Here is a 112291-nt window from a genome sequence, read left to right on the forward strand (position 1 = left end):
CTTCGGTGGTTCCGAGCCGGTGGCACCGCCGCCTCCGCCTCCTCCGCCGCCGCCGCCGCCGCCTCCTCCGCCCCCGCCGCCTCCGCCTCCGCCGCCTCCGCCGCCGGTCGTGCAGTGCAACCAGGGCCCGTACATCGTGTTCTTCGACTGGGATCAGTCGGATATCACGCCTGAGGCTGCTACCGTTCTCAACAGTGCTGTCACTGCCTATGGCAACTGCGGCACCGCTGCGATCATGCTGGCCGGTCACGCTGACCGCTCCGGCTCGGCAACCTACAACGTCGGCCTGTCCGAACGTCGTAACGCCAGCGTCCAGGCTTACCTGACGGGCCGCGGCATTCCGGCAGCGCGCATCTCCAGCGAAGCATTCGGCGAAAGCATGCCGCGTGTTGCTACCGCTGACGGTGTTCGCGAACTGCAGAACCGCCGCGTGGAAATCACTTACGGTCCGGGTTCGGGTCGCTAAGCGAAGACCGCAAGGTCACAAAAAAGGGGCCGGAGGGAAACCTCCGGCCCCTTTTTTCATGTGTCATTGAGATCAGACTTTGTGATGGCGACACCATCGTGAATTCACGGGGACTCGGGTCAAGCCTTGCCCCTGTCGATGGCGCCTGCATCCTTGCTGCCGGAATGTCGGCCAGCCGGATCAGTCTTCGGCTTTTGCCTGCTGCGCGAACATCTCGATAGCCGGGCGAATCGAGCCGACGTCATAGCCGGCACCGGCAGCGGCAGCGGCAATCTGGTCAGGGTCCATGCCCTTGCTGGCCTGTACCAGTGACCACAGGAAAGTGGAGCGCGTGCCCGAGCGGCAGAAGGCCAGTACCGGGCCTTCCGCTTCCGCCAGCGCCTGCGCCATCTCCCCCACCTGCGAAGGCTGGATACCCGCGTGCGTCACCGGAATCGCCCGGTAGGCCATGCCTGCAGCTGCGGCCTCCGCCGCGATTGTGGCGCCTTCGGGCTGATCGTCGCTCTCACCGTCGGGACGGTTGTTGACGATCATGGTGATGCCCAGCGCCTTGGCCGCGGCAATATCGTCAGATCCAATTTGCGGGCTTGCCCATACCGTGTCGGACAATTGCCTGAAATCGCTCATCTCGCATTCTCCTGGATACAAAATCTTCACTGGCTCTGGTGGGCCGATGCCCACCATGTCTGCACTGCTGCGCCACCGTGACGCAAGGAATTTGCCAACAGGTTCGCCAGTCGGCGGGCAGGCAGAATTGCAACAGCATCGCGGTAACAATCTGCAATTCTTAAAACATTCGCAAGTGAAGCGATTCTCGGTTATATAACGGGCCCTGAAGTGGTGGGCAGGTCCTTCACTTCCGCCTGGCCGGAATACGTCCGAGCCGCCGGGCGACTGAAAAGGGCGGTATTGAAGGTTAGTTGAATTCATGGGTTACGATCGAGGTCGTCGCGGCCGGGGGCGCGACAAGCGGGACAGCTTTGGCGAAGATAGTTTCGATCCCTTTGGTGAGCCGGGTGGCGCGCCGATGGGCGGCAATGACTGGCGCGGCGGCGGAAGCTCGGGCGGCGATCGTTTCGGCGGTGGCGGCGACCGGTTCGGCGGCGGCGGCGGTGGTGGTCGCAGCTTTGGCGATGACCGTGGCGGTTCGCGTGGCGGTTCCGGCGGTGCACCGCGCGGCGGTGCAGGCGGCGGCGGTGGCGGCATGCCCGCACAGGTTGTCGGCGCAGGCACAGGCAAGGTAAAATTCTTCAATACCCAGAAGGGATTCGGCTTCATCCAGCGTGATGAGGGCGGTGAAGACGTGTTCGTGCATATCAGCCAGGTGGAACGTGCCGGGCTGGAAGGTCTGGCTGAAGGGCAGGAGCTGCAGTTCAACCTGGTCGATCGCGGTGGCAAGGTGTCCGCTGCCGATCTGCAGGTTGTCGGCGATGTGATCGCCGTGGCGCCCAAGGCTCCCCAGCGCGAACTCACCGGCGAAAAGGCCGTTGGCACTGTCAAGTTCTTCAATGCAATGAAGGGCTTCGGCTTCATCACGCGTGATGACGGCAAGGAAGACGCCTTTGTCCATATCAGCGCAGTTGAGCGTTCCGGCATCCAGGGGATCGAAGAGGGCGACCGCTTCGAATTCGATCTCGAAGTGGATCGACGAGGCAAATACTCGGCTGTCAATCTGGTGCCCGTGCAGGAATAGCAGCACGGAATTGCCAGGGATCGGCGGCCGAGTTTGACCGGCCGCCGCCCCCGTCATAGATGGATATATCACGCGGCGGCCAACTGGCCGCCATTTGTCGTTTCAGATTTCATCTCCAAGGATCTCTTCCATGTCTATTTCTCCCCTGATGCCGGTTTATCCGCGGTGCGGCGTGCGGCCTGTCAAAGGCGAACATTGCCACCTGATTGACGAGAACGGGACGCGCTATCTCGACTTCGCATCGGGCATCGCGGTCAACCTGCTGGGCCACTCCCACCCCGGGCTGATCGGTGCCATCCAGCGTCAGGCTGAAACGCTGATGCATGTTTCCAACCTGTATGGCAGCCCGCAGGGTGAAGCCCTGGCTCAGCGTCTGGTCGATACGACTTTCGCCGATACCGTGTTCTTCACCAATTCCGGCGCAGAGGCAGTGGAAGCCGCGATCAAGACCGCGCGCGCCTATCACCAGGCGGAAGGCGATACGAGCCGCTATGAGCTGATCACCTTCAACAACGCCTTCCACGGACGGACGATGGCCACGATCAGCGCATCGAGCCAGGAGAAGATGCACAAGGGTTTCGCGCCCCTGCTGAACGGCTTCAAATATGTCGAATTCAACGATCTGGAAGCTGCCAGGGCTGCCATCGGTCCGCACACGGCGGGCTTCCTGGTGGAGCCGATTCAGGGCGAGGGCGGCATCCGCGTAGGCACTCCCGAATTCCTCAAGGGCCTGCGGGCGCTGGCAGATGAGCATGATCTGATGCTGGTTCTGGACGAGGTGCAGACCGGCGTGGCGCGCACCGGCACGTTCTATGCGCATGAGCAATATGGCATCGATCCCGATATCCTTGCCACGGCCAAGGGCCTTGGCGGCGGCTTCCCGCTGGGTGCCTGCCTGGCGACGGAAAAGGCCGCGCGCGGCATGACCTTCGGCACGCATGGCTCCACCTATGGCGGCAACCCGCTGGCGATGGCGGCGGGCATGGCCGTGATGGACGCCGTGGCCAATGAGGAATTCCTCGCCGAAGTGCGCGACAAGGGCGATCGCATCCGTGCCCGGCTGGAGCAGTTCATCGGCAATTATCCCGATCTGTTCGAAGGCGTGCGCGGGATGGGCCTGATGCTGGGCCTCAAGATGACTGTCGAGCCGCGGCCCTTCATGGTGCACCTGCGCGACAATCATCAGCTGCTGACCGTTGCCGCCGGCGATGGCACGCTGCGGGTGCTGCCGCCGCTGGTGATTGGCGATGCGGAGATTGACGAGTTCTTCGACAAGCTTTCCGCCGGTGCGGCAGATTTCAAGTTGCCGGAAACTGCATGATGGCAGGGCGCAACTTCCTCGATCTGTCCGATGCGGGCGGTAATGCCATTGCGGCAATGATCGCCGACGCGATTGATCGCAAGGCTGCAAGGCAGGGCTGGCCCAAGGGCCGGCCCGATGCCGACGCGCCGCTGGCCGGGCGGGTGCTGGCCATGGTGTTCGAAAAGAACTCCACCAGGACGCGGGTGAGCTTCGACATCGCCATTCGCCAGCTGGGCGGCACTCCGCTGATCCTCGATTCGGGCACGTCACAGCTGGGGCGCGGGGAAACCGTGGCCGATACGGCGCGCGTTCTGGGCCGCATGTGCGATGCCATAATGGTGCGCACCGACGATCACGCCAAGGTCGAGGAAATGGGTCGCCATGCGGGCGTGCCGGTGATCAACGGGCTTACAGATCAGTCCCACCCGTGCCAGATCGTGGCCGACCTCCTGACCATTATCGAGCATGGCAAGCCCTTGCCCGGACTGCAGATGGCCTGGCTGGGCGATTGCAACAATGTGATGAATTCGCTGGTTGAGGCTGCCGGGCTGACGAAGTTCGACATGCGCCTGGGCACGCCTGCGGGCTATGTGCCCGATGCCTTTTACGTGGATCGTGCGCGCGCGCAGGGCTCTGCGATCACAGTCACCCATGACGCGGCCGAGACGGCACAGGGTGCAGACGTGGTGGTGACCGATACGTGGATATCGATGGGTCAGGACCATGCAGAGGAAAAGCTGGCCGAGCTGGCACCCTATCAGGTCAATGCGCAGCTGATGGCGCGGGCAAAGCCCAATGCCATTTTCCTGCATTGCCTTCCTGCCCATGTGGGCGAGGAAGTGAGCGAGGAGGTTTTCGAGGGGCCGCAGTCGGTTGTCTTCGATGAAGCGGAAAACCGCATTCATGCGCAGAAATCGATCCTGCTGTGGAGCCTTGGCCTTTTGGGTTCGGAAGCGGGTTAACTTTCGCCGCTGCCGTCCCCATATTCGCGCCAATGGCACAAAACGATTCCAGCCAGCCGGAAACCGGCTTCGACCAGATCCTGACCTTCACCATCCCCGACCGCGATTGCCGCGGCCGGATCGTGCGGCTTGGTCCGGTGCTTGGAGAAATCCTCGCCGCTCATGATTACCCCCCTGCGATCAAGCACTTGCTGGCAGAGGCGCTGGTGGTCACCGCGCTTATGGGCGCGCTGCTGAAGGATGAGGACGATCAGCTGACCATGCAGGCGCAAACGAGCGACGGCGTCGTCAGCCTGCTGGTTTGCGATTATCGCAATGGAGAGCTGCGCGGCTACGTGCAGCATGACCGGGACCGGTTTGCCGCGCTGGGCGCCAATCCCCCGCTTTCGGCGTTGTTTGGCAAGGGCTACCTCGCCATTACCTTCGATATTGCCAGGACGGCGCAGCGCTATCAGGGCGTGGTCCCGCTTGAAGGCGCATCGCTGGCAGAATCGGTCGAAGGCTATTTTGCCCAGAGCGAACAGGTGCCGACATTGATCAGGACCGCAGTCAGCGCCGGCCCGGCGGGATGCACCGCTGCGGGCATGCTGATCCAGCACCTGCCGGAAGGCGAGGAAGGCCGCGAGCGCCTGCATGCACGGCTCGACCATCCCGAATGGGAACATGTGGCCGTGATGGCCGGTTCGCTCAGGCATGGCGAGCTAATCGAACAGACATTGTCATTGGAAGCCATCGTCTGGCGGCTGTACCATGAAGAACGTGAGGTCAGGGTCGAGCGGGGCTCAACCCTGTCTCGTGGATGCCGCTGCTCGGTTACGCATTTTGAGGAAGTACTGGCCCGCTTCCCCAAGCAGGAGCGGCGCGAAATGGCCGATGATGGGGGGATCATAATGGTAGACTGTGCGTTCTGTTCGAAACAATTCCCCATCCAGGACTAGCGACTCGTCGTACGTAGAGGTCAATTGGTCGTTCATCTGGTCCGTGGTATACTCATCCAGTATTTTGTGATTGGAGCTTTGACATGACGAAGGAAAGGACATTGCGGCTAACAGCGCTGGCTACGGCTGTGTTTGCGCTATCCGTTCCCGCTGTCGCTCAGGCTCCTGAACTGGCCATGCTCGATCAGTTGAACCGTGGCGGCTGGGAACTGAATTTCCGCGGTGACGGCGGTCGCCGCAGCATCTGCGTGCGCAACGGGCGTGAATTCATCCAGCTGCAACACCGCCAGGGCGGTTGCTCGCGCTTTGTCGTGGACGATCAGGCCAATCAGGTAACGGTGCAATATACCTGCCGCGGTGATGGCTATGGCCGCACCACAATCAGGCGCGAAGGCAATGGCCTGGTGCAGATTCGCAGCCAGGGCATTCAGGGCGGCGCACCGTTTTCGATTGAAGGCGAAGCCCGCCACACCGGCGCCTGCTGAACGGGCTTTTCGCGGCTGCCCCTTGCCGATTGCCTTTCACCTGCCTAGCCGTTGCTGATGGCAGGACATTCTCCCCGCGCTGTTGTTCTCTTGTCGGGCGGCCTCGATTCGATGGTCGCGGCGGGTATCGCGCGCGAAAGCGGCTTTGCGATCAACGCCCTGACGATTGATTACAACCAGCGTCACCGCAAGGAAATCGAATCGGCCCGGGTGATTGCCGCGCATATCGGGGCGGAGCGCCACGTGGTGCTGCCGCTCGACCTGACGCAGTTCGGCGGATCGGCTTTGACGGATGATATCGCTGTGCCCAAGTCCGGGGTCGAACCCGGCATACCGGTGACCTATGTCCCGGCGCGCAATCTGGTGTTTCTGTCGCTGACGCTGGCCTGGGCGGAGGCAATCGGCGCGCATGACATCTTCATCGGCGTCAATGCGCTCGATTATTCGGGCTATCCCGATTGCCGTCCGGATTTCATAAAGAGCTTTACCGAGACGGCGCGACTGGCCACGCGCGATGGCGTGGAGGGCAAACCCTTCACCATCCACACGCCGCTGCAATTTTGGGGCAAGGCACAAATAGCGAAGGAGGCCGCGCGGCTGGATCTCGCTCCGGAGATGAGCTGGTCCTGCTATGATCCGGCAGAAGACGGGCGGGCCTGTGGATTGTGCGACAGCTGCCGATTGCGGCAGAAGGGCTTCCGCGAGGCAGGCCTGGTGGACCGCACACCCTACGCTGCACGGTCAGGGACGGATTGATGCAGGCCGGGGGGGAGGAAGTTCAGGACCAAGAAGTTCAGAACCAGTCAGTCCAGGACCAGAAGGTTCCGGCCTACAGCTGGTACGCGCTTGGCGTCCTGTTTCTGGTCTATCTGGTCAATTTCGTCGATCGCCAGATCCTGTCAATCCTGGCCAATGACATTCGCGCTGACCTGGGGATTGACGATGCCCAACTGGGGTTCCTCTACGGAACGGCCTTCGCCATTTTCTATGCGGTGTTTGGCATACCGCTCGGCCGGCTAGCCGATGGCTCATCGCGCACAAAGCTGCTCAGCCTGGGCCTGACGCTGTGGTCGTTCATGACGGTGCTGTCCGGCCTGGCGAAGAACATGACCACGCTCACAATCGCCCGGATCGGCGTTGGCGTGGGCGAGGCATCTGCCAATCCTTGCGCCTATTCGCTCATTTCGGACTGGTTTCCCAAGCGGCTGCGGGCCACTGCGCTGTCCCTCTATTCTTCCGGCCTGTTTGTCGGCAGCGGCCTGTCGCTGCTGATCGGCGGGACGATAGTGGAACGCTGGAACGCGGCATTTCCCAGTGGAGGGCCGCTGGGCCTTGCGGGATGGCAAGCCGCCTTTGTCATGGTCGGCATGCCGGGCCTGATCCTGGCGGTATGGGTCTTGTTCCTGCGGGAGCCTGAGCGCGGGGGCATCGATGGCCTCAAGTCGCCGGAAAATCCGCATGCGTGGAGGGATTTCTTCAATCAGGTGGCGCAGATCGTGCCGCCTTTCACCTTTTTGGGAGCGGCCCGGCGCGGACCAAGGTCGCTGCTGGTCAATGTGGCAGCAGCGCTCGTGCTGGCACTTTGCGCGATGCTGGCCTCCCGAACATTCGGGAACGCACAGCAATTCTGGTTCGTGGCCGTGGGCTATTATGCGGTGTTCAGCTGGGCAGCCAATCTGCGGGCGCAGGACCCCGAGACTTTCAATATGACCTGGCGGGCACCGGCCTTCATGGGGATCGTCATCGTCTATAGCGCCGATTGCTATATCGGATATTCGATCACCTATTGGGCGGCCCCATATGCCGAGCGAACATTTGCCTTGAGCAAGACGGAGCTTGGCTGGCTGATTGGCGCGCCGAATGCGCTGGGCGGGTTCGTGGGGGTGATCCTGGGGGGCTGGCTGGCAGACTTCCTTGCGCGCCGCATTGAAAGTGGCCGCGTCATGGTGGCGGCGATAGCTCTGCTGGGGTCGATACCCTTGCTGCTGATCGGCTATACCACCAGTTCAAGCACCGTCTTCATCGTCTGCAACTTTCTGGGACAGATGGTGACGGCCTCTGCTTTGGGCGCCTGTGCAGCGGCAACGCAGGCGCTGGTCCATCCGCGGATGCGCGGGACCGCAACCGCAGTGTTCCTGCTGGGCGCGACCCTGATAGGTCTGGCATTCGGGCCGTTCATGGCCGGCTACATCTCTGAAAGCACCGGCAACCTTGCCAATGGAGTAATGGCTGCGCTTGTCGCCGTGGTGCCGGGCCTGATCGCCCTTGCAATTGCCGTCAGGTTCTACGGCCAGTCGTTGCAGAAGCTGACGACACAGGGCGGTTGATCAGCTGGGGGTGAGCACACCGCAAGCGATCCTGCCACCTGCAGCTCCCGCCGGATCGGTTCGATAATCGTCGAGGCCTGCATGAACCACGATCGCCGTGCCATCATCGTCGAACAACCATGCTGAAACTTGCGTGGCATCGCCCCGCAAGGTCGAACTGATTGTTCCCAGCCCATTTGCGCCGATCATGGCATTTGGCAGATCGCCCAGATGGGAACCGCCGGGATTGAGCGAGCCATGCGCTTTTCCCAGCGGGTTGAGATGGCCGCCAGCAGACGTGAAATCGGACGCTTCACAATTGCCGGTCTGATGAAGATGCACCGCATGAATGCCCTGATCGAAGCCGGTGAGGGCCACGGTCAAGGTCATGTCCCCGCCGGTCCGGTAAAGCATTGCGCTGCCGGCCGGATTGCCATTGGCATGCCGCAACTGGGCTGAAGCGACCAGCTCACTGGGTAGCTCCGTCACGGTCTGGCAGGCGGTCAACAGCGGCAGCAAGGCAATTGTGATCGCAGTAACAGCAAGCTTCATGTCAGATCCTTTCAGCGTTCCACTTCACCGAACGAAGGAGCCTGCCGAAAGGTCCGGATCAGATTGCTGAAATGATTCCGGCAGACGCCAAGGCGCCAATAAGCCCGATTATCGCATTTCGCGCCTCACTGTCGATCACTGACCCGCCCGCTGGCTCTGCCACATCGGTCGCGGCCTGCCAGCCGCCAAGGTAATGCAGGTGCCGGGAAGCCGCCTTGTTGAAAACGCGCATGCCATCATGAGGTGAGGCGAACAGCCAGTTCCCAGATTGATATCCGGCCAGTTTTCCAGCCTGGCCTGCCCAATCTGCCGTGGGCAGATCGCCCACAAGCCAGCACTCGCCGTCCACCGGAGCAGCTGGCGGGTCCTGCGCCTCGCCTTCAACGACTGCGTGCAGCAACATGTCTGTCAGCGCATGGGCTTCATTTACGAAAAATTCCTTCTGCGCCTGGGCAGCGAACAGAAAAGGCAGGCCGAATCGCGGAGAGGATGAGGTGAAACTAATCGGGTCGGTCATGGGGTGGTCCTTTGGAAAGGCAGATCAGGAAATGGTGAGGAGGTGCAGGGCGGCGGACGATGCATGATTGCCGACCTGCCTGACCCAGAGCACCTGACCCGCGTGGCTCGATTGCAGCGCTTCGAAGTCCGGAACCGAAAGATTGAGGCAGGGCTCGGTCACTTCCCACCTCACTGCGGGGCTGGCCGTATCGCCGATCCCGACAAGGTACTTCTCGGCCTGTTCGTTGATGGGAACCTCGACCCCGTCTCGCCATTCCCATGCGCCGCGTGCCCGGCGGGTCCACGACAGCGCAATTGATCCATCCGTCTTCAGCTGCATACGCGGATGGACCGGGCAAAGTGGGCGCAAGGATGCGCCAAGGCCTGCAATCTGGGCGACGACGGGGTCCGCATCCACCAGTCCGGTGGCTGCCACCGCAGTGGACAGACCCAGTTTTGCATCATCGAGCGGTACGGGTTCGTCGCCAAGCAGGATGAATGGGGTTCCGGCGGGCTTTGGTGCAAGGGCATAGCCTTCGGTGCCGCCTCTGCCGCGAAGGAAATGACTCAGCCGCCACGTCACTTCGTCCAGCCTGGTGGCGCTGGCGAACTGCACGATCTCTTCACCAATCAACGCACGATTGGCACCCTTGGCCAGCCCGGCAATTGTCGCTTCGGGCAGCTGGAAATCGGCAGAGAGCAGAGTGACATCCACTTCAATGCCGCGATCCAAGAGCGATGCGTCCGATGGCGGAAGATCGCTTTCCAGCTGGCCGATGACACTCCGCTGCCTGCCGCTCTGACCGATGGGAGCCAGCGAACCCTCTTCAACCGCATACAGGGCAGAGCCGGTCCAGCCCGCAGTGCTGGACGATGCGGCGGCAAAAACCTGGCGTTGTTCAGCCGGACCTTTGCCGTCCCAGGGCAATTCATAGGCCCGCAGGACCGTGGGCGTGGCCATCATATCGGGCGTAGTCAGGCTCTGGCCGGCATCGGCAATGGTAGATCGTGCGGGTCCATGAGGCATGCGCTGGAGCTCCAGCTCGACCCCGCTCTCGCGCCACTCCCAATTGATGATGCGCCAATAGCCTTTCCTGCCGGGCACGCGCACGACCTGACCCGGCTCGAGGCCCGGGTCCAGTTCGGCAACGCGCCATGACAGGCTTTCGCGCGCCCAACTGGCCCGCTCGGCCGCCTTGCTGGCGAGATCGCGCGCATTTTCGGCCTCAAGCGCTCCGGGAAATTCTATGATGCGACTGCGCCCGGCCCTGGCGCGGCCACCGGCGCGTTGCAAACCTGCCTGAAAATCCCGCGTGGTATCGTAATAGCGAATGCCTTCAGGAATATCGCGCAAGTCAGGCTGCCGCCGCGAGCTTTCTCCGGAAACGGAAGCGAAGCTTTCGGACCGCGGATCTGCGGCAGCTTCGGGGAGCAGTGGCGGGTTGGCTGGAATGGCTTCGGCATCGCCAATTGTGAGGTTGTTGCCGCTTGCATTGCAGATGAGCGGGTAGACCTCATCGATCACAGCAAGGCTGGAGGCAAATGATCCGCCATCTTCGCTGAAGCCCTGCAAGGTGTGCAGAGGACGTTCGACATTGGCCGGACGATCCATTCTGGGCATCATTCGCGAGAGCGAGACATCGCCATCATCGGCGATGATCTCAAAAGTCAGCGTTGGTATGCGATTGCCAAAGTCCGCCAGTTGCAGGCTCTCGAACACACAATAGGCAAGGCCGCGAAATGCCGGGCAGGATCCGCCCAGGGCCGAATCGATCAGAGGGTCTGGCTGCTGGTCGCCATGGCCGCGATAGATGCGCAACTCGCCGCCGAATTTCAGATCACCGCCAGCGCCCCGCAAGAGATTGCCATCCGCCCAGATCCTGCCGATATCCTTGATAGGCCGGCTTGCCAGGGCGACGGCGAATGACACGGAATAGTTGTAGGTCGTGGTTGAAGGGCGTCCCTTCCCACCACCACTCTTCTCACTGTTTTCGACAAGATCGGTCGCCCAGATCACGCTGCCGGGGGTCCGGACCTTGCCATAGTGGCGCGCGATGGGCGTGCCATAGCTGGAGGTGGTGACGCGCAGTTCCTGCAGCCTGGGGCCTTCGCGGCGACCGGAGCCAGAAACCTTCTGATCGAAGGCATTGCCCAGCAGCGCACCGATCGTGCCGCCAATCGGGCCGCCAATCGCGGTACCGACGGCGGAAAACAATATGGTTGCCATGATTTTTGACCTCTAGCTTTGGGGAAGGCGCCAATGGCCGATGGTTGGCCATGCGAGCGGGGCCGGTGTGTGAACCACTCGGCCAAGCCCGGCATGTGCGTGAACGAAGCCGCCTTCGAGGGCGGCGACTGCCAGATGGAACTGACCCGGGGCAGTCTTGAGCAGGACCAGGTCGCCCGGCTGGCAAGGTCCGTGGGCCGACATGAAACCAGCCTGATCAATGGCCGGCAGCAGATGACTGATATCCAGATTGCGCAGGCGGTAATCGGTGCAGACAGAAATCCGGCGCCCGATCTTGCGCAGGGCGCTTGTGACCAGCCCGATGCAATCGAGGCCCGTTGCCGGATCGCGGCCGTGCAACAGGAAGGGGCTGCCCGTTAGTTCCTGCGCGGCCCGGGCAAAGTCCGCAGCGCCGCAAGTCACGATGCACTGGTGGGATAGCGCGACAGAAGATCGTTGCCCGGCATGAATGGCTCTCCCTGAAAATTGGCCGCGTTCGAGAAGCGGCCCGCGCATGTCGCAATCGTGTGATCACAGCCCTCGCGCAGGACCGCACGCGCGCCCACCAAGAGATCGGCATGCAGTTCCTGATCGAGCAGCAGACCGTCCGCATCGGACCGGATGATCTGCATCGTGATCCCTGCATGCGGGCCGTCCAACCAGCGCAGGGAGCCATCCCGCAAGACGCTCGCGGCCGGGGAGGCTGCGAAGCCGACAAGGTTCACATCATGGTCAACCATGTTGCACAGCACTTCATGGGAGAAGCGTTCGGCGCTTAGGTTGCAGCCGGGCCCACAAAACTGTGCACGGCAAGTCGGGCTGGTGCGCGGGACCAGATCAGCCTGAAGCGCGGCCTTGGCAGATTGCAATTCCACCCGGAAGCCGCCGTCCTCTTCGGAGATGGAGCCGGCCTCGCCGTGATAGAGGACTGAAAAATCGCGCGTTTCCCAATCGACAAGGCCAATCGAAATGCGCGCCCCGTCATACCGTCCGGCAGCGAGGTCGCTCGATCTGATCGCATCATGCGCCAGCGCACCCTGCACTTCGGCACTGTCATTCTCGATGCTGGCAGAGCGACTGATTGCGGATGGCACCATGCCGGGGGCGGCCCGATGAAGCAGCCCGTCAAACCAAAGATCGCGATCATGGCTGGTGAACCCCAGCGTGTATCCGTCGCGCCGCTTGATACGCCAGAAGGTGGCGACACCTTCCAGCTCCTGACGGAAGAATACCCGGCTCATACGGCCTCTCGTATTTCTATCAGCGGAACCGACGGTGCCTCACCGGCAGCAAAATTTGCACCCGCCACATCCAGCCTGTCTTCGGCAAAGCGCACGGGTACGTCGAACAGGAAGCCGGCGGTTATCGTTGAACCGGCAGGCGGCGCGATAATAAACACGATCTTGCCGCCCTGATCGAGAAGCCAGGCGCTGCTTGCAACGCCATCGATCGCGACCTGGATTGTCTCGGCGCGCGGCCGGGTAATCGGGCGGATCTGCGGATCGGCGACTTCGCCATAGGACTTGGTGAGCTGGAAGCTGGCAGTCAGCCCATCCCCCGTACCGATGTTCTGATCGAGCATTCCGGGCGTTCCCGTCATCACGTTTGAGCTGAAATCAAACGGATCGGAAAGGCGGAAACCGCGCGCCGCACCGCGTCGCGCGCGGAAGAAGCGGATCAACGTGCCGAGCTCGTTTTCAGACCGGATGCCCGGGCCGACATCGAAGCGCAGCCGGGCATCGCTCCACTGGCTGTTGCGCCTTTCATGCCCCGATGCGGTGAGCACGATGGCAGTTGAGAATTCCGGGCTGACTGCGGCATCGCGCCCCAGCGCCAGCGGATAGATCACATCGTCGAACGCTTCCATATCGTCTTCTTCCTCGTCGGGCGGCGGGGTTGGGAGGCGGGTGTATCCATCGCGGCAGACCTGGGGCAGGGCCCAGACAAACCGGCGCGGCACACCGCGGGCAATGGCTTCATCCAGCCCGGCATCAATCAATTGCCAATGGCTCTCGGCATCCTCGGCGTTGAGAACGAAACCGGCCAGATAGTCCTGATTCTCGAGCGGATATTGCAGGGTTGCCTGCATGGTCTCGTAAGCCTGCCTGCGCAGCGCCTCCGCCCCCGAGGTGAGCCAGTCGTAATCCTCAAGCTGAAGGCGGTCGAATTGCGGATGCTGCCAGACGTCCGGCAGGTTCAGCAGAGGCATGTCGGGCATTTCGAGGTGCAGGATCGTAGGGGTGAAGGCCAGCAGCAGCAACTCTGCCTCCGGACCCTGTGCGTCCTTAATGTCGTTCCTGATGCTTTCTGTCGAAGTGCCAAGCCTCGCACCGGCCAGGCTCAGTGCAGCTTTCTGGGCTTCACTCAGATCGGCGCGCATATCGGTGATGTCCGGTACTGCCGGATCGAGGATACTGCGCATGTTCGCGTCATAGATGCAGGGTTCAAAGTCGGAATTCACCCACCACCACGGCTCCCCGATCTGGATTTTCACCGGCAGTCCAGCTTCGACCTGCAGGCGCGCAAGTTGCAGCCCAAGCTCTCGAAGATGCGTATCCACCGCGCTGTTGACCGGGCTCAGCAGCGCAGAAGGCGGTTCCCATCCGGTCAGCGCCGGAGAGCCATCATGCGCCCGCTGCATCCAGTCTGGTGGGCAGTGCTGCGCCAGCAATTCATAGGAATAGGACAGGATGACATCGTATCCCTGCTCCCTCCCGCTGATGAAAAGGGCGCGCAGCCAGTTGATCGCGGGGACGCACGTCAGCCGGGGGTGGTTAGCCAGCAGGGTGCCATCGGCCTGACGCTTGAGCCGATAGTAATGGCTCATCCCCAGATAGTGGAGGATCTCGTCTCGATATCCCAGGCCGCGGATATTGCGCATCAGGCGCGTCGGTGTCTGGTTGTAACTGTCGTCATAGGCCGTCGCGATGCGCGTATCGTGCGGCGGGATCATGATATCGCCGATCGGCAGCATGGGCCGGTCACCCTCGCAGGCGATTTCGCTCAGTTCCACCCAGCCATTCACCCTTGATGCCAGCAAGCCCGGATCGGCAGGATCATAAGCGGGCGGAACCAGCGAGATGAACATGCGATCTATGCGCGAGGGCTCCACCGGGTCGGGCGCAGCGGCGATATCCCAGCCTCCCGCAAGCTGGGAAAAGGGCAGGGTGACGAGCGCATCCGTGGGCGAGCCTTCGGCATAGTTCCACAGCCGCACATACCAGCTGCGCGGATTGCCGGCTGCGTCCTCCCCTTCGATAGTCAGCGTGGGGCCATGCACTGCATCCAGCGGCAGCACGCCTTCCGACTTCCAGCGAAAGCGCAGCGTGGTGCGCGAATAATCGCGGTCAGTATCATAGGCGAGCAGCGGGTGATCCAGCGTGTCTTCGCTTTCCCAGATCAGCCCTGCCAGCGCATCGCGGTGGTGAATCTCCAGATCCACGCGCAGCGAATCCGGCCCGGTGACATAGACGCAAGCCATCATCGGACGCGGGAAATCGATGGTCCAGAAGCGCGGATCGAACCGCTGGATAAAGTCTGAATTCTGCCCGTCGCGTTGACGGGCCAGCCAGAATGCCATGATCTGTTCCCTCAGGCTTGCATCAGTGCGCGGCGCACGGAACTTGCCACCTGGCGCGATGAACGTTGCAGGGCGGTGGGCGTGTCTGTGCCCCGCGGTGCGGAAAGGTTGATGGCCACGCGCACATTGCGCGAAGCGGACGCAGCGTCAGTTCCCGTCTCGATCCTTCCGGAACTTGTCGGAACGAATACTTCGGGGCCTCTCTCGCCCACCAGATAGGCACTGCCGGGCCCGACAGGACCGCCAGTGGCGCGGCCGGGCAGGCCAAGCAGAGAGCCAAACAGGCCTGACAACCCTCCGGCCAATCCCCCGCCTTGCTGCGATGATCCGAACAGATTGCTAATGCCCGAGGTCAGCGCCTGCGAGGCGATTTCATTCAAGGTCTGCATGGCCACGCGTTTCAGATCGTCGAACCCCAGACTGCCGCGCCGAAGAGCGGACAGCAGGCCGCGTTCCATGACATTGGCCGCGCGGGAAAACCCATCGACCAGGTTGGTATCGAGGGTGTTGCGCATGGCCTGAACATCGGCATTGAAGCCTTGCGTTCCCGCCCGCACTTCCACCATCAGCGTGTCGATTTCATCATCCATTTGCGTCGCGCTCCAGCAGGGCTTCAAGCTCGTTGCGGTTCAAACCCGTGTCGGCCTGGCCCTCTTCGATTGTGAAAATGGCCGTCAGCTCGGCCGGGGTTACGTTCCAGAAGTCATCGGGTTTCCAGCCGAACATGCGGGTGGTCAGACCGGCCAGGAACAATGCGCTGGTGGCCAGTGTCTGGCTCATGCGCTTCCTTGCAGGATCTGCTGCAGCAGGCTGCGCAGCGGTGTGGAGCAGGCCGCCAGGCCAGTTTCCATGACCGCATCGCCCATCTGCACCTGGCTGATATCGCCCCGGTCCTGACAGCAATGCCAGAACAGCGTGGCAATTTCCTGCAAGGCCAGACGGCCTTCGCCTGCACGTTCAACCAGTGCGAACAGCGGCCCGAGCTGCTCCTCCGCAGCAACCAGCGCGGCGAACGTCGGGCGCAGAATATGGCTGCGCCCACCGATGATGATCGAGGCTTCGCCACGTTGGGAGTTGGGCTGCGCATTGGGGGTGGGACCGCCAGCCGTCATGCCGGCAGGACCGCGCCCGAGCTTTCCAGCTGCATGGTATAATTGCGCTCGCCGTTGAAATCGCCGGCATAGTCCAGCCGCTGGACAAGGAAGCGACCCTGCAGTTTGGCACCGTCCTCGAAAGACAGTTCATAATTGTCGATCGTGCCGGCCAGCGCATGGGCGCGGATGGTGTTTTCGGCATCGCTGCCCAGGAAAATCCCGGCTGCGCTGACCGAGACGGAGCGCGTCCCGGCACCGGAGAGCAGATCGCGCCAGCCACCCGATTCCTTGTGAGTAATGACGACGCTGTCACCATTGATGGACATCTGTGTGGTGCGCAGACCGGCCACGGTCTGGTAGAAGGGCGGCTGTGCGCCGTCGCCGATCTTGAGGAGGAAGGCGGAGCCTTTCTGGGCTGTCATGGCAAATTCTCCGTATGGGTTGAAATCAGTCTTCGAGCAGGCGGAAGCGGTATTCGAGCAGCACCGCACGCTGATTGAGCGCGCGTTGTTCGGCGCGTGCGCGCAGGAAAGTGGTGTTCACGATCCTGAAGCCGTCCTGCACCGCAGGCAGGCTCTCGACCCGGCTCTCGATCTGCGGGACCAGCGATGCGCCGGTGTCAGGCGCATCGCCGCGCATGTGCAGTTCGATCGCGATGCGGATCTCGCGGCCCTTCTTGTCCTTCACGCTCCAGTCGGCGCTGGCACTGGCGACAATGCCAAGCCACGGCACGGCTATGCGCGACGGGGCCTCCTCGGTGATGGAATTCAGCGTGGAGGAGAGGAATGCGTCAGCGCGCAGCCAATCGACCAGCGCGGCGCGCAGGCGGGTTTCGAACATCTATCGATCCTTGGTGAATAGCGGCCAGAGCAGCCGGGGATTGCGCCACCGGGCGGGGTCGGCCCTGCTGGCACGAAGCTGGTTCTGCGCATGTGCCCGGGCCAGCGCGGTGGCCTTTTCGACCAGAGCTTTCGCAAACCCGCTGGTGTCGGTAATTCGCGCCGCAATCATATCAGGCGCAACCGGCGCCACGGGCTCCACAATGCGGCGATGGCGGCTGGCGGAACCGGCCGCGCCGCATCCATGTCTCGCTGGCGGTAGTTGTGCGCTGCCAGGCGAATAATGCCGTGGCGCAGTGCCTCGGGCAGGCTCTGCCAGTCCGGCGCAAGGCCAGCGGTGAAACGGACGGCAACCCGGCCACGAGGCGTTCGACTGCGCATGCGGATGCAGGCGCCGCCGTCGCCCTCAAGCTCTATCTCATAGCTATCAAGGTCGAGCGGGGTGCGGTTGCCTGCCACATCAATCATGTCGACCCCGGTGATCGACTGAACCGGATAGGTTGCCAGCTTCTGCCAGTCCGACCGTGCGGGGATCACTTCCTCGCACAGCGTGTCGATCGGCATCTGCCGGGTAAAGGCCTCGCACATGTCGAGCGCGGCGCGCAGCAGGCCGATCAGCGATGTATCGTCTTGCGGCGTGGTTATTGCGAGCCAGGACTTCAGCTCGTCTAGAGCGCCGGGAGCCAGGATCGCCGGGGCAAGGATTACCCGCATCATGGCGGCCTCCTATCTACAGGTTAAAAAGGTCGCACCCACGCCGCGGGGAGAGGGGATCCAGGTCGCGGCGTGGGTGCGGATGTTTGCTATCCCCAGACACCGGCGATGGCCCGTAGGGCCGCGCCAGGCGCCTGGGGGCGCAAACGAACTACGCTTCGATGCGCAGCAGCTTGATCGCCGCGCTATCGAGCACCTGTCCGCCCACACGCTTGGTGGCGTAGAAGTGGACGAAGGGCTTGTTGGTGAAGGGATCGCGCAGGATCTGCGTGGCGCTGCGTTCCGCGATCAGGTAACCGGCCTTGAAATTGCCGAATGCGATCGGGAATTCGCCAGCGGCCACATCGGGCATGTCCTCGGCTTCGATCACCGGATAGCCCAGCAGGCGGTCCGGCTGGCCTTCGACCATGCCCGGCTGCCACAGGAAGGCACCATCGGTGGTCTTGAGCTTGCGCACTTCGGACAAGGTCGAGGAATTCATCACCCAGCTGGCGCCCTGACGGTGGCCGGCCTTCATCGTGTGGACCAGATCGATCAGGCGGCTTTCCGGATTGGTGGCGAAGCCTGCCGCATCACCCGAACCGATATATTGCAGCGAGCCGAAGGGGCGCACGGCATCGCCAGCCAGCGAGACTGGCGAGGAAAGGAAGCCGAGCGGCTGATCCACACCGCTGCCGCCGACAAAGGCAGCACCTTCAGCGCGGGCAAATTCCATCGCGATTTCGCTGGCCAGCCAGCCTTCCAGATCGAAAGCGGCATCATCCAGCATGGACTGGCTTGCGGCCGGATTGGCGTACAGCTCACCGGTCGGCGGGGCGATCTCGGCAAAGTCGGGCGCTTCGGTGCCGGGACGTCCGGCAGTTTCGCCAACCCAGCCAGATGCCGTGCCACCGGTGGTGACAAGCTTGCGATAGCCGGCGCTGCCGACCTGGACGACCTGGGCGAGCTGGCGGATCGGGGAGATTTCCTTCAGCTCGCTGGCGATCATCGCATCGATTTCACGCGGGACGGCATAGCCGCCATCAGACGGCGTTACGCCAGAGATGGACTTGATCTCCGCTTCCGAGCCGCGGCGCAGATAGCCATCGATGAAGCCTTTGACTTCGGCACTGTTGCTGCTGGCACCTTCGATAGCGGGACGCGCGGCAGCGCGGCTGACCTTGTCGAGCCGGGCCTTCACTTCGTCGACATCGGAACGCAGCACCGTGATGGCCTTTTCGGCTTCATCCTGGCGGGTGACCAGATCGAAGCTGGCGGCCATCGCGTCGGTTTCGTTTTGCATATCCATTTGGGCATTCACCTTTTCTTGGGGAGGTTGGTTGGGGGGCACAAAAAAGGCCGCCCCATTGGCGGCCGGTCGAAGGGTTGTGGCGGCGCTTGTCACTGCACCATGTGCACGCGCGCGCCGTGTTGCAGGGGGTGGGTGACCAGGCTGATTTCGAACAGGTCGATGTCTTCCAGCACGCGGCCAGCGCCCGATCCGGTGTCCGGCATGGGGCGATATCCGCGGGCGCGGTAGCCAAAGCTCAGCCCGTTGGTTTCGCGGGCCAGCAGCGCGGCCACTGCCCGGCTGCCGGGATTGTCGATCGTGGCGATCACCCGCAGTCCGCGGTCATCCTCCTCGATCAGGCTGACAGTGCCGATGCGCTGTTCGGGCCGGTGCTGCCAATAGAGCGGAATGGGTTCCCGCCTCTGCGCCAGACTGCGCGAAAAGGCGCCGCGCACAATCACGTCGCGGGCGCCATCGGGAATGTCGAACAAGGCGGCATAGCCTGCGATGGACAGGCTCACCGCAACAGGTCCGTTGCGCCCAGGCGGAAGGCAATGCCAATCAGCAGCAGCGCCATCACGCCGCGTACGGCCCATTCGATCACTGCCTTGGATGCACTGGCCTTGGCTGCCCGCCAGGCGGCCAGCAGATCGCGCAGTTCATCAAGATCGTCCTGCGCGTTCTCATCCTCCAGGCCGAGGCGATAGAGCACCCGGTCGGCACCCATCTCGCTCGCCTCCTCGACAACCGCGCGCAGCGTGACGAGGTCTGTGCCCTGGCTGGAGGCCTGCGCCATCAGCTTCGCGAGCATGTCTTCATTGGTCATGATTTTCCTTTCGCCGGCTTGGCCAGACCAAGCATTTCACGTTTTTCACCATCTTCGAGGAAGTCCGCGGCGGACACCTGCGACCACAATTTCTCGCGATCTTCGGACAGGGCCGGAACACGGTCGAGATCGACGGCCAGCTGCATGCCGGGGAAGGAGGCGCGCAGCCCCTCCTCCAGACCGGAGAGGATCTTGCCGGTCAGCGGCAACAGGGTGAGCCTCCACAAGGCGCGATTGGCCTCGCGGTAATTGGAGTAGGTATTGTCACCCGGCAGGCCCAGCAGCATCGGCGGCACGCCAAATGCCAGCGCGATGTCGCGCGCAGCCGCCGCTTTCAGCTCGGCAAAGTCCATGTCCGCCGGGGAAAGCGAGAGGCTCTGCCATTTGAGGCCACCTTCGAGCAGCATCGGGCGGCCGGCATTGCCGCCCCCGGCATAGGCCTGGCTCAGTTCGGCCTTCAGCCGGTCAAACTGGTCGCTGGTCAATCCGCCGGCATCGGCGCCGCCATCATAGACCAGCGCGCCAGACGGACGGGCCGCGTTTTCCAGCAGGGCGCGGTTCCATTCGGCAGAGGCATTGTGGATCGCCACCGCCTGCGCCGCCGCGGTCAGGCAGCCTGCGCCATAATGATCGTCTGCCGGATGGAAGGCCTTGAGGTGGATCAGGCAGGGCCAGCCATTCTCGTCTTCCGCGGGAATGGTGATGGCGCGGTCACCCACCTTGTAGCGGTAGGAAGCTGGCCAGCCATTGTCGCCCGGCACCACCGTCACCCGCTCGGGCCGCAGGGCGAACAGTTCGACCGGATCGCCCGCACCATCGCGGATGATCTGGATAAAGCCATTGCCGTGCAGCAGCAGATGGGCAGCCAACGTTTCCAGCAGGGACTGGCCCGCACTGGTGGCGCGGACCAGCCGCAGCACCGCATCATCGGTTTGCTGGAGCGGAACGCTGCCGACGCTTTCCGAAACGATGCGAACCGCGCGCTGCGCCACCGGATTGTCCAGGAAGGCCCGGCCCACGTCGCGGCAGTAATCGAATGGCGCCCGCGCGCCGCCCGGCTCATGCGCCCACGACCAGGGCGAGGCGAAGCTGCGGGCAAGCGGAACGTGGCCCGCGCCCCCGCCCTTGAAGGCAGAGCGCAGGCTGTCGATGAAGGACATATGATTTTCCTTGTTCTGTGAAGTCACACGCGCAGCACGCGCGGATCACTGCGCGTGGTCAGCATTAATTCGCTAAGTGCCCAGACCAGCGCATCGGCGCGGTCCGGGCTTCGTCCGGGGCCTTCGTAACTGCCCCCGGCCATCAGTCCGCACAGCTGGTCTTCCAGCCGGGCGAACTGGCCGATGTGGTGCACGCGGCCTGCTTCATACAAAGCGGCGACAGGCTCTGCCCGGGCGGATTTGCCGCGGCTGGCATGAACCAGGCGGATCGGCATCTGGCAGTTCGCTGCGCGCAGCACGCTTTCCACCATCTGCCCGCCCTGATTGGCCTCTGCTACCACGCGGTCGGCGTTCCACGCCTGCATTGCGGCGGCCACGGCCTGTGCCCAGCGTTCCGGACTGGCCTTTGCAACCGAGCAATCGGCCAGCACCTTGCCATTGCCGCCTGCCGTAACTCCGGCGACAATGATGCCGCATTCATCACCCCGCGCCGAGGCAGGCGGATCGACCCCCACCACGATGCGGGTGATGTCCTCGCCCGGGGCCACCTCGCGGCAGCGGTCGAGCAGCGAGCGGCTCCACAATGCGCCTTCGATATCCTCCAGCAGTTCACCTTCGAGTTCCTGCCGCCCCAGTGCGGTGCGGCCAAACTGCTTGCGCATGGCTTTCAAAAAGCGCGTGGGCAGGTTTGCCCCGTTGTCCCACGTTCTGCCCTTGGTAACGGCGATGCTGCCGTCCCTGGCTTCATCCATCAGGCGGCGCATCAGCGGCACCGCGCGCGGCGTGGTGGTGGCCAACAGGCGCGGCCTCTCGCTCAGCCGCATGCCCAGCAGCAGATTGTCCCACGCCTGCACCGCGCGGTCGGAAGCATTGTCCCATTTGGCGATCTCGTCACACCATGCATGGCTGTGCTGCGGGCCGCGCAGGCTCTCCGGCTCGGCAGCCGAATAGAGGAAAGCCTGCGCCCCGTTGGCCCATGTCAGTCGTCGCAGCGACGATTCAAATCGTGGCGGCGGCCCATCACCGTGGCAGGCCAGGATACCGCTTTCGCCCTCCACCATGACAGCGCGCGCTTCGCCGATGGAGGACCCGACCAGCGCGATGCGGGCATCGGGATCGGAGCGGGCGATCTTGCCGACCCATTCCGATCCTGCTCGCGTCTTGCCGAAACCGCGCCCGGCACAGATCAGCCAGATTCGCCAATCCCCATCCGGGGGCAGTTGTTCGGGCCTGGCCCAATAGGACCAGTGCGAGAACAGTTGTTTGCGTTCGCCTTCCTCAAGACCAGCCAGGAAATCGGCACGCTGCGCAGGATCGCGGGTAATCAGCCAGCGCAGCCGCTCAATCGAGCCCATTGGTCGCCTGTTCGCCGTCCGCCAGCAGGATCTTCACCTGCGCCTCGCGCGCCCGGATCGCGTCGATCTTTTCGTTGAGTGAGGCGAGAATGCTCTCTTCATCCTGGTGCGAACGGATGGACCGTTCATGTGCCACCGTTTCCCGGTGATGCGTCAGCAGGCGCAGGGCATTGGCGATATCGAACTTGTTGTCATCCTTGCCTGTGCCAGCGCGCAGGCGGTGGAGCGTTTCCATTTCCAGATGCGCATATCCTTCGAGCAGCGCATCATACCAACTTGCGGCAAAGGCCGGTTCTTCCCGGCGCACCTTGTAGGCGCGGCTGGGGTTGATCCCGGCCATGCGCGCGGCGGCGCTGACGTTCGATGTTTCGGCCAGCGTATCGAGGAACAGGCCGCGCCAGTGTCGGTTGAGATTGTCCTTCTCGCCGACCTTGAACTGCGGTTTGATCTTGGTTGCCTTGGTCGCTGCCGTTCTTGCCTGTCCTGCCATATGACTCGCTTCATTCATGAGCTGCGGAGCGCGAACGAAAAAGGGCAGCCCTGCGGGGCCGCCCTTTCGAATCGCCTTATCTCGATGTTCCGTTTCTCTAACCAAAGAGTGTCACGATGTCAATATAAAAGTGCCAAATAGGTTATATAATCGCACTTGCATGGGTTCGCGCTGTGCCCTAACCGCCGCAATTCATCGCTGAACGGAGCGCCTATGACCTGGCTGCACGGCTTGTATGACTGGACGATGCGCAAGGCGGCTGATCCGCGTGCCGAATGGTGGCTGGCGCTGTTCGCATTCGTAGAGGCGAGTTTCTTCCCCATCCCGCCGCACCCGCTGCTGGGCCTTATGTGCCTGGCAGAGCCGAAGAAGGCTGTGCGCTTCGCCGCCATCGCCACCATTGCCTCTGTCGCGGGCGGCCTGCTCGGCTATGCGATTGGCTGGGGTGTCTACGATCTGGTCGGCGAATGGATGATAGAGGCGTTGGGGCTGACCGAAAGCTTCCCGGTCGCGCAATGTTACCTGACGCAGGAGCCGTGGGCGGTATTCTCCATCTTCGTGGCCAAGGGGGTTACGCCCATCCCCTTCAAGCTGCTGACGATCACCGCCGGCTTCGTGCATCTGCCGATCTGGCTGTTCCTGATCGCCAGCCTGCTTTCGCGCTCAATCAGCTTCATGATCGTGGGCGTGCTGTTCCGCCTGTTCGGAGCGCCGATCAAGCGCTTCATCGACAAGTACCTGTTGCTGGTCACTGCCGGTTTCGTGGCACTGGTGATCGGCGGTTTCCTGTTGATCGGCCTGCTTTCCGGCGGTGGTGAGGAAGGCGGCACCGGGCCTTGCGATCAGGTAACTGCTGTATCGCCAATGTAACTTGCCGGGTGCAGACGGGGAATTGGAGGGAGCCATGCAAAACATTCTGTTCTTGTGCACTGCCAATTCTGTCCGATCGGGCGGGCTGCTGGCATGAATAAGCACGCCCTCAGCCATCGCCTGTCGGCAGAGGCGTTGGGCAGCTTCTTCCTGTTTGCAGGCGTGCTGGGATCGGGCGTGATGGCGCAGACTCTGGCAGGCGGAAATCTGGCGGTGGCGCTGCTGGCCAACACGGTGGCGACATCGGCCATACTCTATGTGCTGATCGAGATGTTCGGCCCGATCTCGGGTGCGCATTTCAACCCGGCGGTGACACTGGCCTTCGCCATCCGCCGCGAATTCGCCTGGCGCGATGTGGCACCCTATGTGCTGGTGCAGATAGCCGCCGGAGCGATCGGCGCCTTTGCGGTGCATCTGATGTTCGATCTGCCGATCCTGCAATTCTCCGGCAGGGAACGCGCAGGCATTGGCCAGTGGACGGGCGAGCTGGTGGCCACCTTCGGGCTGGTGCTGGCGATACTGGTGATGCTGCGCCACCGGCCCGGCGTGGTTCCGGCGGTGGTGGCGCTGTATATTGGCGCGGCCTACTGGTTCACCTCATCGACCAGCTTCGCCAACCCCGCCATCACTATCGTGCGCAGCCTGTCAGACACGTTTGCGGGCATTGCACCCGCTGACGTGCCCGGATTTATCGCCGCGCAACTGGCAGGCATGCTGCTGGCGGTGGGCTGTGCAAGGCTGCTGCTGGGCAGGAGCGAGAGCTAGATAATCCCCACGGCCTTTCCGGCTCGTTCGAACATACCCAGAATCGTCTCGACCTGCGCTTCGCTGTGTTCGGCGCACAGCGAACAGCGCAGCAGCGTCATGTTTGCAGGCGTTGCCGGTGGGCGCGCCAGATTGACGTACAGACCTTCGCTCAGCAGCGCTTCCCACATGCCCGCACCGCGTTCCAGATCTGGCATGATGACGGCCACGATGGCGCTTTGCGGACTGTCCGTGCCCAGTGTGAAACCAAGTTCCTTCAAACCGCCATGCAGGCGCCGGGAATTCTCCCACAGATGCGCGCGCTTGTTGGAACCGTGCATCAGCTTGCGGATCGATGTGGCCGCCGTGGCCACCACGCTGGGTGGCAGCGAAGCGGTGAATACATAGGGCCGACAGACCAGCCGCATGATTTCGAACTTGGGGTGGTTGGACACGCAGAAGCCGCCCACCGTGCCCACGCTCTTGGAGAATGTTCCGATGATGAAATCGACGTCGTCGATAACGCCCTGTTCCTCGGCCACCCCGCGGCCATGCTCACCGATGAAGCCCATCGAATGCGCTTCATCCACCAGCACCATGGCGCCGCACTTCTTGGCCACCGCGACCATTTCCTTCAGCGGGGCGACATCGCCCATCATCGAATAGACGCCTTCGAGGACCACCAGCTTGCCCGCCCCTTCAGGAATGCGGCGCAGGCGCTTTTCCATCGCATCGATATCATTGTGCTTGAACGGCACGATCTCGGCATTGCCCATCGCACAGCCATCCCAGATGCTGGCGTGGCTATCGATATCCAGGACGACATAATCGCCCTTGCCGGCGATGGTCGAGATGATCCCGAGATTGGCCTGGTAGCCGGTGGAGAACACCATGGCATGATCCATGGCGTAAAAATCCATCAACGCCTGCTCGCATTCCTTATGACCCTGATACGTGCCGTTCAGAACGCGGCTGCCGGTGGTGCCTGCGCCGAAATTGTCCAGCGCATCCTTGCCCGCCTGGATCACGTCAGGATCGAAGGTCATGCCCATGTAATTATAGGTGCCCAGCAGGATGGTATCGCGCCCGTTGCAGATCGCCCGCGTGGGCGAGAGGACCTTTTCCATCACCAGTGAGAAAGGATCTTCCACACCGCTGGCCAGCAGGGTCTCCCGCATCCTGATCGTATCATCGAACTTCGAGAACAGATCGCGCGGTCCGTTGTCGACAACCGGTGGCTTGTCGGCCTGGGTTACGGCTTCACTCATGATGGGATTACTCGCCCTGCAACTTGGTAACGGCATCGACAAGCTGGCCATAGCTCTCGATCTCGGCCTGCTGGTTCATCGAGATGATGATGTCGAATTCGTCTTCGATCGCGGCCACGAAGTCCATCACCGTCAGGCTGTCAAATTCAAGGTCCCCGGCGAAAGTGGTGCTATCCTCGACTGCCACCGCCTTCTTGTTGAAGGGTTCGATGAGCGACCGGATTGTGCTGTCGACTGCGGCGCGATCCATGATGGTATTTCCAATCTACGTTAGGGGCAAAGTCCCTGGTGGCCATGTGCTGCCAAACCATTGCGGCGGAAAAGCGGCTCTTGCTATCGCTTGTCAAGCACTGCGCGCACTGGCAAGCCTTGCATTTGATGCAACAGACAGGGTGTGGGGGCATTATGTCACAACCGTCCGACACGCAGAATGCGCTCAAATCCGACTTGCCGGAATATACACCCAACGCAGTGCAGATGCTGCGCACCGTGCAGGTAAATTCGCTGGTCCTGTCGCAAATGGCGGACCAGAAAGCCTCCATCCTGATGGGCGCGACTTTTCTGGTTTTCTCGATATCGGTCAGCCGGTCGCTGGCTGGCCACCTTCCCTATTCGCTGGCGATTCTGGCGGTGTTCGCCTTCCTGAGCTCGCTCTGTGCAGTGATGGCCGTGCTGCCATCGGTGGGCAAAGCGCCACAGGGCGTGAAGCCCAACCTGATGTTCTTCGGCCATTTCAGCGAAATGGAGGAGGAAATATGGACTCAGAAAGTGCTCGATGAACTGCATCACGATGAACACGTGTTTCGCATGATGCTGCACGATATCTACCAGAACGGCCAGGTCCTGCAGCGCCGCAAATACCGCTATCTTTCGTATGCTTACCGCGTGTTTGTGGGCGGACTTTTCGTCACGCTCGCGGCCTTCGTGGTGGAGCTTGCTGCTTCCTGAGAATGCCGAACTCCAAGAGGGCCGCGCCCTGACGGTCAGGAGCCGACCAGACCCCTTACCGCCGCCATGAACGGGCCGATCGACACCGGCTTGGAAAGATATCCTTCGGCACCCAGCTCGCGAATACGCTCCTCATCGCCCTTGCCGGCATAGGCTGTCACCGCCAGCACCGGCACTTCGCACAGCTGTGCATCGCCCTTCATGCTGGCAATCAAGTCAAGGCCGGAAACGTCCTGCAGCTGGATATCCATCACCACCAGATTGGGGGCGAAACCGCGTGCACGCTCCAGCGCCATATTGCCATCGGCCACCGGCTCCACATCGAATCCGCCGGCCAGCAGCACATCGCAGAAAAGTTTCCGATTGAGATCGTTGTCCTCGACAACGAGGATTCGTTTCGTCATTGCGCCCCCGGGCTTCCTTTTACTGGAAGCTGTTCGCCTTCTGTCTAACGCTTCAACGGATCGCTGACAATTCATATACGTAAAGACACTCCTGCCGATTCGGCCGCTCTGGCGCTTTCCGCCCTCGGCTGGATATTGACGGATGATCGGCGCGCGCACCGGTTCATGGATTTGACGGGCCTGACACCCGAAGGCCTGCGTGCTACAATCACCGAAGCGGGAACGCACCGCGCCATTTTCGATTTTCTATGTGCCCATGAACCGGATTTGCTGGGCGCTGCCGATGCGCTGGGCATCCAGCCTGCGCAGCTGGTTGCAGCCAAGGAAAGACTTGCCCGATGAGCCGACCGCTGGTGATTACCGATTGCGATGAAGTGCTGCTGCACATGGTGCGTCATTTCCGCGATTGGCTGGGCGAGCAGCACGGCGTGGATTTTGAACTGGCGGGCAATAATTTCCTGCACGCGATGAAGCGCCGCGATTCGGACAGGCCGATGACCGAGGACGAGGTGTGGGAATTGCTTGGCCTGTTTTTCGATACAGAAATGGGACGCCAGACCCAGATTGCCGGATCGGTGCAGGCGATTGCCGAATTGCAGCGTGAGGCGGACGTGGTGGTGCTGACCAATCTGGTCGACAAGCGCAACGCCGCGCGCACGCAGCAATTGCGCGACTTCGGGATCGAGGCGCGGGTTTTCACCAATCAGGGTCCAAAGGGTGAGGCGTTGGGCCGGATCGTCCGGGAATATGGCCCGTCCCGCTCTGTCTTTATCGATGACATTGCCAATCATCACCAATCTGCGGCGGACGTGGTGCCGCAGGTCCACCGCCTGCATTTCTGCGGTGAACCTGCTATCGCTCCGCACGTGCCCTGTGCGCTTGAGGCGGGACACGCCCACGCACGGATAGACAGCTGGGACCAGGCTTTGCCGTGGATCCTTGGAACATTGCATGGAGAGGCCTGATGACAATTGAAGCGCGCCTTGCCGAACTCGGCATAGTCCTGCCCCAGGCAGCGGCGCCGGTCGCCAGCTACCAGCCGGTGGTCGTCGCCAATGGCCTCGCCCACATTTCCGGGCAGTTGCCATTTGTGGCAGGAGAACTGGTCAAGGGGCGACTGGGGGAAGATGTCTCGCTGGAACAGGGATATGATGCGGCGCGGGCCTGCGGGCTGATGATCATTGCCCAGATCAGGGCCGCGGGCATTGCGCTCGATAATGTGGCGCGGGTGGTCAAGCTGGGTGCCTTCATCAACTCCACACCCGATTTCACCGATCAGCCAAAGGTCGCCAATGGCGCTTCGGAGCTGATGTTCGAGGTGTTCGGCGACCTTGGCCGCCATGCCCGCAGCGCCGTGGGCGTGCCTGTATTGCCGCTGGGTGCGGCGGTTGAAGTGGATGCGATCATTGCCCTGGCGGCTGATTGACAGGCTGCGCGCTCCCGCGCCTGACCCGGACCGGGTCGGCTGGATGCTGCGCCACGTCTTTGCCCACCGCGCCCTGCATGGCGAGGGACGGGCGGAAAATTCCCCGGCTGCCTTTCGCGCGGCGATGGACGCAGGCCTGGGGATAGAATGCGATGTCAGGCGCAGCCGCGACGGGCGCGCGGTCGTGTTCCACGATGCCACGCTGGAGCGGCTGACAGGCAGCACGGGCGAAGTTGACCGCATGGTCATTGGCGAATTGACGCATGTTGCGCTGTCCGTGGGTGGAGAGACCATCCCGACCTTGCGCGACATGCTGGAACTGGTGGCAGGCAAGGTTCCAATCCTGCTGGAGCTGAAAAGCGATCCGGACAGGCAGGTGAACACATTATGCCGCGCGGTGCGGCGCGATCTGGAAGGGTATCAGGGTGACATTGCGGTGATGTCGTTCGACCCGCGCATTGGCCAATGGTTTGCCCGCAAGATGCCGCAGGTCCTGCGCGGCCTGGTGGTGACCGAACAGGAGCACCGGACCTATTCAGGGACCATCCGCCGCCACCGTGACCTGTGGACGGCGCGCGCGCAGTTCCTCGCCTATGATATTCGCGACCTGCCCAGCTCCTTTGCCGCGCGCCAGCGGGCCAGGGGTCTGCCGGTGCTGAGCTGGACCGTTTCGAGCCGTGCCCTGCGCGAGCGGGCGCAAAATCACGCCGATGCCCCGATTGCCGAAGGCGAAGGCCTCGCATGATGGCTGCACCGTCCCTAAATAGGCGGTAATGGCCCAAGGCGACCTTACAGCCCGCATCGCACCCAGCGTCAGCACTCTGGACGCGGCGCAGTGGGATGCGCTGTCCGGCGGCGGCAATCCCTTCATGACCCATGGTTTCCTCAGCGCGCTGGAGGATTCGGGCAGTGTGGGGGAGGGGACCGGCTGGCAAAGCCTGCCGATCGTGATCGAAGATGAAAATGGCACGCTGCTGGCGGCCCTGCCGGCCTATGGCAAAAGCCACAGTCAGGGCGAATATGTGTTCGACCATGCCTGGGCGGACGCCTGGCACCGGGCCGGGGGGAGCTATTATCCCAAGTTGCAGATCGCCGCTCCGTTCACGCCCGCCACGGGACCGCGCCTGCTGCTGAGCGATGAAAAATATGCCCTGCCGCTGCTGCGCGCGGCCGAGAGCCTGTGCCGCCAGAGCGAGTTGTCTTCTGCCCATGCAAGTTTTGTCGAGCCTGCCCAGCATGCGCTGTTCGAAAAGGCCGGCTGGCTTCGGCGCGAGGACATCCAGTTCCACTGGGAAAACCGCAACTATGCCAGCTTTGACGATTTCCTCGCCGTACTCGCATCGCGCAAGCGCAAGGCGATCCGCAAGGAACGCGCAGCGGCGTGCGAGGGTGTGGAGATTCGCCACTTCACAGGCGCGGATATCAGGCCGCAGCACTGGGATGCCTTCTGGCTGTTCTACCAGGATACCGGCGCGCGCAAATGGGGCACGCCCTATCTGACGCGGGAGGCGTTCGATCTGTTTGGCCAGCGCATGGGGGATAGCGTGCTGCTGATGCTCGCTTATCAGGACGGCATGCCGATTGCCGGAGCGCTCAACTTCATTGGCTCACAGGCGCTCTATGGCCGCTATTGGGGCTGCCTGGTCGACAAGCCCTTCCTGCATTTTGAACTGTGTTATTATCAGGCGATCGACGTGGCGATCGCCAGAGGACTTGAGCGGGTGGAGGCTGGTGCACAGGGCGGGCACAAGCTGGCCCGCGGCTATGAGCCGGTGGCGACCACTTCGATGCACTACATCGCCGATCCGGGATTCCGCGCTGCCGTGTCCGATTACCTCGAACAGGAACGGCGCGGCATTGCCATGGACCGGTTGCATCTGGGTGCGCACACACCCTTCCGCAAATCGTGATCAGGCCGCGTAGCGTGTTCCGATGGAGAGCCATTCGCGGGCCCGGCGCTGGGCTTCGGCAATCTCGCGAGCGGTCATCTCGTCGGAAATGTCGGCCCGGCACCATGATGCTTCCTCATGTCCGCGCGATGCCGCCAGGTTGAACCACTTGTGCGCTTCGATCAGGTCGCTATCCACGCCGTGGCTGCCTGTCGAATAGATCACGCCCAGGTCGAAATAGGCTGTTTCGTCACCGTCGGCAGCAGCTGCCAGACAGCGCGCCACCATCATGTCTGCGCCGCCAATATCGGCCGGCTGGATTTTTACGAACGTCTCGATCTTGGCAAGTTCCATGATCGTTTACCCCCATTAATGCCCGTGCATCTGATCTGCCCGGGCTTCGATAAGCCAGGGTTTTGACGAACATGGTCAAGAATTGGTTAACAGTGGGCCAACTGAATGCATTGGGCCCGGGGCAATCAGCAGGGCTTCTTCCCAATTGCCGCTTGTGCCGCTGGGGCGTGCACACTATAGGCCCGCCTCAAATCCCGCCTGGTTCAGGTAGCCGACAGACCCCATAGGGCAGGCGCTTCTCGACGCAGGGCAGGCCGGGAAGGATCAGGATGCGGAGTACTTCAATGGCGTCGGTTCCTCGGGACGACATCGATATTCTCACCAAGGCCAAGCGCGCCTTGCCCAGCGACTATTCGCCGAGCGAGGATGAGGAATATATGAGCCCAGCGCAGTTGAACTATTTCCGGGTTCTTCTGCTTGAGTGGAAAAAATCCATCCTCGCGGCCTCTGTCGGCACGCTGCAAAGCCTTCAGGACGGACCGATCCGCGAGCCCGATCTGAATGATCGCGCATCCTCTGAAACCGATTGGGGGATTGAGCTGCGGACACGTGATCGCCAGCGCAAGCTCATCGCCAAGATAGATTCCGCATTGCGACGGATCGAGGCGGGCGAATATGGCTGGTGTGAGGTTACCGGGGACCCGATCGGGATCAACCGGCTCATCGCCCGCCCGATCGCCACCATGACCGTGGAGGCGCAGCAGGCGCATGAACGGCGTGAAAAGATTTCGCGCGACGATTGACCCATTTCGGGACGGTTCTTGATAGGTGCCGCCCCGTTAACTGGCAGTTAGCCAATCCTGATGCATCTGCATTGGCGTGTTTTCGGGCACCTGGACACAGGGGCCAAGCCGAGGGTTGCCATAGTACGATGAGCAATGTCGATACCCGCCAGGTCAACCGTGACAGCCTGTTCCTGCTCGCGCAGTTGCGCGTGGACGGGCAGGACGCCATCCATCGGGTGAAGGTTCGCAATCTGTCGGCTGGCGGCATGATGGCGGAAGGCAAGGTCAACGTGTCTCGCGGCAAGCTGGTATCGGTCGAACTGCGCAATCTTGGCTGGGTTGAAGGCTCTGTGGCATGGGTTCAGGAAGATCGCTTCGGGATCGCCTTCATAGATGAGATTGACCCCAGGAAGGCGCGCGCACCGTTGAATGCGCCCGATAATAGCTGGCTCAGCACAGCTCACCGCCCGCCTGCTGCAGGTAAGCCGGTTGACAGCGACAAACTGCGCAAGATCTGACCGCTTCCGGCCATTGGCCAAAACGCGCGGTTGAAGCGCGCCACTGCCGCGCCTAATCCAAGGTATGGCAAACCGCTTTCGTGCTCTTCCCATCCTGCTGCTGGCGGCCTTTCTGGCCGGTTGCGGCGGCAATGATGATGGCACGTTCGATGTCGCCTTCATGGACAGCGAACAGAATCTGTTTTCCGATTCGGATCGGCTTTCGCTGGGCGGCCAGCATATCCGCGCTGCAACACAGGGTGGGCTGGTGGCGCTCGACCCGCAGGGCGAGGTGGTTCCGGCCATTGCAGACCGGTGGAATGTTACCGAAGGCGGGCGCATTTTCGTGTTTCGCCTGCGCGATGGCAGCTGGCCTGACGGCAGCGAGATGACGGCCGAAAGCGTGCGCCAGGCGCTGACCAAAGCGATTCGCAATCTGCGCGGTTCTTCGCTCGGCCTCGATCTGGCCCGTATCGATGAAGTGCGCGCCATGGCCGGACGCGTGGTGGAAATTCGCCTGTCGAGCGAGATGCCCGATCTGCTGCAATTGCTGGCCCAGCCAGAGCTGAGCCTGTCCAATCCCGGCGGCGGCACAGGCGCCATGAACCTTGTGCGCGATGATGACGGGGCGGTGCTTTCGCTCAAGTCCCCGCCGGAACGCGGACTGCCCATGACAGAAGACTGGCGTGACTATGTGCGCGACGTGCACATTCATGCCCTTGGCGCGCAGGAAGCCATCGATCGCTTCGAGGCCGGAGAGATCGAGGTTGTGCTGGGTGGGCGCATCGGTTCGCTGCCGCTGGCCGATACCGGCCCCTTGTCGCGCGGGACTGTGCGGCTGGACCCGACCATTGGCCTGTTCGGCCTGCAGGTGCGCCGCGCCCGGGGCGTGCTGGAGACACCCGAACTGCGCGAAGCCATTGCCATGGCGATTGATCGTCCCGCGCTTGCATCCCGGTTTAATATCGGCGGCTGGGTGCCCACCACGCGCGTGGTTGCTCCCGGCCTGCTCAACGATCCGGGGTATATTCAGGAAAGATGGACGGATAATTCGATCGATGAGCTGCGGCAAACCGCGGCTGGCAGGATCGCCCGCTGGCGGGCGGCTCAGGGGGGCGAGGCGGATGCAGAGGATCTCACCGTGTCGCTGCAAATCGGTGACGATCCGGGGCTGGCCATTCTGTTTGATGAGCTGAAGTCGCAACTGGCCAGGATTGGCGTGGCGCTGGTGCGAGCCGAGAGCGGGGAGGAGGCCGATCTGTCCCTGATTGACCGCGTGGCCCGCTATGGGGCGCCCTTGTGGTTCCTCAACCAGTTCAGCTGCTCGCTGGACCGCGGGCTGTGCAGCGAGGATGCGGACTTCCTGGTGGCAGAGGCGCTGGACGAACAGGATGCAGCGCAGCGATCGCGGTTGCTGTCCGATGCAGAGGCCGGTTTGCAGTTCGCCAATGTCTATATTCCCTTCGGTTCTCCGGTGCGCTGGTCGCTGGTGCGCGGCAATGTGGATGGCTTCATGGCCAACCGCTGGGGCTTCCATCCCTTGCCGGACATGGCTGTCATACCCAGATAAGGCACCTAAGGAGAATTACGCCGATGGATCAGCCGCAACGTCCCGTTCCGCTTCAGGCGCAATTGCCGCTGGGCAAGGATCCGCTTTCGATCCGCCGCCGGGTGGAAGCGATGGAGCAGGTGCTGGAGCGGTCCTTCGTGATACCCGGCATCAACCGGGCCGTGGGTCTGGATGCAATCATGGGACTGGTGCCCGTGCTGGGAGATATCCTGGCGGCGGCCATGGGCGGCTATATCGTGTGGGAAGCGCGCAATCTGGGCCTGCCCAAGTGGAAGCTGGCGCGCATGGCAGGCAATGTCCTGTTTGACAGCGCCGTGGGCGCAGTGCCGCTGGCGGGCGATTTCTTCGACTTCTTCTTCCGCTCGAACACGCGCAACCTGCGGATTATCAAGGCCCATCTGGACAAGCACCACCCGTCGTCGCGGATCATCGAGGGGTGAGTCTGGCCGAGGCACAGCGCCTCGACGCAGCCGATCCCTTGCGCGCCCGGCGCGCGCATTTCCGCCTGCCCGAGGGCATCACCTATCTTGATGGCAATTCGCTGGGCGCGCTTCCCGATGGTGCTCCCGCGCATATTTCCGGCGTGGTGGAGCGCGAGTGGGGCGAGGGTCTGGTGCGCAGCTGGAACGATGCCGGCTGGATCGACATGCCGCGCCGCGTGGGCACGAAGATCGCCCCGCTGATCGGCGCCGAGGCCGGGGAAGTGATCGCCTGTGACAGCGTATCGGTGAACCTGTTCAAGCTGATCTGGGCAGCGCTTTGCATGCGTCCTGAACGCAAGACCGTGCTGTCCGAACCGGGCAATTTTCCCACTGATATCTATATGTTAAATGGCCTGGCCGGGCGCGGACTGGCCGTGCCAAGGCTGGCTGCGGCGGACATGCTGGAGCAGGCGCTGGACAGCGATGTCGCCTTGCTGCTGCTGCCCCATGTTCATTACCAGACCGGCGCCATGCATGACCTGGCACGGCTGACCCGCGCGGCGCATGATGCAGGAGCGCTGGTGCTGTGGGACCTTTCGCATTCGGCGGGTGCGGTGCCGGTTGATCTGGCGTCTTGCGAGGCCGATTTCGCCGTGGGCTGCGGGTATAAATACCTCAACGGCGGACCGGGCGCGCCGGGTTTTGCCTATGTCGCACAAAGGCACCTCAAAGCGCTTGAACAGCCTCTGACGGGGTGGATGGGCCATTCAGACCCGTTCAGCTTCCGCGATGATTATGAGGCCGCACCTGGAATTGAAAAACTGCTGGCGGGCACCCCGTCGATCCTGGCGCTGGCGGCGCTGGAACATGGGGCGGAGTTGATTGCCGACATTGGCGTTGCAGCACTGGTGGCAAAATCGCGCGCGCTGTCAGAATTCACGCGGCAGGCTGCGGCGCGGATCATTCCCGAATTGCCGTGCATCAGTCCTGCCGATCCGGCAGCGCGGGGCAGCCAGCTTTCGTGGCGGCATGATAGTGCCTTTGCACTGTCACAGGCGCTGATTGCGCGCGGCGTTATCGGCGATTTCCGCACGCCCGATGTTTTGCGTTTCGGCTTTGCCCCGGCCTATAATTCCTTCGCCGATTGCTGGCATGCGCTGGAGCAGTTGCGCGCAGTGCTGGACAGCGGGGAATGGCAGCGGGAGGAATTCAACCGCCGCGGCAGGGTGACCTGACGGATTACTCCTCCAGTTCGATGTCCCAATACAGCCAGTCGCGCCAGGTTTCGTGCAAATAGTTGGGCGGGAAGCTTTTTCCCTGTTGCTGCAACTGCCAGCTGGTGGGCCGGATGGGATCATATTGCAGCTGCATGTTCGCCTGTTGCGGTGTGCGTCCGCCCTTCTTCATGTTGCACGGGGCGCAGGCGGTGGAGATATTCTCCCACGTGGTTTTCCCACCCAGCCGACGGGGGATCACATGGTCGAAGGTAAGGTGGCTCTGGCTGCCGCAATACTGGCAGGAAAAGCGATCGCGCAGGAACAGGTTGAAGCGCGTGAAGGCGGGAAATTCGCTCGGCTTCACATATTGCCGCAGCGCGATCACCGAAGGGATTTTCATGTCCAGCGAGGGCGAATGCACCTGCCTGTCGTAACTCGCCACAACGTCCACCCGCTCAAGGAAGATCGCCTTGATGGCGGTCTGCCACGGCCACAGGCTGAGCGGGTAATAGGACAGCGGCGTGTAATCGGCGTTGAGCACGAGTGCGGGGCAGCTTTCCAGCTTCCGCGTGGGATCGTCATGCGCGCTCCGGAATTGCGCGGCGCGTTCGATCAGTTCGGCTTTGAACACTATGTGTCCTCCCTGATGCGTACTGGTGGAGCATTTGCGCCAAAAAGCGTCAAGCCTGTTACAAAACGCCAATCCACAGGAATTTTCACGAGTCGCAAGGGGAGCCGTGCCCGGATTGAGTCATGATCGTGACCAGATTTGCCCCCAGCCCCAACGGATCCCTGCATCTCGGCCACGCCTTTTCGGCGATTGTCGCGCATGATCTGGCGCATGCGTCAGGCGTGGAAGAAGGCGCAGGCGAGGCTGGGCGCTTCCTGCTCAGGATCGAGGATATCGACGGCGCGCGTTCCAGAATCGAACTGGCGGAGGAGTTTCGCGCCGACCTCGCCTGGCTGGGGCTGAGCTGGGAAGAAGTGCCCGCGCAAAGCAGCCGGGTGGATGAATATGAAGTGGCCGCAGCCACGCTGGCGGCGATGGGCGTGCTCTATCCGTGCAAATGCACCCGCGCAGACATTGCCGCTGCGGCCACGCGGCACGGACCGGACGGCCCGGTCTATCCCGGCACCTGCAAGCTGGACCCGCCCGCCCCCGGGCAGGCGCTGGCCTGGCGGCTGGATATCGATGAAGCGATCAGCCGCACCGGCCCGCTCCACTGGTTTGACGAGCTGGCAGGAGAGCAACTGGCGCGGCCGGAACTGGCGGGCGACGTGGTGCTGGTGCGCAAGGATGAAGACACGCCCGCCTCCTATCATCTGGCGGTAACGCTGGATGATGCGCGCGACGGCGTGACCCTGGTCACCCGCGGCGCGGACCTGTTCGCCGCCACCCATGTCCACCGCCTGTTGCAGGCCTTGCTGGGCCTGCCCGTACCGCGCTGGCACCACCACGCGCTGCTGCTGGATGAGGACGGCCGGAAACTGGCCAAGCGGCGCGGGTCGCCCTCGCTGGCTGACAGGCGGGCTGCGGGGGAGGATGGGCTGGCGCTGGCCCGGCAATTGCGCATGGGCCAAATGCCGGGTGGTATTACCTTGTCTGAAACCCTAAATGAGGCTCCATGAACGCTATCCTGGTCATCATCATCGTCATCCTTGCGATCCTCGTGGTCGTGTCGCTCGTGCGCGGGATCATTGCCTTTCTGCAATCGACCAAGCTCGATCTTGAAAGCGAGGAGGATGATGCGCGCGCCGGCCGCATGCAGGAAGTGCAGAACAAGATGATGTTCAACCGCATCAAGTATCAGGCGCTGGCCGTGCTGGTGATTGCGGTGCTGCTGGCGGTCAACAGCTGAGCGATCGGCTGGCACGGGGGGCACGATCATGGTCAGGCTCAACCGCATTTACACACGCACCGGCGATGATGGCACCACCGGCCTGGTAGGCGGCCTGCGCCTGCCCAAGCACGCGCCGCGCATGGAAGCGGTGGGCGCGGTGGATGAGGCCAATGCCGCGCTGGGCTTCGCGCTGGTTGCGCTGACCGGGGAAGCCGCCGCGCATGTGCAGCGCATCCAGAACGACATGTTCGACCTTGGCGCCGATCTGGCCACCCCGGGTGACGATTTTGCCCCTTCGGAAATGGTCCTGCGGATCGTGCCCGCGCAGGCCCAATGGCTGGAGCAGCGGATCGATTCGCTGAACGAACATCTCGCCCCGCTGACCAGCTTCATCCTGCCCGGCGGCAGTGAGGCGGCGGCGCGGCTGCATCTGGCGCGCACGGCCACAAGGCGCGCCGAACGCGCGGTGACGGCGCTGGCCGCAGGCGAGCCGGTCAATCCCGCCGCCGCAGCCTATATCAACCGCCTGTCCGATTACCTGTTCGTGCTTTCGCGCGCGGTCAACGCGGATGCGGGCGGTGACATATTGTGGCAGCCGGGCGCCAATCGCTGACAACGGGCCGCTGGATGCCGCTGGAATCGGGCGCTGCACTTCTCTATGGCTGATGTTGCACATGCGAAGGAGCAGGCTTTGAGCAAGACAATCGGCATTATTGGCGCGGGTCAGATGGGCGCAGGGATTGCGCAAGTGGCGGCTGCGAGCGGGCACAAGGTCATTCTGGTCGACCGTGAACCGGCAATCGCCGAGAAGGCCAAGGCCGGTATAACCAAGCGCCTCGCGCGGCTGGTGGAGAAGGAAAAGATCGCCCTGGCAGATGCCGATGCGGCGCTGGCGCGAATCAGGACCGGCAATGAATATGCCCCTATGGCCGATGCGGCCTTCATCATCGAAGCGGCGACCGAGAATGAGCAGGTCAAGGCGATGATCTTCGCCGAGGCAGCCAAGGTGCTCGCCACCGATGCGATCCTGGCCAGCAACACCAGCTCCATTTCCATCACCCGCATGGCCGCAGGCGTGCCCGATCCTTCGCGCTTCGTCGGCCTGCATTTCTTCAATCCGGTGCCGGTGATGAAGCTGGTGGAAGTCATCCCCGGCCTCGCCACCAGCACTGACGTGCGCGACCGGACCCGCGCCTTTGCCGAAAGTCTGGGCAAGGAAGTGGTGCTGAGCGAGGATGAGCCGGGCTTCGTGGTCAACCGCATCCTGCTGCCGATGATCAATGAAGCCGTCTTCGTGCTGGGCAGCGGCACTGCCGCCATCGCCGATATCGACAAGGCCTGTCGCCTTGGTCTGGCCCATCCGATGGGACCGCTGGAGCTGGCCGACTTCATCGGGCTTGACACCTGCCTGGAGATCATGCGCGTGATCCATGCCGGAACCGGCGATTCCAAATATCGCGCCGCGCCGCTGCTGGTGAAATATGTCGAGGCGGGCTGGCTTGGCCGCAAGACGGGTAAGGGCTTTTACGAGTATTCCGGTGATGAGCCAGTGCCTACGCGATAGCGGGAACTGGCGGCCTCCTCCCGCCGTTGATCTGGCAAAGGAGATATTCTCATGGCCGACAAGAAGACCACCTCACCCCGGCAGCACCCGTCTGCATCTGCGCCCGAAACATTCAATGACGAGCAGGACGATGAAAGCTCGCAGGCGCAGGTAATCGCCGAAGATGCGCGGCTGCTGACCGAGGATACCGAAAGCCCGACCGAGAGCACCAAGGGGCCGAACAAGAGCGGCATCATGGGCGATTCGACGCAGGACCTGGTCGACCATATGCGCGACATGGAAAGCTCGGGCCGGATCGACATGAGCGCCTATCGCGGCGAGCCCAATTTCGACGATGACGAAGACAAATACGGCAAGGGCCACAAGCCCGGAGACGACGTCGCCGAAGGGGAGGGCCCCGATGGCGAGGACCTCGACGAGTCCTGATCAGCCGCCGATCTGCCCGTCATTGAGAACCCACAGCCCGGCGATGAGCACCGCTGCCCCGAATGCCACGCCATAGGCGAGCAGTTTGAACCGGGGCAGGTCGAGGCCATCGACGGCGTGGGCCTTCATCCTCTGCAATGACCGGCAGGCGCGTCTCTCGGCGTTGAGCGCGAGGAAGATGGCAAAGCCGATGAACATGCTGGCAATCGCCTTGGCCAGCCACGGCGGCTGCAATTCGCCAAACAGCACGCGGAAGGCGAGGCCGATGCCGATGGCGGCAAAGGCGGTGCGGATCCACCCGGCGAATGTTCGCTCGACCGCCATGATCGTGCGGTCCTCGGCCATGTGGGTGCGATCCTGCGCAAGGCCCTGGCTGGTCTTGTCCTCGGGGCAGTTTTCGCCATTATCATAGGCATGTTTGTCGCTCATGCCTTCAATAACGGGTGTCAGCGCTCCGGCGTTCCCGCTTCCTGCTTGAGGCGGTAGAGAATCTCCAGCGCTTCACGTGGGCTCAGCGCATCGACATCGATGGCCTGCAACTCCTCGCGCAAGGCATCGCATTCCTCTTCCTCGGCCTCTGCCGCAGCGGCGAACAGCGGCAATTCGCCGAGGCCCGCCGCCAGTCCGCCCGTTTGCGCGCGGCCTTTCTCCAGCCTGTCGAGCACGGATTTCGCGCGGGCGACCACGTCCTTTGGCACGCCCGCCAGCCGCGCCACCGCAAGACCATAGGACCGGTCTGCCGCGCCCTCCGCCAGTTCGTGCAGCAGCACCAGATCGCCCTTCCATTCCTTGGCGCGCACGTGGTGGAGCGAGAGGGCGGGGCATGTCTCCGCCAGCCGCGCCAGCTCGTGATAATGGGTGGCAAACAGGCAGCGGCACCTGTTGCGCTCATGGATCGCCTCGGCCACCGCCCATGCCAGCGCCAGCCCATCATAGGTTGATGTGCCGCGGCCCACTTCGTCCAGAATGACGTAACTGCGTTCGCTTGCCTGACTCAGGATCGCGGCGGTTTCGACCATTTCGACCATGAAGGTGGAGCGTCCGCGCGCCAGATTGTCTGATGCGCCCACACGGCTGAACAGGCGGTCCACCAGCCCGATCCGCGCCGCCTCGGCAGGAACATAGCCGCCCGCCTGCGCCAGCAGCACGATCAGCGCGTTCTGCCGCAGGAAGGTGGATTTGCCGCCCATGTTGGGGCCGCCCACCAGCCACAGCCGGTCCGCCTGAGACAAGGCGCAGTCATTGGCGACAAAGCGCTCGCCCTGCTTCGCCAATGCGGCTTCCACCACCGGGTGCCTGCCGCCGGTGATGGCAAGGCCGGTGTCATCGCTGATGTGCGGGCGGCACCAGTCGCCCTCGGCCGCGCGCTCGGCCTGACTGGCGGATACGTCGAGCCGTGCCAGAGCGGCGGCGGTGGCAGCGATCCGCTCGCAGCCCCTGGCCACCTCGGCCACAAGCTCCTCGAAATGGGCTTCTTCTGCCGCAATCGCGCGACCGCCCGCCTCGGAAATGCGGTTGGCTTCCTCATGCAGGGTGAGCGAATTGAAGCGCACCGCATTGGCCATCGTCTGGCGGTGGATGAAGCCGCTGTCGGGCGCCATCAGCGCATCGCCATGCCTGGCGGGCACTTCGATGAAATAGCCGAGCACGCCATTGTGGCGGATCTTGAGCGAGGCGATGTCGGTCTCGCGGCGATAGCGGCTTTCCAGCGCCGCAATCGCGCGCCTGCCATTGCCCGATATCTCGCGCAGTTCGTCCAGCCCTTCGTCATAGGCCGCCGCGATAAACCCGCCCTGGCTGCGCTCCGTGGGCGGGGAGGGGACCAGCGCGCGCGCCAGCAGATCGGTCAGTGCGCCGTGGCCGGTGAGGTCCGGCAGCAGGGCATCCAGCAGCTCTGGCCGGTCCTTGCGCGCCGACAGCAGGCCATGCAGCCGCCGCGCCTCGATCAGTCCGTCGCGAACCTGGCCAAGATCGCGCGGGCTGCCGCGACCCGCCATGATCCGGCCCAGCGCGCGGCCAAGATCGGGAATTGCGCGCATCAGCTCACGCATATCGGCGCGCAGCAGCGGGTCATGGTGAATCTCATGCACCAGCGCCAGCCGCCGCTCGATTGCGGCGCGGCTGGTCAGCGGGGCGGACAGGTCCTCTGCCAGCATGCGCGCACCTGCGCCGGTGACGCAGCGATCGACCTCGGCCAGCAGCGATCCGGCGCGGCCGCCATTTTGCGCCGCCACGATTTCCAGGCTGGCGCGGGTCGCCTCATCCATCGCCAGCCGCTCACTGCCCGACCGCGCGACCGGCGGCAGCAGCAGCGGCAGTTTTCCGCGACCGGCATGATCGAGATAGGCGATCAGCCCGCCTGCTGCTGCCAGCATGGCGCGGCTGAACTGGCCAAACCCGTCGAGCGTGGAGACCGAATGGATGCGCCTGAGCTGAGCCTCGCCATCGTCGCTGGCAAAGTCCTGCCGGGGCCGGGTGATGGCATCTGGCGGGCAGTCGCTCCAGTCATCGGGCACCACCAGCTCGCTCGCCCCGATGCGCGCCAGCGATGCGCCCAGCTGGCCCGGATCGCATTCCTCCAGCTCCATCCGACCGGTGGAGATATCGCAGCTGGCAATGGCGCAGGTCCCGCGCAGCTCTGCCACGGCGGCCAGGATATTGGCGCGGCGCGGCTCCAGCAGAGCTTCCTCGGTCAGCGTTCCGGCGGTGACAAAGCGCACGATGTCGCGCCTGACCAGCGCTTTGGACCCGCCGCGCTTCTTCGCTTCCTCTGGCGTTTCCACCTGCTCGGCAATCGCCACGCGGCATCCGGCGCGAATCAGCCGGGCGAGATAGTTTTCCGCCGCATGCACCGGCACGCCGCACATGGGCACGGGCTGGCCGTCATGTTCCCCGCGGCTGGTCAGCGCGATGTCGAGCACGCTGGCGGCGGTCTTGGCATCATCGAAGAACAGCTCGAAGAAATCACCCATGCGGTAGAACAGCAGGCAGTCCCCGGCCTCTGCCTTGAGCTGGTGATATTGCTGCATCATCGGTGTTGCGGAGCCTGCCATGCCGGCGGATTTAGCCCGGCCAGCCGCTCAGGTCATGGTTCTGGCGTTTCCGACTGTTGAAAACCACCCAATCGGGACGGGTTTCAGCGGTCTTGCAGAGGATTCTCGCTGTTACCGCTGGTGCGCAGACCGGTAAAAGCCGGTCAGGCAGATGAACTTTGGGGCCACAGCCGCGCCTGATGTGTTACAGCGGCCCGATTGAAGATGCAGGCACATGCAGGCCGGAATTGGCGCTATGCCACAGCCCTATATATCGATAGGGCACAGACCTGACATTGCGATGGGGGATCACCTTTTGGCTGACAAGACGAACGACTTCACCGCGCGCGAAGCGCTGTTCTATCACGAGACGATTCGACCGGGTAAGATCGAGATCATCGCCAGCAAGCCGATGGCTACGCAGCGCGATCTCTCCCTGGCCTATTCGCCCGGCGTCGCAGTGCCGGTGCAGGCGATTGCCGACGATCCGGCGAATGCCGCGCGCTATACGGCCAAGTCCAACCTGGTGGCGGTGATTTCCAACGGCACCGCCATCCTGGGGATGGGCAATCTGGGCGCGCTGGCGTCCAAGCCGGTGATGGAAGGCAAGGCGGTTCTGTTCAAGCGCTTCGCCGATGTCGACGCGATCGATATCGAGCTGGATACCGAGGACCCGCAGGCCTTTATCGATGCGGTTGCCCTGATGGAGCCGACCTTTGGCGGCATCAACCTGGAAGATATCAAGGCACCCGAATGCTTCATCATTGAACAGGCGCTGCGCGACAAGCTGAAGATTCCGGTCATGCATGATGACCAGCATGGCACCGCGATCATCTCTGCCGCCGGCCTGCTCAATGCCTGCCACATCACCGGGCGCAAGCTGGAAGACGTCAAGGTCGTGGTCAACGGCGCAGGCGCCGCGGCCATCGCCTGTACCTCGCTGATCAAGTCGATGGGCGTGCGGCACGAGAATGTGCTGATGTGCGACCGTTCGGGCGTGATCTATATTGGCCGCGACAATGTCGACCAGTGGAAGAGCGCGCATGCGGTGGATACCGATCGCCGTACGCTGGAGGAAGCGCTGGTGGGCGCGGATATTTTCCTCGGCCTGTCCGCCAAGGATGCGCTGAAGCCTGAATGGGTGGTCAAGATGGCCGATCAGCCGATCATCTTCGCGATGGCCAATCCCGATCCGGAAATCACGCCCGATGCGGCCATGGCGGTGCGCCCCGATGCCATCGTCGCCACCGGTCGGTCCGATTATCCCAACCAGGTCAACAACGTGCTGGGCTTCCCCTTCATCTTCCGCGGCGCGCTGGATGTGCGGGCAACCGCCATCAACGAGGAAATGAAGATCGCCGCGGCGCAGGCCATTGCCGAGCTGGCACGGCTGCCGGTGCCCGAGGAAGTGGCGGCAGCCTATGGCAAGAACCACCAGTTCGGGCGCGACTACATCATCCCCGCGCCGTTCGATCCGCGGCTGATGGAAACCGTCTCTGCCGCCGTCGCCAAGGCGGCGATGGACAGCGGCGTGGCGCAGTTCCAGATTGAGGATTTCGACGCTTATCGCCATGCGCTGAAGAGCCGCATGAATCCCACCACTTCGGTGCTGACCACGGTCTATGCCGAGGCCAAGAACAATCCCAAGCGGGTGATCTTTGCCGAGGCGGAGGAAGAAGTGGTGCTGCGCGCTGCCATCCAGTTCCGCGATTTCGGATATGGCACGCCGGTGCTGGTGGGCCGCACGCAAGCGGTGCGCGACATGCTGGTCGAGCTTAACGCGGATGATCCCGAGAGCTTCGAGATCCAGAACTCGATCGACAGCGAGCTTGTCCCGCAAATGGTCGATTACCTGTATGACAAGCTCAAGCGCAAGGGCCAGACGGAGCGCGATGTGCGCCGCATGGTCAATCAGAACCGCAACACTTTTGCCTGCCTGCTGCTGGCGCTGGGTCATGGCGATGCGATGATTTCGGGCCTGACCCGGACCTTCGCCCAGACCATGCGCGAGATCAGCCAGGTGATCGGGCCAAAGCCCGGCGCGGTGCCTTTCGGCATTCACATGATGATCGGCAAGAACGACACGATCTTCATGGCCGACACCACCATTAATGAGCGCCCCACTGCCGAGCAGCTGGCCCATATCGCCCGGGAAACCGCGGCAGTGGCGCGTCGGCTGGGGCATGAACCGCGCGTGGCCTTCCTGTCCTATTCCACCTTCGGCAACCCTCCGGGCAAGTGGCTGGAGAATATCCGCGATGCCGTGGCCATTCTCGATGCCGAGGATCCGGGCTTCGAATATGAAGGCGAAATGGCGCCCGATGCCGCGCTCAACAGCAAGGTCATGCGCCTCTATCCGTTCAGCCGCCTGTCCGGCCCGGCCAACGTGCTGGTCATGCCCGGCCTGCAATCGGCCAATCTTTCGGCCAAGCTGCTGCGCGAACTGGGCGGCAACACCACCATCGGCCCGATGCTGATCGGCATGGAAAAGCCGGTTCAGGTGGCTCCGATGACGGCAATTGCGCCAGATGTGCTGACACTGGCAGTGCTGGCCAGCGCCGGCGTGGTGGGCTGATCAGCCTGTTGGCCTGAGACGGGCCGGGCATGAAACGGGCCGGGTGAGAAACGGGCGGGGTGTGGACGCGCTCCGCCCCGCCCCTTCAGGCCGCACCGTTACCGCGCCGTTACCGCAGCGTTACTGCAGCGCGTTCCAGATCCCGAAGGAGCTGGTCAGCGTCAGCACGATGCCCACGAAGATCAGCATCATTCGGGTGGAGAAGCGCTTGGCGGCAAAGGCGCCGATGGGCGCGGCAGCCACACCACCGATCAGGAAGCCCAATGTGGCTCCGGCCAGATCGGCAAACCCCACCTGCACGATGAAAGCTGCGGAAATCGTCAGCGTGAGGAAGAATTCCACCGCATTGACCGTGCCCACCACCTTTCGCGGCTCGGCCCCTTGCACCAGCAGGTTGGACGTCACCACCGGCCCCCAGCCGCCACCGCCAGCCGCGTCAAGGAAGCCGCCCAGCAGACCCAGCGCCGCCACCCTTTTGGGCGTGCGCGCGACGGGCGGATAGGTCAGGCCGCGATAGAGCAGGTACACGCCAATGCCGGTCAGATAGACCAGCACCACCGGCTTGATCACGCTGGCATCGATGCTGGTCAGCACATATGCGCCCAGCACGCCGCCCACTATGCCCGGCAGCAGCAGGCGGAAGAACAGCTTTCTGTCGATATTGCCGTGGAGCAGATGGCTGATGCCCGATGTGGCGGTGGTGAAGCATTCCACCACATGCACGCGCTGCGAGGCGAGGGCAGGCGGCACGCCCATCAACCCCACCATCAGGGCATTGGAAATCACCCCGAATGCCATGCCCAGCGCGCCATCCACAAGCTGGGCAGCGAATCCGACGGCAATGTAGGGAAGCAGGGCAGTTAAATCGAAGTCGCCAAGCATCGGCGGCAATCCCAGTCGTTGATATCATCGCCAGTGCGCCGGAATCCGCCGCCGGGAAAGCAAGATTTTCTTTGCTGGATCGGGTGTTTCCGATGCGCGGCCTTGCGCCTCACTTCCGGCGAAAGCGGAAGTACCAGACCTCGTGGCCAAAGACGTTGCGGGCCTTGGCTTCATAGCGCGTTTCGGGCCAGCCGGAGGGGCGGTTCTGCCAGTCTGCCGGGCCGGTCACCAGCCATTCGAACTCGTCCGTGAAGCGCCGCATCACCATCAGCGCATGGCGCAGATAGACCGCGTGATCGGTGCCAAAGCGGAATTCACCTCCGGGTTTCAGCTTGTCGGCGATCATCCGCACCGGACCATCGTTCATCATCCGGCGCTTGGCATGCTTGGCCTTGGGCCAGGGATCGGGATGCAGCAGGTAACACATCGTCAGCGCGCCATCGGGAATGCGTTCCAGCACCTGCAGCGCATCGCCATGATGGATGCGCACATTGCCCAGCGCCTGATCCTTTATCTGCACCAGCGCGCTGGCCACGCCGTTCACGAACGGCTCCGCGCCGATGAAACCGTGATCGGGCAGCAGGTCGGCGCGGAAAGTGGTGTGCTCGCCGCCGCCAAAGCCGATTTCGAAATGCAGCGGGCGGTCAAAGCCAAACAGGCGCTGGGCCGTGACCGGGCCTTCCAGCGGCACCGCAATGCTGGGCAGGAAATTATCGACCAGGTCCTGCTGGTACGCGCGCAGGGGCTTGCCGATGGAACGGCCGTACAGGCGCTTGATCGTGGTCGGATCGCCGGGCTTGTGTGCACTCATGCGCGCCGCATACAGTTTTTTCGCCCCGCCTCAAGCGCTGGCCGGGCAGCGCCGGGCTGATCGGGCGCGGATGGCCGATACAACAACGCCCCGGAGCCGTGAGGCGCCGGAGCGTGTTGTCCCCCCGTCAGGAGACGGATGATGTGTCGGTATTCTTTCAGGCCGCTTCGGTTTCTTCCACGGCATCCGGATCGCGCAGCACATAGCCGCGGCCCCATACGGTTTCGATGTAGTTCTCTCCGCCGCATGCGCTGGAAAGCTTCTTGCGCAGCTTGCAGATGAACACGTCGATGATCTTGAGTTCAGGCTCGTCCATGCCGCCATACAGGTGGTTGAGGAACATTTCCTTGGTCAGAGTGGTGCCCTTGCGCAGCGAGAGCAGCTCCAGCATCGCATATTCCTTGCCGGTCAGGTGGACGCGGGCGCCATCGACTTCAACGGTCTTGGCATCAAGGTTCACCGCCAGCTTGCCGGTGCGGATCACGGACTGGCTGTGGCCCTTCGAACGGCGCACAACCGCATGGATGCGGGCAACCAGCTCGTCACGGTGGAACGGCTTGGTCACGTAATCGTCGGCACCAAAGCCGAAGCTGCGGATTTTGCTGTCCATTTCGGAAATGCCCGAAAGGATCAGGACCGGCGTCTGCACCTTGGCCACGCGCAGCTTCTTGAGCACGTCATAACCATGCATGTCGGGCAGGTTGAGGTCGAGCAGGATGATGTCGTAATCATACAGCTTGCCCAGATCGAGGCCTTCCTCGCCCAGATCCGTGGAGTAGACATTAAAGCCTTCGGTAGTGAGCATCAGCTCGATAGCCTTGGCGGTTGTCGGCTCGTCTTCGATCAGCAGAACGCGCATTTGGGTGTCCCCTTGAAGTCCCTCGCGGCAATCCCCCGTCCCGATTTAATCCTTCGGTAGGAGAGGTTGCCCTGAATTAACCACGCAACTTCTCACCAAAAAAGGTTAATTCTTGGTAAAGCCGTTAACGATTTGCGGCTGAGTCTTTTGAGTCACACCCATTTTTTGGGGTGCGTCCCGCGCATCCGCGCGTGCCTTTTCCTCGCTATCGGCCAGCAGGCTGGCCTTCGCAGGTTCAGACCCCCGCCAGCTTCTTCTGCCTGCGCCGTTGCACGGAAGAGCCGATGCCGATGGCTTCGCGATACTTGGCCACGGTGCGGCGGGCCAGATCAAAGCCTTCGGCCTTGAGCAGATCCACCAGTGCATCGTCAGACAGGATCTTCCTGGCATCCTCTGCATCGGTGAGCGATTTGATGCGCGCCTTGATCGTTTCCGCGCTGGCCCCTTCGCCATCGGCGCTGCCCACGCCGCTGGTGAAGAAATATTTGAGTTCGAACGTGCCGCGGTCGCAGTTGAGATATTTGTTGCTGGTCACACGGCTGACGGTCGATTCGTGCATCTCGATGGCATCGGCCACGGTCCGCAAGGTCAGCGGCCTGAGTTCGGACACGCCCTTGCGGAAGAAGCCGTCCTGCTGCTTCACCACTTCGGCGGCGACTTTCAGGATGGTTCGCTGGCGCTGGTCCAGCGCCTTCACCAGCCAGTTGGCATCGGCCAGCTTCTCGCTCAGCCAGCCTTTCGATCTCTTGTCGGTGCAGCCGCCGCGCAACTGCACGTAATAGTCGCGATTGATCACCAGCCGCGGCAGCGTCGCCTGATTGAGGGCAATGTCCCAGCCGCCGTCCCTGGCCGCAGTGATCAGGATGTCGGGCACAACGGGCGCGCGCTCTCCGCCGCCAAACTTCAGGCCCGGCTTGGGATCATAGCCGCGCAATTCGCCCAGCATGTCGGCGAAATCCTCGTCATCGACGTCGCAGATGCGCTTCAGCTGGGCGAAGCTGCCCTTGGCCAGCAGGTCCAGATTGGCGATCAGCACCTGCATGCAGGGGTCATAGCGATCCGCCTCCTTTGCCTGCAGCGCCAGGCATTCCCCCAGGCTGCGCGCGCCCACGCCGGTGGGATCGAGCGTCTGCACCAGATCCAGCGCTGCCTCCGCCTCGGCCATGGCGATGCCCAGGTCCAGCGTGACCTCGCGCAGGTGCACCGGCAGATATCCCGCCTCGTCAAGCAGGCCGATGATATGGCGGGCGATGAAGGCGGTGCGCGCATCGGGCGATGCCGGACCGATCTGTGCTTCCAGATGATCGGCCAGGCTGGGCGCAGCTTCGCCGTGCTCGGTGATGTCCGGGCCTTCCTCGCCCCCGCCCGTCACATGGCTGGCCGACCAGTCTCCGGTGTCGCGATCGCGGTCGAGGCTTTCGGGATCGATATCGAGCGGCGAATCGGCCTCTCCCGCCCCGGCCCGCATCAGCTCATCGGACGTCGAGCCGTCTGACATAGAATCGCTGTCTGGCGTGTCGCCATTGCCCGATTCGTTTTCGCGTGAGACCTCGCCTGCATCGAGCAGCGGATTGTTTTCCAGCGCATCGCCGATGAAGGCTTCGATCTCCAGGTTGGACAGCGCCAGCAGCTTGATCGCCTGCTGCAACTGTGGCGTCATCACCAGCGACTGGGATTGCCTGAGGTCTAGCCTTGGGCCCAGCGCCATTGTTCAACCCCCCTCGGCAAACATCACAGCGTGAAGGATTCGCCCAGATAGAGGCGGCGTACATTCTCATCGGCCACCAGCTCTTCCGGGCTGCCGGCAAACAGGACCTGGCCGCCATAGATGATGCAGGCGCGGTCAACGATATCGAGCGTTTCGCGAACATTGTGGTCGGTAATCAGCACGCCAATGCCGCGCCGCTTCAGATCGATCACCAGTTCGCGAATGTCGCTGATGGACAGCGGATCGATCCCGGCAAAGGGCTCGTCCAGCAGCATGATCGAAGGCTTGGCAGCCAGCGCGCGGGCAATTTCGCAGCGGCGGCGTTCACCGCCGGACAGGGCCATGGCGGCACTGTCACGCAGGCGGGTGATGTGGAATTCTTCCAGCAGCCGCTCCAGCTCGGCCGCGCGCACCTGCTTGTCCGGCTCGACCATTTCGAGCACGCAATTGATGTTCTGTTCCACCGTCATGCCGCGAAAGATGCTGGTCTCCTGCGGCAGATAGCCCAGGCCCAGGATCGCGCGGCGATACATCGGCAGTTTGGTCACGTCCTCGCCATCCATCAGGATGCGGCCGCTGTCGGGGCGGACCAGTCCCATGATCGAATAGAAACAGGTGGTCTTGCCCGCGCCATTGGGGCCCAGCAGGCCCAGCACTTCGCCCTTGGCCACGGTCAGCGAGATATCGCTGAGCACGGCGCGCTTGTCATAGCTCTTGGCGATCGAGATCACTTCCAGCCCTTCCCCCTGAAGCGGAGGGGCGGCATTGTTGTGCGCATGCTCCATGGCGTCAGCCAGAGCCTTGTTGTCGATCACACTATCTTCCAACGTGGTCATGAGGTGCCAGATAGCACGCTTCGCCGCGCTTTGAAGGACAATTGGCAAGATTCATGCATGACCGGCATGTTCGGAGCCTTTGAACGGCCAATTTGAACATATGGTTACCGCTCTTGCCAGAGAGCGCACTAATTGTAATAAAGTGTATCGGGACTGGAAGAGGAGCATGCACATGGCACAGGCGCTCGAACATACGGCCGCACAAGCGCAAACGCGCACGGCCAACGTCGAAAAGGCAAAGCTCGATTGGCGCCGCAAGATGAGCGATCATGTCGCTTTTGCGCTGCTGACTTATACCGGGCTGCATATCTTCGTCACGGCGACGGTGCTCAAGGCAACCAACAACACCATTCTGCCCTATCTGGCGCTGGTGGTGCTGGTGCTGGCGATCATTCCGGGCTGCCGGATGTTTGAAAAGCGCTGGTCCGAGCTTTCCGATGAAGAAGCCGCCAATCCCGATCTTGCCCGCGCCTTCTCGCGTGACCGGCTGGCAATCTGGCTGTTTGCCATCGGCCTGCCCTTTGCGCTGACCGCATTTTTCAAGGGCATGGGCATTCTTCTCAGCTAGGCTGTTCCAGGCTGTATGGCTCAGGGTTGACCGGTTTCACATTTGGCGTGTCTGGAACCTGCGGGGTTCCGGCGCGCTTTTCATTTGTGCCAGCTGGCTCATAAAGCGTTGGGCGATTGGTTCTTAACGCTCGCGGGAAAGGTTTGCGGAGCAATGCGGATTATGAAGCAAGCGTTCCTGCTGCTGGCGCTGGCCCTGCTGTTCGCGGTGCCCGGCCATGCTGCGCTGGTGCAAGACCAGGCGCCGCCACCCGCACCTTCGCCGGCCTATACAGCGCCGCCGCTGATCGAGGCCGGGAGCTCCGCCAATCAGGATGCGGCAATCACGCAGCGCATCGCAGGCATTTTCGCGCAGGTGCCCAGCCTCGCCAATGTGTCGGTGGAGGCCGATGCCGGGGTGGTCACGCTGAACGGCACGGTTGCCGATCTGTCGGCGGCTGACCGTGCAGAGGCCATTGCCAGCCGGGTCAGCGGCGTGGTGACGGTGGAGAACAATGTCGAGCGCGATGTCTCGGTGGACGGCGGGCTGGGGCTTGGTCCGCTGGGTGAGAAACTGACTGAATTCACCCGCATGCTGCCGCTGATAGGGGCGGCGCTGCTGGTGGCGCTGCTGATTGCCGGCACCGGCTATGCGCTCGCCTCGCTCACCGGCTTCTGGCAGCGGGTAGCCCCCAATTCCTTTTTGGCGGAGCTGATCGCCAGCGCCATCCGCTTTGTGTTCGTGATCGGCGGGATCGTGATCGCGCTCGACATGATCGGTGCGGGAACATTGCTGGGCGCGGTGCTGGGCGGGGCCGGTGTGGTCGGCATAGCGCTGGGCTTTGCCATGCGAGAGACGGTGGAGAACTACGTCGCTTCGCTGATGCTCAGCGTGCGCCAGCCGTTCCGCGCCAATGATCACGTGGTGATCGATACGCATGAGGGGCGGGTGATCCGCCTGACCAGCCGCGCCACCGTGCTGATGACGATGGATGGCAATCACCTGCGCATTCCCAATGGTGCGGTCTTCCGGGCGGTGATCCTCAACTACACCCGCAATCCGCAGCGCCGCTTCGATTTCGAACTGGGTATCGATGCCGATGACGATCCCGATGCCGCCCGCGCACTGGGCCGCGATGTCCTGTCCGCCCTGCCTTATGTGCTGCAGGACCCGGCGCCCGAAGTGATCGTGGACCGGGTGGGCGATTCCAACATCGTGCTCAGCTTCCTGGCCTGGATAGACCAGCGCGAGGCCGATCACGCCAAGGCCCGCAGCCGCGCCATTGCGGCCTGCAAGCGGGCGCTGGAAGCGGGCGGCTTTGCCTTGCCAGAGCCGATCTATCGCCTGCGCTTCGATGCGCGGACCACGCCCCTGCAGTTCGAGAATATCGAGGAGCAGGCGCATGCTGCGCCGCCGCCATCACCGCCGCCATCCCCCGCGCCTGCTACGCAGGCCAATGGCGCCGCTGCCGCAGCCCGCGCCGCGCATGATGTCGCCCCAGATGAGGAGGTGGCGCGCATGGTCGATGCCGAGCGCGCCGACCGGGATGCAGGCGAGAAGGACCTGCTCGATCCCAAACGACCCGTCGAGTAGGGCTTAGTCCTCGGTCTTGGCCTCGGCCTCGGCCTTGGTCTTTGCCTTGTCGGCGTCGTAACGCTCAATCGCCTCGCGGGTCACGCGCCGTGCTTCGGCGGCATCGCCCCAGGCACCGATACGGACCCACTTTTCGGCTTCCAGATCCTTGTAGTGGGTGAAGAAGTGCTCGATCTGCTGGAAGATGATCGACGGCAGATCCTTGGTTTCCCCAACGTCCGAATAATAGGGGAAGGTGGTGTCCACCGGCACGCAGATCAGCTTTTCATCGCCGCCATGCTCGTCTTCCAGATTGAGCACGCCAATCGGGCGCGCCCGGACAACGCAGCCGGCAATGAAGGGCGAACGGGCAATCACCAGCGCATCCAGCGGATCGCCATCGGGTGAAAGCGTGTGCGGCACGAAGCCGTAATTGGCCGGATAGCGCATCGGCGTGTGCAGGATGCGATCGACGAACAGCGCGCCGCTGGCCTTGTCGAATTCATACTTCACCGGTTCACCGCCGGTGGGCACTTCGATGATGACATTCAGGCTTTCGGGCGGATTATCGCCTACCGGAATATGTTCAATACGCATGGATGCAGGTTCCATTTTCTGATGCCGTTCGTTGACGGCGGTGGATTTTGTGCATCCCCTCCCAATACTCGCGCGTCCGGTTAGAACAAGCGCGCCCGCATTGCCACTGCCGAATTGCCAGCGAAGCAATTCTGGGTCATCATAACGACCGTGAAGATAGCAGGCAGGGGACCGGCAGAGATCCCCGCCAGTGCACAGAGGAGCCAGAGAGATGCATATTGGTCTTGCCACCGGCTTTGCCCACCAGCGCGGCGACAGCTATAACGATGCACAGTTCGTGCGGGAGGAGCTGGACAATCTGGTCCTGGCGGATGAGCTGGGATTCGATTCGGTGTGGATCACCGAGCATCACTTTTCCGATTATTCGATGTCCAACGATCCGTTGCAGCTGCTCACCTATCTGGCGGGCCGCACCAAGCGGGTGAAGCTGGGCACGCAGTGCATCATCGTGCCGTGGCATAATCCCGCGCGGCTGGCGGAAAAGATCATCAACCTGGACATCATGTCGGGTGGCCGGGCGATTCTTGGCTTTGGCGGCGGGCTGGCCCCGCATGAATTTGCCGGGCTGGGGGTGGATCAGAGCAAGTCCCGCGCCTTGTATAATGATACGCTGGACGTGCTGATCCCGGCGCTGGAGACGGGCTTCATCGAAGGCGAGGGCGCCTTCGGATCGATCCCGCGCAACGAATTGCGCCCGCGCCCTATCAAGAGCTTTGTCGGCCGCAAGTTCTGCGGATCGCTGTCCGGCAATTCCATGGTCGCCGCCGCCCGCCACGGCTTTGGCAACATGGTGCTGATGCTGCCCCAGCGCGGCAAGGAGGCTCCGCCAGACCAGTACAAGGCGGTGTGGCAGGAGGTGCACGGCGATGACAGCCTGCCGCCGCCGCCGATGCTCAGCGGCAATTTCTACATTCATGAAGACGCCGGTTTCGCTGCCGAGCAGGGGCACAGATACCTTGCCAACACCATGCGCGCGGCGATCAGGAACTACAGTCTCGACAAGCCCGGCACCTTCGCCAACGTGACCGGCTATGAACAATATGAGAAGATGATGATCCCGCCCGAGGGGATCGACGCCTATTGCGAGGAATTCGGCAAGGGCGCGGTTACCGGCACGCCGCAGATGATCCTGGACCGGATGTGGGAACTGAAGGAAATCTACAACCCGCAGGGCTTCTTCCCGCATGTGTATTTTGGCGGCATGCCGCAGAAGGACGCGGTGCGCTCCATCCACCTGTTCGCCGACAAGATCCTGCCCGAGGTGAAGAGCTGGCAGGCCGAGACCAGCATTGATGAGCGTTTTCTGGAGGCGGCGGAATGATGGGGGAGTAGTTGCGGCTTTGCCGGGTGCGGCTTAAGGGCTGCACCCTATGAGCAGGCAAGAAACCCCCCGCCCGATCCGCGGCACACAGGACATCTTCGGCGCCGAGGCCGAGGCCTTCGCATTCGTGGTCGAAACATTCGAGCGCGTGCGCAAGCTTTACCGCTTCCGCCGCGTGGAAATGCCGGTGTTCGAAAAGACCGAGGTTTTCGCCCGCTCGCTGGGCGAGACGACCGACGTGGTGTCGAAGGAAATGTACTCCTTCGATGATCGTGGCGGGGAAAGCCTGACGCTGCGCCCGGAGTTCACCGCCGGAATCGCGCGCGCCTACCTTACCGATGGCTGGCAGCAATATTCGCCGCTGAAGGTGGCCACGCACGGCCCGCTGTTCCGTTACGAGCGCCCGCAGAAGGGCCGCTATCGCCAGTTCCACCAGATCGATGCGGAGATCATCGGCGCGGGCGAGCCGCAGGCCGATGTGGAGCTGCTGTGCATGGCCGATCAGCTGCTGAAGGAACTGGGCATCGCAGACGGCGTGACGCTACAACTCAACACGCTGGGCGATGCCGACAGCCGCGACAGCTGGCGCGTGGCGCTGGTCGCCTATTTCCAGTCCTGCCGCCACGAATTGTCCGAAGATTCGCAGGACCGGCTGGAACGCAATCCGCTGCGCATCCTCGACTCCAAGGACCCGCGTGACAAGGTGTTCGTGGCCGATGCGCCGCGGATTGACGATTATCTGACGCCAGAGGCGGAGGATTTCTTCAGCGCAGTCACCGCCGGTCTGGACGCCGCGGGCGTGGAATATACCCGCATGGACAAGCTGGTGCGCGGCCTCGACTATTATCGCCACACCGCGTTTGAATTCATCACCGACCGGCTGGGCGCACAAGGCACCGTGCTGGGCGGCGGCCGCTATGACGGGTTGATGGAATCGCTGGGCGGCGCGCCCACGCCGGCCGTCGGCTGGGCTGCCGGGATTGAGCGGCTGGCCATGCTGGTGGGGGAGCGCGATGCGGCCCCTCTGGATGTGGCGATCATACCGCTGGGCTCGGCAGCCGAACTGCACGGCGCGGGCATTCTTGCCACGCTGCGCGGTCACGGCATCTGCGCGGACATGGATTTTCGCGGCAATATGAAAAAACGCATGCAGCGCGCCAATAATTCCGGCGCCAGCGTGGCGGTGATCATCGGCGATGACGAACTGGCCAAGGGCGTTGCCAATGTGAAGGATCTGATCGGCGGCGATCAGGCCGAAGCACCGCTGGTCGATATCTGCGATCACGTGTTTGGCCTGCTTTCGCGGCAGGGCCGGAGCATTCCTGTTCGATGACCATCCCCGCCGAGCGCCTGCGCCAGATCACCCATCGCTTTGCCGAGCTTGAGGCGCGCATGGCCTCCGGCCAGCTGGAGGGTGAGGAATTCGTGACCGCCAGCCGCGACTATGCCGAGCTGGAGCCGGTCGCCAAGGTGGCTGGCGAAGTGCAGGCGATGCGCGATGAAGTTGCCGAGCTGACCCAAATGCTCGCCGATCCTGAAATGAAGGCGATGGCGGAGGAGGAACTGTCCGTCCTCAAGCGCCGCCTGCCACAGGCCGAGCGGGACCTGGCCATCGCCATGCTGCCGCGCGATGAGGCCGATGCGCGGTCCGCCATGCTGGAAATCCGCGCAGGCACCGGCGGGGACGAGGCGGCGCTGTTCGCGGGCGATCTTTACCGCATGTACGAACGCTTTGCCGCAGAGCAGGGCTGGCGGGTGGAGCCTGTCAGCATGAACGCCTCCGATGCCGGTGGCTTCAAGGAAATCGTCGCCAATATCACCGGCGTGGGCGTGTTCGCCAAGCTGAAATGGGAAAGCGGCGTGCACCGTGTGCAGCGCGTTCCCGTTACCGAGAGCGGCGGCCGCATTCACACTTCCGCTGCAACCGTGGCGGTCCTGCCGGAGCCGACCGAGGTTGATGTCCAGATCAATGATAATGATTTGAAAATAGACATTTACCGCGCCTCTGGTGCAGGCGGCCAGCACGTCAACACCACCGATAGCGCGGTGCGTATCACCCATCTGCCCAGCGGGCTGGTGGTGATCTGCCAGGACGAACGCAGCCAGCACAAGAACCGCGCCAAGGCCATGCAGGTGCTGCGTGCGCGCCTGTATGAAAAGATGCGCGATGAGGCGCAGGGCGTGGAGGCAGAGGCGCGCAAGGCCATGGTGGGATCGGGCGACCGGTCCGAACGCATCCGCACCTATAATTTCCCGCAGGGCCGCGTGACCGATCACCGCATCGGCCTGACCCTGCACAAGCTGCCAGAAGTGCTGGCCGGCACGGCGCTGGGCGAGCTGGTCGATGCGCTCACTGCCGAGGATGAAGCCAAACGCCTCTCCGCCATGGAGGACTGAGGTGGCGGGTACGTCCACGGTTGCCGGTGTCCTGCGCGCGGCGGCACAGCAGCTGGCCGGCACTTCGGATACGGCCCGCCTCGATGCCGAATTGCTGATGGCGCATGCGCTGGGCGTTTCACGCTCGGACCTGTTGCTGCGGCATATGGGCGCAATCAGCCCGGCACTGCTCGACCGGTTCAACCATCTGCTGGATCGGCGCCTGCGGTCCGAACCTGTCGCCTATATTCTGGGGTATCAGGAATTTCGGGACCTGAACTTTGCCGTCAACGCCCATGTGCTGATTCCCCGCGCCGATAGCGAAACGACCTTGCAGGCCGCACTCGATGCAGCGCCCGGTTCGGCCCGCGTGCTCGATTGCGGCACCGGGTCCGGAGCCTTGCTGCTGTCTTTCCTCCACGAACGGCCGGGAAGCAGCGGGATCGGCATCGATGCCTCGGCGCAGGCGCTGGGCGTGGCGGCGTGCAATTGCGAGAGCCTGGGGCTCACCGGCCGCGCGCAGTTTTTCGTGCGCGACTGGAACCAGCCTGGCTGGGCGGAGCAACTGGGCCGCTTCGACCTGATCCTGTCCAATCCGCCTTATGTGGAAGCCGATGCGCAGCTCGATTCTTCTGTGCGGGATTTCGAACCGGCGCAGGCGCTGTTTGCAGGGCCAGACGGGCTGGATGATTACCGCGCGCTGATTCCGCAACTGCCTGCATTGCTGGAACCGGGCGGCGTGGCGGTGCTTGAAATAGGTGCCACGCAGGCGGGTGCGGTGACGCAAATTGCCACCCAAAGCGGTTTTACTGTTCAATGCCACGAAGATCTTGGTGGCAGGCCGCGCGCCCTCGTCCTGCGATTAGGGCTTGGCAAATGATTTTGCAGTAGCTACCTCTAGTGCAGACCAGTGGTAAGGGGGCTTTTACGCCGTACCGCGGTCTAACTCCTAAATTTGCTCTGTGAGCGGCGGTACGCGCCATTTGCCTGCGCAAACTCGGAGACGGCACATACGCCATGAGGCGCTGTGTCGAGGGGTCATGCGACCGGAGAGATAATCTATGCCGGTCCCAATGAGGAAGCGGATTTCCCTTGAATAATCAACGCAATAACAATCGCCGGCGCGGCCGCGGAAGTAGCCGTGGCTCCAGCGGAGGCAGCCAGTCCAATCGAATCGACAATCGCGCGCGCGGAAACGCGCCGCAGATGCTCGAGAAATACAAGAAGCTGGCCAATGACGCCGCTTTGAATGATGACCGGGTGCAGACCGAATATTACCTGCAATTCGCCGATCATTACTTTCGCGTGATTGCCGATATCAAGGCGCAGAAGGACGAGCAGCAGCAACGCGGCAAGCGCGATCACGAACGCGGCGATCAGGACGATAGCGATTCGGACGATGATGACCGTGAGGAAGAGCGCAGCCGCAAGCCGCGCCCGCGCCCTCGCAAGGGCAGCGATGATCGTGATGGCAGGCGCGATGACGGCCGCGATGACGGTGACCGCGACAGCCGGAGCGAAAGCTCTGATGACGATGGTGACAGTGATGAGGGCGCCAATCCCTTCACCCGCGATACCCGCCGCAAGCGCAAGAGCCCGCGCTCCGATGCCAATGATTCGGGCATAGATCCCGGCATGTTGCCGCCATCCATCGCGCGCAGTGCCAACGCCAGCGACAGTGACGACGAGAATGACAGCGAGAATGAAAGCAATGACGCTGGCAATGATGGGGAAGAAGAAAAGCCCCGTCGCCCTCGCGCCCGTCGTCCGCGCCGCAGCAAGGATGGCGATGAAGAGGAATTGCAGGTCGTCAACTGACCGGCACCGTGCGCATGCATTGATGCGCCGCTCTTCATGGTCGCATGCTTCACAGCTGCATGCTTCACAGCCCCACGTTCACGGGGCTTGAAAGCCGATTGCTGAACGTCCATCGCGGCAGCGATGACGCTCGCTCGCGCCTTTTCCGGCAAATGGCCAGACAACAAATGGCCAGACAAATGGCCTGACCACCTGCCGCGCCGCGCATGGCTGCATGCGCTGGTGCTGGGCGTGATCGCCGCTTGCGGGTTCCAGCCGTTGGGCCTGTGGCCGCTGGCACTGATCGCGATGGGCCTGTTTGCCCTGCAACTCTCGCTCACCATTGGCTGGCGGCAGGCCGCATGGCTCGGCTGGCTGTTCGGCGTGGGCCATTTCACACTCGGCAACAGCTGGATTGCCACCGCCTTCACCTATCAGGCCAATCTGCCGCCGATCCTGGGCTGGCCGGCGGTGCCGCTGATTGCGCTCTATCTGGCCGTCTATCCCGCGCTGGCCGCGGGGGCGGCGCGCGCCATTGCCGGCAGGCGTGGCGGCGCGGTGATGGCGCTGGCACTGGCGGGCAGCTGGATCGTGGCCGAATGGCTCAGGAGCTGGGTCTTCACCGGATACGCGTGGAACCCGTTTGGCGTGGTTCTGCTGGGCCCGTTTGACCGCCCCGGCCTTGCCGCGATCCTGCCGTGGATGGGGACCTATGCCCTGTCCGGCCTTGCAGTGCTGATCGCTGCTGCGCTGATGACCGCGCTGGTGCAGCGGCGCTGGCTGGCTGCAGCCTTTTCTGCGGTGCTGATTGCAGCGGGCATGTACTGGCCCGCCGCTCCCGCCGAGGACGGGCCGGTCAGCGTCACCGTGGTCCAGCCCGATATCCGCCAGGAACGGCTGAACGATGCGCTGTTCTATGAAAGCAATTTCGTCCGTCTGGCCCAGCTTTCCGGCGCCCTTGATCAGGGCGATACGCGGCTGGTGCTGTGGCCCGAATCGGGCATGTCGGATTATCTGGAGGAGGGCTATCCGCAGGCCTATTACAACCGCACCACCGCACTTGGCAGCCCGGAATATGCCCGCGCCCGGATCGGCCAGATCATCGGCAGCCGCGGCATGCTGCTGACCGGCGCACAGCGGCTGGTGATCGAGGATGGCCGCGCCTCTGCTGCGTATAATTCGGTGATGGCGGTCAGTGGCGGCGGGACGGTGGAAGGCGTGTTCTCCAAAGAGCATCTGGTGCCGTTTGGCGAATATCTGCCGATGCGCTGGCTGCTGGAGCCGCTTGGCCTCAGCCGTCTGGTGCCAGGATCAATCGATTTCCTGCCCGGAACCGGTCCCGCCACGCTGGACCTTGGCGCGCACGGTCTGGCCGGGGTGCAGATCTGTTACGAGATCATCTTCTCGGGTCAGGTGGTCGACCGTGCGGCCCGGCCCGATTACATCTTCAACCCCTCCAATGACGGCTGGTTCGGGTCTTTCGGGCCGCCGCAGCATTTTGCCCAGGCCCGCCTGCGCGCGATAGAGGAGGGACTGCCGGTACTGCGTTCGACAACCACCGGCATCAGCGGCGTGATCGATGCGCACGGGGTGGTTCGTCAATACCTCGGCGCGCACGAGATGGGCCGCATCGATACCAGAATTCCGGCCGCCGCCGCGCCGACGTTGTTTGCCCGCCTGGGCAATATATTGGCGCTATGCTGGGCACTGGTATTTCTGCTGACAGCTTCTGTTGCAATGCGGAAGACCGCTGGTTAGACGATATTCACGAAAACAGTTTCTTCCTGCCAAAGGACCAGACAATCCATGCGCCAATCCTATCTCTTCACGTCCGAAAGCGTCTCTGAAGGTCATCCCGACAAGGTGTCGGACCAGATTTCCGATGCGATCGTCGACCTGTTCCTGTCGAAGGATCCCGAAGCGCGCGTGGCTTGCGAAACGCTCACCACCACCCAGCTGGTGGTGCTGGCGGGCGAAATCCGCTGCAAGGGCGTGTTCGAGAATGGTGAGTGGGCCCCCGGCGCGCTGGACGAGATTGAGCGCACCGTGCGCGGCGTGGTCAAGGATATCGGCTATGAGCAGGACGGCTTCCACTGGGAAACGCTGACCTTTGAAAACCACCTTCACGGCCAGTCCGCCCATATTGCGCAGGGCGTCGATGCTGCCGGCAACAAGGATGAAGGTGCCGGCGATCAGGGCATCATGTTCGGCTATGCCGCCAATGATACGCCTGACCTGATGCCGGCCACGCTGTATTACAGCCACAAGATCCTGGAGCAGATGGCGGCAGATCGCCATTCAGGGAAGGCCCCATTTCTGGAGCCTGATACCAAGAGCCAGGTGACGCTGCGTTACGAAGGCAGCAAGCCGGTGGCCTGCACGGCTGTGGTGGTCTCCACCCAGCATGCACCCGGTTATGACACAGGCGCCAAGGAAGCCGAGCTGCACGCTTATGTGAAATCGGTCGTGGCCGATGTCATTCCGGCTGAGTTGCTGAGCGACGAAACCGTCTATCACATCAACCCGACCGGCAGTTTCGAGATTGGCGGCCCCGATGGCGATGCCGGTCTTACCGGCCGCAAGATCATCGTCGATACCTATGGCGGTGCGGCCCCGCACGGCGGCGGCGCATTCAGCGGCAAGGACCCGACCAAGGTTGACCGTTCGGCCGCCTACATCACTCGCTACCTGGCCAAGAACATCGTTGCCGCCGGTCTGGCCCAACGCTGCACCATCCAGCTGGCCTATGCCATTGGCGTGTCAAAGCCGCTGTCGCTGTATGTGGATACGCACGGCACCGGCACGGTTGGCGATGATGTGCTGGAAGCAGCCATCAACAGCATAGAGAAGCTGGGCGGACTGACCCCGCGCGGCATTCGCACCCATCTGGGCCTCAACAAGCCGATCTATCGTCCGGCCGCTGCCTATGGCCATTTCGGCCGCAAGGCAGAGGGCGATTTCTTCCCTTGGGAACGGACCGATCTGGTGGACGATCTGAAGGCGGCACTGGCCTGATCAGCGCGGCGGGGCAGCTGCCATGGCCGGTCCCGCCGACACATCCCTGACAGTATCGTTGGCCGTCACCGGCGGGCGCGTCACTGCGCTTGATGCGCTTCGCGGGTTGGCCGTGGCGGGCATTGCGCTGATGAATGTCATCGCCTTTTCCATGCCTGCCGCTGCCTATGTCAATCCGCGCAGCTTTGGCGGCACGGGGCCGCTGGAAAGCGCGCTGTGGGCGCTGGTGTTCGTGGTGGTGGAAGACAAGTTCCGCGCGCTGTTCGCCATGCTGTTTGGTGCTGGCGTGGCGATATTGCTGGGCCGGGAGGGGCCGCACCGGCTGGCGGGCCATTATTCCCGCATGGCGGTGCTGTTCGCCATCGGCTTTGCCCATGCGCTGCTGCTGGCCAATAATGACATCTTGCGCGTCTATGCGGTGGCGGGACTGCTGCTGCCCTTTGCGGTGCGGCTTCACGTGCGCACCTTGTTCTGGCTGGCTGCGGCCATCATTGCCGCGCAGCTGGCGGTGTCGGGCTATGTGGCGTGGGGATGGCTGGATTACTGGTATCGGTTTGTCACCGGGGTGGTTTCCGATCCCGGTCCGCTGCTGCCCGCAGAACAGCGCTTTGGCGCCGATCCGCAGGTGATTGCCGCCGGACTTGCACAGGGGGCGGAGACCTTCGGCCAGCGCATGGACCGCCGCTTCGATGATCTGCTGGGGCCGATTGCTGCGGTGATGAGCGGCCTGCCTTCCTCGCTCGCCGCCATGCTGGTGGGGATCGGCCTGTGGAAGAATGGCCTGCTGGCGGGTGAATGGGAGCATGACCGGCTGATGCGCCTGTTCCGGCGCATGGCGGTGATTGCGCTGCCAGCGCTGGCACTGATGGCCTGGATCAGCTTTGCCAGCGGCTTTGACGCCGTTGTCACCGCGTCCAACGGGCTGGTGTGGTCCGCGCCGTTCGACCTGCTGCTGGCGATTGGCTGGGCGGCGCTGGCGATGGCCAGTTTCCGTCGCGGCGGCGCATTGACCTGGCTGTGGGCGCAGGCGGGCCGCATGGCGCTGACCAATTACCTGCTCACCAGCTTTGTGTTCTCCATGCTGTTTGCCAGCTGGGGGCTTGGCATGTTCGGCAAGGTCGACCGGGTGGAGGCCTATGTGCTGTGCAGCCTGCCGATCAGCCTGATGCTGATCCTTTCGCCGCTATGGCTGTCAGTCTTCAGGCAAGGCCCGGCAGAATGGTTGTGGCGCAGCATCGCAGGCCTGCACCTGCTGCCGTTCAGGCGCTGATTTCCCCCTCGCCGCCACCCTTCGTGCTGGCCAGATCTGCGCGGTAGTTGCGCGCGGCCAGCAGGTAATGCAGCCCCGCCCACACATACAGAGCGCCGGTGATGGCCATGGCGATGGTCAGGCCTCTGACCTCTCCATAGCCGAGCGCAAAATGATCGCTCAGACTGCCAAGCAGGAACGGGCCGAGTGCGCTGGCGATGCCATAGACCACGTTGAGCACGGCGGTGCAGGTCGCCCGCATGCGCGGATGCATCAGGTTCTGCAGCGCTGCAAAGGTGATGCCCAGATAGCCGAAGTTGAGGAAGGTCGCCACGCTCACCAGACCCAGCAACAGGCCCAGATCGTCCCGCGTGATGGCCAGCGCATAGATTGGCCCGCCCAGGATCAGGCAGAAAGCCGGGACCAGCGCATAGGCGGCGGGGTTTTTCTCTCCCAGCCTGTCACCCAGCATGCCGCTGACGATGACGGAGACGGCGGCGGGCAGGCTGGCGATCAGTCCGGAATACAGGCCCGCCTCGGCCAGCCCCACTTCGAACTGGCGGATCATCAGCGAGGTGAAGAAGTAATTGAGGCCAAAGCCGAGCATGGCCGCCAGCGCCGATCCGATCACCAGATTGCGCGCACTGGGGAGGGCGAACAGGCGGGCCAGCACCTGAGTGATGGGCGGCACGTCGTCGCCCGCACCCGGATCATGCGCGCCGCGTGTCGGCTCCTTCACCAGGAACCACGCAAAGGCAGCAAGGAACACGCCGGGTATGGCAGCGATCAGGAAGGTGAAGCGCCAGCTGAATTCCTGCGCGATCCAGCCACCGCCGACAAAGCCGATGAATGCCCCGACCGGCGGCGCCAGCATCAGCACCGATATGGCAAGGCCGCGCTTGTTGGCGGGGAAATAGTCGGAGATCACCGATTGCAGGCTGGGCAGGCCGATCGCCTCACCCAGACCCACGCCCATGCGCGCGGCCAGCAGATGGACCCAGCCCCCGGCCCAGCCGCATATCGCCGTCGCGCCAGACCACAATAATGTGCCCACCGATATCAGCGAGAGGCGGCGTACACGCTCGGCATAACGGGCGATGACCAGTCCCACGCCCACGTTGAGTATGGTGAAGGCCACGCCCATCAGCGACACCTGCTGGTCGGTCAGCGAAAACTCGGCCTTGATCGGTTCCACCAGTACGTTGACCACAATCCGGTCAACAAAGCCCACCGTGCTGATCGCGGTGAGGATCACCAGTGCCAGCCACGGCGAATTGCGGCGCATGTCCATGTCTATGCTTCCTCCACTCCCGGCCGGTGAGGATAGAGGGCAAACGGCAAAGGGGAAGCGGAATTCTGTCTGCCGGAAACGGCCGGCGTGGTCGGGCAGTTGGAGTATGGGCAGGCCTGAGCCGGTCAGCCGCGCAGCGCCGCCGCCATCGGCTCCAGCCATTCGCGGTAAGGCTCATGCACGCCAATGCCCTTGCGGTTGAGCGGGCGGCGGACCTGCTCGCTGCTGGCTGTCCCGGTTGGCCCCGAGGCCTTGCCCAGATCCAGCATCGATGGCTCGAACGAGATGCCGATCCAGTCGCAGATGGCGCGCAGGCAGAAGTCGGCATCCGCCACCAGGTCTTCATAGTCCAGCCGCAGCACGCGGCCCGGCGCGCGGGTATTCGCCTCATCCATGACGCGCGCATATCCGCGATAGAAGCTGGCAATATTCCTCTGGTCGCACGACGACGGGTGGCCGCCCTGAAAGGGGAAGCGATAGTTGGACCAGCAGCAATCCATCGCGCCGCGCCGCAGATCGATGATGCGGGCGGCAGGCATGGCCTTGAGGATGACCGGGACAAAGCGCCAGTTGAGGTGCATCTTGTCGATGAAGAAGGGTTCCGCACCGTGGCGGCGCGCTGCGCTGAGGCTGAGGTAATCGCTGCCAAGGGCCGACATGACCGCGCTCTCCGCACCGCCGCGCTGCATATGCAGCCCGGCCAGTCGCGCCATTGATCGCGATTCGCCCAGCGCCTCCACCTGCGAGTGCGCGCCCAGCATGCGTTCCAGCAAGGTCGAACCCGATCGCGGCATTCCCACCAGGAAGATCGGCGCGGGCCTATCTGCGCTGGCCTCGCTTTCGTCCAGCTGCGGCATGTCGGATAGCAGCGCCGCGATCTCCTGCCCGAAGCCGCGCGGATCAAACGGTTCGATACGGGCGAGCATGTCATTGCCGGTGCCAAAATGGCCAAATGCCACCTCATGTTCGGCCTGCGCATGGGCAGCTTCGCCCAGCGCGAAGTGCAGCAGCGCCTGATCGAGCGGACTTGCACCCGGCCTGCCAAACGCCGCGCGGACCTCGGTCTCAACCTGCTCGCCGTGATAGAAGGCCAGGCTCCACCAGGCGCGGCCCTGACCGGGATGGATATCCAGCGCGCCGCGATAGGCGTGGCGGGCGGCATCCGAATTGCCGATTGCGCGCTCCAGATCGCCCAGGATCAGGTGCAGCACCGGGTCCGCACCGTCCCTAGCGATCAGGGCGCGGCACAGCTGCGCCGCATCACCGTGCCGATTCATTTCCGTCAGCACCATCACCAGCATCCGCGGCCAGCGCCCTTCGCCCGGTTCCAGTCGGCGCAAATCCTCCAGCGCCGCCGCGGCATCCGCCAGCCGGTCTGCCTGCAGGGCCTGCATGGCCTTCATGCCAGCGGGTGAGGGGCGCGGGGGCTGCGGTCTGGCGGGCGGCATGGCGCGCCTATTGCTGCCGGTAGTCGGCGGTGATCTGGCCCGTTGCGACCAGCTCTTCCTCATGGCTCTGCTCGCGCCAGTCTTCCGCCAGCGCGGCCTCTTCCCATTCACGCATGGCCGGGTGGGCGAGGATGTGATCGACCCATGCCTGCCCCTTGCCGACATCCAGCCCGAAGGTGCGGATGCGGAAAGCGACCGGGGCAAAAAAGGCGTCAGCCACGCTGAACGCCGGCCCTGCCAGCCACGGGCCGCCGAACTGTTCCAGCCCCTGTTCAAACAGCTCGCGAATGCGTGCCACGTCCTTTGCCAGCGCCGCATCGAGCGGCCCCATGGCCACGCGCACGCCGACATTCATGGTGCACTGGTTGCGCAGAGCGGAGAAGCCGCCGTGCATCTCCGCGACCGCGCATTGGGCAAAGGCGCAGGCGGCCTCATTCTTGGGCCAGACACCGAAATGGCGATCCGCCAGATAGAGCGCGATGCCCAGCGAATCCCACACTGTGCGATTGCCGTGGATCAGCACCGGCACTTGCCCGGTGGGAGAGAAAGCGCGGAATTCATCGTAATTCACCGGCTTTGTGAACGGCTCAATCCGGTCCTCGAACGCGATATCCAGCGCCTTCATCAGCAGCCACGGCCGCAGCGACCAGCTGGAGTAATTCCGGTTTGCGGTGATGAGCGTGTAGGCCACGCCGTCAGCTGACATATTGGGCGGTGGTCTTGGCTGCCACCTCTTCGGCGCTGACGCCGGGGGCCAGCTCCACCAGTTTGAACGGGCTGTCATGGTCCGGGCGCTGGAACACGGCCAGATCGGTGATGATCATGTCCACCACATTGCGGCCGGTCAGTGGCAATGTGCATTGGGGGATGAACTTGGGCTCGCCGTGCTTGGAGACATGTTCCATCACCACGATGATCTTCTTCACGCCCGCCACCAGGTCCATCGCGCCGCCCATGCCCTTCACCATCTTGCCCGGGATCATCCAGTTGGCGATGTCGCCGCCTTCGGATACTTCCATCGCGCCCAGCACGGTCAGGTCGATATGCCCGCCGCGGATCATGGCAAAGCTGGCCGCACTGTCGAAATAGGCGGTGTGCGGCAGCTCGCTGATGGTCTGCTTGCCGGCGTTGATCAGGTCCGCGTCCACCTCATCGGGATAGGGGAAGGGGCCAATGCCCAGCATTCCGTTCTCGCTCTGCAAGGTCACCTGCATGCCTGCCGGAATATGGTTGGCGACCAGCGTGGGGATGCCAATGCCAAGGTTCACATAATACCCGTCCTGCAATTCGCGCGCCGCGCGGGCGGCCATTTCATCGCGGGTCCAGCCGGCTGAGTCCTGAGGCATGCGGTATGTGTCCTTCAATCGAGTGGGGGAGGGGCAAGGAACCAGCCTTCGCCGATCAGCCCTTCAAGCGGGGCTGCCATGATCGGATCGAGCACGAAATCATACAATTCATCAAAATCGGCGCGTTGATCGCCCATGATCGCCAGCAGGCAATTGCTGTCGCCCAGGCCATAGCGGCGCTCCTGCTTGCTCTCTCCGGCAAAGCGGGTGACGATCAGCGGATCGACACCGTCCGGGTCCAGCCCGCTGTCCGCCAGCCGCCGGCGGATCGCGCTGGCCTGTCCGGGACCGTGCCCGCTGATCCAGTAGATGGTGACACCGCGCTGGCGCAGGTTCGCAAGCTGCGCGGCCAGCGAATCGTTCGGCCTGTTCTGGCCCACCAGCGGCATCAGGCCATTGGCAGGGTCCAGATCGATCAGGACGGCGGGCGGGCGATTGCCGCAGATCTGCAAGGCGGGATCGAGGCTGGGCGGATCGAGCAGCAGCATGCTCTCCCGTCCGCCGCCGTTGGGCTGGGCGGTGAGCTTGGCCATCACGTGGTCAAAGAACGGCTGGTAGGCTTCTGATCCAGTGCCCGGTGCCAGGTCGAATGGCGAACTGGCCGGGGAAGGCATGGATGTGACCACGCTCAGGCCCAGCGTTTCTGCGGCGCGCTCAAGCTGCGATGATGGCGGCGGGGTCGGTGTGGGTCTGGTGGCCGGTCTGGGCGCGGGAGCGATTGCGGGAGTGATGGCGGCTGGTGCTGGCGCTGGCGCTGCAACCGGAACAGCCACTGCCAGCGCGGCTGGCGCGGGCTCCTGCTCCACGCGTTCCGGAAGTAATGGTTCGGGAACTGGATCTGGATTTGGTGTCGCCGTGGCGGGTGGCGGCAGATTCACAATCGCCGCGCTGGCCAGCTGTGGGTCCTCCTGCACCGCCAGTGTTTGCTCCGCCTCTTCCTCCACCGGCGCTTCTGCCAGCATCACGCCTTCGCGTTCGGTCCGGCCCGGTTCAGCGCTGTCATCGGCAATGAAATCGAAGGCGGAAGCGAACTCATCCTCGCGCGGGTTCTCTGGCGGCGGCGGCCCGATCAGTTCGGCATCAGGCTCCGCGCCAACCGGCTCGGGCACCACTGCGGCGATTGCGACTTCCGGTGTTGCAGCAGGAGCGGGCACTGGTTCCGGCTCTGGCTCTGGTTCCGGCAACAGCTCCGCCTGTGGCGCAATTTCAGGTGCAATTTCAGGTGCTGCGGCGATTTGTGCCGCTTCTTCGCGCGCAAGCGAGCGGGCGAGCGCGGGGTCCGCGTCCTCCAGGGTGAGCACAATGACCGGTTCCGGACGCGCGCGTGCGGCGGGTTCGGGGGCCGCAGGTTCTGGAGTTGCAACCACAGCCGCCGCCGGGGCAGGTGCCGGGGTCGGGAGCGGGGTCGGCACTGGCGCAGCGATCACTGGCTCAGCTTCGCCAGCAGGGTCCGCCTCTATGGCGATCTGCTGAGCAGGCACCGTCTCTACCGCCAGATCTGCTGCTGTTTCTGCGCGCGAAGCCGGTTGCGCCGCCCTCTCACCGGGCGGAACATAGGGGCCATCGATGGCGGCAAGCACGTTCAGGGACTGGCAGCCCTGAAGCATGGTGGCCGCCAGCATCACGCCAAGCAGATGCCTTGTACGGGAACGACCAGGGCCCATTCAGGCGGCCTCGCGTTCCCGCGTGGTGACAAATTCGATCTTCTTGTCATAGGGCGCGCCCACGATCATGCGCTGGACATAGACACCGGGCAGATGGATGCAGTCCGGCTCCAGCGCACCTGCGGGCACCACTTCCTCCACCTCCACCACGCAGAATTTTCCGCATGTGGCGGCGGGCAGGTTGAAGTTGCGCGCGGTCTTGCGGAACATCAGATTGCCGGTTTCATCCGCCTTCCATGCCTTGACGATGGCAAGATCGGCGAAAATGCCGTGTTCGAGGATGAAGTCTTCGGTGCCGTTCGGGCCATCGAAGCTTTTGACCTCCTTGCCCTCTGCCACCTGCGTGCCGACACCGGTCTTGGTATAGAAGCCGGGAATGCCCGCCCCGCCAGCGCGCATGCGCTCCGCCAGCGTGCCCTGCGGGCAGAATTCCACCTCCAGTTCGCCAGACAGATATTGCCGTTCAAACTCCTTGTTCTCACCCACATAGGACGAGATCATCTTCTTCACCTGGCGGCTGCGCAGCAACATGCCGATGCCTTCATTGTCGATCCCGGCATTGTTGGAGGCGAAGGTCAGTTCCTTCACGCCGCTGTCCTGAATTGCCTTCAGCAGACGTTCGGGAACGCCGCACAGGCCAAAGCCGCCAGAAGCGATCAGCATGCCATCATGCAGCAGGCCATCGAGAGCGGCGGCGGCATCGGGAAATAGTTTCTGCATCAGCGTAGCGTCTCCGGCGCATTGAAGTTCTGGCAGGAATAGAAGCTGCGCCGCCCCCTGTCACCCCGCTCAGATGGATATTGCATCGCAACATCCAGCCTCGGCAAGGGGAGAAAAGCATTGCCTTCTGCAACCGACAGCGCTGAAGACAAGAGCATTAAAGGCTATAAAACAGCATGATGGCTTGAGTTGCATATTTTGCAATACGAGTTGCGCTTTTCGCACTTGCGGAATCTGCCCCCCTAAACCATATCAATCTTGCCTTTCAGGCATCCTCTCCCAAAAACTTCCCAGGCCCGGTTGGCAACAACCGGGCCTTTTTTTGTGCTGTTTTTGGACCGCTCTGGTCAGGTCCGCTTGCTGGCCGGTTGGAATGGAAGGCCCGGACGGACCTGTTGATCCAGCAATTCGCCCATGTCCTGCGCGCCGTGCAGCGCTCCACCGGATGGCAAATGCCCGATCAACGCAGCCTTGTCCTGCGCCAGACCCCACCTTCCAGACGCATGTTGACCATATTGACGCTGACACTGCCGCACATGATCGAAATGCCCGTTTGCAATCCGCAGTCGCGCTACCTAGCTTTCAATCGAGAGAAAAAGGCAGGACGGGAACCGAAATGGCAGATGCTGACACAGTTGAGGTCGAGGTTGAGGAAGGTACGGTCAGGCTGCAAGTCGCCGCCGCACGGCAGGAGGAATCCGGCCGCGGCGTAGCGCGCATGCCGCGTAGCGCTTTTCAGGCGCTGGGCATTACCGAAGGCGACCCGGTAGAGATCGTCGGCAAGCGTGTCACCTCGGCGCTGGCCATGCAGGCCTATGAGGAGGATGAGGCGCTGGAAGTCATCAGGCTGGATGGCCTGCAACGCGCCAATGCCGAAACATCGTCGGGCGAGCATGTCACCATCCGCAAGGCGCAGCCCAAGGCGGCAACGCGTGTGGTATTCGCCCCGGCCCGGCGTGAAATGCGTCTGCAAGGCCCGACAGAGGCGTTGAAGCGCGTGTTCTTCGGCCATCCGCTGGCGGCTGGCGATCTGGTCGCCACCCACGGGCAGCAGCCGGTGCAGAACGTTCCGCCCGAAGTGCGCCGCATGTTCAACGCGCCGGCCTATGCGCTCACGCAGATACGCCTGCAGGTGATCTCCACCGTGCCCAAGGGCATCGTGCGCATTGACGAGAATACCGAAGTCGAACTGCGCGCCGAATTCGAAGAGCCGCGCGATGGCCGCGGCACGGTGAACTATGACGATGTCGGCGGGATGGAAGATACCATCAAGCAATTGCGCGAGATGGTGGAACTGCCGCTGCGCTACCCCGAATTGTTCACCCGCCTTGGCGTTGATCCGCCCAAGGGCGTGTTGCTGCACGGCCCGCCCGGAACCGGCAAGACCCGGCTGGCACAGGCCGTCGCCAATGAAAGCGATGCCGAATTCTTCACCATCAACGGGCCGGAGATCATGGGCAGTGCCTATGGCGAAAGCGAAAAGCGCCTGCGCGAAGTGTTCGAGGAGGCCGAGCGCGCCCAGCCGGCGATCATCTTCATAGACGAGATCGATTCGATTGCGCCCAAGCGCCAGAATGTCAGCGGCGAGGCGGAAAAGCGTCTTGTCGCCCAATTGCTGACGCTGATGGACGGGTTGCAGGCACGCGCCAATCTGGTGGTGATTGCCGCCACCAACCGGCCCGATGCAATCGATGAGGCCCTGCGCCGCCCCGGCCGGTTCGACCGCGAAATCGTGATCGGTGTGCCGGACGAAAATGGCCGCCGCGAAATCCTTGCCATTCACACCCGCGGCATGCCGCTGGGCGAGGGCGTGGACTTGCAGGAACTGGCACGCTCCACCCACGGCTTTGTGGGGGCGGATATTGCCGCGCTGGCCCGCGAGGCCGCAATCGAGGCGGTGCGCCGGATGATGCCGCGCATCGATCTGGAAGCGCGTGAGATTCCCGCCGATGTACTGGAGGACCTGTGCGTCGAGAAGGAGGACTTCCGCGCAGCGCTGAAACGCGTCCAGCCTTCCGCCATGCGCGAAGTGATGGTCCAGACGCCCACAATCGGCTGGGACGATATCGGCGGCGTGGACGAGGCGGAAGAGAAGCTGCGCGAAGGCGTGGAACTGCCGCTGAAGAATCCCAAGGCGTTCGAACGGCTGGGCATCCGTCCGGCCAAGGGCTTCCTGCTCTATGGCCCTCCCGGCACCGGCAAGACTTTGCTGGCAAAGGCCGTGGCCAAGGAATCCGAAGCCAATTTCATCTCCATCAAAAGCTCCGACCTGTTGTCCAAATGGTATGGCGAGAGCGAGCAGCAGATATCCCGCATGTTCGCCCGCGCCCGATCCGTGGCGCCTTGCGTGATCTTCATTGACGAGATCGACAGCCTGGTTCCCGCGCGCGGATCAAGCGGTAATGAGCCGCAGGTCACCGCCCGCGTGGTCAACACCATCCTGTCTGAAATGGACGGGATGGAGGAATTGAGCTCCATCGTGGTGATCGGTGCCACAAACCGCCCCGCGCTGATCGATCCGGCGCTGCTGCGTCCCGGTCGTTTCGACGAGTTGATCTATGTCGGCGCGCCCGATCAGGCAGGCCGCGAGCATATTCTCAAGATCCATACGCAGAAGATGCCGCTGGCCGATGACGTCGATCTGGCGGCACTTGCCGCGCTCACGCCGCGTTATACCGGTGCCGATCTGGAAGACGTGGTGCGCCGTGCAGGCATGGTGGCGATCCGCAGCGCAGAAACCCCGCCTGAAAATGTGACGGCGGCCAATTTTGCCGAAGCGCTGGAGGACAGCCGCCCGACCGTGACCGAGCAGATGGAAGCCGAATATGGCCGCATGAAGGGCGAACTGAAGCGCAAGGCGATGGAAGTGAAACCGATCGGCTTCATCCACGAAGGCATGCTGGAATCAACGCGCGACAATAAGCACGATTAGAATGGGCGAAGGTGCGCGGGGCCTTGCCAGCCCCCGCTCTTGCCGCCGTCGCGCCTGCCTGCGGTGCTACTTGCCCGCCACCCGGGCGTTGGCGGCTTCCACTTCCAGCCGGTGACGGATCAGTGCGCCAGGCATTTCGCTGCGCAGCCATTCGATCATGTGTTCGCGCACGGCGCATCGCAGGTTGAACAGATCGCCAATCGTGTCGGCGCTCATTGCCAGGCGCAATTCCACGCTTTCGGGGTGGGCTTCTGTCATCAGCAGCGTGCCGGTGCGCTGATCCCACAATTCCTGCGTGCCAAGGAAGCGCAGGAACTCTTCGCGGATAGGCTCGATCTCGGTCGCCGGATCGAGATGGAGGAATACCGGGCCGGTCAGCGCCTCGCTCTTGCGGGACCAGTTTTCAAAACTTGTGTCCAGGAAGTTGGCGGTGGGCACCACCACCGCGCGCTCATCCCACGTGCGCACGATCACAAAGCTCATGCGGATTTCCTCGACCCGTCCGGTATGGCCATCCACCACCACCAGATCGCCGATCCGCAAGGGTTCGGTAATCGCCATCTGCAGGCCTGCGATCAGCGATTTGAGCGCGGGCTGCGCTGCGGCGCCCACGGCCAGGGCGGCAAGACCGGCGGATGCCATCAGCGTCACGCCGATTTCGCGCACGCCGGGAATGCCCAGCATTACCCAGCCGATGGTCAGCAGGATGATCACGAAGGATACGACGCGCGATACCAGCGAAATGCGTGTGCGGCGGCTGCGGGCAGCGGCAATGTCGGTGGATTGGTCCACCTTCATCTGCATCGCCCCGGCCAGCGCGCGCGCTATGCTCAGCGTCAGCCAGCCGACGATGATCGGGAAGGCGAAGACATCCACCGCCTGCCACACCGCGCCGATATTGGCATCGATCTGCGCCACCACGGCCACCGCGATGGCGACCATCGCCAGCCGCATGGGCCGGTAAAGCTTGCGCACAATCATCTCGTCGATGGAGGAGGCCGAAAGTCTGGTCAGGCGCAGCAGCAGGCCGAAGATCAGCTTGTGCAGGATCAGGCCGCCAACCACCGCCAGACCCAGCAGGGAAGCGGCCACGACCACTTCATTCCACGCAATCGGGGGAAGTCTCAGGGAATTGATATCAAACATGGATGCGGCAAGTATGGACTCGGCCCCATGGTTGCAAGGCTTGCGGTGCCTTAATGCGCGGCATCCCAGCTGTCCCCGGTGCCAATCTCTATCCCCAGCGGGACATCGAGGATGACCGATGGCAGGGCGGCTTCGGCCATCACCCGCTCAATCACGGGGGCCGCCGCGGCAACATCGCCTTCGGGCAGCTCGAACACCAGTTCATCGTGCACCTGCAACAGCATGCGCACGCCCGAGCCGTCTTTCGGTGCCAGGCCCGCATCGTGCAGCGCGGGCATCATGCGCGCCATCGCCCGCTTGATGATATCGGCGCTGGTGCCCTGGATCGGCGCGTTGATGGCGGCGCGCTCACTGCCCTGCCGCTCCGCCTGGTTCTTGGAATTGATGCGCGGGAACCACGTCTTGCGACCGAACAGGGTTTCGGAATACCCACGCTCCCGCACCTGCTCCAGCGTGTGGACGATATAGCGCTGGATGCCGGGAAACCGCTCGAAATAGCGGTCGATCATCGCCTGCGCCTCATCCGCTTCCACCCCCAGACGGCCCGCCAGCCCCCAGCGCGAAATACCATAGAGGATGGCGAAATTGATGGTCTTGGCCTGCGCGCGCGTGTCGCGTGTCACCTCGCCATACATCTCGCGTGCGGTGCGGGAATGGATGTCCTCGCCCGCGGCAAAAGCTTCCTTCAGCGTATCGACATCGGCCATGTGGGCGGCCAGCCGCAGCTCGATCTGGCTGTAGTCGGCGGCCAGCAGGACATTGCCGGCTTCGGGCACGAAGGCCTTGCGGATCTCGCGCCCGATCTCGGTGCGAATGGGGATGTTCTGCAGGTTGGGATCGGTGGAGGACAGCCGCCCGGTCTGCGCGCCGACCAGCGAATAGGACGTGTGCACACGGCCCGTATCGCGGTTGATCTTGTCCTGCAGCGCATCGGTATAGGTGGATTTCAGCTTGGTCAGCTGGCGATATTCCAGCACTTTGTTGGCGATGGGCGCGCCTTCACCGGCCAGCCGTTCCAGGATTGCCTGATCGGTTGAATATTGCCCGCTCTTGCCCTTGCGCCCGCCTTTATAGCCGAGCTTGTCGAACAGGATGTCACCCAGCTGCTTGGGGCTGCCGATGGTGAATGCCTGCCCGGCGATTTCATGAATCTCGGTTTCGATCCGGGCGGTGGTGGTGGCGAATTGTTCGGACAGGCGGGCCAGCGCGGCGCGGTCCACCTTGATGCCCTCACGCTCCATTGCGGCCACCACGCCGATCAGCGGACGGTCCACCTGCTCATACACACGCGTACCGCCTTCAATGGCCAGCCGTGGCCTGAGCAGACGGTGCAGCCGCCAGGTGACGTCCGCATCCTCGGCCGCATAATGCGTGGCCTTTTCCAGCGGCACCTCGCCAAAGGGGATCTGTTTCTTGCCGGTTCCGCACACGTCCTTGAAGCTGAGGCAGCTGTGGCCAAGGTGGCGCTGGGCCAGCTCGTCCATGCCGTGACCGCCGCCGATGCCATCTTCAGACCGGCCTGCGTCCAGGTCGAAACTGATGATCATCGTATCGTCCACCGGGGCAACGGCAATGCCGTGGCGCGCCAGGACGTTGATGTCATATTTGATATTCTGCCCGATCTTGAGCACCGCATCGCTTTCCAGCAGCGGTTTCAGCGCGGCAATGGCGGCGGCGAGTTCCACCTGATCGGGCTTTTCGGCGAACATGTCCGTGCCGCCGTGGGCCAGCGGGATATAACAGGCATCATTGGGACCCAGAGCGAGACTGATGCCCACCAGATCGGCGGAGATCGCATCCAGTGCGCTGGTTTCCGTGTCCACCGCCACCAGTCGCGCGGCCAGGGCGCGGGCAACCCAGTGTTCCAGCCGGTCCAGCGTCTGCACGCATTCATAGGCATCGCGGTCCACCGCGGGCATTTCCGGCATGTCCTGCCGGTTGCCCTGCGGCGCGGCATCGGCGCCAGCATTGTCCTGCTTTGCGGGATTGAGATCGGTGCTGCGTGACGGGCTGCCATTTCCGGCATCGAGCCGCCGCAGCAGGCTGGTGAAACCGTGGTCCTGCAGGAAAGCGGCGAGCGGTTCCTTCGGCACGCCATCCAGCCTGAATTCCTCCAGCGGCTGGGGCAGCGGGGCATCTTCCTTCAGCGTCACCAATATGCGGCTCATCTCCGCATCGGCGCGATGCTCGATCAGGCGTTCCTTCAGCTTGCTGGTCTTCATGGCCTCGGCTGAGTCGAGCGCGGCGGTCAGATTGCCATGTTCCTGGATCAGCTTGGTAGCGGTTTTGGGGCCAACGCCGAAAATGCCGGGGATGTTGTCTGCCGAATCGCCCATCAGCGCCAGCACGTCGCCCACCAGTTCGGGGCCGACGCCGAACTTCTCGATCACCTCCTCGCGCCCGATCCGCTGGTTCTTCATCGTATCGAGCATGTCGATCGCGCCGGTGCCGTTGCCGCCTTCGCTGACCAGCTGCATCAGGTCCTTGTCGCTGGAAACAATGGTCACGTCCCAACCCTGAAGTGCGGCGGCGCGCGCATATGAGGCGATGATATCGTCCGCCTCCAGCCCTTCCTCCTCGATACAGGGGAGCGAAAAGGCGCGCGTGGCATCGCGAATCAGCGGGAATTGCGGCACCAGATCCTCCGGCGCAGGCGGGCGATTGGCCTTGTACTGATCGTAAATATCGTTGCGGAACGAATGGCTCGCCTTGTCGAGTATGACGGCCAGATGCGTGGGGCCTACCGCCTTGTCCAGATCCTCGGCCAGCTTCCACAGCATGGTGGTGTAGCCATAGACTGCGCCCACAGGCGTTCCCTGCGGATTGGTGAGCGGCGGCAGACGGTGGTAGGCGCGGAAGATATAGGCCGACCCGTCGACCAGATAGAGATGGTTTTTGTCGCTCATGACACGGGTGCTAGCAGCCTAATTCGCGCCGGTCATTGCCCTTGTGGCGTGTGCGCTCAGCCGAAGGGCCGGAAATGTTTCCGCCCCATTTATGCCATATTCCGCTTGCGCTGGATCAATTGTGGCAGTAATTAGGCGGCGAGCTGGTCATCAGGCCTGCTCTGGGTTTGGGAATTTTGCCTGGCCCAGTAATTTTGATGTGTAAGGAATTTATACATGCGCAAGATCATTCTCGCTGCCGCCGCTGCCGGCGCTGCTTTGACCCTCGTTGCTTGCTCGGAAACTGCTGATGAATCTGCTGACGTTGCAGACGCTGCAATGGCCGATGCCGAAGCTAACGTAGAAGCCATGGGCGAAGCCGCTGACACCGCTATGGACGATGCTGCTGCTGCTGTTGATACGGCTGCTGAAGCTGTCGACACCGCCATGGAAGATGCTGGCGACGCTGTTGAAGCTGCTGCTGAATAAGTCTTCGCGACTGTTCAACTGAATTGGGGCGTGGCCGAAAGGCTGCGCCCTTTTTCTTTGCCCGCCGTGCGCGTGGCTGTGGCCTTTGTTGCGGCCCCGGTTATGGTCCAGCTTTCAGCCTCTGGAGCCTGAAACCCGTATCCCTGCTCAGGTGCCGGGAGCGCTCTCACCATATTCGGCGTTGGCATAATGCCTGCTCGGCTGGGTGTAGCCGTCATAGATCGCCCGCGCGATGGAAGCGATGCGCGCTTCCCGGTTGCTGCGGCTGCCTTGCCCCGTGACATAAATCGCCACGGCGATGGACCGGCCATCGGGCGCGGTCAGAATGCCGATATCGCTGGAGGTGTTGTTCAGCGATCCGGTCTTGTGCGCCACGGTTACGTCCTGCGGCATCAGCGCGGGAATGCGGCGGGTGCCGGTGCGGCAGCGTTCCATCGCATCGATGATGACGGAACGGCTTGCGGGGGTGAGCCAGCGGCCCTGGTAAATTCCGCTGAGCAATTCCACCATCGCCGCCGGGGTTGAACTGTCGCGCAGGTCAATATGCACCGCCGGATCGAATTCCCCGTCATCGCGCACCAGCGTGGCGATATCGCGGGTGAGGCGGAATTCCTCTATCTGCGCGCGGCGCGCCCAGGCGTTGACGGCATCCACGCCGCCCACGGCAGCCAGCAGGGCATCGGTGGCGGGATTGGAGCTGCGCGTGATCATCAGGTCTATCAGCTCGATCGCGGGCATGTACTGGCCCTGGCGAACGGGCGCTGCGGCAGTGGAGAAGGGGGTGGATCGTACCGCCAGCATCAGCGGAAATTCGCTGCTGAGGCTCAACTTGCCCTGATCGACCATGTCCAGATATGTGGCCGCGATGGCGATCTTGCTGGTGCTGGCCATGGGGAAGGGCTGGTCCCCCAGCACTGAAATCCGCTGTCCGGTTGAAAGGTCCACCGCCGCCACGCCGATACGGCCATTGCTGCCATCGGCAAGCGAGGCGATCTGCTGTTCAAGCGGATTGGCATATTGCGGCGAATAATCGCGGGGCGCGCGCAGTTCGGTCCCGAAGTAGGAATCGAAATTCGATTCAAGGTCGACCCCGTCCGCCAGCGCAGGCGACAGCGGTGCCGCCACCATTGCGATCGCTGTCAGAAATTTGACTGCCAGTTTCAATCTCATGATCCCGAATGTATCAAAAACACACTTTGCAAAGGATTAACGGCGCAACCGCCTTCGGCAATCGATCTAGCGACGAAGCGACTCCTGCGTTCGGCCAGACGAACAGAATTCCGTGGATTTCATGAATTAGGGGCTTGAATGCTCGCGAATCTGTTCCGTCCGGCCCTGCCAGGGAACCGAACGGAGCGGATAAGTGCGCCCGCGAACTGCGCTTTCACGATCGGGCCTTTCACGGTCAGGCCTTTGACGATCACGCCGGCTTGCGCAGGCGCCACATCAATTGATCCGTCTGGCCGCGAATCGACTCGTCGAACACATTGGCATCACGCGGGTCTTCGGGGCGCGAATAGAGGTCGCTTTCCTCCTCCAGCACAAAGCCGGCGGCGGTCAGCGCGTTCAGCGCAAGGTCGGCATCCATCCGGTGCAGTGTGTCCGCTGCTTCCACTCCGCCGCCCTGCGCGGCCAGGTGGTCCACCACGATCAGCGATCCGCCGGGCTTGAGCGCGGCATAAAGCGCCGCAATCGCCTTTTCAGCGGTGCCTTCGGGCATTTGCGAAATGAACAGGTCATGCAGGTTCATCACCGTGATGATGGTGTCGAGCGGTTCCGGGAAAGCCGGTTCCGCAATCGGGCCGCGCAATGCCACCACCTGATCGGGATAAGGCTCTACCGCCGCATCCTGCTCGGTCGCATATTCCGGGCGATAGGCGATGAACTCGGCAGGCTGGAAGGCATAGACCTTGCCTTCGCTGCCAACGGACATGGCCAGCAGCCGTGTCACATAGCCGCCGCCCATGATGTAATCGCCCACCACGTCGCCGCGATCGATCTGCGCAAAGGCGAGCAGTTCACCCGGCTTGCGGGCGGCATCGCGTTCCTTGTCGGCATCGGGCCGGGCAATGTCGACGATGGCGGAATTATACTGATGCGCCGAATATTCCGGTTCGGCCTCAACCGGGGCTTCCTGGGTGCAGCCGGCCATAAGGCTGGCGGCCAGTGCCAATGCTATGATCTTGCGCATGTCTGTCTCTCCCCACATTATTATTGGGGCGCAGACTAGCGCAAAGCACCCAATGCGCAATCGGCATGAAAAAAGGGCCGAAGGATCTCTCCCCCGGCCCCGTTTCGGTGTTTGTATGGTGACAGGGCTTAGAAGCCCATGCCGCCCATTCCGCCCATTCCGCCCATATCGGGCATGCCGCCACCGGCACCCTTGTCCTCAGGGACTTCGGAAATGGCCGCTTCGGTGGTGATCAGCAGGCCGGATACAGAAGCTGCATCCTGCAGCGCGATGCGAACGACCTTGGTCGGATCGATCACGCCGGCAGCCACCAGGTTCTCATACACGTCGGTTGCCGCGTTGAAGCCCTGCGTTTCGTCACCTTCACGCAGGAGGTTGCCCGAAACCACGGCGCCATCATGGCCCGCATTCGACGCAATCTGACGGATCGGGGCGAGGATCGCCTTGCGCACGATATCGATACCGCGGGTCTGGTCGTCATTATCGCCCTTCAGGCCTTCCAGTGCTTTGGTGGCATACAGCAGAGCCGTACCGCCACCGGGGACGATGCCTTCTTCAACCGCAGCGCGGGTAGCGTGGAGCGCATCATCGACGCGGTCCTTGCGTTCCTTCACTTCGACTTCAGACGCGCCGCCGACCTTGATCACGGCAACACCGCCGGCCAGCTTGGCCAGACGTTCCTGCAGCTTTTCCTTGTCGTAATCGGACGTGGTGGTCTCGATCTGGGCGCGGATCTGCTCGACCCGGGCCTTGATATCGGCAGGAGCACCGGCGCCATCAACGATGGTGGTGTTGTCCTTGTCGATGGTGACGGTCTTGGCTTCACCCAGCATGCCCAGCGTAACGCTTTCCAGCTTGATGCCGAGGTCTTCGGAGATCATCTCACCCTTCGTCAGGATGGAGATATCCTGCAGCATTGCCTTGCGGCGATCGCCAAAGCCGGGAGCCTTCACGGCAGCGATCTTCAGGCCGCCACGCAGCTTGTTGACCACCAGCGTAGCGAGAGCTTCGCCTTCGATGTCTTCGGCAATGATCAGCAGCGGACGCCCGGCCTGCACCACGGCTTCCAGAACCGGCAGCATCGGCTGCAGGTTGGACAGCTTCTTTTCGTGGATCAGGATGTAGGGGTTATCCAGTTCAACCGTCATCTTCTCAGGATTAGTGACGAAGTAGGGCGACAGATAGCCGCGATCGAACTGCATGCCTTCGACAACTTCGAGCTCGAATTCGAGGCCCTTGGATTCGTCGACGGTGATCACGCCTTCCTTGCCGACCTTCTCCATCGCTTCGGCGATCTTCTCGCCTACTTCGCGGTCGCCATTGGCGGAGATGATGCCGACCTGGGCGATTTCGGAGGAGCCGGAGACTTCCTTCGAACGGCTCTTGAGGTTTTCGACAACCTTGAGCACGGCGAGATCGATGCCGCGCTTGAGGTCCATCGGGTTCATGCCCGCGGCAACCGCAGTCATGCCTTCACGCACGATGGCCTGAGCCAGCACGGTGGCGGTGGTGGTGCCATCGCCAGCAGCGTCATTGGCCTTGGAAGCCACTTCGCGCAGCATCTGTGCGCCCATGTTCTCGAACTTGTCCTTGAGCTCGATTTCCTTGGCGACGGTAACGCCGTCCTTGGTGATGCGCGGTGCGCCGAAGCTCTTGTCGATCACGACGTTGCGGCCCTTGGGGCCGAGCGTAACCTTTACGGCATTGGCGAGCGTATCAACGCCCTTGAGAATGCGTTCGCGCGCGTCGCGGCCGAACTTTACGTCCTTGGCAGCCATGATGTTTCTCCTGAATTGGGTTGTTTACAAGGTAAGCGGGGAATGGCGGCGATCAGCCGAGCACGCCCATGATGTCGCTTTCCTTCATGATCAGCAGGTCTTCGCCATCCAGCTTGACCTCGGTGCCGGACCACTTGCCGAACAGCACGCGGTCGCCAGCCTTGACGTCGAGCGGGGTGACGGTGCCGTCTTCGGCCCTGGAGCCGGTGCCAACGGCGACGACTTCGCCTTCGCTGGGCTTTTCCTTGGCGCTGTCGGGGATGATAATGCCGCCAGCGGTCTTCTCTTCTGCTTCGATACGACGAACCAGAACGCGGTCGTGCAACGGACGGAATGCCATAGTGATGACCTCTTCCTTGGATTGAATGGTTGTTTCTCTTGGCACTCTCCTATCAAGAGTGCCAACGGGGTCGCATATGGTTGGGCCGGGCAGCACCGTCAACCACCGCCGGGGACATTTTTTTGAATCGAGCCAGCGTGTTGAGCCCGGCGCGTTGAGATCAGCGCGAGATCAGACCGAGCACTTCGCGCTGATGCCAGCGGCGCAGCAACAGGCCCGATGCGAAGACAAGTCCGGCGGCCAGGCCGATCCACACGCCCACGCCGCCAAGCGGGGTAAAGAAGCCCAGCCCGATCGCCAGCCCGTATCCGGGCACCCAGTAGGAGAACAGCGCGATCCACATCGGCACGCGCGTGTCCTTCAGGCCGCGCAGCGCACCCAGCGCCACAACCTGCAATCCATCGAACAGCTGGAAGCAGGCGCCCACCACCAGGAACGAGGTGGCAAAGCCGACCAGCGCCGCATTCTCGGCACTGAAAGGGTCGATATAGATGATCAGCAGATATTCGGGCACCAGCAGCATGGCCGATGCGGTCAGCACCATGAAGCACGTGCCCATGGCGATGCCAGCCCAGCCGGCGCGGCGCACGCCGGTATTCTCGCGCGCGCCGGCATAATAGCCGACCCTGATGGTCGTCGCCTGCCCCACGCCCTGCGGAACCTGGAACGCCATGGCGGCGATCTGCATGGCCAGCGCATGGGCGGCCAGTTGCTGCGCGCCGATCAGCCCCATCAGGAAGGCGGCGCCGCCAAACACACCGGCCTCGGCCACGATAGTCAGGGCAATCGGCGTGCCGATGCGCACCAGCTCCATCAGCCGCTTCCAGTCCGGCCGCCAGAAGAAGCCGAACACGTGATAGCGGTGCAGGCGCGGATCGATCCTGATCGCAATCACATAGGCTGCAAGGATCGCCAGCGAGGTGATGACCGTGGCAATCGCCGCACCCTCCAGGCCCAGCGCAGGGGCGCCCAGATTGCCGAAGATCAGCGCGTAATTGCCCAGCGCATTCACGAAAATGCCCAGCGCGGTGATCAGGGTGGCAAAGATCGGCCGGCCCAGCGTGGAGACGAAATTGCGCATCACGCCGGACATGACCATCGGCACCACGGCCCAGATCAGCACGGCCATGTAATCGCCCGCAAGCGCGGCAATATGGGCGTCCTGCCCTGTCAGCAGCATGAAGCGTTCTGCCTGCGCACACATTATCATGACCGCCACGCCGCCCGCCACGGCCAGCCACATGGCCATGCGCACAGCGCGCCTGATCGGGCGCAGGGCGGGTGCGCGTGCGCCCAGCTCTGCCGCCGCTACCGGGGCGACCGATCCTGTCAGCCCCTGCAACGCCCACACCAGCAGGCCGAACATGGAAACCGACAGCGATGCCGCGGCCAGCTCCGCCGCGCCCAGCCGGGCAATGAACACCACGTCGATCGCATAGGTCAGCATCTGCAGCAGATTGGCGAGCGCCAGCGGCCCCGCGATGCGCAGGGTCTCGATGCATTCGGCCTTCCAGCCGAGCGGTTCGGGGTGAGCAATGGGTCTCATGGCGTGTCTTGCAAAAAGCCGGCCCGGATAGGCGGGCGGCCAGCAGGACGAAAGCGCCGAACCGGTTGCAGATGAAATTTACCACTTCACTGCGGCAGCTTGGACACAAATCCGGGCGTTGGCACGTGTTCGTGCGTTGGTACTTGCGGATGGCCGTGCACTGGCGATAGGAGCGGGCTTCGTATTTCAAACAGGAATGGGAATTCCATGCGCAACTATCGTAGTCTTGTCACCGCTTCGGCTCTCTGTCTGGCGCTTGCCGCCTGCTCCTCGCCCGATCAGGACGAAGCATCCGCCGGTGACGACGCCGCGGAAGTCGTGACCCAGGATGAACTCGCCGCCGTTGAAGGCGAAGGCGACATGGCCGGTGAAGTCGCGGACGGTGAAGCCGAAGACGGCGCAGAAGAACCTGCTGCCGAGCCGAGCGCCACGCCAACCCCCACGCCTTCTGCCGCCGTGGCACCTGCGCCGGCCGTGGCGATGGCTGCGCCCGCAGCATTCACGCAATGCGCCATTTGCCACTCGGTGGAGCCCGGCAAGAGCGGTATCGGTCCCTCGCTCGCGGGTGTTGTCGGCCGCCGTTCGGGCAGCGTTGCCGGCTTCTCCTACAGCCCGGCCATGCGCGAAGCAGGCCTGACGTGGAACGAAGCGACTCTGCAACGCTATCTGGGTGATCCGGCTGGCGTTGTTCCGGGCACCACCATGGCGCTGCCGGGTATTCCCGCCGCCGATCGCTCGGCGATTATCGCTTATCTGAAGACCAAGTAAGGCGCGGGCAGGCCGGGTCACACCGGCCCCAGCTTCATGTGAGGCTTTTCGGGCAGCCCGGTGACGATCGCGTCGCCGGGCTGTACCGTCCCGCCTGCAATGGCGACGCACATGATCCCGGCCAGGCGTTCGATCGCTCCGTCCGGCTGCTTGCGCGCAAGATGACTTAGCAGGCCGGGGCGGAAAGCTTCGATCTGGGCACAGGGATTGCGCAGGCCCGTCACCTCCAGCACAACATCATCGCCAATGTGCAGCAATGTTCCCAGCGGCAGGTCCAGCAGGGCGATACCGCGCGTGGCTATATTCTCGCCCAGCATTCCCGGCCCGATGGCAAAGCCATGAGTCTCCAGCCAGTCGAACAATTCCGCGTGGATCAGGTGGAGCTGGCGCAGATTGGGCTGGTCCGGATTGGCCGCCACGCGAGAGCGGTGCTGAACCCGCTCTCCGGCATGGGCATCGCCCTGCACGCCCAGACCGGCGATAATGGTGATGCCGGGCGCGGCCTGCTTGGAAAAACGATGGTCGATGCTGGCGGCCACTGCCACCACTTCTGCGCCGCTATTGCCACTTTCATCCGCCATCGCACCGCCTCAGGTGCCGCGCAATATCGGCGTGAGCAAGCGAAAGCTGTGCCTTGCACGCCGACCGGCGCAATCTGGCGCAAGCAAATGCGGCGCAAAAGAAAAGGGCGGCGCCTCCAGATGGAAGCACCGCCCTTGTCCTGTTCTTGTCTGCCGAAATGGCAGGACCAGATTACTTCAGTTCGACGGTGCCGCCGGCTGCTTCAATCTTGCCCTTGATTTCTTCGGCTTCAGCCTTGTTGACGCCTTCCTTCAGCGGCTTCGGCGCGCTTTCAACAAGACCCTTGGCTTCGGTCAGACCCAGGCCGGTAATGGCGCGGACTTCCTTGATCACCTGGATCTTCTTGCCACCGTCGCCCGTCAGGATGACGTCGAATTCGGTCTGCTCTTCAGCAGCAGCGGCATCGCCGCCACCAGCTGCAGGGCCAGCAACAGCAACAGCTGCAGCGGCGGAAACGCCCCACGCTTCTTCAAGCGCCTTGGCGAGTTCGGCAGCTTCCATAACGGTGAGCTGCGACAGGTCTTCTACAAGCTTGGCAATATCGGCCATTGTGCTTCACTCCAATAAAATTGACTGGTCCGGATGCGTTGTGCGTCCGGGTAATTCGCTGATGCGTTAAACCGCTTACGCTGCGTCCTTGGCCGCATAGGCCCCGAATACACGTGCAAGCTTGGCCGCGGGCGCATTGACAACCTGGGCAATTTTCGTTGCCGGGGCGTTGATGAGACCCACGATCTTGCCACGCAGCTCGTCGAGAGAAGGCATCGAGGCAAGCGCCCTGATCCCTGCTTCGTCGAGCACCACCGTCCCCATGGAACCACCGACGATTTCCAGCTTGTCGTTCGTTTTCGCGAAATCGACAGCGGCCTTGGCGGCCGCGACCGGGTCAACAGACCAGGCCAGTGCGGTCGGACCGGAGAGAAATTCTTCCAGGCCGACGTAATCGGTATCCTTGAGGGCGAGCTTGGCGAGGCGGTTCTTCGCAACCTTGTAGGACGCACCGGCGTCACGCATCTTCGTGCGCAAGGCGGTGGACTGGTCCACCGTCAGGCCGAGATTACGGGTGACAACCACCACGCTAACCTCGTTGAAGACTGCATTCAGCTGAGCGACCGCATCGGTTTTTTGCGAACGATCCATGCCGTACTCCTTCACTATGGCCGCGATGGTTTTGAAAACCCGCGCGACCGGCTCATGTTTGTCCATGCCGCACATGCGACACGGGCGAGTCCGTTGAGGGGGAAGGAGGCGTGCGAACCAGCAAGTGGCAGCACAAGGGCGATACGCAAATGGCATCGCCGGAAATCTCTGTCCCCGTCTAGGCTGGAAATTAAGAAGGCCCAATTGCCTCCACCAACTGTCTCGGACGGATGACCGGCAAACTTCCTGCCAAAGCAAAAAGACCCGCCGGTCGAGGGCGGGCCTTTAGCTTTCGGGGTGGATGAGTCAAGCCATTTAGGCGTCAACCACTCCGTCTGTGCGCTTCTCTTCATAGCCCAGCAGGTCACCCGGCTGGCATTCCAGCTCGCGGCAGATGGCCTCCAGCGTGGAAAAGCGCATCGCCTTGGCCTTGCCGGTTTTCAGGATCGAGAGATTGGCCAGTGTCAGACCCACACGTTCGGCCAGTTCGGTCAGCGTCATGCGGCGTTCGTGCAGCAGGTCGTCCAGTCTTACGTTGATCGGCATCAGACCACTCCTTCCAGCTCTTCGCGCATTTCTGCGCCTTTGCGGAACACCCGGGCGAGGATGAACAGGGTCAGCACCAGCAATATTCCTCCGCCGGAAATTCCCACGTTCAAATCGACGCTGCCATCCTCCGGGGTGAATTGGCTGAACCAGCCGCCAATTATCATGATCGGTACGCCCAATATCTGCGCCGCCAGAGCCAGCCAGCCCATCTTTGCCAGGCGATTGCCGTTCTCGGGCTGGAAGGGGTCGCCTTCATTGACGGTCGCCACGATCGCATAGAGCTCACGAAAGAACCGGTAGGCCAGGAACAGCAGGCCAACCAGCATGACGACGGCCGCAACAAGCGCCCAGATTGCACTGGCGGGCGCACCGACCTCTGTCAGCGAGATAATGGCCTGCTCACGCAGCACGGTAGGCAAAGCGCCCGCGACGATGGCAAGCAAGGCCATTCCAAGAATGGTCAGGCCGATCAGGATCACCAGCAGGATGCGGGCCGATCCCATCAGCGGGTCTGTTGTAAGCTTGTTCATGTCTGCCTCCTTCAGGCGATAGTGGGCGCGGATACCGAAACGCCCGAAAGGACCGGATCGGCGGGGATATTGATCACCGCACCAAAGCTTCCCGCGAACAGGGCGATGGCGGCAATCGCGGCGAGGCCGTTCTTAAAAATACGTGTCATTGATCGTTCTCCAATATGGTCGATATCGATATTCAATAAGGCGAGTCGGATTTATTGTCAATCGATAATATCGATAAACGATATGTAGGGGATTGGGGTGGGGGGTTGTTTGTTTTCCGCACGCGCATTCGGATTTGTTTGTTTGGCCTCAAACGCCGGCGGCCCCATCCGGGGCCTCAGGCTTTCGGGCTAACGCCCGGCGCGCGTTCGCGCTTGCGGGCTGCTGGTCGCAGCCCGAACCATTCCCGGCCATTTCCGTATCGCTCTGGCTCGGTCGGCGACCAGCCGACCGCAAGGCCAAAGGCCGCCCGCAGCCGCCCCGCAGTGGAGCAAAGCGAAACGAAGGGAATAGCGGCGAGGACGCGCGCCCGGATGGGCGTGCGGAAAACAAACAAGCACGCCCATCCGGGCGTGCGCAAAGAAGGCAATGTTTGACTCACGCACCCCCGTTACCTATGTAGCAAGCCAACCGGACAGCTTCGAGCAAGGCGCGCCATACGCGGGGGCACGCCAGGGAAGGAAGCCCGGTTTCCGTGAGATGATTAGTCAAGGCTGTGGTCCGGCTCCCCAAGGGGCGCCCGGTGACTACGGCTTTTTGCGCGTCTCACGGCTCCTCCCGTCTGCACAGAAATTCCGCCGGAACCATCTCGGTCCGGCCCAAGGCAAGAGGCATATTCCTCCTATGGCGAGCAAGTCGAAGGCACCGGTTGCGACCGGCACCAAGAAGAAGCGCATCCGCAAGATTTTCGGCGACATCCACGAAGTGGTGCAGATGCCGAACCTGATCGAGGTGCAGCGTGAGAGCTATGAGCAGTTCCTCCGCTCCGATCCCAAGATCGACTATGTCTCGGGCCTTGAGAAGACGCTGCGTTCGGTGTTCCCGATTCGCGACTTCGCCGGTTCTGCCGAGCTCGACTTCGTTCATTACGAACTGGAAGACCCCAAGTACGACACCACCGAGTGTCGCCAGCGCGGCATCACCTATGCCGCCCCGATGAAGGTCACGCTGCGCCTGATCGTGTTCGAAGTCGATCAGGAGACCGAAACCCGCTCCGTGCTCGATATCAAGGAGCAGGACGTGTACATGGGCGATATGCCGCTCATGACCGAGAACGGCACCTTCTGCATCAATGGTACAGAACGCGTTATCGTCAGCCAGATGCACCGTTCGCCCGGTGTGCTGTTCGACCATGACCGCGGCAAGACCCATTCCAGCGGCAAGTTCCTGTTTGCCGCCCGCGTGATCCCCTATCGCGGTTCGTGGCTCGATTTCGAATTCGACGCCAAGGACATCGTCAACGTGCGTATCGACCGCAAGCGCAAGCTGCCGGTTACCTCGCTGCTGTACGCCCTGGGCCTGGATGAAGAAGCGATCCTCGATCACTTCTATGACAAGGTCACGTGGAAGCGCGTTTCGGGCAAGGTTGGCGAAGGCTGGGAAATTCCTTTCGTGCCCGAAGCATGGCGCGGCCAGAAGCCCGCCTTTGCACTGGTTGACGCCAAGACCGGCGAGGAAATCTTCCCCGCTGGCCAGAAGGTCTCTCCGCGCGCCGCCAACAAGGCGGAAAAGGATGGCCTCAAGACCCTGCTGATCCCGACCGAGGAAATTTTCGGCCGTTATGCCAGCGTGGACCTGATCGACGAGACCACCGGCCGCATCTACATCGAAGCGGGTGACGAGGTTTCTCCGGAGAACCTGGAAAAGATCGACGCTGCCGGTATCGACCAGCTCGACCTGCTCGATATCGATCACGTTTCCACCGGCGCCTGGATGCGCAACACGCTGAAAGCCGACAAGTCGGAGAACCGCGAAGAAGGCCTGGAAGCCATCTACAAGGTGATGCGTCCCGGCGAGCCGCCGACGAAGGAAACTGCAGAAGCCCTGTTCGAAGGCCTGTTCTTCGACAGCGAGCGTTATGACCTTTCTGCCGTTGGCCGCGTGAAGCTGAACATGCGCCTTGGCCTCGATGCCGAGGACACCGTGACCACGCTGCGCAAGGAAGACATCCTGGCCGTGGTCAAGGAACTGGTCGACCTGAAGGACGGCAAGGGCGAAGTCGACGATATCGATAACCTCGGCAACCGCCGTGTGCGTTCGGTGGGCGAGCTGCTGGAAAACCAGTACCGCGTCGGCCTGCTGCGCATGGAACGTGCGGTCAAGGAACGCATGTCCAGCGTAGACGTGTCGACCGTGATGCCGAACGACCTGATCAACGCCAAGCCGGCTGTTGCCGCAGTGCGCGAATTCTTCGGCTCCAGCCAGCTGTCGCAGTTCATGGATCAGACCAATCCGCTGTCCGAAGTGACCCACAAGCGCCGCGTTTCGGCACTCGGGCCGGGCGGCCTGACGCGTGAGCGCGCGGGCTTTGAAGTGCGCGACGTTCATCCCACCCACTATGGCCGTATCTGCCCGATTGAAACGCCGGAAGGCCCGAACATCGGCCTGATCAACTCGCTGTCGACCTTCGCCCGCGTGAACAAGTATGGCTTCATCGAAACGCCCTATCGCCTCGTCTCCGATGGCGTGGTGTCGGGCGAAGTGCGCTACCTTTCCGCAATGGAAGAGCAGAAGCACACAGTGGCGCAGGCTTCGGCTGACATCGACGAGAACGGCAAGTTCATCGAGGACCTGATCTCGGCGCGCCAGAACGGCGAGTTCGTGATGAGCCCGTCCGCGCAGGTTACCCTGATGGACGTTTCGCCCAAGCAGCTGGTGTCGGTTGCCGCATCGCTGATCCCGTTCCTGGAAAACGATGACGCCAACCGCGCGTTGATGGGGTCGAACATGCAGCGTCAGGCTGTGCCGCTGGTAAAGGCTGAAGCGCCTTTCGTCGGTACCGGCATGGAAGAGACCGTGGCCCGCGATTCGGGTGCGGCCATTTCCGCCATCCGCGCCGGCGTGATCGATCAGGTCGACGCCACGCGCATCGTGATCCGTGCATCGGGTGATGTGGACGCCGGCAACCCCGGCGTGGACATCTACTCGCTGCAGAAGTTCCAGCGCTCCAACCAGAACACCTGCATCAACCAGCGTCCGCTGGTGAAGGTAGGCGAAGTGGTGGAGAAGGGCGACATCATCGCCGATGGCCCCTCCACCGATCTGGGTGAGCTGGCACTGGGCAAGAACAGCCTCGTCGCCTTCATGCCCTGGAACGGCTACAACTATGAGGACAGTATCCTCATTTCCGAACGCATCGTGAAGGATGACGTCTTCACCTCGATCCATATCGAGGAATTCGAAGTCATGGCCCGCGATACCAAGCTTGGTCCGGAGGACATCACCCGCGACATTCCCAACGTCGGTGAGGAAGCCCTGCGCAGCCTCGACGAGGCGGGCATCGTCTACATCGGTGCCGAAGTGCATCCGGGCGATATCCTGTGCGGCAAGATCACGCCAAAGGGCGAAAGCCCGATGACCCCGGAAGAAAAGCTGCTGCGCGCCATCTTTGGCGAAAAGGCATCGGACGTACGCGATACCTCGCTGCGCCTGCCGCCGGGCGTGGCCGGCACCGTGGTCGAAGTGCGCGTGTTCAACCGTCACGGTATCGAGATCGACGATCGTACCCGCGCCATCCAGAACGAGGAAATCGAACGCCTCAAGAAGGATAGCGAGGACGAGCGCAACATCCTCAACCGCGCAACCTACAACCGCCTTGCCGAAATGCTTGACGGGCAGACGGTCTCCGCTGCTCCCAAGGGCGTGAAGAAGGGTGTGAAGATCGACGCCGACCTGCTCGAATCCATCGAGCGCTACGAATGGTTCAAGTTCGCAGTTGCCGATGACAACATGCAGGCGCAGCTGGAGGCTGTGAAGTCCCAGTATGACGAGGCGGTCAAGGCCATCAAGGACAAGTTCGAGGACCGCAAGGAGAAGCTCGAACGCGGTGATGAGCTGGCTCCTGGCGTGCTCAAGATGGTCAAGGTGTTCGTGGCGGTGAAGCGCAAGCTGCAGCCGGGCGACAAGATGGCCGGCCGTCACGGCAACAAGGGTGTGATCTCTCGCATCCTGCCCGCCGAGGATATGCCTTTCATGGCCGACGGTACGCCGGTCGATATCGTGCTCAACCCGCTGGGCGTGCCTTCGCGCATGAACGTGGGGCAGATCTTCGAGACCCATCTGGGCCTCGCTGCGCGCGGTCTTGGCCAGCAGGTAACGCGGGCGCTGGAGGAATGGCGTGAAGCCAATCCCGATCCGCTGACCGCCAAGCCGCCAGAGGCCGTGGTCGAGAAGCTCAAGGACGTTTACGGCGAGCGCTATCATGACGATATCGAAGGCCGTTCGGTGGAGGAAGTTGTCGAACTGGCAACCAATCTGAAGAACGGCGTGCCGATGGGCACTCCGGTGTTCGATGGTGCCAAGGAGCAGGATGTCACCGACATGCTGATCAAGGCCGGCTTCGACAGCTCCGGTCAGGTCGATCTGTATGATGGCCGTACCGGTGAAGTGTTCGACCGCAAGGTAACAGTGGGCTACATCTACATGCTCAAGCTGCACCACCTTGTTGACGACAAGATCCACGCCCGTTCGATCGGCCCGTACTCGCTCGTTACCCAGCAGCCGCTGGGTGGTAAGGCGCAGTTCGGTGGCCAGCGTTTCGGCGAAATGGAAGTCTGGGCCCTGCAGGCATATGGCGCTGCCTATACCTTGCAGGAAATGCTGACGGTGAAATCGGACGACGTGGTCGGCCGCACCAAGGTCTACGAAGCGATCGTCAAGGGTGACGATACGTTCGAGGCCGGCATTCCGGAAAGCTTCAACGTGCTCGTCAAGGAAATGCGCTCGCTGGGCCTCAACGTCGAACTCTCATCGCTGACAGATGGCGATGACGATGCGGACGGCCTCTCGATCGCGGCTGAATAACAGGGGCACGGGCGGCCACCGGGAAACCGGCAAAGCCGCCCGCCTCCTCTCGCCCCTGGAACTTTTCCCTCAAGGGATTTGAAAAATGAACGAACTTACGAAATTCACCAATCAGCTGGCCAAGCCGGAAACCTTTGACCAGATCCAGATCGGCATTGCCTCGCCAGAGCGCATCCGGTCGTGGTCCTTCGGCGAGATCAAGAAGCCCGAGACCATCAACTACCGCACGTTCAAGCCAGAGCGTGACGGGTTGTTCTGCGCGCGCATCTTTGGCCCGGTGAAGGATTACGAGTGCCTGTGCGGCAAGTACAAGCGCATGAAGTACAAGGGCGTCGTCTGCGAAAAGTGCGGCGTTGAAGTCACCGTCACCAAGGTTCGCCGCGAGCGTATGGGCCATATCGAACTGGCCGCGCCGGTTGCGCATATCTGGTTCCTCAAGTCGCTGCCTTCGCGCATCGGCCTGCTGCTCGACATGCAGCTCAAGCAGCTTGAGCGCGTGCTGTATTTCGAAAGCTACATCGTCACCGAACCCGGCCTGACGCCGCTGGAGAAGTTCCAGCTGCTGACCGAGGACGAACTGCTCGAAGCGCAGGACGAATATGGCGAAGATGCCTTCACTGCCGGCATCGGTGCCGAAGCGGTGAAGATCATGCTCATGGATCTCGATCTGGAGCAGGAACGTGACGATCTGCTGGAAGACCTGGCAACCACCAAGTCCACGCTCAAGCCCAAGAAGATCATCAAGCGCCTCAAGGTCGTCGAAAGCTTCATCGATTCGGGCAACCGTCCGGAATGGATGATCCTGGAAGTCGTGCCCGTGATCCCGCCAGAGCTGCGCCCGCTGGTGCCGCTGGATGGTGGCCGTTTCGCGACGTCCGATCTCAACGATCTGTATCGCCGCGTGATCAACCGCAACAACCGCCTGAAGCGCCTGATGGAACTTCGCGCGCCTGACATCATCGTGCGTAACGAAAAGCGCATGCTGCAGGAATCGGTCGACGCCCTGTTCGACAACGGTCGCCGTGGCCGCGTGATCACCGGCGCCAACAAGCGTCCGCTGAAGTCGCTGTCCGACATGCTCAAGGGCAAGCAGGGCCGCTTCCGCCAGAACCTTCTGGGCAAGCGCGTCGATTACTCTGGCCGTTCGGTCATCGTGACCGGTCCGGAACTCAAGCTGCACCAGTGCGGCCTGCCCAAGAAGATGGCGCTCGAACTGTTCAAGCCGTTCATCTACGCGCGCCTCGATGCAAAGGGTCTGTCGATGACCCTGAAGCAGGCGAAGAAGTGGGTCGAGAAGGAGCGCAAGGAAGTCTGGGATATCCTCGACGAGGTGATCCGCGAACATCCGGTGCTGCTGAACCGCGCGCCCACGCTTCACCGTCTCGGCATCCAGGCGTTTGAGCCCGTGCTGATCGAAGGCAAGGCGATCCAGCTGCACCCGCTCGTGTGTTCGGCCTTCAACGCCGACTTCGACGGTGACCAGATGGCCGTCCACGTGCCGCTTTCGCTGGAAGCCCAGTTGGAAGCGCGCGTGCTGATGATGTCCACCAACAACATCCTCTCGCCCGCCAACGGCAAGCCGATCATCGTGCCTTCGCAGGACATGGTGCTGGGTATCTATTACCTCTCGATGGACCGCGAAGGCGAGCCGGGCGAGGGCAAGATCCTGTCCGATATCGACGAGGTGCATCAGGCGCTGCACGTTGGTGCCGTGACCTTGCACTCCAAGATCACCACCCGCGTTCCGCAGACGGACGAGGCCGGCAAGACCTACATGATGCGCGTGGAAACCACGCCGGGTCGCATGCTGATCGGTGAGTGCCTGCCCAAGAAGCACACCGTGCCTTTCGAGGTGATCAACAAGCTGCTGACCAAGAAGCAGATCGAGGACGTGATCGATCAGGTCTATCGTCACACCGGCCAGAAGGACACGGTGCTGTTCGCCGATGCGATCATGGCGCTGGGCTTCAAGCACGCGTGCAAGGCCGGTATCTCGTTTGGCAAGGATGACATGATCATTCCGGAAACCAAGCAGGCGATGATTGAAGAGAGCAAGGCGCTGGTTGCCGATTACGAGCAGCAGTACCAGGACGGCTTCATCACCCAGCAGGAAAAGTACAACAAGGTGATCGATGCATGGTCGCGTTGCGGTGACCAGCTGGCCAACGCCATGATGGACGAGATCCGCGCAACGCCGAAGGACGAGCATGGCCGCGAAGCCGCGATCAACTCGATCTACATGATGAGCCATTCGGGCGCGCGTGGTTCGCCAGCGCAGATGAAGCAGCTTGCCGGTATGCGCGGCCTGATGGCCAAGCCTTCGGGCGAGATCATCGAAACGCCGATCATCTCGAACTTCAAGGAAGGCCTGACCGTCCTTGAATACTTCAACTCCACCCACGGCGCCCGCAAGGGTCTGGCCGACACCGCTCTGAAGACGGCAAACTCGGGTTACCTGACCCGCCGACTGGTGGACGTGTCGCAGGATTGCGTGATCGTGCAGGAAGACTGCAAGACGCAGAATGCACTGGAGATGCGCGCCATCGTCCAGGGCGGCAGCGTCATCGCCTCCATCGGTGAGCGTATCCTGGGCCGCACGCTGGCCGAGGATATCGTCAACGCCGCAACCGGCGAAGTGATCGTCAAGGCCGGTACACTGGTTGACGAGCCGATGGTGGTCGAGATCGAAGCAGCCGAAACCATGGTTGCCAAGATTCGCTCGCCACTGGTTTGCGAAGCCGACCAGGGCGTTTGCGCCACCTGCTATGGCCGTGACCTTGCTCGCGGTACGCCGGTCAACATCGGTGAAGCTGTCGGCGTTATCGCCGCACAGTCCATCGGTGAGCCCGGCACGCAGCTGACCATGCGTACCTTCCACATCGGCGGTGCCGCACAGGTGAACGAAACCAGCCATCTGGAATCGATCTCCGACGGTACGGTTGTCTACCGTGACATGCCGACCATCACCGACAAGCGGAACCGCCGCCTGTCGCTCGCCCGTTCGGGTGAGATGGTGGTGATCGACAAGGAAGGCCGTGAACGCGCCATCCACCGTGTGCCTTATGGTACGGTGCTGATGTTCGAGGACGGTGCCAAGGTATCCGAAGGCGATCGTCTGGCAGAGTGGGATCCGTTCACGCTGCCGATCATCACCGAGCAGTCGGGTGTGGTGAAGTACCAGGATCTTGTCGAAGGCAAGACCATGGAGGAACGCGTCGACGAAGCCACCGGCATCGCTCAGCGCGTGGTCACCGAATATCGTGCCGCAGGCCGTTCCAAGAAGGAAGACCTGCGTCCGCGCATGACCCTGCTCAACGAAGGCGTCGATGATGAAACCGAGGCCCAGCGCTACATGCTGGCACCGGGCACCACGCTTTCTGTCGAGGATGGCCAGGAAATCCAGGCGGGTGACATTCTTGCCCGTGCTTCGCGTGAAGCCGCCAAGACGCGCGACATCACCGGCGGTCTGCCGCGTGTTGCCGAGCTGTTCGAAGCGCGCGTGCCGAAGGACAATGCGGTGATCGCCAAGATCAGTGGCCGTGTTGAATTCGTCCGCGACTACAAGGCCAAGCGCAAGATCGCGATTGTCCCGGAAGAAGGTGATGCAGTCGAATACCTGATCCCCAAGACCAAGGTGATCGACGTGCAGGAAGGCGATTTCGTGAAGAAGGGCGATACGCTCATCTCAGGTTCGCCCAACCCGCATGACATTCTGGAAGTGCTCGGCGTGGAAGCGCTGGCCGAATATCTCGTGACCGAGATCCAGGAAGTCTATCGTCTTCAGGGCGTGCGCATCAACGACAAGCACATCGAAACGATTGTTCGCCAGATGTTGCAGAAGGTTGAAATCACCAATGGCGGCGACACCACGCTGCTGCCGGGTGAGCAGGTCGATCGTGATGAAATGGACGAGGCGAATGCCAAGCTCGGCCGCAACAAGCAGCCGGCAGAAGGCACGCCGATCCTGCTGGGCATCACCAAGGCCAGCCTGCAGACGCGCAGCTTCATCTCTGCCGCTTCCTTCCAGGAAACCACCCGCGTGCTGACGCAGGCGGCGGTTGAAGGGAAGAAGGACACGCTGATCGGTCTGAAGGAAAACGTGATCGTGGGCCGTCTCATCCCCGCCGGTACCGGCGCGGGCATGAACCGTATCCGCGTGACCGCCAACAGCCGCGATGCCGCGCTTCGTGCGCAGTACAAGAAGATGCAGGATGCGCTGGTTGCCGCCGATGTGGCTGCCGCCGCAGAAGCCTCCGAAGCAGAAGATGCCAAGGTTGCAGCCGCAGCCGAAGCCGCTTCCGACGCGGTAGAGGTCAAGGTTGAGGCCGCCACCGAAGCTCCGGTTGAAGCCGAGGCTGAAGCACCGGTGCAGGCCGATGAAGGCGAAGCCAGCGAAGACTGAGCCTGATTGCTGACAGACATCACTACAGGCCCCGCCGGAAGCGATTCCGGCGGGGTTTTGTTTGTCCGTCGTCCATCTGCTGCGTGCTCATCGCTGGTGCCACCGCCGCCAGCCAAAGCCTTTCTTTAGCCCCCCAAAGTCACCTTGATCGGCTGGCGGCAAACCCCAGTTAGGTTGCATTGCACAACCCGATTCACCGGAGTTCCCGCTCATGACCGACGCATCGATCCTGTTCCAGCCTTTCACATCCGCCAAGCTCTCCCTGCCCAACCGCATCGTGATGGCACCGATGACGCGCAATATGGCGCCGGGCGGCATTCCCGGTCCTGCCAACGCCGAATATTACCGGCGGCGCGCGGAAAATGCGGTCGGCCTGATCCTTTCGGAAGGCACGGTGATCGACCGCCCCGCCTCGCGCAATCAGGCCGCCATTCCGCATTTCTATGGCGACGAGGCACTGGCGGGCTGGCAGGGCGTGATTGACGCCGTGCACGATGCAGGCGGCAAGATGGGGCCGCAGCTGTGGCATGTTGGGGGCGCGCCTTCGCCCAGCAAGGACCCGGATGAAGGCCCGATAGACACGCCATCGGGCATCTTCGCACCGGACGTTCCGCGCGGTGAACCGATGAGCGATGCCGACATTGCCGATACCATCGATGCCTTTGCCCGTGCCGCCGCAGACAGCCAGCGCCTGGGCTTCGACACGTTCGAGATTCACGGCGCCCATGGCTATCTGATTGACGAATTCTTCTGGGGAGGCACCAATCTGCGCGCAGATCGCTATGGCGGTGCCACCATTGCCGAGCGTTCGCGCTTTGCCGTCGAAGTGGTTACCGCCATGCGCGCCGCGGTGGGGCCGGACTATCCGATCCTGTTGCGCCTGAGCCAGTGGAAGCAGCAGGATTACTCTGCCCGGCTGGCGGAAACGCCCGCCGAGATGGAACAATGGTTGCGGCCGCTGGCCGATGCCGGGGTCGACATTTTCCATTGCTCACAGCGCCGCTTCTGGGACCCGGAATTTCCGGAAATTGATGGCGACAAGGGCCTCAACTTCGCCGGATGGGCCAAGAAGATTACCGGCCTGCCCACCATCAGTGTCGGCTCGGTCGGCCTGTCTTCGGACTTCTTCTCCGCCTTCTCGGGAGAGACGGCGGGAACGGCAGGGCTGGACCCGCTGATCGAGCGGATGGAACGCGGCGAGTTCGATCTGATCGCGGTTGGCCGCGCACTTCTGTCCGATCCCGCATGGGCGGCCAAGGTCCGCGACGGACGCACCGGCGAGCTGGAAGATTTCAATCCGGCGGCGATGGCTGAACTGGTCTGACTTGTGGCGCGGGGGGCAGGGCGCTACCTGCTCCCCATGACCACCACCACCCGCTTCGCTCCTTCGCCCACGGGCCGCCTGCATGTCGGCAATATCCGCACGGCGCTGCATAACTGGCTGCTCGCCCGCAAGCACGGTGGGCGGTTCCTGCTGCGTATCGATGATACCGATGCAGAGCGCAGCCGGGAGGAATATGTCGATGCCATCCGCGCCGATCTGGTCTGGCTTGGCCTGGATATCGATGGCGAGGAGCGGCAGTCGGCGCGGCTGGCGCTGTATGATGAGGCATTCGAAAAATTGAAGGCATCCGGGCGGGTCTACCCCGCCTATGAAACCGCTCAGGAACTGGACCTGAAGCGCAAGATCCAGCTGGGGCGCGGCCTGCCGCCGATCTATGACCGCGGCGCCCTGATGCTGAGCGAGGCAGAGCGCAGCACAAAGGAGGCACAGGGCATTGCACCGCACTGGCGCTTCAAGCTTGACCATGATGAGCCGATCACCTGGGTGGACGGCATTCGCGGACAGCAGAAATTCGACCCCGCGCAATTGTCCGACCCGGTGATCCGGCGCGCCGATGGATCGTGGCTGTACATGCTGCCCAGCGCCGTCGACGACATCGACATGGGGGTGACGGACGTGCTGCGCGGTGAGGACCATGTTTCCAATACTGCCGTGCAAATACAGATGTTTACCGCACTTCATGCTGCACAATTTTCAGCGAAGGCCACGAGCGGGGGCGATCCCTTTCCGCGCTTCGCGCATGAGGCACTGCTGGTGGGTAGCGAGGGCAAATTGTCCAAGCGGCTCGGCTCGCTGGGATGCGATGCGTTTCGTGAGCGCGATATAGAGCCGCAGGCGCTGGTGGCGCTGCTGGCGCGGCTGGGCACGTCTTTGCCGGTGGAGCCGATTGCCGAGCGTTCGGCGCTGGTGGCCTCATTCGACCTTTCTGTATTTGGCCGCGCCCCGGCCCGTTTCGATGATGACGAGCTGGCGCGCGTGAACACCGCCATCGTGCACCAGCTGCCCTATGCCGCAGTCTCCGATCGCCTGCCGGATGGAATGGATGAGGTCGCATGGCTGGCGATCCGTCCCAATCTGCAAGTTGTGGGCGATGCCGGGGCTTGGTGGGCCATCGTCACCGGGCCGATCACCCGGCCCGCTTTCGATGATGAGGACAAGGCGTTCCTGGCACAGGCGGCGCAGGCGCTGACCTGGTCTGACACTGTGTGGAAGGACCTGACCAATGCGCTGAAGGAAAGCACGGGCCGCAAGGGCAAGGCGCTGTTCCTGCCGCTGCGCCAGGCGCTGACCGGCATGGAGCACGGGCCGGACATGGCCAGCCTGCTGCCGCTGATCGGCGAGGAAGAGGCAAGAAAGCGCCTGCAACTGGCGGCCAGCTAGCGCGGGCGACCTCCGGACCTGACCGGAATCGGACACAGAAATCGGCTCATCGCAGAACCGGGGTGTTTCATCTCACAAGCATAAATGCCGCTTGATTTTGCAGTGCAACATTATGATATGTTATCCCATAACCAAAACTTCGGGCCTCACAACTCAGACTTCGGGATAGCAAATCAATGAATCGTATGAAGACTTCGCTGCTTCTTTCGGCAGCCATGCTCGTCGCCCTTCCTGCGCATGCCCAATCGGCGCAGGATGATGGCGCGCAAGCGGGCACTGGTCGCGTGGAGCCCGGCGGCGATGACTTTCATGACACCATCGTGGTGACCGCGGCCGGCCTGGACAGGCTGGATCTGCTGGCCGGCACGTCGGTCCTTGATGGCGTGGAACTCCAGCGCAATCTGGATTCGCAGGTGGGTGAAGTGCTGGCCAAGCTGCCGGGCGTCACCGCATCAAGCTTCTCGCCCGGCGCCTCGCGTCCGATCCTGCGCGGTTTTGGCGGAGAGCGGGTGCGCGTGCTGACCGATGGCGTCGGCTCGATCGATGCTTCCAGCACTTCTGCCGATCATGCCGTGACCACGGATCCGCTGATCGCCGAGCGGATAGAGGTTCTGCGCGGGCCAGCCGTGCTGCTATACGGCAGTCAGGCGATTGGCGGCGCGGTCAATGTGATCACCAAGCGCATTCCCCCGCGCGTGCCCGATGAGCCTGTGCATGTCGATGCGCTGATCGGCGTGGACAGCGCCTATAACCGGCGCGAGGGCGGCCTGTCGCTCGACGTGCCGCTGGGCCAGAACGTCGCCTTCCATGTCGACGCATCGCATCACCGCACCGGCGATGTCGACATCGCCGACTATGTCCTTGCCCCCGCCCTGCGCAGCGAATTGCTGGCCAGCGCGGATGAAGAGGAGGAGGAAGGCCATCTGGATGAGGCGGCAGAGCTGCGCGATACCGCCAATGAAAGCGGCACCCTGCCCAACAGCGCCACCAAGACCACCAGCCTTGGCACCGGCATCGCGTTCTTTTCCGGCAACAGTGAGCTGGGCGTGTCCTTCGGCTATTATGACACCAGTTACGGCGTGCCAGAGCGCCCCGGCGGCGGCCACGCACATGGCGCGGACGAGATGGACGCTGAACCTGTGGTGGAGGAGGAGGGCCCCGTCACCATCGGCATGAAGCAATATCGCGGCGATCTGCGCGGCGTGCTCGATCTGGGCGATGGCTTCTTTGATGAAGTGCGCACGCGCTGGGGATACAGCAATTATACTCACACCGAATTCGAAGGCGACGAGATTGGCACCGTGTTCGATGTCGAGGGCGTGGAGGGCCGGGTCGAACTGGTCCAGTCGCGCCGGGGCGCATGGCAGGGCTCTGTCGGCGGGCAATATTCGCACACCGATTTCGTGGCTACCGGAGCGGAGGCCTTCGTGCCGCCGAACCAGACCGACACATTCGCCCTGTTTGCGGTCCAGGAACTCGACTTCGATCCCATCGAAGTGGAACTGGGCGGTCGGTATGAGCGCACGACCATCGATGTGACGACCACCGGACAAAGCAGCGATTTCGATACGCTTTCGGGCGCTGTGGGCGCATCCTATGAAGTGGTCGACAGGCTGCGGGTTGGCATTAACCTGTCGCGGGCCGAGCGGGCGCCATCGTCGCAGGAACTGTTCGCCGACGGGCCGCATGTCGCCACCCAGCAATATGAAGTCGGCAATCCCGCGCTCGGCACGGAAAGTTCGTGGGGGATGGAAGCCTATCTTCGCGGCGACATCGGCCCTGCCAGACTATCGGCCAGCATCTATCGCAATGATTTCAGCGGATTTATCTTCCTGGCCGAAACGGGCACGGAAATGGCCGGACTGCCGGTTTATCAGTTCCTGCAACAGGACGCCAAGCAGTTCGGGGTGGAGGGCGAGGTGACCATGCCCTTCTACGAATCAGATGACCTGACCCTGCTGGCTGATCTGCGCGGTGATTATGTGCGCGCAACGCTGGGCGATGGAACGCCGGTGCCGCGCATGCCGCCGGTCAGCTTGCTGGGCGCACTGGAAGCGCAGATGGGCCATTTTGACGGGCGCGCCGAAGTGCAGTGGTCAGCCAAGCAAAACCGTATATCGCCGCTGGAAACGCCGACAGACGCCTTCACTTTCGTGAACCTGTCGCTGGCGTGGCACCCGCTGGAAGGCAGCAATAATGTGACGCTGCTGGCGCAGGTGGACAATGTGTTCGATGTCGAGGGACGCCGTGCGGCCAGCTTCACCAAGGATTTCGTGCCGCTGGCCGGACGCAATTTCAAGCTGAGCCTGCGGATGAGCCTGTGACGGTCATGCGCAGGTCCTGAGGCTTGCGGGGCGGTTTACAGGCCGCCCCGTTTGCCGCTCTATTCGTCGCCGGTAACGTTGTCGGCCACGTCTTCCACGGCATTGCCAACCTGCTGGGCTGCCTCGCCCACCTGGCCGGCCGCTTCGCCGATGGCGTTATCCTTGGCTATTTCCGCGCCAGAACCCTGCGCAATGAAATAGGCCGCTGCGACAACGGCCATCAGAACAATGAGAATGACGATCCACTTGCCCGCTCCGCCGCTGCTGCTTTGCGGCGTGTCGCGAACGATGGTGGTGTGGGTATTGCCAGCCTGATCGTGGGTTTCGGTAATGCGTTCTTCAGTCATGCGATCCTCCATTATTGGCCTTAAACTGCCGATGGAGGCGTGCGGTTCCCGAATGCGCTGGCAATCGCCTTGCGCCCAGGGGGTTTCTTCCCGAAATTCTGCGGTCTCAGGCCAGCCTATACTTCGTCATAATGGAAGGGCGCGATCACGGCCTTGGGATGCGCTTCATACTCGAAGCTCTGCGGCAGATCGGGCGCGATTCCGGCAGTCGACCGCAGCAGGGGCACGCCGCCGCGATGCCAGCCTTCATCATACTCGCAGTAGAAATTGATGATGCCGTGCAGCGATGCGATGCGCCATTTCTCGCCTTCGCGAACATAGGCGTTTTCATAGGTCGCTTCGCCCCAGCGGCCTTCCTTGTTCAGGAACCCCACCATCATCAGCGTGCGCCAGCGGCCCTTGGCTGTGCCCGCCTCGCTGTCGATATGGATCACCGGCTGCAACTGCATGTGGTTGAAGATGGTGCCGTCGCCATATTCGGGCAGCTGGTGCAGATATTGCCGCACCCGGTCCTGCCCGACATAAACACCGCGCCCGGCGATCTCCAGCGTGCCATCGCTGGCAAACAGGTCCGCCGCCTTGTCCCACAATCCCTTGTCCACGTAATAGCCATAGGCGGCCTGCAGATTGGCGATTGCGACATAGTCCTCGGCAATGCGCGCCTTCTTTTCGAGCGCATCGAGCCGCTCGCACAATTCCTTGGTGGTGGTCATCCGTTTCCCCTCCCGGCCCGTCATTACTAAAATGCCTGCATCAATTGCCTAGAGCTTGGGCAGGGTAACGCCGCGCTGGCCCATATATTTGCCTGCGCGGTCAGCATAGGTAACCTCAGGCCGCTCATTGCCCTGCAGGAACAGGAACTGGCAGGCCCCCTCGTTGGCATAGATCTTGGCGGGCAGCGGCGTGGTGTTGGAAAATTCCAGCGTCACATGGCCTTCCCAGCCCGGCTCCAGCGGGGTGACGTTCACGATGATGCCACAGCGAGCATAGGTGCTCTTGCCCAGGCAGATCACCAGCACATCTTCCGGGATACGGAAATATTCGACCGTGCGGGCGAGGGCGAAGGAGTTGGGCGGGATGATGCAGACGTCGGTCTCGCGGTCCACTAGGCTGTCGCCATCGAAATCCTTGGGATCGACCACGGCGGAGTTCACATTGGTGAAGATCTTGAACTCCGGCGCCACGCGCGCGTCATAGCCGAATGAACTCAGACCGTAGGAGATGCAGCCATCGCGCCGCTGCGCTTCCACGAACGGCTCGATCATACCTTCGCTGCGGGCCTTTTCGCGAATCCACTTGTCGGAAAGAATTGTCATGGAAGAGGGATTCCCGAGTGGCACCGGAAGGGCAAGCGCGCTTGGGGCTTATCCACCGGTATGCCAAGCGACGTGAAATAATGACAATCAGGGCAGGGGTCTTCCCAATTGCGGGATCGCTGGTTACACCCTCTTTCTAAGTATATGGAATATGGGGGGTATATGAGGAACCGGAGTGCTTCTGCGACGGCGATTGCCGCGCTTTTGGTGTTGTCTTCCTGCGGTGGGGAGGATGGTCCATCGGGCCCGACAGGGGGAACGCCAACCCCCAGCCCGACCGCGACGAGCACGCCGACGCCTAGCCCGACACCGACTTTCAGCTACGACACCTATGACCAACTAACCGGCGATCAGGATTTCTTCACCGCCTGTGTCGAGTTTGGTCCTTCCGGCGGGCGTCCGCCGATTGGCTTGCTGTCGAACCGTTTCGACCTGCCCGGTACTATCAACTACAGCGCCGCCACCGATAGCTGGACAGTCAAGTCGATCGACAACGCATTCATGCAGACCTTCACACCAGCTGATATTGTCCAGCAATCAAGCGAAGAAACGCTATATGAAGTTGGAACAACAGGGCAGTTGAGGAGCTTCACTACACTTACGCCGATGATAAACGGTACGGCGGCAACATATGCGCGCGGTGCGCGCTATGTGGTCGGCGAAAACGGGCTTTGCAGTTTCGGCGTGCAGACGGATCCCGATGACGAGCCGGCGACCACGACGGTCGTGTATGACCAAGTGGGTATTGGGGGAGTTTTCATTGAGAACAACCCGGCACAATCAGGCTTTGTCACCGGTGAGATTGTGGGTGGTTCAGGCACGATCACCGGCAATGTGCAGACCGGTGAAGTCAACATTTCGCTGTTCATCACTCGTCGTGATGCGACTGGTGCCGAGACCACGATCGGGCCGATCGAGTTCCCGGCCTTTCCGGCCGTGGGAGACGATGCCGCAGGCTATGCAGCCTCCAATGATCCCACAGGGGTCTACGGGATCACGCTTTCGGGCGGCTTCTATGGTCCGCAAGGTATCGAGACCGGGTTCGTCATGGTCCTGAGCGAAATCGATCCGGTCAGTGGTGGTGCGGAACGCAGCTATATAATCGGCGGTCTCGGCATTCGCCGCTGACGGCAGGCTGAAGTTGCAGGCTGGCGGGCTAACCCCCCGCCAGCAGGCTGGCATTGCCTCCCGCTGCGGTCGTATCCACGCAGGTCACCCGTTCCGTGGCAAAGGCGGTGATGTAATGCGGGCCGCCTGCCTTGGGGCCGGTGCCTGACAGGCCTTCGCCGCCGAACGGCTGGCTGCCCACCACCGCGCCGATCTGGTTGCGATTGACGTAGATATTGCCCACCCGCGCCTTGTTCTCCACCAGCTTTCGAGCGGCTTCGATGCGGCTGTGCAGGGCCAGCGTCAGGCCAAATCCGGTGGCGTTGATATCGGCGATCACCTGCTCCAGCCCGCCTGAAGGAAAGCGCGCGATGTGCAGGACGGGGCCGAAGTGCTCCTCGCCCACATCCGTGATGGAACCAACTTCGATGATGGTGGGCGGGACGAAATGGCCCTGCGCGGTTTGCGGCGGCAAGTCGCGCTGCCACATGGCAAAACCAGCTGTGCGCATGGCTTCGACATGCACGTCGAGCGCCTGCCTGGCCTCGGCATCGATCACCGGGCCGACATCGGTTGCCAGCTGTGCGGGATCGCCGATCACCAGCGCTTCGAACGCGCCCCGGATCATCGCCAGCATGGTGTCTGCCACATCCTCCTGCAGGTAGAGCACGCGCAGGGCGGAGCAGCGCTGGCCCGCGCTCTGGAAGGCGGACGACATGACATCGCGCGTCACCTGTTCGGGCAGGGCGGAGCTGTCGACGATCATGGCGTTCTGACCGCCGGTTTCGGCAATCAGCCTGCCAATCGGACCTTCGCGCGCGGCCATGGCGCGGTTGATCGCCTGCGCCGTGACGGTGGAGCCGGTGAAGGCGACACCTGAAATGCGCGGATCGGAGGTGAGCGCCGCGCCCACACGGCCATCGCCGATGGCCAGTTGCAGCACATCCGCCGGAATGCCCGCCTGATGGCACAGCTTCACCGCCAGCCTGGCGATCAGCGGGGTCTGCTCGGCTGGCTTGGCGATCACCGTATTGCCTGCCGCCATCGCCGCGCTGGCCATGCCGATGAAGATCGCCAGCGGGAAATTCCACGGGGCGATGGTGGCAAACACCCCCCGGCCATGCAGGCGCAGCAAATTCTCCTCTCCGGTCGGGCCGGGCAAGGGCTGCGGGGCGGCAAACAGCATCCGCGCCTCGCACGCATAATAGCGCAGGAAATCCACCGCCTCGCGCAGTTCCAGCACGCTGTCTGCCAGCGTCTTGCCCGCCTCGCGCTGGCACAAGCTGATGAATTCGGCGGTGTGTGCTTCGAACAGGTCTGCCGCACGGTCGAGCATGGCGGCGCGCTCAATGCCGCCCAGCGCATCCCACGCCGGCTGGGCAGCGCGCGCCTGAGTGAGGGCACTGTCGATCTCATCCGGGGAGGCGGTCTGCGCCCGGCCCACAAGGCTGCCATCCTGCGGTGATCGAACAGGCTCGCCGTCATCGCCCCATTGCGCGCCTGCCAATTGCTCCAGCCTGGCCTGCAAATCCTCGCACACCAGCGGATCGGCCAGATCGACGCCCGCGCTGTTGCGCCGGTTGGGATAGATATGCGCGGGCAGCGGGATGGCTGGATTGCGCATGGGCTGCGTGGCTGCAAGCTGGCTCACCGGATCGCGCGTCAGCTCCGCCACCGGAACATCGGCATCGGCCATGCGGTTGACGAAGCTGGAGTTGGCCCCGTTTTCCAGCAGGCGCCGGACCAGATAGGCGAGCAGGTCCTTGTGACCGCCAACAGGGGCATAGATGCGCACCGGCGTCGGCTGGTCTTCCGCTGCGGCCAGCTCTGCATAGACATCCTCGCCCATGCCGTGGAGGCGCTGGAATTCGAAATCACGTCCGGCAGAGAGCGCCTTCACCGCGCCGATTGTGTAGGCATTATGCGTGGCGAAAGCGGGATAGATCGCATCGCTGGCCGCAAACAGCTGCTCCGCGCAGGCGAGGTAGGAGACATCGGTCGCCAGCTTGCGGGTGAACACCGGGTAATCGGCAAATCCGCCCACCTGCGAAGCCTTGATTTCACTGTCCCAATAGGCACCCTTGACCAGCCGCACCATGAGGCGGCGGCTGTGCTGGCGCCCCAGTTGTGCCACCCAGTCACACAGCGGGACGGCGCGTTTCTGATAGGCCTGCAGCGCCAGTCCAAAACCATCCCAGCCGCCGGAGAACAGCTCGTCATTGCCGACCACAGCCTCGATGATGTCGAGCGAGAGTTCTAGCCGGTCGGCCTCCTCCGCATCCACGGTGAGGTGGATATCGGCATCGCGCGCGGCACGGGCCAGATCGGTCAGGATCGGCACCAGTGCGGCCTTGGCTGCATCGCCGTGAAGGAAATCATAGCGCGGATAGAGCGCGGAGAGCTTCACCGATATTCCCGGCCCGCCCCGCACGCCGCCCGGCTCCTTCGCCAGCCGCGCAATCGCCGTGGCATAGGCATCGCGGTAACGGCTGGCATCGGCGAAGGTCATGGCCGCCTCACCCAGCATGTCGAAGCTGTGGGACAGGCCCTGCGCGCGTTCGGGCGCGGCGCGTTTCAGCGCCTCGTCCATGGTCCGCCCGAACACGAATTGCCCGCCCAGTATCTTCATCGCCTGCAACACTGCCTGGCGGATGACCGGCTCACCCAGACGGCCCGCCGCGCGGCGCAGCGCATTGGCAAGGCCTGCCTCCTCCCGCGATCCGCCGCGCAGCACTTCGCCTGACAGCATGAGCGAGAATGTGGCGGCATTGACGAAGGTGGAACTGCTCTCCCCCAGATGCTCGGCCCAGTCGATCCCGGCCAGTTTGTCGCGGATCAGCGCATCGGCGGTTTCGGCATCGGGCACACGCAGCAGCGCCTCTGCCAGACACATCAGCGCGATCCCCTCCTGCGTGCCGAGGCCATAGGAATGGAGGAATGCGTCCAGCCCGCCGCTGGTGCGTGCGCGGGCGCCTTCGATCAGCCGCGCGGCCATTGCGGCAGCCTCACCGTGCAGCGCCGATGCCTGCGCCGCCTGATCCATGCGCTGGAACAGGCAGGACGCCTCTTCCATGCGATAGGCGGCGCGCAGGGCTGAACGGTCGATCGTCATTCGCGCATCATACCGTCATTCGCGCCGGATCGGGAATGACGAATGCGGGGCTTATTCCGCCACCCATTCATAGCGATAGGCATCGCCGTCTACCTTCACCCGGCCTGCGGAATTGAGGCGGAAATGGGCGGGGAAGCACAACAGGTCCCCTTCGGCGGCGCGCTTCATCACCCGCTGGCGCGTGGCGCTGGCCTGCGGCGGATCGGCATCGAAGGCGAAGGGCAGGTCATAGCGGATCATCTGCAACGGGTGGTGGATCACATCGCCCCAGAAGATCGCAGGCGGGCCGCCAGCCTCGGCATTGATGGTGCAGCAGCCCGGCGAATGGCCAAAAGCAGGCTCCAGCCACACGCCGTCGCCAATCTCGCGGTGGGCGATGAAATCCTCGTCCACCAGCTCGCCCTTGCCGGCATCCATGATCGGCACGATCGAATCGAGGAAGGCTTCCTGGTGGATTTCCTCCCCTTCAGGATTGGTGACGAAGTAATCGTAATCCTTCTTGCCGAACAGATAGCGGGCATTGGGGAAGGTCGGCACCCATTTGCCGTTCTCCAGCTTCGTGTTCCAGCCGACATGATCGAAGTGCAGGTGCGTGCACATGACCATGTCGATATCTTCGGGCGCGAAACCCGCCGTGCGCAGGTTTTCCAGATATCGTGTGTCCAGCTGGTGCACTTCGGGCAGCGAGCGATTCTTGTGATTGCCGCAGCAGCTGTCCACCAATATGCGCTTGCCATCCACCTCGATCACGAAGCTGTGCAGGCCAAAGGTCATGCAGCTGGTTTCCGGATCGTCGGTCAGCTCGTCATCGCTGGGCGTGTACCAGGTTTTCAACCGTGCCAGATCCGCCGCCGTTGCGCCGGGCAACTGCGCCAGCATCGGGGTTGGCGAATCCATCTCATGGATCTTGTGGACCGTCATCCGGCCAAGCTGGATCGGCTTCATTTGTCTCTCCCTCGGGAAGTGATCCTAGTGCGCAAGCCGCAGCCGCGCTAGGCGTGTTTGCGACATGAAGATCATCCTCTCTCGCAAGGGCTTCGATTCCGCTTCCGGTGGTGGACCGTCCCCGATTGTGGAGGGCATTCCGGTCAGCCTGCCGATTCCCGCTGGTGAGGGCAGGCCGGGCGTTCCCTATGGCGATCTGGGGCTGGCGGATCACGCCGCGCTGGCGAGCCGCGGAAGACTGGGCGCGGCGGACCTGGCCCATCACGATCCGATGTTCCTGCCCGATGGCACCTGCCTGTTCGGCCAATGCGGCGCGGCCCAAAGCCACCTTGAAAACTGCGGCGTGGGGGCGGGCGACCTGTTCATCTTCTTCGGGCTCTTCAGGCAGGGCAGGGAAAGGGCGCACCACCGCATCTTCGGCTGGCTGTGGGTGGACGACGTGGTCCGCAGCGGGGAGCCTGCGATGGAGGATCTGCGCGCGCTGGGTCATCCCCATGCACTGGCCGCCCATGGCGCCAACGATGCGATCTATTGCGGGCCGGGAGGAACGGCCCGCAGCAGCCACGCCGAACTGCGCCTGAGCGTGGAGGATGGACCGCCGAGCCTGTGGCGTGTTCCCGCATGGATGGAGCGCAGCGGCCTCAGCTATCATGGCCGGGCAGATCGCTGGCACGGCGACGGCATTTTGCAGAGCGTGTCGCGCGGGCAGGAATTCGTGGCCGATATCGGGGTCGGCGATGCAGGCGATGCGGACGCGCATGAATGGGCGCACCGGATGCTTGCGCTGATGAGCTAGCGAGAGAGCTAGGCGTCGGGGGTTTCCTGCGGCCCGTTGAAGATATTGATCGCCGCGCGGGTGCGGTCCTCAATCTCCTCGCGCGAGAGGCCGGTCTCGATCGGTTCGCCAAAATGGACGCGGATCACGCCGGGCCTCTTCCACATCGTTTCATATACTCGCCCGCTCTCCACCGCCACCGGGATCACCGGCAGTTTCAGCATCTTGTACAAGGCGGCAAATCCCGCCTGCAATTCAGGGCGCTGCCCCGGCGGCACGCGCGTGCCTTCGGGAAAGATGATCATCGGGCGGCCCGCCGCAATATGCATGCGCGCATCCTTCAACATGGTGCGCAGGGCCTTGGCGCCTTCGTCCCGGGCGACAGGGATCGCGCCATAGGCCGCCGCCACCTTGCCCCATCCCGGAATGTCGAACAGCTCCTGCTTGGCGAAGCCTGCGGGATGGTTGAACAGATGCGGCACTTCGATCGCTTCGAAGAAGGATTCGTGCTTGATCGCGAACAGCGCCACGCCCTTTGGGTTGATGCCGGTGATCTCTATCCGGATGCCCAGCAGGTTCTCCACGCACCAGTGATGCCACCCGGACCATGCGTCGCAGATCGGCCGCAGCCAACGCGGCGCCACACGCAGCGCTATCATTGCGCCCAGCACGTGGAACACCGATCCGCCGTAAAAGGCGACGTAGAAGATCAGGCTGCGGAGAACATGCATTGCGCGCCAATACCTCAGGTAAGTGACAGCAGCCAGGCGGCTGCCAGCTTGTGATATTCCAGAAACAGCGTTTTCAGCGACGGTTCGGTATGCACCGCATCGCGCAATACGCTGACATTGTCCGGCAGACGATCTTTCAGCTCCACCGCCGTGCGCTGCATATGCCAGTCGCTGGTGACCAGCCGCAGCGAGACATATCCCTGATCGGCCATCCACTTCGCCGTCTCGCGCGCATTGCCGCGTGTGTCGAGCGCGCTGAACCCCAGCGTGATGCAGCAATCCATCAGCCGGTCCTCGACATTGAACTGGGCGGCAAATTCAGCCGGGCGCACATCGATATCCACGCCGGTCACCAGCATCCGCTCTGCCGCACCAAGCCGCAGCAGCTCCAGCCCGCGCTGGATGCGCCCACCACTGCCGGTGGGCACCACGATAGCATCTGTCCGCTCATTCCCCGCCGGCTGGGGCAGCGCCATGGCAAACCACACAAAGCCCAGAGCCCAGCCGAGCAGCACCACAGACAGGACCCGGCGGATCACAACATGCCCTTGAGCGCGGAGGTCACGGTAAGGCGCGCGGTGACGATGGCCAGCACCGTGCCGATCAGCGGAATGGCGGCGATCATGGCCCAGTCGGTCACTTCCAGTCCGCCCCCTGCAACAAGGCCCGAACCAAGACCGGAGAATTGCTGGCCCAGCAGCAATACCGCGGCCAGGCCCATTGCCAGTCCGGCAAGTCCGCCTGTCAGCGCGTCCATACCGATGGAGCGCTGGAAGATCCCGGCGATCTGTCCGTCCGAACCGCCCAGATGGTGGATGACCTCGATCACCTCCCGGTTGGAGCCCAATGCGCTGCGCGCCGCCAGCCACACGGCTGCGGCGCTGGTCGCAGCCAGCAACACCACCAGCCCGATGGCGAGATATTGCAGCGAGCTGATCGCTTCGAATACCGGGCCAAGCCAGCTGGCCTGGGCATCGACCCGCGCCGATGGCACGCCGGCCTCCAGCGCGCGGGCAATGCCTGCCAGCCGCTCTGGCGTGACTGCGCCTTTCAGCCGCACGTCGATCAGCGCGGGCGTGGGAATGGCATTGTCTTCATCAGCACCCGCCGCCTCACCCAGCCAGGGTTCCAGCAGGGCGGCCAGCTCCGCATCGGGCACGCGGCGGACCTCGTCCACATCGTCCCTGTTGGACAGCATGGCCACGGCGGTTTCAGCCTGACGGTCGCGGTCTGCCGGGGCGCCTTCGACAATCTGCACGGTCAGCCCGCCGGAAATCTCCGAACGCGCATTGTCTGCCAGATTGCTCAGCGCCAGCCCTGCCGCCGCCGCGATCACCGTCAGCGCGATCATGATGGCGATGACCCACGGCATCGGCCCCGCCAGCCGCGCTTGCGGCAGGATTCGCGCGCTGCCACCCAGCTTGCCGCCGCTGCGGCGGTGGAGGAAGGAAGGTGAACTCATGGCGCGGCCGCCTCCCGCCGGGGCGGATAGCGCAGCGCGCCGGTGGGATCGGACAGCCGCCCCTTGTCCAGCCGCATGATCAGCGAATCGGGGACCTTGCGCAGCAGATGCACATCGTGGGTCGCCACCACCACGGTGGTGCCCAGCCGGTTGAGCGCTTCGAACAGGCGCAGCAGCTTGAGCGCCATTTCCGGATCGACGTTGCCCGTCGGCTCATCCGCCACCAGTATTTCAGGCCGGGCGATCACCGCGCGGGCAATGGCCACGCGCTGCTGCTCCCCGCCGGAAAGCGTTTCTGGCCGCGCATGGGACCGGTGCTCCAGGCCCACCCAATTGAGCATGTCGGTCACCGGCTTGCGAATCTCGCCCTCGCTCATGCCCGAAATGCGCAGCGGCAGCGCCACATTGTCAAAGGCGGAAAGATGCGGGACGAGGCGGAAATCCTGGAACACCGTGCCGATCCTGCGGCGGAAGGCGGGCAGGCGGCTGCGCGGCAGGGTGATCACATCATGCCCGAACATGCGGATCATTCCGCGCGATGGGCGCTGCGCCAGATACAGCAGCTTGAGCATGGAGGTCTTGCCCGCGCCGCTGGCGCCGGTCAGGAAATAGAAGCTGCCGGGATAGAGCGTGAAACTGATGTCGCTCAGCACTTCCCGGTCGGTGCCGTAACGCAGCCCGACATTGTCAAACTGGACGATGCTGTCTGTTTCCGCGCTCATGCCGGCCTTCCAGCCCTTTCGAAATTGACGTCATGAACCCGGATTTGGAGGCAAACTAGGCGCGAAGCGATCATCGGCACAGCCTATAGCTGGTGTTCGATGTGGAAAAAAGCCACGGACCGCCGCAACAAACTTGCTCCACAGCTTGTTGGTTGTCTCGCGCTTCCCTAGGAATCAACGCGACGATGATTATCGAGTGTCCCGCCTGCGCAACGCGCTACGTTGTTCCCGACAGTGCCATAGGTGTTGACGGGCGGACGGTACGCTGCGCCAAATGCCGGCACAGCTGGTTCCAGGATGGGCCGGCGCTGGAACTGGCAGAAGGCGCATCGACGGCAGCTGCCCCGCCAGAGCAGGAGCCGGAACCAAGGCCGGAACCTAAGCCCGAACCTGCTCCCCCGCCGCCCGCACAGCGAGCAGCACCGCCGCCTCCCGCCGCACGTGCTCCTTTTGCCGACGAGACGGCCCGCGACGAGGGTGAGCCTCCGTTGGGCCGTGACGATGTGCCGCCGCCGCCGATAGAGCAGGTGCACATCCCCGCGCACGATGATCTGCCGGGTTCCGCCTTCGATGCCCAGCCGCCGTTCCGCCGCCGCCGCAACTGGCTGAAAGTGTGGACCTGGGCCGCGGCCATCTTTGCCATCTTCGCAGCCGCGCTGATCTTTGCCGTGAGTTACTGGGGCCTGCCGGACTGGGTGCCGGTGACACGGCCCGATTTCGCGGTGGGAGAGCCGGACCTGCAGCTCGATTTCCCGATCGACCAGCAGGAAAAGCGCGAAATGCCCAGCGGCATCGAATATTTCGCCATCAACGGCACGATCACCAATATCGGCAATGTCGCGCGCAGCGTGCCGCCGGTGCTGGTGGTGCTGCGCGATGCGCGCGACCGCAAGGTTTTCGAGCTGGAAGTGCGCTCTCCGCAAAGCAGCCTGGGGCCGGGGGAAAGCGTCAGCGTGACGCAGGCGGTCACCGATGTTCCGCGCTCCGCCCGCATGGCCGAAATCGGCTGGAAGGCCGAGTAGGCCACCCTGCACGAAAACTAGTTTTCACCGGGCTTGCAGGGCGCTTGCAGGTTCGGGGGGCCTTTGCTAAGGGCGCGCTCCTACCAGACGAGCGCGCGATTTGGCCGCTTGTTTATCGATGTGCGGTCGTGGCGGAACTGGTAGACGCGCAACGTTGAGGTCGTTGTGGGCGAAAGCCCGTGGAAGTTCGAGTCTTCTCGACCGCACCAAACAGTCAGACAAGCAGACATGATTTTGCCTTCGGGCATCCTGCAGCGCGGAAGTGGCGCAGTTCTGCGCGGTTTGGTGCCATGAAATTCTGAGCCGTGGGCGAGAGACGTCGCTGCCTTGGCCTTAGGGCGGTCAACATCAGCCCAATTCTCTGTCTGGAAATTCCCCGCCCACCCGGATTCAGGAAGATGCGGTGGATCGCGCTCAGGCTTGAAAGCCGAGCAAAGCTTCCTGATCGGCCCAATCGGCAGGCAGCGCTGTCTCGAGCAGCACGGTACGGTTGATCGCTTTGGGCTGGGTGCCTGCAGCAATGGACTCAACAATACGTGGGCTAAGCCAACTCACGCTCACCAGCTTGGCCAGCTGCTTGCGGCAGCGACCCTCTTGGTTTGCAACCTGATTGATGCTGAGTTTCGGGTTGTTAATGACGAGCTGCCGAGCCTCAAGCGCGTCGGCGATTAGCTGGACCAGTTTGTCATTCGGCATACTTCCCCGGTGTTCGGCATCAATCCTGAGCTTGGCCTCGCGGAATGGTTTTCGATTTGGTAGCGGGATGCTCCAGGCGAGCTTACCACCTGTCTCGGCCCCAAGTGCATCCGAGTTCAACTCGATCTCGATCCGCTCGGCGCGAACCTG

At 62.9% G+C, this 112291-nt stretch carries 109 protein-coding genes and 1 tRNA gene (1 of these 110 cut by a window edge); 49 read left to right on the forward strand and 61 right to left on the reverse strand.

The window, feature by feature from the left end:
- Positions 1-466, forward strand: a 466-nt coding sequence (locus tag GRI32_RS00005) for an OmpA family protein (protein ID WP_160589090.1), incomplete at its 5' end; no start/stop codon positions are given.
- Positions 467-646: 180 nt separating this feature from the next.
- On the opposite strand, the gene GRI32_RS00010 is transcribed toward GRI32_RS00005, so the two are convergent.
- The gene (locus GRI32_RS00010) at positions 647-1093 is read right to left on the reverse strand and encodes a protein tyrosine phosphatase family protein (protein ID WP_160589091.1); all 447 of its coding nucleotides are present in this window, start codon (positions 1091-1093) and stop codon (positions 647-649) included.
- Between the two features lie 301 nt (positions 1094-1394).
- On the opposite strand from GRI32_RS00010, the gene GRI32_RS10815 reads away from it, so the two are divergent.
- From GRI32_RS10815 to GRI32_RS00045, 7 genes are all read left to right on the forward strand, one after another.
- A complete protein-coding gene (locus tag GRI32_RS10815; RefSeq protein WP_160589092.1) occupies positions 1395-2159 on the forward strand; it encodes a cold-shock protein in 765 nt (254 codons plus the stop codon).
- 130 nt (positions 2160-2289) lie between these two features.
- Entirely contained in the window at positions 2290-3480 is a 1191-nt protein-coding gene (locus GRI32_RS00020) for an aspartate aminotransferase family protein (protein WP_160589093.1), read from the forward strand.
- On the forward strand, positions 3477-4424 hold the full coding sequence (gene argF, locus GRI32_RS00025; protein ID WP_160589094.1) for an ornithine carbamoyltransferase: 948 nt from the start codon (positions 3477-3479) through the stop codon (positions 4422-4424). The genes GRI32_RS00020 and argF overlap by 4 nt, the downstream gene beginning before the upstream one ends.
- 32 nt (positions 4425-4456) lie before the next feature.
- Entirely contained in the window at positions 4457-5362 is a 906-nt protein-coding gene (gene hslO / locus GRI32_RS00030) for an Hsp33 family molecular chaperone HslO (RefSeq protein WP_160589095.1), read from the forward strand.
- Between the two features lie 83 nt (positions 5363-5445).
- Positions 5446-5847 (forward strand): DUF3617 domain-containing protein, encoded by a 402-nt coding sequence (locus GRI32_RS00035; protein ID WP_160589096.1) that lies wholly within the window; start codon positions 5446-5448, stop codon positions 5845-5847.
- 57 nt (positions 5848-5904) lie between these two features.
- Positions 5905-6603, forward strand: coding sequence for a 7-cyano-7-deazaguanine synthase QueC (gene queC / locus GRI32_RS00040; RefSeq protein ID WP_160589097.1), 699 nt, complete (start codon positions 5905-5907; stop codon positions 6601-6603).
- Positions 6603-8174, forward strand: coding sequence for a spinster family MFS transporter (locus tag GRI32_RS00045; RefSeq protein WP_160589098.1), 1572 nt, complete (start codon positions 6603-6605; stop codon positions 8172-8174). The genes queC and GRI32_RS00045 overlap by 1 nt, the downstream gene beginning before the upstream one ends.
- Here the strand turns inward: GRI32_RS00045 and GRI32_RS00050 are convergent, their stop codons facing one another.
- The 18 genes from GRI32_RS00050 to GRI32_RS00135 form a co-directional block, all read right to left on the reverse strand.
- The gene (locus tag GRI32_RS00050; protein WP_160589099.1) at positions 8175-8705 is read right to left on the reverse strand and encodes a superoxide dismutase family protein; all 531 of its coding nucleotides are present in this window, start codon (positions 8703-8705) and stop codon (positions 8175-8177) included. It abuts the gene before it with no gap.
- A 58-nt stretch (positions 8706-8763) separates the two neighbouring features.
- A complete protein-coding gene (locus GRI32_RS00055) occupies positions 8764-9222 on the reverse strand; it encodes a DUF2793 domain-containing protein (protein ID WP_160589100.1) in 459 nt (152 codons plus the stop codon).
- A 24-nt stretch (positions 9223-9246) separates the two neighbouring features.
- A complete protein-coding gene (locus GRI32_RS00060; protein WP_160589101.1) occupies positions 9247-11430 on the reverse strand; it encodes a phage tail protein in 2184 nt (727 codons plus the stop codon).
- Between the two features lie 12 nt (positions 11431-11442).
- On the reverse strand, positions 11443-11946 hold the full coding sequence (locus tag GRI32_RS10905; protein WP_419866753.1) for an NlpC/P60 family protein: 504 nt from the start codon (positions 11944-11946) through the stop codon (positions 11443-11445).
- The gene (locus GRI32_RS00070; RefSeq protein ID WP_160589103.1) at positions 11850-12671 is read right to left on the reverse strand and encodes a DUF2163 domain-containing protein; all 822 of its coding nucleotides are present in this window, start codon (positions 12669-12671) and stop codon (positions 11850-11852) included. The genes GRI32_RS10905 and GRI32_RS00070 overlap by 97 nt, the downstream gene beginning before the upstream one ends.
- Complete coding sequence (locus GRI32_RS00075; RefSeq protein ID WP_160589104.1) at positions 12668-15010, reverse strand: DUF2460 domain-containing protein; 2343 nt, start codon at positions 15008-15010, stop codon at positions 12668-12670. The genes GRI32_RS00070 and GRI32_RS00075 overlap by 4 nt, the downstream gene beginning before the upstream one ends.
- A gap of 11 nt (positions 15011-15021) precedes the next feature.
- The gene (locus GRI32_RS00080; RefSeq protein ID WP_160589105.1) at positions 15022-15600 is read right to left on the reverse strand and encodes a tail tape measure protein; all 579 of its coding nucleotides are present in this window, start codon (positions 15598-15600) and stop codon (positions 15022-15024) included.
- Complete coding sequence (locus GRI32_RS00085) at positions 15593-15790, reverse strand: phage tail assembly chaperone (RefSeq protein ID WP_160589106.1); 198 nt, start codon at positions 15788-15790, stop codon at positions 15593-15595. The genes GRI32_RS00080 and GRI32_RS00085 overlap by 8 nt, the downstream gene beginning before the upstream one ends.
- The gene (locus GRI32_RS00090) at positions 15787-16122 is read right to left on the reverse strand and encodes a gene transfer agent family protein (RefSeq protein WP_160589107.1); all 336 of its coding nucleotides are present in this window, start codon (positions 16120-16122) and stop codon (positions 15787-15789) included. The genes GRI32_RS00085 and GRI32_RS00090 overlap by 4 nt, the downstream gene beginning before the upstream one ends.
- Entirely contained in the window at positions 16119-16526 is a 408-nt protein-coding gene (locus tag GRI32_RS00095) for a phage tail tube protein (protein ID WP_160589108.1), read from the reverse strand. The genes GRI32_RS00090 and GRI32_RS00095 overlap by 4 nt, the downstream gene beginning before the upstream one ends.
- 25 nt (positions 16527-16551) lie before the next feature.
- Positions 16552-16944 carry a tail completion protein gp17 gene (gene gp17, locus GRI32_RS00100; protein ID WP_160589109.1) on the reverse strand — a complete coding sequence of 131 codons (393 nt, stop codon included), beginning with the start codon at positions 16942-16944 and terminating at the stop codon, positions 16552-16554.
- A 167-nt stretch (positions 16945-17111) separates the two neighbouring features.
- Complete coding sequence (locus GRI32_RS00105; protein WP_160589110.1) at positions 17112-17660, reverse strand: head-tail connector protein; 549 nt, start codon at positions 17658-17660, stop codon at positions 17112-17114.
- A gap of 148 nt (positions 17661-17808) precedes the next feature.
- On the reverse strand, positions 17809-18945 hold the full coding sequence (locus GRI32_RS00110; protein WP_160589111.1) for a phage major capsid protein: 1137 nt from the start codon (positions 18943-18945) through the stop codon (positions 17809-17811).
- A gap of 92 nt (positions 18946-19037) precedes the next feature.
- The gene (locus GRI32_RS00115) at positions 19038-19442 is read right to left on the reverse strand and encodes an HK97 family phage prohead protease (RefSeq protein ID WP_237437327.1); all 405 of its coding nucleotides are present in this window, start codon (positions 19440-19442) and stop codon (positions 19038-19040) included.
- 2 nt (positions 19443-19444) lie between these two features.
- A complete protein-coding gene (locus GRI32_RS00120) occupies positions 19445-19753 on the reverse strand; it encodes a DUF6127 family protein (protein WP_160589113.1) in 309 nt (102 codons plus the stop codon).
- Positions 19750-20913 (reverse strand): phage portal protein, encoded by a 1164-nt coding sequence (locus GRI32_RS00125; protein ID WP_160589114.1) that lies wholly within the window; start codon positions 20911-20913, stop codon positions 19750-19752. The genes GRI32_RS00120 and GRI32_RS00125 overlap by 4 nt, the downstream gene beginning before the upstream one ends.
- A gap of 23 nt (positions 20914-20936) precedes the next feature.
- Positions 20937-22268, reverse strand: a complete 1332-nt coding sequence (locus tag GRI32_RS00130) for a DNA-packaging protein (protein ID WP_160589115.1) — start codon at positions 22266-22268, stop codon at positions 20937-20939.
- Positions 22255-22758: a hypothetical protein gene (locus GRI32_RS00135; RefSeq protein ID WP_160589116.1), complete on the reverse strand. Its 504-nt coding sequence runs from the start codon at positions 22756-22758 to the stop codon at positions 22255-22257. Before GRI32_RS00135 ends, GRI32_RS00130 begins: the two co-directional genes overlap by 14 nt.
- A gap of 213 nt (positions 22759-22971) precedes the next feature.
- On the opposite strand from GRI32_RS00135, the gene GRI32_RS00140 reads away from it, so the two are divergent.
- Entirely contained in the window at positions 22972-23628 is a 657-nt protein-coding gene (locus GRI32_RS00140) for a YqaA family protein (RefSeq protein WP_160589117.1), read from the forward strand.
- 93 nt (positions 23629-23721) lie between these two features.
- Entirely contained in the window at positions 23722-24393 is a 672-nt protein-coding gene (locus GRI32_RS00145; RefSeq protein WP_160589118.1) for an aquaporin, read from the forward strand.
- Here the strand turns inward: GRI32_RS00145 and spt are convergent.
- Together spt and GRI32_RS00155 are read right to left on the reverse strand one after the other, a co-directional pair.
- Positions 24390-25640 (reverse strand): serine palmitoyltransferase, encoded by a 1251-nt coding sequence (gene spt / locus GRI32_RS00150; protein ID WP_160589119.1) that lies wholly within the window; start codon positions 25638-25640, stop codon positions 24390-24392. The two genes, GRI32_RS00145 and spt, sit on opposite strands and share 4 nt — an antisense overlap.
- 7 nt (positions 25641-25647) lie before the next feature.
- On the reverse strand, positions 25648-25890 hold the full coding sequence (locus tag GRI32_RS00155; protein WP_160589120.1) for an acyl carrier protein: 243 nt from the start codon (positions 25888-25890) through the stop codon (positions 25648-25650).
- 155 nt (positions 25891-26045) lie between these two features.
- Between GRI32_RS00155 and GRI32_RS00160 the strand changes: the two genes are divergently transcribed.
- Entirely contained in the window at positions 26046-26588 is a 543-nt protein-coding gene (locus GRI32_RS00160) for a Pycsar system effector family protein (RefSeq protein ID WP_160589121.1), read from the forward strand.
- A 35-nt stretch (positions 26589-26623) separates the two neighbouring features.
- On the opposite strand, the gene GRI32_RS00165 is transcribed toward GRI32_RS00160, so the two are convergent.
- The gene (locus GRI32_RS00165) at positions 26624-26992 is read right to left on the reverse strand and encodes a response regulator (RefSeq protein WP_160589122.1); all 369 of its coding nucleotides are present in this window, start codon (positions 26990-26992) and stop codon (positions 26624-26626) included.
- Positions 26993-27100: 108 nt separating this feature from the next.
- Here GRI32_RS00165 and GRI32_RS00170 point away from each other — a divergent pair, with 108 nt between their 5' ends.
- From GRI32_RS00170 to GRI32_RS00190, 5 genes are read left to right on the forward strand one after another with little or no spacing between them, the layout of a single operon-like run.
- Entirely contained in the window at positions 27101-27334 is a 234-nt protein-coding gene (locus tag GRI32_RS00170) for a DUF3572 family protein (protein WP_160589537.1), read from the forward strand.
- Positions 27331-27957 carry a 5'-nucleotidase gene (locus tag GRI32_RS00175; RefSeq protein ID WP_160589123.1) on the forward strand — a complete coding sequence of 209 codons (627 nt, stop codon included), beginning with the start codon at positions 27331-27333 and terminating at the stop codon, positions 27955-27957. The genes GRI32_RS00170 and GRI32_RS00175 overlap by 4 nt, the downstream gene beginning before the upstream one ends.
- On the forward strand, positions 27957-28418 hold the full coding sequence (locus GRI32_RS00180) for a RidA family protein (protein WP_202385871.1): 462 nt from the start codon (positions 27957-27959) through the stop codon (positions 28416-28418). Before GRI32_RS00175 ends, GRI32_RS00180 begins: the two co-directional genes overlap by 1 nt.
- Positions 28390-29163: a glycerophosphodiester phosphodiesterase family protein gene (locus GRI32_RS00185; RefSeq protein ID WP_160589124.1), complete on the forward strand. Its 774-nt coding sequence runs from the start codon at positions 28390-28392 to the stop codon at positions 29161-29163. The genes GRI32_RS00180 and GRI32_RS00185 overlap by 29 nt, the downstream gene beginning before the upstream one ends.
- Before the next feature lie 28 nt (positions 29164-29191).
- Entirely contained in the window at positions 29192-30328 is a 1137-nt protein-coding gene (locus tag GRI32_RS00190; protein WP_160589125.1) for a GNAT family N-acetyltransferase, read from the forward strand.
- On the opposite strand, the gene GRI32_RS00195 is transcribed toward GRI32_RS00190, so the two are convergent.
- A complete protein-coding gene (locus GRI32_RS00195) occupies positions 30329-30661 on the reverse strand; it encodes an SEL1-like repeat protein (RefSeq protein WP_160589126.1) in 333 nt (110 codons plus the stop codon).
- 284 nt (positions 30662-30945) lie between these two features.
- Here GRI32_RS00195 and dksA point away from each other — a divergent pair, with 284 nt between their 5' ends.
- From dksA to kynU, 5 genes are all read left to right on the forward strand, one after another.
- Complete coding sequence (gene dksA, locus GRI32_RS00200) at positions 30946-31404, forward strand: RNA polymerase-binding protein DksA (RefSeq protein ID WP_160589127.1); 459 nt, start codon at positions 30946-30948, stop codon at positions 31402-31404.
- A 128-nt stretch (positions 31405-31532) separates the two neighbouring features.
- Positions 31533-31904 carry a PilZ domain-containing protein gene (locus GRI32_RS00205; RefSeq protein WP_160589128.1) on the forward strand — a complete coding sequence of 124 codons (372 nt, stop codon included), beginning with the start codon at positions 31533-31535 and terminating at the stop codon, positions 31902-31904.
- Between the two features lie 64 nt (positions 31905-31968).
- The gene (locus GRI32_RS00210; RefSeq protein WP_202385872.1) at positions 31969-33453 is read left to right on the forward strand and encodes an ABC transporter substrate-binding protein; all 1485 of its coding nucleotides are present in this window, start codon (positions 31969-31971) and stop codon (positions 33451-33453) included.
- A gap of 23 nt (positions 33454-33476) precedes the next feature.
- On the forward strand, positions 33477-33893 hold the full coding sequence (locus tag GRI32_RS00215) for a DUF4112 domain-containing protein (protein ID WP_160589129.1): 417 nt from the start codon (positions 33477-33479) through the stop codon (positions 33891-33893).
- Positions 33890-35110 (forward strand): kynureninase, encoded by a 1221-nt coding sequence (gene kynU, locus GRI32_RS00220; protein WP_160589130.1) that lies wholly within the window; start codon positions 33890-33892, stop codon positions 35108-35110. Before GRI32_RS00215 ends, kynU begins: the two co-directional genes overlap by 4 nt.
- A gap of 4 nt (positions 35111-35114) precedes the next feature.
- Here the strand turns inward: kynU and GRI32_RS00225 are convergent, their stop codons facing one another.
- Positions 35115-35723: an HNH endonuclease gene (locus tag GRI32_RS00225; RefSeq protein ID WP_160589131.1), complete on the reverse strand. Its 609-nt coding sequence runs from the start codon at positions 35721-35723 to the stop codon at positions 35115-35117.
- Positions 35724-35845: 122 nt separating this feature from the next.
- On the opposite strand from GRI32_RS00225, the gene gluQRS reads away from it, so the two are divergent.
- From gluQRS to GRI32_RS00250, 5 genes are read left to right on the forward strand one after another with little or no spacing between them, the layout of a single operon-like run.
- Positions 35846-36721 carry a tRNA glutamyl-Q(34) synthetase GluQRS gene (gene gluQRS / locus GRI32_RS00230; RefSeq protein WP_160589132.1) on the forward strand — a complete coding sequence of 292 codons (876 nt, stop codon included), beginning with the start codon at positions 35846-35848 and terminating at the stop codon, positions 36719-36721.
- Positions 36718-36951: an HIG1 domain-containing protein gene (locus GRI32_RS00235; protein WP_160589133.1), complete on the forward strand. Its 234-nt coding sequence runs from the start codon at positions 36718-36720 to the stop codon at positions 36949-36951. The genes gluQRS and GRI32_RS00235 overlap by 4 nt, the downstream gene beginning before the upstream one ends.
- 28 nt (positions 36952-36979) lie before the next feature.
- Entirely contained in the window at positions 36980-37546 is a 567-nt protein-coding gene (locus GRI32_RS00240) for a cob(I)yrinic acid a,c-diamide adenosyltransferase (protein ID WP_160589134.1), read from the forward strand.
- A 45-nt stretch (positions 37547-37591) separates the two neighbouring features.
- Positions 37592-38497: a 3-hydroxyacyl-CoA dehydrogenase NAD-binding domain-containing protein gene (locus tag GRI32_RS00245; protein ID WP_160589135.1), complete on the forward strand. Its 906-nt coding sequence runs from the start codon at positions 37592-37594 to the stop codon at positions 38495-38497.
- A 51-nt stretch (positions 38498-38548) separates the two neighbouring features.
- On the forward strand, positions 38549-38923 hold the full coding sequence (locus GRI32_RS00250; protein ID WP_160589136.1) for a hypothetical protein: 375 nt from the start codon (positions 38549-38551) through the stop codon (positions 38921-38923).
- Here the strand turns inward: GRI32_RS00250 and GRI32_RS00255 are convergent, their stop codons facing one another.
- Positions 38924-39352 carry a YidH family protein gene (locus GRI32_RS00255; RefSeq protein ID WP_160589137.1) on the reverse strand — a complete coding sequence of 143 codons (429 nt, stop codon included), beginning with the start codon at positions 39350-39352 and terminating at the stop codon, positions 38924-38926. It lies immediately after the preceding gene.
- A gap of 17 nt (positions 39353-39369) precedes the next feature.
- Complete coding sequence (mutS, locus tag GRI32_RS00260; protein WP_160589138.1) at positions 39370-41976, reverse strand: DNA mismatch repair protein MutS; 2607 nt, start codon at positions 41974-41976, stop codon at positions 39370-39372.
- Positions 41977-42256: 280 nt separating this feature from the next.
- Here mutS and GRI32_RS00265 point away from each other — a divergent pair, with 280 nt between their 5' ends.
- Positions 42257-44530 carry an NADP-dependent malic enzyme gene (locus GRI32_RS00265; protein WP_202385874.1) on the forward strand — a complete coding sequence of 758 codons (2274 nt, stop codon included), beginning with the start codon at positions 42257-42259 and terminating at the stop codon, positions 44528-44530.
- 120 nt (positions 44531-44650) lie between these two features.
- Here GRI32_RS00265 and GRI32_RS00270 read toward each other — a convergent pair whose 3' ends face one another.
- From GRI32_RS00270 to lptB, 5 genes are all read right to left on the reverse strand, one after another.
- Entirely contained in the window at positions 44651-45412 is a 762-nt protein-coding gene (locus tag GRI32_RS00270) for a sulfite exporter TauE/SafE family protein (protein WP_160589140.1), read from the reverse strand.
- Positions 45413-45521: 109 nt separating this feature from the next.
- Positions 45522-46223, reverse strand: a complete 702-nt coding sequence (trmB, locus tag GRI32_RS00275; protein WP_160589141.1) for a tRNA (guanine(46)-N(7))-methyltransferase TrmB — start codon at positions 46221-46223, stop codon at positions 45522-45524.
- Positions 46224-46380: 157 nt separating this feature from the next.
- Entirely contained in the window at positions 46381-47082 is a 702-nt protein-coding gene (gene ctrA, locus GRI32_RS00280; protein WP_160589142.1) for a response regulator transcription factor CtrA, read from the reverse strand.
- A 235-nt stretch (positions 47083-47317) separates the two neighbouring features.
- On the reverse strand, positions 47318-48790 hold the full coding sequence (gene rpoN, locus GRI32_RS00285) for an RNA polymerase factor sigma-54 (protein WP_160589143.1): 1473 nt from the start codon (positions 48788-48790) through the stop codon (positions 47318-47320).
- A 23-nt stretch (positions 48791-48813) separates the two neighbouring features.
- A complete protein-coding gene (gene lptB, locus GRI32_RS00290) occupies positions 48814-49575 on the reverse strand; it encodes an LPS export ABC transporter ATP-binding protein (protein WP_160589540.1) in 762 nt (253 codons plus the stop codon).
- A gap of 223 nt (positions 49576-49798) precedes the next feature.
- On the opposite strand from lptB, the gene GRI32_RS00295 reads away from it, so the two are divergent.
- Both GRI32_RS00295 and GRI32_RS00300 read left to right on the forward strand, forming a co-directional pair.
- Positions 49799-50194: a hypothetical protein gene (locus GRI32_RS00295; RefSeq protein ID WP_160589144.1), complete on the forward strand. Its 396-nt coding sequence runs from the start codon at positions 49799-49801 to the stop codon at positions 50192-50194.
- A 162-nt stretch (positions 50195-50356) separates the two neighbouring features.
- Positions 50357-51766 (forward strand): mechanosensitive ion channel family protein, encoded by a 1410-nt coding sequence (locus GRI32_RS00300; protein ID WP_160589145.1) that lies wholly within the window; start codon positions 50357-50359, stop codon positions 51764-51766.
- Between the two features lie 3 nt (positions 51767-51769).
- Here the strand turns inward: GRI32_RS00300 and ppa are convergent, their stop codons facing one another.
- Positions 51770-52342: an inorganic diphosphatase gene (gene ppa / locus GRI32_RS00305; protein ID WP_160589146.1), complete on the reverse strand. Its 573-nt coding sequence runs from the start codon at positions 52340-52342 to the stop codon at positions 51770-51772.
- Positions 52343-52553: 211 nt separating this feature from the next.
- Here ppa and GRI32_RS00310 point away from each other — a divergent pair, with 211 nt between their 5' ends.
- From GRI32_RS00310 to GRI32_RS00345, 8 genes are all read left to right on the forward strand, one after another.
- Positions 52554-53663: an LLM class flavin-dependent oxidoreductase gene (locus tag GRI32_RS00310; protein WP_160589147.1), complete on the forward strand. Its 1110-nt coding sequence runs from the start codon at positions 52554-52556 to the stop codon at positions 53661-53663.
- A 49-nt stretch (positions 53664-53712) separates the two neighbouring features.
- Positions 53713-54996 carry a histidine--tRNA ligase gene (gene hisS / locus GRI32_RS00315; RefSeq protein WP_160589148.1) on the forward strand — a complete coding sequence of 428 codons (1284 nt, stop codon included), beginning with the start codon at positions 53713-53715 and terminating at the stop codon, positions 54994-54996.
- Entirely contained in the window at positions 54993-56060 is a 1068-nt protein-coding gene (gene prfA / locus GRI32_RS00320) for a peptide chain release factor 1 (RefSeq protein ID WP_160589149.1), read from the forward strand. The genes hisS and prfA overlap by 4 nt, the downstream gene beginning before the upstream one ends.
- Complete coding sequence (gene prmC / locus GRI32_RS00325; RefSeq protein WP_160589150.1) at positions 56026-56919, forward strand: peptide chain release factor N(5)-glutamine methyltransferase; 894 nt, start codon at positions 56026-56028, stop codon at positions 56917-56919. Before prfA ends, prmC begins: the two co-directional genes overlap by 35 nt.
- A gap of 212 nt (positions 56920-57131) precedes the next feature.
- Complete coding sequence (locus GRI32_RS00330) at positions 57132-57857, forward strand: DUF4167 domain-containing protein (protein ID WP_160589151.1); 726 nt, start codon at positions 57132-57134, stop codon at positions 57855-57857.
- Between the two features lie 123 nt (positions 57858-57980).
- Positions 57981-59594 (forward strand): apolipoprotein N-acyltransferase, encoded by a 1614-nt coding sequence (lnt, locus tag GRI32_RS00335; RefSeq protein WP_160589152.1) that lies wholly within the window; start codon positions 57981-57983, stop codon positions 59592-59594.
- Between the two features lie 48 nt (positions 59595-59642).
- Complete coding sequence (gene metK / locus GRI32_RS00340) at positions 59643-60851, forward strand: methionine adenosyltransferase (RefSeq protein WP_160589153.1); 1209 nt, start codon at positions 59643-59645, stop codon at positions 60849-60851.
- Positions 60852-60873: 22 nt separating this feature from the next.
- Positions 60874-62121 carry a DUF418 domain-containing protein gene (locus GRI32_RS00345; RefSeq protein WP_160589154.1) on the forward strand — a complete coding sequence of 416 codons (1248 nt, stop codon included), beginning with the start codon at positions 60874-60876 and terminating at the stop codon, positions 62119-62121.
- Here the strand turns inward: GRI32_RS00345 and GRI32_RS00350 are convergent.
- Genes GRI32_RS00350 through GRI32_RS00375 form a run of 6 tightly spaced genes read right to left on the reverse strand, consistent with a single transcriptional unit; the run spans position 62111 to position 68569 of the window.
- Positions 62111-63553: a spinster family MFS transporter gene (locus GRI32_RS00350; protein ID WP_160589155.1), complete on the reverse strand. Its 1443-nt coding sequence runs from the start codon at positions 63551-63553 to the stop codon at positions 62111-62113. The genes GRI32_RS00345 and GRI32_RS00350 overlap by 11 nt on opposite strands.
- Entirely contained in the window at positions 63517-64839 is a 1323-nt protein-coding gene (locus GRI32_RS00355) for a tetratricopeptide repeat-containing sulfotransferase family protein (RefSeq protein WP_160589156.1), read from the reverse strand. Before GRI32_RS00355 ends, GRI32_RS00350 begins: the two co-directional genes overlap by 37 nt.
- A 7-nt stretch (positions 64840-64846) precedes the next feature.
- Positions 64847-65530 (reverse strand): glutathione S-transferase family protein, encoded by a 684-nt coding sequence (locus GRI32_RS00360; RefSeq protein ID WP_337190136.1) that lies wholly within the window; start codon positions 65528-65530, stop codon positions 64847-64849.
- A gap of 4 nt (positions 65531-65534) precedes the next feature.
- Positions 65535-66185: a CoA transferase subunit B gene (locus tag GRI32_RS00365; protein ID WP_160589158.1), complete on the reverse strand. Its 651-nt coding sequence runs from the start codon at positions 66183-66185 to the stop codon at positions 65535-65537.
- A gap of 14 nt (positions 66186-66199) precedes the next feature.
- Positions 66200-67849 (reverse strand): hypothetical protein, encoded by a 1650-nt coding sequence (locus GRI32_RS00370; protein WP_160589159.1) that lies wholly within the window; start codon positions 67847-67849, stop codon positions 66200-66202.
- Positions 67850-68569, reverse strand: a complete 720-nt coding sequence (locus tag GRI32_RS00375; RefSeq protein ID WP_160589160.1) for a CoA transferase subunit A — start codon at positions 68567-68569, stop codon at positions 67850-67852. It abuts the gene before it with no gap.
- Between the two features lie 616 nt (positions 68570-69185).
- On the opposite strand from GRI32_RS00375, the gene GRI32_RS00380 reads away from it, so the two are divergent.
- The gene (locus GRI32_RS00380; protein WP_160589161.1) at positions 69186-71501 is read left to right on the forward strand and encodes a CDC48 family AAA ATPase; all 2316 of its coding nucleotides are present in this window, start codon (positions 69186-69188) and stop codon (positions 71499-71501) included.
- Positions 71502-71567: 66 nt separating this feature from the next.
- Here the strand turns inward: GRI32_RS00380 and GRI32_RS00385 are convergent, their stop codons facing one another.
- On the reverse strand, positions 71568-72647 hold the full coding sequence (locus tag GRI32_RS00385) for a mechanosensitive ion channel family protein (protein ID WP_160589162.1): 1080 nt from the start codon (positions 72645-72647) through the stop codon (positions 71568-71570).
- A 50-nt stretch (positions 72648-72697) separates the two neighbouring features.
- Positions 72698-75553, reverse strand: coding sequence for a DNA polymerase I (gene polA / locus GRI32_RS00390; protein WP_160589163.1), 2856 nt, complete (start codon positions 75551-75553; stop codon positions 72698-72700).
- Between the two features lie 216 nt (positions 75554-75769).
- Here polA and GRI32_RS00395 point away from each other — a divergent pair, with 216 nt between their 5' ends.
- A complete protein-coding gene (locus GRI32_RS00395; RefSeq protein WP_160589164.1) occupies positions 75770-76021 on the forward strand; it encodes a hypothetical protein in 252 nt (83 codons plus the stop codon).
- Between the two features lie 147 nt (positions 76022-76168).
- Here the strand turns inward: GRI32_RS00395 and GRI32_RS00400 are convergent, their stop codons facing one another.
- From GRI32_RS00400 to GRI32_RS00420, 5 genes are all read right to left on the reverse strand, one after another.
- On the reverse strand, positions 76169-77149 hold the full coding sequence (locus GRI32_RS00400) for a serine hydrolase (RefSeq protein WP_237437292.1): 981 nt from the start codon (positions 77147-77149) through the stop codon (positions 76169-76171).
- A 292-nt stretch (positions 77150-77441) separates the two neighbouring features.
- Entirely contained in the window at positions 77442-78212 is a 771-nt protein-coding gene (locus GRI32_RS00405; RefSeq protein ID WP_160589166.1) for a class I SAM-dependent methyltransferase, read from the reverse strand.
- Between the two features lie 128 nt (positions 78213-78340).
- On the reverse strand, positions 78341-79990 hold the full coding sequence (groL, locus tag GRI32_RS00410) for a chaperonin GroEL (protein WP_160589167.1): 1650 nt from the start codon (positions 79988-79990) through the stop codon (positions 78341-78343).
- Positions 79991-80042: 52 nt separating this feature from the next.
- Positions 80043-80330 carry a co-chaperone GroES gene (groES, locus tag GRI32_RS00415; protein ID WP_160589168.1) on the reverse strand — a complete coding sequence of 96 codons (288 nt, stop codon included), beginning with the start codon at positions 80328-80330 and terminating at the stop codon, positions 80043-80045.
- A 160-nt stretch (positions 80331-80490) separates the two neighbouring features.
- A complete protein-coding gene (locus tag GRI32_RS00420) occupies positions 80491-81876 on the reverse strand; it encodes an MATE family efflux transporter (RefSeq protein ID WP_160589169.1) in 1386 nt (461 codons plus the stop codon).
- Positions 81877-82083: 207 nt separating this feature from the next.
- On the opposite strand from GRI32_RS00420, the gene GRI32_RS00425 reads away from it, so the two are divergent.
- Complete coding sequence (locus GRI32_RS00425) at positions 82084-82644, forward strand: c-type cytochrome (protein WP_237437293.1); 561 nt, start codon at positions 82084-82086, stop codon at positions 82642-82644.
- A 17-nt stretch (positions 82645-82661) separates the two neighbouring features.
- Here the strand turns inward: GRI32_RS00425 and GRI32_RS00430 are convergent, their stop codons facing one another.
- From GRI32_RS00430 to GRI32_RS00455, 6 genes are all read right to left on the reverse strand, one after another.
- A complete protein-coding gene (locus tag GRI32_RS00430; RefSeq protein WP_160589170.1) occupies positions 82662-83225 on the reverse strand; it encodes an MOSC domain-containing protein in 564 nt (187 codons plus the stop codon).
- Between the two features lie 172 nt (positions 83226-83397).
- Positions 83398-83775 carry a 50S ribosomal protein L7/L12 gene (rplL, locus tag GRI32_RS00435; RefSeq protein ID WP_160589171.1) on the reverse strand — a complete coding sequence of 126 codons (378 nt, stop codon included), beginning with the start codon at positions 83773-83775 and terminating at the stop codon, positions 83398-83400.
- A 75-nt stretch (positions 83776-83850) separates the two neighbouring features.
- A complete protein-coding gene (rplJ, locus tag GRI32_RS00440; RefSeq protein WP_160589542.1) occupies positions 83851-84366 on the reverse strand; it encodes a 50S ribosomal protein L10 in 516 nt (171 codons plus the stop codon).
- A 315-nt stretch (positions 84367-84681) separates the two neighbouring features.
- Complete coding sequence (locus GRI32_RS00445; RefSeq protein ID WP_160589172.1) at positions 84682-84912, reverse strand: helix-turn-helix domain-containing protein; 231 nt, start codon at positions 84910-84912, stop codon at positions 84682-84684.
- Entirely contained in the window at positions 84912-85445 is a 534-nt protein-coding gene (locus GRI32_RS00450; protein WP_160589173.1) for a DUF2975 domain-containing protein, read from the reverse strand. Before GRI32_RS00450 ends, GRI32_RS00445 begins: the two co-directional genes overlap by 1 nt.
- Before the next feature lie 11 nt (positions 85446-85456).
- Positions 85457-85594 carry a hypothetical protein gene (locus GRI32_RS00455; RefSeq protein ID WP_160589174.1) on the reverse strand — a complete coding sequence of 46 codons (138 nt, stop codon included), beginning with the start codon at positions 85592-85594 and terminating at the stop codon, positions 85457-85459.
- Positions 85595-86276: 682 nt separating this feature from the next.
- On the opposite strand from GRI32_RS00455, the gene rpoB reads away from it, so the two are divergent.
- The 5 genes from rpoB to GRI32_RS10820 all read left to right on the forward strand — a co-directional run bounded on the left by rpoB (position 86277) and on the right by GRI32_RS10820 (position 99906).
- Positions 86277-90455, forward strand: a complete 4179-nt coding sequence (gene rpoB, locus GRI32_RS00460) for a DNA-directed RNA polymerase subunit beta (protein WP_160589175.1) — start codon at positions 86277-86279, stop codon at positions 90453-90455.
- 85 nt (positions 90456-90540) lie between these two features.
- The gene (gene rpoC / locus GRI32_RS00465) at positions 90541-94857 is read left to right on the forward strand and encodes a DNA-directed RNA polymerase subunit beta' (protein WP_160589176.1); all 4317 of its coding nucleotides are present in this window, start codon (positions 90541-90543) and stop codon (positions 94855-94857) included.
- 211 nt (positions 94858-95068) lie between these two features.
- Positions 95069-96181: an NADH:flavin oxidoreductase gene (locus GRI32_RS00470; protein ID WP_160589177.1), complete on the forward strand. Its 1113-nt coding sequence runs from the start codon at positions 95069-95071 to the stop codon at positions 96179-96181.
- A 36-nt stretch (positions 96182-96217) separates the two neighbouring features.
- Positions 96218-97582 carry a glutamate--tRNA ligase gene (locus tag GRI32_RS00475; protein ID WP_160589178.1) on the forward strand — a complete coding sequence of 455 codons (1365 nt, stop codon included), beginning with the start codon at positions 96218-96220 and terminating at the stop codon, positions 97580-97582.
- Between the two features lie 176 nt (positions 97583-97758).
- On the forward strand, positions 97759-99906 hold the full coding sequence (locus GRI32_RS10820) for a TonB-dependent receptor (protein WP_202385875.1): 2148 nt from the start codon (positions 97759-97761) through the stop codon (positions 99904-99906).
- Positions 99907-99965: 59 nt separating this feature from the next.
- Here the strand turns inward: GRI32_RS10820 and GRI32_RS00485 are convergent, their stop codons facing one another.
- From GRI32_RS00485 to dcd, 3 genes are all read right to left on the reverse strand, one after another.
- Positions 99966-100253 (reverse strand): hypothetical protein, encoded by a 288-nt coding sequence (locus GRI32_RS00485; RefSeq protein ID WP_160589179.1) that lies wholly within the window; start codon positions 100251-100253, stop codon positions 99966-99968.
- Between the two features lie 116 nt (positions 100254-100369).
- Complete coding sequence (locus GRI32_RS00490) at positions 100370-100966, reverse strand: nuclear transport factor 2 family protein (RefSeq protein ID WP_237437294.1); 597 nt, start codon at positions 100964-100966, stop codon at positions 100370-100372.
- A 48-nt stretch (positions 100967-101014) separates the two neighbouring features.
- Entirely contained in the window at positions 101015-101569 is a 555-nt protein-coding gene (dcd, locus tag GRI32_RS00495) for a dCTP deaminase (protein WP_160589181.1), read from the reverse strand.
- 144 nt (positions 101570-101713) lie between these two features.
- Between dcd and GRI32_RS00500 the strand changes: the two genes are divergently transcribed.
- Positions 101714-102697 carry a hypothetical protein gene (locus GRI32_RS00500; protein WP_160589182.1) on the forward strand — a complete coding sequence of 328 codons (984 nt, stop codon included), beginning with the start codon at positions 101714-101716 and terminating at the stop codon, positions 102695-102697.
- Positions 102698-102725: 28 nt separating this feature from the next.
- Here the strand turns inward: GRI32_RS00500 and putA are convergent, their stop codons facing one another.
- Positions 102726-105788 carry a bifunctional proline dehydrogenase/L-glutamate gamma-semialdehyde dehydrogenase PutA gene (gene putA / locus GRI32_RS00505; RefSeq protein WP_160589183.1) on the reverse strand — a complete coding sequence of 1021 codons (3063 nt, stop codon included), beginning with the start codon at positions 105786-105788 and terminating at the stop codon, positions 102726-102728.
- A gap of 51 nt (positions 105789-105839) precedes the next feature.
- Positions 105840-106733: an MBL fold metallo-hydrolase gene (locus tag GRI32_RS00510; RefSeq protein WP_160589184.1), complete on the reverse strand. Its 894-nt coding sequence runs from the start codon at positions 106731-106733 to the stop codon at positions 105840-105842.
- A 64-nt stretch (positions 106734-106797) separates the two neighbouring features.
- On the opposite strand from GRI32_RS00510, the gene GRI32_RS00515 reads away from it, so the two are divergent.
- Entirely contained in the window at positions 106798-107529 is a 732-nt protein-coding gene (locus tag GRI32_RS00515) for an Nmad3 family putative nucleotide modification protein (protein WP_160589185.1), read from the forward strand.
- An 8-nt stretch (positions 107530-107537) separates the two neighbouring features.
- On the opposite strand, the gene GRI32_RS00520 is transcribed toward GRI32_RS00515, so the two are convergent.
- The 4 genes from GRI32_RS00520 to ftsE are packed head-to-tail and all read right to left on the reverse strand — an operon-like array spanning position 107538 to position 110423.
- Positions 107538-108239 carry a lysophospholipid acyltransferase family protein gene (locus GRI32_RS00520; RefSeq protein WP_160589186.1) on the reverse strand — a complete coding sequence of 234 codons (702 nt, stop codon included), beginning with the start codon at positions 108237-108239 and terminating at the stop codon, positions 107538-107540.
- Positions 108240-108253: 14 nt separating this feature from the next.
- Entirely contained in the window at positions 108254-108778 is a 525-nt protein-coding gene (locus GRI32_RS00525; protein WP_160589187.1) for an ElyC/SanA/YdcF family protein, read from the reverse strand.
- On the reverse strand, positions 108775-109701 hold the full coding sequence (locus tag GRI32_RS00530; protein ID WP_160589188.1) for a cell division protein FtsX: 927 nt from the start codon (positions 109699-109701) through the stop codon (positions 108775-108777). Before GRI32_RS00530 ends, GRI32_RS00525 begins: the two co-directional genes overlap by 4 nt.
- A complete protein-coding gene (ftsE, locus tag GRI32_RS00535; protein WP_160589189.1) occupies positions 109698-110423 on the reverse strand; it encodes a cell division ATP-binding protein FtsE in 726 nt (241 codons plus the stop codon). The genes GRI32_RS00530 and ftsE overlap by 4 nt, the downstream gene beginning before the upstream one ends.
- A gap of 185 nt (positions 110424-110608) precedes the next feature.
- On the opposite strand from ftsE, the gene GRI32_RS00540 reads away from it, so the two are divergent.
- Together GRI32_RS00540 and GRI32_RS00545 are read left to right on the forward strand one after the other, a co-directional pair.
- Positions 110609-111445: an MJ0042-type zinc finger domain-containing protein gene (locus tag GRI32_RS00540; protein ID WP_160589190.1), complete on the forward strand. Its 837-nt coding sequence runs from the start codon at positions 110609-110611 to the stop codon at positions 111443-111445.
- Between the two features lie 122 nt (positions 111446-111567).
- Positions 111568-111654: transfer RNA gene (locus GRI32_RS00545), tRNA-Leu, on the forward strand.
- A 205-nt stretch (positions 111655-111859) separates the two neighbouring features.
- On the opposite strand, the gene GRI32_RS00550 is transcribed toward GRI32_RS00545, so the two are convergent.
- Positions 111860-112291: the end of a recombinase family protein gene (locus GRI32_RS00550; RefSeq protein ID WP_160589191.1), read on the reverse strand. The gene runs 1206 nt beyond the window's last position; 432 of the gene's 1638 nt are visible here — the last part of the coding sequence; the start codon falls outside the window, past its right edge; its stop codon occupies positions 111860-111862.

It is taken from the genome of Alteraurantiacibacter aestuarii, from assembly GCF_009827405.1.
GTDB classification, from domain to species: Bacteria; Pseudomonadota; Alphaproteobacteria; order Sphingomonadales; family Sphingomonadaceae; genus Alteraurantiacibacter; species Alteraurantiacibacter aestuarii.

What these genes read in the sequence shown, in the direction of transcription:
- gp17 (WP_160589109.1), bottom strand. Translation starts at nt 16,944, where the DNA reads ATGTTCGAAACCCGCCTGCGCGCCGCGCTGGTCGATTGGCTGCGCGCT.
- hisS (WP_160589148.1), top strand. Translation starts at nt 53,713, where the DNA reads ATGAGCAGGCAAGAAACCCCCCGCCCGATCCGCGGCACACAGGACATC.
- GRI32_RS00310 (WP_160589147.1), top strand. Translation starts at nt 52,554, where the DNA reads ATGCATATTGGTCTTGCCACCGGCTTTGCCCACCAGCGCGGCGACAGC.
- GRI32_RS00245 (WP_160589135.1), top strand. Translation starts at nt 37,592, where the DNA reads ATGGCTGATGTTGCACATGCGAAGGAGCAGGCTTTGAGCAAGACAATC.
- GRI32_RS00500 (WP_160589182.1), top strand. Translation starts at nt 101,714, where the DNA reads ATGGAATATGGGGGGTATATGAGGAACCGGAGTGCTTCTGCGACGGCG.
- GRI32_RS00420 (WP_160589169.1), bottom strand. Translation starts at nt 81,876, where the DNA reads ATGAGACCCATTGCTCACCCCGAACCGCTCGGCTGGAAGGCCGAATGC.
- dcd (WP_160589181.1), bottom strand. Translation starts at nt 101,569, where the DNA reads ATGACAATTCTTTCCGACAAGTGGATTCGCGAAAAGGCCCGCAGCGAA.
- putA (WP_160589183.1), bottom strand. Translation starts at nt 105,788, where the DNA reads ATGACGATCGACCGTTCAGCCCTGCGCGCCGCCTATCGCATGGAAGAG.
- GRI32_RS00355 (WP_160589156.1), bottom strand. Translation starts at nt 64,839, where the DNA reads ATGCCGCCCGCCAGACCGCAGCCCCCGCGCCCCTCACCCGCTGGCATG.
- GRI32_RS00155 (WP_160589120.1), bottom strand. Translation starts at nt 25,890, where the DNA reads ATGGATCGCGCCGCAGTCGACAGCACAATCCGGTCGCTCATCGAACCC.
- prmC (WP_160589150.1), top strand. Translation starts at nt 56,026, where the DNA reads ATGAAGCCAAACGCCTCTCCGCCATGGAGGACTGAGGTGGCGGGTACG.
- rpoC (WP_160589176.1), top strand. Translation starts at nt 90,541, where the DNA reads ATGAACGAACTTACGAAATTCACCAATCAGCTGGCCAAGCCGGAAACC.
- lnt (WP_160589152.1), top strand. Translation starts at nt 57,981, where the DNA reads ATGACGCTCGCTCGCGCCTTTTCCGGCAAATGGCCAGACAACAAATGG.
- GRI32_RS00370 (WP_160589159.1), bottom strand. Translation starts at nt 67,849, where the DNA reads ATGGGCCCTGGTCGTTCCCGTACAAGGCATCTGCTTGGCGTGATGCTG.
- GRI32_RS00195 (WP_160589126.1), bottom strand. Translation starts at nt 30,661, where the DNA reads ATGGAACTTGCCAAGATCGAGACGTTCGTAAAAATCCAGCCGGCCGAT.
- GRI32_RS00010 (WP_160589091.1), bottom strand. Translation starts at nt 1,093, where the DNA reads ATGAGCGATTTCAGGCAATTGTCCGACACGGTATGGGCAAGCCCGCAA.
- queC (WP_160589097.1), top strand. Translation starts at nt 5,905, where the DNA reads ATGGCAGGACATTCTCCCCGCGCTGTTGTTCTCTTGTCGGGCGGCCTC.
- GRI32_RS00135 (WP_160589116.1), bottom strand. Translation starts at nt 22,758, where the DNA reads ATGGCAGGACAGGCAAGAACGGCAGCGACCAAGGCAACCAAGATCAAA.
- GRI32_RS00210 (WP_202385872.1), top strand. Translation starts at nt 31,969, where the DNA reads ATGGCAAACCGCTTTCGTGCTCTTCCCATCCTGCTGCTGGCGGCCTTT.
- dksA (WP_160589127.1), top strand. Translation starts at nt 30,946, where the DNA reads ATGGCGTCGGTTCCTCGGGACGACATCGATATTCTCACCAAGGCCAAG.
- GRI32_RS00050 (WP_160589099.1), bottom strand. Translation starts at nt 8,705, where the DNA reads ATGAAGCTTGCTGTTACTGCGATCACAATTGCCTTGCTGCCGCTGTTG.
- rplL (WP_160589171.1), bottom strand. Translation starts at nt 83,775, where the DNA reads ATGGCCGATATTGCCAAGCTTGTAGAAGACCTGTCGCAGCTCACCGTT.
- GRI32_RS00235 (WP_160589133.1), top strand. Translation starts at nt 36,718, where the DNA reads ATGAACGCTATCCTGGTCATCATCATCGTCATCCTTGCGATCCTCGTG.
- prfA (WP_160589149.1), top strand. Translation starts at nt 54,993, where the DNA reads ATGACCATCCCCGCCGAGCGCCTGCGCCAGATCACCCATCGCTTTGCC.
- GRI32_RS00175 (WP_160589123.1), top strand. Translation starts at nt 27,331, where the DNA reads ATGAGCCGACCGCTGGTGATTACCGATTGCGATGAAGTGCTGCTGCAC.
- GRI32_RS00515 (WP_160589185.1), top strand. Translation starts at nt 106,798, where the DNA reads ATGAAGATCATCCTCTCTCGCAAGGGCTTCGATTCCGCTTCCGGTGGT.
- GRI32_RS00475 (WP_160589178.1), top strand. Translation starts at nt 96,218, where the DNA reads ATGACCACCACCACCCGCTTCGCTCCTTCGCCCACGGGCCGCCTGCAT.
- GRI32_RS00380 (WP_160589161.1), top strand. Translation starts at nt 69,186, where the DNA reads ATGGCAGATGCTGACACAGTTGAGGTCGAGGTTGAGGAAGGTACGGTC.
- GRI32_RS00375 (WP_160589160.1), bottom strand. Translation starts at nt 68,569, where the DNA reads ATGCAGAAACTATTTCCCGATGCCGCCGCCGCTCTCGATGGCCTGCTG.
- GRI32_RS00345 (WP_160589154.1), top strand. Translation starts at nt 60,874, where the DNA reads ATGGCCGGTCCCGCCGACACATCCCTGACAGTATCGTTGGCCGTCACC.
- GRI32_RS00510 (WP_160589184.1), bottom strand. Translation starts at nt 106,733, where the DNA reads ATGAAGCCGATCCAGCTTGGCCGGATGACGGTCCACAAGATCCATGAG.
- GRI32_RS00490 (WP_237437294.1), bottom strand. Translation starts at nt 100,966, where the DNA reads ATGACCACCACCAAGGAATTGTGCGAGCGGCTCGATGCGCTCGAAAAG.
- GRI32_RS00070 (WP_160589103.1), bottom strand. Translation starts at nt 12,671, where the DNA reads ATGAGCCGGGTATTCTTCCGTCAGGAGCTGGAAGGTGTCGCCACCTTC.
- GRI32_RS00270 (WP_160589140.1), bottom strand. Translation starts at nt 45,412, where the DNA reads ATGCTTGGCGACTTCGATTTAACTGCCCTGCTTCCCTACATTGCCGTC.
- argF (WP_160589094.1), top strand. Translation starts at nt 3,477, where the DNA reads ATGATGGCAGGGCGCAACTTCCTCGATCTGTCCGATGCGGGCGGTAAT.
- GRI32_RS00180 (WP_202385871.1), top strand. Translation starts at nt 27,957, where the DNA reads ATGACAATTGAAGCGCGCCTTGCCGAACTCGGCATAGTCCTGCCCCAG.
- GRI32_RS00120 (WP_160589113.1), bottom strand. Translation starts at nt 19,753, where the DNA reads ATGACCAATGAAGACATGCTCGCGAAGCTGATGGCGCAGGCCTCCAGC.
- GRI32_RS00240 (WP_160589134.1), top strand. Translation starts at nt 36,980, where the DNA reads ATGGTCAGGCTCAACCGCATTTACACACGCACCGGCGATGATGGCACC.
- GRI32_RS00430 (WP_160589170.1), bottom strand. Translation starts at nt 83,225, where the DNA reads ATGGCGGATGAAAGTGGCAATAGCGGCGCAGAAGTGGTGGCAGTGGCC.
- GRI32_RS00250 (WP_160589136.1), top strand. Translation starts at nt 38,549, where the DNA reads ATGGCCGACAAGAAGACCACCTCACCCCGGCAGCACCCGTCTGCATCT.
- rpoB (WP_160589175.1), top strand. Translation starts at nt 86,277, where the DNA reads ATGGCGAGCAAGTCGAAGGCACCGGTTGCGACCGGCACCAAGAAGAAG.
- GRI32_RS00255 (WP_160589137.1), bottom strand. Translation starts at nt 39,352, where the DNA reads ATGAGCGACAAACATGCCTATGATAATGGCGAAAACTGCCCCGAGGAC.
- GRI32_RS00190 (WP_160589125.1), top strand. Translation starts at nt 29,192, where the DNA reads ATGGCCCAAGGCGACCTTACAGCCCGCATCGCACCCAGCGTCAGCACT.
- GRI32_RS10815 (WP_160589092.1), top strand. Translation starts at nt 1,395, where the DNA reads ATGGGTTACGATCGAGGTCGTCGCGGCCGGGGGCGCGACAAGCGGGAC.
- GRI32_RS00055 (WP_160589100.1), bottom strand. Translation starts at nt 9,222, where the DNA reads ATGACCGACCCGATTAGTTTCACCTCATCCTCTCCGCGATTCGGCCTG.
- GRI32_RS00455 (WP_160589174.1), bottom strand. Translation starts at nt 85,594, where the DNA reads ATGACACGTATTTTTAAGAACGGCCTCGCCGCGATTGCCGCCATCGCC.
- GRI32_RS00365 (WP_160589158.1), bottom strand. Translation starts at nt 66,185, where the DNA reads ATGCCTCAGGACTCAGCCGGCTGGACCCGCGATGAAATGGCCGCCCGC.
- rpoN (WP_160589143.1), bottom strand. Translation starts at nt 48,790, where the DNA reads ATGGCGCTGGGCCCAAGGCTAGACCTCAGGCAATCCCAGTCGCTGGTG.
- GRI32_RS00145 (WP_160589118.1), top strand. Translation starts at nt 23,722, where the DNA reads ATGAATAAGCACGCCCTCAGCCATCGCCTGTCGGCAGAGGCGTTGGGC.
- gluQRS (WP_160589132.1), top strand. Translation starts at nt 35,846, where the DNA reads ATGATCGTGACCAGATTTGCCCCCAGCCCCAACGGATCCCTGCATCTC.
- GRI32_RS00165 (WP_160589122.1), bottom strand. Translation starts at nt 26,992, where the DNA reads ATGACGAAACGAATCCTCGTTGTCGAGGACAACGATCTCAATCGGAAA.
- GRI32_RS00395 (WP_160589164.1), top strand. Translation starts at nt 75,770, where the DNA reads ATGCGCAAGATCATTCTCGCTGCCGCCGCTGCCGGCGCTGCTTTGACC.
- polA (WP_160589163.1), bottom strand. Translation starts at nt 75,553, where the DNA reads ATGAGCGACAAAAACCATCTCTATCTGGTCGACGGGTCGGCCTATATC.
- ftsE (WP_160589189.1), bottom strand. Translation starts at nt 110,423, where the DNA reads ATGAGCGCGGAAACAGACAGCATCGTCCAGTTTGACAATGTCGGGCTG.
- GRI32_RS00075 (WP_160589104.1), bottom strand. Translation starts at nt 15,010, where the DNA reads ATGGCATTCTGGCTGGCCCGTCAACGCGACGGGCAGAATTCAGACTTT.
- GRI32_RS00350 (WP_160589155.1), bottom strand. Translation starts at nt 63,553, where the DNA reads ATGGCTGGAGCCGATGGCGGCGGCGCTGCGCGGCTGACCGGCTCAGGC.
- lptB (WP_160589540.1), bottom strand. Translation starts at nt 49,575, where the DNA reads ATGGAGCATGCGCACAACAATGCCGCCCCTCCGCTTCAGGGGGAAGGG.
- mutS (WP_160589138.1), bottom strand. Translation starts at nt 41,976, where the DNA reads ATGGCAGGCTCCGCAACACCGATGATGCAGCAATATCACCAGCTCAAG.
- ppa (WP_160589146.1), bottom strand. Translation starts at nt 52,342, where the DNA reads ATGCGTATTGAACATATTCCGGTAGGCGATAATCCGCCCGAAAGCCTG.
- GRI32_RS00130 (WP_160589115.1), bottom strand. Translation starts at nt 22,268, where the DNA reads ATGGGCTCGATTGAGCGGCTGCGCTGGCTGATTACCCGCGATCCTGCG.
- GRI32_RS00105 (WP_160589110.1), bottom strand. Translation starts at nt 17,660, where the DNA reads ATGATGCGGGTAATCCTTGCCCCGGCGATCCTGGCTCCCGGCGCTCTA.
- rplJ (WP_160589542.1), bottom strand. Translation starts at nt 84,366, where the DNA reads ATGGATCGTTCGCAAAAAACCGATGCGGTCGCTCAGCTGAATGCAGTC.
- GRI32_RS00045 (WP_160589098.1), top strand. Translation starts at nt 6,603, where the DNA reads ATGCAGGCCGGGGGGGAGGAAGTTCAGGACCAAGAAGTTCAGAACCAG.
- GRI32_RS00085 (WP_160589106.1), bottom strand. Translation starts at nt 15,790, where the DNA reads ATGAGCCAGACACTGGCCACCAGCGCATTGTTCCTGGCCGGTCTGACC.
- GRI32_RS00540 (WP_160589190.1), top strand. Translation starts at nt 110,609, where the DNA reads ATGATTATCGAGTGTCCCGCCTGCGCAACGCGCTACGTTGTTCCCGAC.
- GRI32_RS00425 (WP_237437293.1), top strand. Translation starts at nt 82,084, where the DNA reads ATGCGCAACTATCGTAGTCTTGTCACCGCTTCGGCTCTCTGTCTGGCG.
- groL (WP_160589167.1), bottom strand. Translation starts at nt 79,990, where the DNA reads ATGGCTGCCAAGGACGTAAAGTTCGGCCGCGACGCGCGCGAACGCATT.
- spt (WP_160589119.1), bottom strand. Translation starts at nt 25,640, where the DNA reads ATGAGTGAAGCCGTAACCCAGGCCGACAAGCCACCGGTTGTCGACAAC.
- GRI32_RS00185 (WP_160589124.1), top strand. Translation starts at nt 28,390, where the DNA reads ATGCGATCATTGCCCTGGCGGCTGATTGACAGGCTGCGCGCTCCCGCG.
- trmB (WP_160589141.1), bottom strand. Translation starts at nt 46,223, where the DNA reads ATGAGTGCACACAAGCCCGGCGATCCGACCACGATCAAGCGCCTGTAC.
- metK (WP_160589153.1), top strand. Translation starts at nt 59,643, where the DNA reads ATGCGCCAATCCTATCTCTTCACGTCCGAAAGCGTCTCTGAAGGTCAT.
- ctrA (WP_160589142.1), bottom strand. Translation starts at nt 47,082, where the DNA reads ATGCGCGTTCTGCTGATCGAAGACGAGCCGACAACCGCCAAGGCTATC.
- GRI32_RS00405 (WP_160589166.1), bottom strand. Translation starts at nt 78,212, where the DNA reads ATGCGCAAGATCATAGCATTGGCACTGGCCGCCAGCCTTATGGCCGGC.
- GRI32_RS00450 (WP_160589173.1), bottom strand. Translation starts at nt 85,445, where the DNA reads ATGAACAAGCTTACAACAGACCCGCTGATGGGATCGGCCCGCATCCTG.
- GRI32_RS00090 (WP_160589107.1), bottom strand. Translation starts at nt 16,122, where the DNA reads ATGACGGCTGGCGGTCCCACCCCCAATGCGCAGCCCAACTCCCAACGT.
- GRI32_RS00445 (WP_160589172.1), bottom strand. Translation starts at nt 84,912, where the DNA reads ATGCCGATCAACGTAAGACTGGACGACCTGCTGCACGAACGCCGCATG.
- GRI32_RS00160 (WP_160589121.1), top strand. Translation starts at nt 26,046, where the DNA reads ATGTCACAACCGTCCGACACGCAGAATGCGCTCAAATCCGACTTGCCG.
- GRI32_RS00520 (WP_160589186.1), bottom strand. Translation starts at nt 108,239, where the DNA reads ATGCATGTTCTCCGCAGCCTGATCTTCTACGTCGCCTTTTACGGCGGA.
- GRI32_RS00080 (WP_160589105.1), bottom strand. Translation starts at nt 15,600, where the DNA reads ATGGATGATGAAATCGACACGCTGATGGTGGAAGTGCGGGCGGGAACG.
- GRI32_RS10905 (WP_419866753.1), bottom strand. Translation starts at nt 11,946, where the DNA reads ATGCGCGGGCCGCTTCTCGAACGCGGCCAATTTTCAGGGAGAGCCATT.
- GRI32_RS00020 (WP_160589093.1), top strand. Translation starts at nt 2,290, where the DNA reads ATGTCTATTTCTCCCCTGATGCCGGTTTATCCGCGGTGCGGCGTGCGG.
- GRI32_RS00265 (WP_202385874.1), top strand. Translation starts at nt 42,257, where the DNA reads ATGGGGGATCACCTTTTGGCTGACAAGACGAACGACTTCACCGCGCGC.
- hslO (WP_160589095.1), top strand. Translation starts at nt 4,457, where the DNA reads ATGGCACAAAACGATTCCAGCCAGCCGGAAACCGGCTTCGACCAGATC.
- GRI32_RS00485 (WP_160589179.1), bottom strand. Translation starts at nt 100,253, where the DNA reads ATGACTGAAGAACGCATTACCGAAACCCACGATCAGGCTGGCAATACC.
- GRI32_RS00060 (WP_160589101.1), bottom strand. Translation starts at nt 11,430, where the DNA reads ATGGCAACCATATTGTTTTCCGCCGTCGGTACCGCGATTGGCGGCCCG.
- GRI32_RS00470 (WP_160589177.1), top strand. Translation starts at nt 95,069, where the DNA reads ATGACCGACGCATCGATCCTGTTCCAGCCTTTCACATCCGCCAAGCTC.
- GRI32_RS00295 (WP_160589144.1), top strand. Translation starts at nt 49,799, where the DNA reads ATGGCACAGGCGCTCGAACATACGGCCGCACAAGCGCAAACGCGCACG.
- GRI32_RS00095 (WP_160589108.1), bottom strand. Translation starts at nt 16,526, where the DNA reads ATGACAGCCCAGAAAGGCTCCGCCTTCCTCCTCAAGATCGGCGACGGC.
- GRI32_RS00205 (WP_160589128.1), top strand. Translation starts at nt 31,533, where the DNA reads ATGAGCAATGTCGATACCCGCCAGGTCAACCGTGACAGCCTGTTCCTG.
- GRI32_RS00125 (WP_160589114.1), bottom strand. Translation starts at nt 20,913, where the DNA reads ATGTCCTTCATCGACAGCCTGCGCTCTGCCTTCAAGGGCGGGGGCGCG.
- GRI32_RS00035 (WP_160589096.1), top strand. Translation starts at nt 5,446, where the DNA reads ATGACGAAGGAAAGGACATTGCGGCTAACAGCGCTGGCTACGGCTGTG.
- groES (WP_160589168.1), bottom strand. Translation starts at nt 80,330, where the DNA reads ATGGCATTCCGTCCGTTGCACGACCGCGTTCTGGTTCGTCGTATCGAA.
- GRI32_RS00300 (WP_160589145.1), top strand. Translation starts at nt 50,357, where the DNA reads ATGAAGCAAGCGTTCCTGCTGCTGGCGCTGGCCCTGCTGTTCGCGGTG.
- GRI32_RS10820 (WP_202385875.1), top strand. Translation starts at nt 97,759, where the DNA reads ATGAATCGTATGAAGACTTCGCTGCTTCTTTCGGCAGCCATGCTCGTC.
- GRI32_RS00140 (WP_160589117.1), top strand. Translation starts at nt 22,972, where the DNA reads ATGACCTGGCTGCACGGCTTGTATGACTGGACGATGCGCAAGGCGGCT.
- GRI32_RS00215 (WP_160589129.1), top strand. Translation starts at nt 33,477, where the DNA reads ATGGATCAGCCGCAACGTCCCGTTCCGCTTCAGGCGCAATTGCCGCTG.
- GRI32_RS00110 (WP_160589111.1), bottom strand. Translation starts at nt 18,945, where the DNA reads ATGGATATGCAAAACGAAACCGACGCGATGGCCGCCAGCTTCGATCTG.
- GRI32_RS00385 (WP_160589162.1), bottom strand. Translation starts at nt 72,647, where the DNA reads ATGTTTGATATCAATTCCCTGAGACTTCCCCCGATTGCGTGGAATGAA.
- GRI32_RS00530 (WP_160589188.1), bottom strand. Translation starts at nt 109,701, where the DNA reads ATGAGTTCACCTTCCTTCCTCCACCGCCGCAGCGGCGGCAAGCTGGGT.
- GRI32_RS00400 (WP_237437292.1), bottom strand. Translation starts at nt 77,149, where the DNA reads ATGGTGGCGGCACCGCTGTCGCCTGCGCTGGCGGACGGGGTCGACCTT.